83 protein-coding genes, 1 tRNA gene and 4 pseudogenes are annotated in these 87,204 nt (G+C 62.5%); 48 read left to right on the top strand and 40 right to left on the bottom strand.

Translation table 11 applies throughout. The annotated features are described in order from the left end of the window. Positions 1–285: 285 nt before the first annotated feature. The 9 genes from A7A08_RS14375 (at position 286) to A7A08_RS14335 (ending at position 12,497) form a co-directional block, all read left to right on the top strand. Entirely contained in the window at positions 286–747 is a 462-nt protein-coding gene (locus A7A08_RS14375; RefSeq protein ID WP_083226820.1) for an NO-inducible flavohemoprotein, read from the top strand. 115 nt (positions 748–862) lie between these two features. Beyond that, entirely contained in the window at positions 863–1,462 is a 600-nt protein-coding gene (locus tag A7A08_RS14370; RefSeq protein WP_069096157.1) for an ANTAR domain-containing response regulator, read from the top strand. Next, the gene (locus A7A08_RS14365) at positions 1,459–2,694 is read left to right on the top strand and encodes a CmpA/NrtA family ABC transporter substrate-binding protein (protein ID WP_069096156.1); all 1,236 of its coding nucleotides are present in this window, start codon (positions 1,459–1,461) and stop codon (positions 2,692–2,694) included. Before A7A08_RS14370 ends, A7A08_RS14365 begins: the two co-directional genes overlap by 4 nt. A gap of 341 nt (positions 2,695–3,035) precedes the next feature. Next, positions 3,036–4,286 carry an MFS transporter gene (locus A7A08_RS14360; protein ID WP_069096155.1) on the top strand — a complete coding sequence of 417 codons (1,251 nt, stop codon included), beginning with the start codon at positions 3,036–3,038 and terminating at the stop codon, positions 4,284–4,286. 20 nt (positions 4,287–4,306) lie between these two features. Continuing rightward, positions 4,307–6,754, top strand: coding sequence for a nitrite reductase large subunit NirB (gene nirB / locus A7A08_RS14355; protein WP_069096166.1), 2,448 nt, complete (start codon positions 4,307–4,309; stop codon positions 6,752–6,754). 4 nt (positions 6,755–6,758) lie between these two features. After that, complete coding sequence (nirD, locus tag A7A08_RS14350; protein ID WP_069096154.1) at positions 6,759–7,091, top strand: nitrite reductase small subunit NirD; 333 nt, start codon at positions 6,759–6,761, stop codon at positions 7,089–7,091. Next, positions 7,092–9,758, top strand: coding sequence for a nitrate reductase (locus A7A08_RS14345; RefSeq protein ID WP_069096153.1), 2,667 nt, complete (start codon positions 7,092–7,094; stop codon positions 9,756–9,758). Next, the gene (gene cysG, locus A7A08_RS14340; RefSeq protein WP_069096152.1) at positions 9,730–11,205 is read left to right on the top strand and encodes a siroheme synthase CysG; all 1,476 of its coding nucleotides are present in this window, start codon (positions 9,730–9,732) and stop codon (positions 11,203–11,205) included. The genes A7A08_RS14345 and cysG overlap by 29 nt, the downstream gene beginning before the upstream one ends. 107 nt (positions 11,206–11,312) lie before the next feature. Further along, positions 11,313–12,497: a hypothetical protein gene (locus tag A7A08_RS14335; protein ID WP_141694021.1), complete on the top strand. Its 1,185-nt coding sequence runs from the start codon at positions 11,313–11,315 to the stop codon at positions 12,495–12,497. 160 nt (positions 12,498–12,657) lie between these two features. Here the strand turns inward: A7A08_RS14335 and A7A08_RS14330 are convergent, their stop codons facing one another. Then, the gene (locus tag A7A08_RS14330) at positions 12,658–13,077 is read right to left on the bottom strand and encodes a hypothetical protein (RefSeq protein ID WP_141694020.1); all 420 of its coding nucleotides are present in this window, start codon (positions 13,075–13,077) and stop codon (positions 12,658–12,660) included. Between the two features lie 18 nt (positions 13,078–13,095). On the opposite strand from A7A08_RS14330, the gene A7A08_RS14325 reads away from it, so the two are divergent. The 3 genes from A7A08_RS14325 (at position 13,096) to A7A08_RS14315 (ending at position 15,850) form a co-directional block, all read left to right on the top strand. Beyond that, positions 13,096–13,518 carry a hypothetical protein gene (locus A7A08_RS14325; RefSeq protein WP_141694019.1) on the top strand — a complete coding sequence of 141 codons (423 nt, stop codon included), beginning with the start codon at positions 13,096–13,098 and terminating at the stop codon, positions 13,516–13,518. Positions 13,519–13,923: 405 nt separating this feature from the next. Continuing rightward, complete coding sequence (locus A7A08_RS14320; RefSeq protein ID WP_069096148.1) at positions 13,924–15,324, top strand: OprO/OprP family phosphate-selective porin; 1,401 nt, start codon at positions 13,924–13,926, stop codon at positions 15,322–15,324. A gap of 331 nt (positions 15,325–15,655) precedes the next feature. After that, positions 15,656–15,850, top strand: coding sequence for a hypothetical protein (locus tag A7A08_RS14315; protein WP_069096147.1), 195 nt, complete (start codon positions 15,656–15,658; stop codon positions 15,848–15,850). A 248-nt stretch (positions 15,851–16,098) separates the two neighbouring features. Here the strand turns inward: A7A08_RS14315 and A7A08_RS14310 are convergent, their stop codons facing one another. Next, the gene (locus tag A7A08_RS14310) at positions 16,099–16,437 is read right to left on the bottom strand and encodes a hypothetical protein (protein WP_141694018.1); all 339 of its coding nucleotides are present in this window, start codon (positions 16,435–16,437) and stop codon (positions 16,099–16,101) included. Positions 16,438–16,517: 80 nt separating this feature from the next. Here A7A08_RS14310 and A7A08_RS14305 point away from each other — a divergent pair, with 80 nt between their 5' ends. Continuing rightward, complete coding sequence (locus A7A08_RS14305; protein ID WP_069096145.1) at positions 16,518–17,264, top strand: sulfite exporter TauE/SafE family protein; 747 nt, start codon at positions 16,518–16,520, stop codon at positions 17,262–17,264. 30 nt (positions 17,265–17,294) lie between these two features. On the opposite strand, the gene A7A08_RS14300 is transcribed toward A7A08_RS14305, so the two are convergent. Continuing rightward, positions 17,295–18,212, bottom strand: coding sequence for a ketopantoate reductase family protein (locus A7A08_RS14300; RefSeq protein ID WP_069096144.1), 918 nt, complete (start codon positions 18,210–18,212; stop codon positions 17,295–17,297). A 128-nt stretch (positions 18,213–18,340) separates the two neighbouring features. Next, positions 18,341–20,107 (bottom strand): chloride channel protein, encoded by a 1,767-nt coding sequence (locus tag A7A08_RS14295; protein WP_069096165.1) that lies wholly within the window; start codon positions 20,105–20,107, stop codon positions 18,341–18,343. On the opposite strand from A7A08_RS14295, the gene A7A08_RS15740 reads away from it, so the two are divergent. After that, entirely contained in the window at positions 20,094–20,573 is a 480-nt protein-coding gene (locus tag A7A08_RS15740; RefSeq protein WP_245290956.1) for a MarR family winged helix-turn-helix transcriptional regulator, read from the top strand. The two genes, A7A08_RS14295 and A7A08_RS15740, sit on opposite strands and share 14 nt — an antisense overlap. 849 nt (positions 20,574–21,422) lie before the next feature. Here A7A08_RS15740 and A7A08_RS14290 read toward each other — a convergent pair. Then, on the bottom strand, positions 21,423–23,576 hold the full coding sequence (locus tag A7A08_RS14290) for a tail fiber domain-containing protein (protein ID WP_083226818.1): 2,154 nt from the start codon (positions 23,574–23,576) through the stop codon (positions 21,423–21,425). A gap of 116 nt (positions 23,577–23,692) precedes the next feature. Then, on the bottom strand, positions 23,693–24,904 hold the full coding sequence (locus tag A7A08_RS14285) for a hypothetical protein (RefSeq protein WP_069096142.1): 1,212 nt from the start codon (positions 24,902–24,904) through the stop codon (positions 23,693–23,695). A gap of 67 nt (positions 24,905–24,971) precedes the next feature. On the opposite strand from A7A08_RS14285, the gene A7A08_RS14280 reads away from it, so the two are divergent. Further along, positions 24,972–25,364, top strand: coding sequence for a hypothetical protein (locus A7A08_RS14280; protein WP_169823017.1), 393 nt, complete (start codon positions 24,972–24,974; stop codon positions 25,362–25,364). Between the two features lie 179 nt (positions 25,365–25,543). On the opposite strand, the gene A7A08_RS14275 is transcribed toward A7A08_RS14280, so the two are convergent. The 3 genes from A7A08_RS14275 to A7A08_RS14265 are packed head-to-tail and all read right to left on the bottom strand — an operon-like array spanning position 25,544 to position 26,770. Continuing rightward, the gene (locus A7A08_RS14275; RefSeq protein ID WP_069096140.1) at positions 25,544–25,738 is read right to left on the bottom strand and encodes a hypothetical protein; all 195 of its coding nucleotides are present in this window, start codon (positions 25,736–25,738) and stop codon (positions 25,544–25,546) included. Between the two features lie 58 nt (positions 25,739–25,796). Then, complete coding sequence (locus A7A08_RS14270) at positions 25,797–26,015, bottom strand: hypothetical protein (RefSeq protein WP_069096139.1); 219 nt, start codon at positions 26,013–26,015, stop codon at positions 25,797–25,799. A 32-nt stretch (positions 26,016–26,047) separates the two neighbouring features. Beyond that, a complete protein-coding gene (locus A7A08_RS14265; protein WP_141694017.1) occupies positions 26,048–26,770 on the bottom strand; it encodes a hypothetical protein in 723 nt (240 codons plus the stop codon). Positions 26,771–27,162: 392 nt separating this feature from the next. Between A7A08_RS14265 and A7A08_RS14260 the strand changes: the two genes are divergently transcribed. The 6 genes from A7A08_RS14260 to A7A08_RS14240 all read left to right on the top strand — a co-directional run bounded on the left by A7A08_RS14260 (position 27,163) and on the right by A7A08_RS14240 (position 31,632). Continuing rightward, positions 27,163–27,453, top strand: a complete 291-nt coding sequence (locus A7A08_RS14260) for a hypothetical protein (protein WP_342586697.1) — start codon at positions 27,163–27,165, stop codon at positions 27,451–27,453. After that, positions 27,453–27,620, top strand: a complete 168-nt coding sequence (locus tag A7A08_RS16375) for a hypothetical protein (protein WP_169823016.1) — start codon at positions 27,453–27,455, stop codon at positions 27,618–27,620. Before A7A08_RS14260 ends, A7A08_RS16375 begins: the two co-directional genes overlap by 1 nt. 95 nt (positions 27,621–27,715) lie before the next feature. Continuing rightward, positions 27,716–28,288 (top strand): TRM11 family methyltransferase, encoded by a 573-nt coding sequence (locus A7A08_RS14255; protein ID WP_069096137.1) that lies wholly within the window; start codon positions 27,716–27,718, stop codon positions 28,286–28,288. A gap of 120 nt (positions 28,289–28,408) precedes the next feature. Next, the gene (locus A7A08_RS14250) at positions 28,409–29,260 is read left to right on the top strand and encodes a helix-turn-helix transcriptional regulator (RefSeq protein WP_083226817.1); all 852 of its coding nucleotides are present in this window, start codon (positions 28,409–28,411) and stop codon (positions 29,258–29,260) included. Between the two features lie 261 nt (positions 29,261–29,521). After that, positions 29,522–30,352, top strand: coding sequence for an alpha/beta fold hydrolase (locus A7A08_RS14245; protein ID WP_069096163.1), 831 nt, complete (start codon positions 29,522–29,524; stop codon positions 30,350–30,352). 74 nt (positions 30,353–30,426) lie between these two features. Next, entirely contained in the window at positions 30,427–31,632 is a 1,206-nt protein-coding gene (locus A7A08_RS14240; RefSeq protein ID WP_069096135.1) for an NAD(P)/FAD-dependent oxidoreductase, read from the top strand. A 10-nt stretch (positions 31,633–31,642) separates the two neighbouring features. Here A7A08_RS14240 and A7A08_RS14235 read toward each other — a convergent pair whose 3' ends face one another. The 3 genes from A7A08_RS14235 to A7A08_RS16060 all read right to left on the bottom strand — a co-directional run bounded on the left by A7A08_RS14235 (position 31,643) and on the right by A7A08_RS16060 (position 34,649). After that, a complete protein-coding gene (locus A7A08_RS14235) occupies positions 31,643–32,656 on the bottom strand; it encodes a hypothetical protein (RefSeq protein WP_069096134.1) in 1,014 nt (337 codons plus the stop codon). Positions 32,657–33,265: 609 nt separating this feature from the next. Then, the gene (locus tag A7A08_RS14230; protein ID WP_141694016.1) at positions 33,266–34,387 is read right to left on the bottom strand and encodes a hypothetical protein; all 1,122 of its coding nucleotides are present in this window, start codon (positions 34,385–34,387) and stop codon (positions 33,266–33,268) included. Continuing rightward, positions 34,368–34,649 carry a hypothetical protein gene (locus A7A08_RS16060; RefSeq protein ID WP_141694015.1) on the bottom strand — a complete coding sequence of 94 codons (282 nt, stop codon included), beginning with the start codon at positions 34,647–34,649 and terminating at the stop codon, positions 34,368–34,370. The genes A7A08_RS14230 and A7A08_RS16060 overlap by 20 nt, the downstream gene beginning before the upstream one ends. A gap of 404 nt (positions 34,650–35,053) precedes the next feature. Between A7A08_RS16060 and A7A08_RS14220 the strand changes: the two genes are divergently transcribed. Beyond that, positions 35,054–35,764 (top strand): ParA family protein, encoded by a 711-nt coding sequence (locus tag A7A08_RS14220; protein ID WP_069096131.1) that lies wholly within the window; start codon positions 35,054–35,056, stop codon positions 35,762–35,764. Next, complete coding sequence (locus A7A08_RS14215) at positions 35,761–36,063, top strand: hypothetical protein (RefSeq protein ID WP_069096130.1); 303 nt, start codon at positions 35,761–35,763, stop codon at positions 36,061–36,063. Before A7A08_RS14220 ends, A7A08_RS14215 begins: the two co-directional genes overlap by 4 nt. A gap of 137 nt (positions 36,064–36,200) precedes the next feature. Here the strand turns inward: A7A08_RS14215 and A7A08_RS14210 are convergent, their stop codons facing one another. The 5 genes and pseudogenes from A7A08_RS14210 to A7A08_RS14190 form a co-directional block, all read right to left on the bottom strand. Further along, complete coding sequence (locus tag A7A08_RS14210; RefSeq protein ID WP_069096129.1) at positions 36,201–37,418, bottom strand: site-specific integrase; 1,218 nt, start codon at positions 37,416–37,418, stop codon at positions 36,201–36,203. Between the two features lie 242 nt (positions 37,419–37,660). Then, complete coding sequence (locus A7A08_RS14205) at positions 37,661–38,338, bottom strand: ion channel (protein ID WP_069096128.1); 678 nt, start codon at positions 38,336–38,338, stop codon at positions 37,661–37,663. Between the two features lie 37 nt (positions 38,339–38,375). Further along, positions 38,376–40,902 (bottom strand): annotated as a pseudogene (locus tag A7A08_RS14200) (arylsulfatase). Positions 40,903–41,099: 197 nt separating this feature from the next. Next, the gene (locus tag A7A08_RS14195; RefSeq protein ID WP_069096127.1) at positions 41,100–42,560 is read right to left on the bottom strand and encodes a DUF1254 domain-containing protein; all 1,461 of its coding nucleotides are present in this window, start codon (positions 42,558–42,560) and stop codon (positions 41,100–41,102) included. 27 nt (positions 42,561–42,587) lie between these two features. After that, positions 42,588–43,112 (bottom strand): hypothetical protein, encoded by a 525-nt coding sequence (locus A7A08_RS14190; RefSeq protein ID WP_208430648.1) that lies wholly within the window; start codon positions 43,110–43,112, stop codon positions 42,588–42,590. 113 nt (positions 43,113–43,225) lie between these two features. Here A7A08_RS14190 and A7A08_RS14185 point away from each other — a divergent pair, with 113 nt between their 5' ends. After that, positions 43,226–44,350, top strand: a complete 1,125-nt coding sequence (locus A7A08_RS14185) for an AraC family transcriptional regulator (RefSeq protein ID WP_083226814.1) — start codon at positions 43,226–43,228, stop codon at positions 44,348–44,350. 148 nt (positions 44,351–44,498) lie between these two features. After that, the gene (locus tag A7A08_RS14180) at positions 44,499–45,341 is read left to right on the top strand and encodes an ion transporter (RefSeq protein ID WP_069096125.1); all 843 of its coding nucleotides are present in this window, start codon (positions 44,499–44,501) and stop codon (positions 45,339–45,341) included. Between the two features lie 42 nt (positions 45,342–45,383). Here the strand turns inward: A7A08_RS14180 and A7A08_RS14175 are convergent, their stop codons facing one another. Continuing rightward, positions 45,384–46,298, bottom strand: coding sequence for a glutaminase (locus A7A08_RS14175; RefSeq protein ID WP_425349036.1), 915 nt, complete (start codon positions 46,296–46,298; stop codon positions 45,384–45,386). A gap of 317 nt (positions 46,299–46,615) precedes the next feature. Between A7A08_RS14175 and A7A08_RS17670 the strand changes: the two are divergent. The 4 genes and pseudogenes from A7A08_RS17670 to A7A08_RS14155 all read left to right on the top strand — a co-directional run bounded on the left by A7A08_RS17670 (position 46,616) and on the right by A7A08_RS14155 (position 50,121). Beyond that, a pseudogene (locus A7A08_RS17670) lies at positions 46,616–47,403 on the top strand (LssY C-terminal domain-containing protein). 94 nt (positions 47,404–47,497) lie between these two features. After that, on the top strand, positions 47,498–47,998 hold the full coding sequence (locus tag A7A08_RS16055; protein WP_069096123.1) for a hypothetical protein: 501 nt from the start codon (positions 47,498–47,500) through the stop codon (positions 47,996–47,998). A gap of 2 nt (positions 47,999–48,000) precedes the next feature. Continuing rightward, a complete protein-coding gene (locus A7A08_RS14160; protein ID WP_069096122.1) occupies positions 48,001–48,903 on the top strand; it encodes a cation diffusion facilitator family transporter in 903 nt (300 codons plus the stop codon). 189 nt (positions 48,904–49,092) lie between these two features. Next, on the top strand, positions 49,093–50,121 hold the full coding sequence (locus A7A08_RS14155; protein WP_069096121.1) for a Gfo/Idh/MocA family protein: 1,029 nt from the start codon (positions 49,093–49,095) through the stop codon (positions 50,119–50,121). A gap of 28 nt (positions 50,122–50,149) precedes the next feature. On the opposite strand, the gene A7A08_RS14150 is transcribed toward A7A08_RS14155, so the two are convergent. Both A7A08_RS14150 and A7A08_RS14145 read right to left on the bottom strand, forming a co-directional pair. Then, on the bottom strand, positions 50,150–50,875 hold the full coding sequence (locus A7A08_RS14150; RefSeq protein ID WP_069096120.1) for a type 1 glutamine amidotransferase: 726 nt from the start codon (positions 50,873–50,875) through the stop codon (positions 50,150–50,152). Between the two features lie 85 nt (positions 50,876–50,960). Next, complete coding sequence (locus A7A08_RS14145; RefSeq protein WP_069096119.1) at positions 50,961–52,988, bottom strand: molybdopterin-containing oxidoreductase family protein; 2,028 nt, start codon at positions 52,986–52,988, stop codon at positions 50,961–50,963. Positions 52,989–53,088: 100 nt separating this feature from the next. Here A7A08_RS14145 and pdxR point away from each other — a divergent pair, with 100 nt between their 5' ends. Both pdxR and A7A08_RS14135 read left to right on the top strand, forming a co-directional pair. Next, positions 53,089–54,567, top strand: a complete 1,479-nt coding sequence (gene pdxR / locus A7A08_RS14140; protein ID WP_069096118.1) for a MocR-like pyridoxine biosynthesis transcription factor PdxR — start codon at positions 53,089–53,091, stop codon at positions 54,565–54,567. A gap of 102 nt (positions 54,568–54,669) precedes the next feature. Beyond that, the gene (locus A7A08_RS14135; RefSeq protein WP_069096117.1) at positions 54,670–54,990 is read left to right on the top strand and encodes an SMR family transporter; all 321 of its coding nucleotides are present in this window, start codon (positions 54,670–54,672) and stop codon (positions 54,988–54,990) included. A gap of 78 nt (positions 54,991–55,068) precedes the next feature. On the opposite strand, the gene A7A08_RS14130 is transcribed toward A7A08_RS14135, so the two are convergent. After that, positions 55,069–55,524 (bottom strand): pseudoazurin, encoded by a 456-nt coding sequence (locus tag A7A08_RS14130; protein WP_069096116.1) that lies wholly within the window; start codon positions 55,522–55,524, stop codon positions 55,069–55,071. A 447-nt stretch (positions 55,525–55,971) separates the two neighbouring features. Here A7A08_RS14130 and A7A08_RS14125 point away from each other — a divergent pair, with 447 nt between their 5' ends. After that, positions 55,972–56,748, top strand: a complete 777-nt coding sequence (locus tag A7A08_RS14125; protein ID WP_245290954.1) for a substrate-binding domain-containing protein — start codon at positions 55,972–55,974, stop codon at positions 56,746–56,748. 54 nt (positions 56,749–56,802) lie between these two features. On the opposite strand, the gene A7A08_RS14120 is transcribed toward A7A08_RS14125, so the two are convergent. From A7A08_RS14120 to ccrA, 10 genes and pseudogenes are all read right to left on the bottom strand, one after another. Beyond that, positions 56,803–57,729: a 3-hydroxybutyryl-CoA dehydrogenase gene (locus tag A7A08_RS14120; RefSeq protein WP_069096114.1), complete on the bottom strand. Its 927-nt coding sequence runs from the start codon at positions 57,727–57,729 to the stop codon at positions 56,803–56,805. A gap of 41 nt (positions 57,730–57,770) precedes the next feature. Next, complete coding sequence (locus tag A7A08_RS14115) at positions 57,771–58,715, bottom strand: electron transfer flavoprotein subunit alpha/FixB family protein (protein ID WP_069096113.1); 945 nt, start codon at positions 58,713–58,715, stop codon at positions 57,771–57,773. Beyond that, entirely contained in the window at positions 58,715–59,464 is a 750-nt protein-coding gene (locus A7A08_RS14110; protein WP_069096112.1) for an electron transfer flavoprotein subunit beta/FixA family protein, read from the bottom strand. The genes A7A08_RS14115 and A7A08_RS14110 overlap by 1 nt, the downstream gene beginning before the upstream one ends. Before the next feature lie 140 nt (positions 59,465–59,604). Then, entirely contained in the window at positions 59,605–60,324 is a 720-nt protein-coding gene (locus tag A7A08_RS14105) for a rhomboid family intramembrane serine protease (protein WP_069096111.1), read from the bottom strand. Positions 60,325–60,371: 47 nt separating this feature from the next. Continuing rightward, on the bottom strand, positions 60,372–60,950 hold the full coding sequence (locus A7A08_RS14100) for a cob(I)yrinic acid a,c-diamide adenosyltransferase (RefSeq protein ID WP_069096110.1): 579 nt from the start codon (positions 60,948–60,950) through the stop codon (positions 60,372–60,374). Positions 60,951–61,004: 54 nt separating this feature from the next. Further along, on the bottom strand, positions 61,005–61,196 hold the full coding sequence (locus A7A08_RS14095; RefSeq protein ID WP_069096109.1) for a twin transmembrane helix small protein: 192 nt from the start codon (positions 61,194–61,196) through the stop codon (positions 61,005–61,007). A gap of 36 nt (positions 61,197–61,232) precedes the next feature. Then, the gene (locus tag A7A08_RS14090; protein WP_069096108.1) at positions 61,233–62,075 is read right to left on the bottom strand and encodes an SDR family NAD(P)-dependent oxidoreductase; all 843 of its coding nucleotides are present in this window, start codon (positions 62,073–62,075) and stop codon (positions 61,233–61,235) included. Then, positions 62,068–62,574, bottom strand: a complete 507-nt coding sequence (locus A7A08_RS14085) for a TspO/MBR family protein (protein ID WP_069096107.1) — start codon at positions 62,572–62,574, stop codon at positions 62,068–62,070. Before A7A08_RS14085 ends, A7A08_RS14090 begins: the two co-directional genes overlap by 8 nt. A gap of 9 nt (positions 62,575–62,583) precedes the next feature. Further along, a pseudogene (locus A7A08_RS14080) lies at positions 62,584–64,247 on the bottom strand (acyl-CoA dehydrogenase family protein). Between the two features lie 398 nt (positions 64,248–64,645). Next, the gene (gene ccrA, locus A7A08_RS14075) at positions 64,646–65,944 is read right to left on the bottom strand and encodes a crotonyl-CoA carboxylase/reductase (RefSeq protein WP_069096106.1); all 1,299 of its coding nucleotides are present in this window, start codon (positions 65,942–65,944) and stop codon (positions 64,646–64,648) included. A gap of 415 nt (positions 65,945–66,359) precedes the next feature. On the opposite strand from ccrA, the gene A7A08_RS14070 reads away from it, so the two are divergent. From A7A08_RS14070 to A7A08_RS16370, 4 genes are all read left to right on the top strand, one after another. Then, the gene (locus A7A08_RS14070) at positions 66,360–66,635 is read left to right on the top strand and encodes a hypothetical protein (protein ID WP_069096105.1); all 276 of its coding nucleotides are present in this window, start codon (positions 66,360–66,362) and stop codon (positions 66,633–66,635) included. Positions 66,636–66,721: 86 nt separating this feature from the next. Beyond that, entirely contained in the window at positions 66,722–67,102 is a 381-nt protein-coding gene (locus A7A08_RS14065; protein WP_069096104.1) for a hypothetical protein, read from the top strand. A gap of 227 nt (positions 67,103–67,329) precedes the next feature. After that, a complete protein-coding gene (locus tag A7A08_RS14060; RefSeq protein WP_069096103.1) occupies positions 67,330–69,348 on the top strand; it encodes a protein meaA in 2,019 nt (672 codons plus the stop codon). 166 nt (positions 69,349–69,514) lie between these two features. Further along, positions 69,515–69,691, top strand: a complete 177-nt coding sequence (locus tag A7A08_RS16370; protein ID WP_169823015.1) for a hypothetical protein — start codon at positions 69,515–69,517, stop codon at positions 69,689–69,691. 14 nt (positions 69,692–69,705) lie between these two features. Here the strand turns inward: A7A08_RS16370 and A7A08_RS14055 are convergent, their stop codons facing one another. Further along, entirely contained in the window at positions 69,706–71,055 is a 1,350-nt protein-coding gene (locus A7A08_RS14055; RefSeq protein ID WP_069096102.1) for an ATP-binding protein, read from the bottom strand. Between the two features lie 95 nt (positions 71,056–71,150). Between A7A08_RS14055 and A7A08_RS14050 the strand changes: the two genes are divergently transcribed. The 4 genes from A7A08_RS14050 (at position 71,151) to A7A08_RS14035 (ending at position 73,372) form a co-directional block, all read left to right on the top strand. Next, on the top strand, positions 71,151–71,783 hold the full coding sequence (locus A7A08_RS14050) for a DNA-3-methyladenine glycosylase family protein (RefSeq protein WP_069096101.1): 633 nt from the start codon (positions 71,151–71,153) through the stop codon (positions 71,781–71,783). A 79-nt stretch (positions 71,784–71,862) separates the two neighbouring features. Beyond that, a complete protein-coding gene (locus A7A08_RS14045; RefSeq protein WP_069096100.1) occupies positions 71,863–72,117 on the top strand; it encodes a (2Fe-2S)-binding protein in 255 nt (84 codons plus the stop codon). 41 nt (positions 72,118–72,158) lie between these two features. Then, positions 72,159–72,650: a bacterioferritin gene (gene bfr, locus A7A08_RS14040; RefSeq protein WP_069096099.1), complete on the top strand. Its 492-nt coding sequence runs from the start codon at positions 72,159–72,161 to the stop codon at positions 72,648–72,650. A 50-nt stretch (positions 72,651–72,700) separates the two neighbouring features. Further along, complete coding sequence (locus A7A08_RS14035) at positions 72,701–73,372, top strand: alpha/beta hydrolase (protein WP_069096098.1); 672 nt, start codon at positions 72,701–72,703, stop codon at positions 73,370–73,372. Between the two features lie 32 nt (positions 73,373–73,404). Here A7A08_RS14035 and A7A08_RS14030 read toward each other — a convergent pair whose 3' ends face one another. Beyond that, positions 73,405–73,632 (bottom strand): hypothetical protein, encoded by a 228-nt coding sequence (locus A7A08_RS14030; RefSeq protein ID WP_141694014.1) that lies wholly within the window; start codon positions 73,630–73,632, stop codon positions 73,405–73,407. Between the two features lie 220 nt (positions 73,633–73,852). On the opposite strand from A7A08_RS14030, the gene A7A08_RS14025 reads away from it, so the two are divergent. Beyond that, a complete protein-coding gene (locus A7A08_RS14025) occupies positions 73,853–74,419 on the top strand; it encodes an HNH endonuclease (RefSeq protein ID WP_069096096.1) in 567 nt (188 codons plus the stop codon). A 30-nt stretch (positions 74,420–74,449) separates the two neighbouring features. On the opposite strand, the gene A7A08_RS14020 is transcribed toward A7A08_RS14025, so the two are convergent. From A7A08_RS14020 to A7A08_RS14000, 5 genes are all read right to left on the bottom strand, one after another. Continuing rightward, positions 74,450–75,007 (bottom strand): disulfide bond formation protein B, encoded by a 558-nt coding sequence (locus A7A08_RS14020; protein ID WP_069096095.1) that lies wholly within the window; start codon positions 75,005–75,007, stop codon positions 74,450–74,452. Beyond that, the gene (locus tag A7A08_RS14015; protein ID WP_069096094.1) at positions 75,007–75,588 is read right to left on the bottom strand and encodes a YqaA family protein; all 582 of its coding nucleotides are present in this window, start codon (positions 75,586–75,588) and stop codon (positions 75,007–75,009) included. The genes A7A08_RS14020 and A7A08_RS14015 overlap by 1 nt, the downstream gene beginning before the upstream one ends. A 72-nt stretch (positions 75,589–75,660) precedes the next feature. Then, on the bottom strand, positions 75,661–76,845 hold the full coding sequence (locus A7A08_RS14010; RefSeq protein ID WP_069096093.1) for an acetate/propionate family kinase: 1,185 nt from the start codon (positions 76,843–76,845) through the stop codon (positions 75,661–75,663). 8 nt (positions 76,846–76,853) lie between these two features. Further along, entirely contained in the window at positions 76,854–78,269 is a 1,416-nt protein-coding gene (locus A7A08_RS14005; protein WP_069096092.1) for a bifunctional enoyl-CoA hydratase/phosphate acetyltransferase, read from the bottom strand. A gap of 28 nt (positions 78,270–78,297) precedes the next feature. Continuing rightward, positions 78,298–80,133 carry a PHA/PHB synthase family protein gene (locus A7A08_RS14000; RefSeq protein ID WP_083226812.1) on the bottom strand — a complete coding sequence of 612 codons (1,836 nt, stop codon included), beginning with the start codon at positions 80,131–80,133 and terminating at the stop codon, positions 78,298–78,300. Positions 80,134–80,305: 172 nt separating this feature from the next. On the opposite strand from A7A08_RS14000, the gene A7A08_RS13995 reads away from it, so the two are divergent. Beyond that, entirely contained in the window at positions 80,306–80,764 is a 459-nt protein-coding gene (locus tag A7A08_RS13995) for a host attachment protein (RefSeq protein WP_342586695.1), read from the top strand. A gap of 27 nt (positions 80,765–80,791) precedes the next feature. On the opposite strand, the gene A7A08_RS13990 is transcribed toward A7A08_RS13995, so the two are convergent. Beyond that, positions 80,792–82,009: a PQQ-dependent sugar dehydrogenase gene (locus tag A7A08_RS13990; RefSeq protein WP_083226811.1), complete on the bottom strand. Its 1,218-nt coding sequence runs from the start codon at positions 82,007–82,009 to the stop codon at positions 80,792–80,794. A 134-nt stretch (positions 82,010–82,143) separates the two neighbouring features. On the opposite strand from A7A08_RS13990, the gene A7A08_RS13985 reads away from it, so the two are divergent. The 4 genes from A7A08_RS13985 to ppa all read left to right on the top strand — a co-directional run bounded on the left by A7A08_RS13985 (position 82,144) and on the right by ppa (position 84,012). Further along, positions 82,144–82,229, top strand: a tRNA-Leu gene (locus tag A7A08_RS13985). A 113-nt stretch (positions 82,230–82,342) separates the two neighbouring features. Continuing rightward, positions 82,343–82,825, top strand: a complete 483-nt coding sequence (locus A7A08_RS13980; RefSeq protein WP_141694013.1) for a hypothetical protein — start codon at positions 82,343–82,345, stop codon at positions 82,823–82,825. 31 nt (positions 82,826–82,856) lie between these two features. Beyond that, positions 82,857–83,279, top strand: coding sequence for a hypothetical protein (locus A7A08_RS13975; RefSeq protein WP_069096089.1), 423 nt, complete (start codon positions 82,857–82,859; stop codon positions 83,277–83,279). Positions 83,280–83,475: 196 nt separating this feature from the next. Further along, the gene (ppa, locus tag A7A08_RS13970; protein ID WP_069096088.1) at positions 83,476–84,012 is read left to right on the top strand and encodes an inorganic diphosphatase; all 537 of its coding nucleotides are present in this window, start codon (positions 83,476–83,478) and stop codon (positions 84,010–84,012) included. On the opposite strand, the gene A7A08_RS13965 is transcribed toward ppa, so the two are convergent. Beyond that, positions 84,009–85,169, bottom strand: coding sequence for a TIGR03032 family protein (locus tag A7A08_RS13965; protein ID WP_208430647.1), 1,161 nt, complete (start codon positions 85,167–85,169; stop codon positions 84,009–84,011). The genes ppa and A7A08_RS13965 overlap by 4 nt on opposite strands. A 278-nt stretch (positions 85,170–85,447) precedes the next feature. On the opposite strand from A7A08_RS13965, the gene A7A08_RS13960 reads away from it, so the two are divergent. Both A7A08_RS13960 and A7A08_RS13955 read left to right on the top strand, forming a co-directional pair. Then, positions 85,448–85,930 carry a hypothetical protein gene (locus A7A08_RS13960; protein WP_141694012.1) on the top strand — a complete coding sequence of 161 codons (483 nt, stop codon included), beginning with the start codon at positions 85,448–85,450 and terminating at the stop codon, positions 85,928–85,930. A 65-nt stretch (positions 85,931–85,995) separates the two neighbouring features. Beyond that, positions 85,996–87,204: pseudogene (locus A7A08_RS13955) on the top strand (hypothetical protein); the annotation flags it as partial.

The raw sequence follows: 87,204 nt of genomic DNA, 5'->3' as shown, positions 1-87,204 counted from the left end.
TATCCCGCCGAAAGCGGCGATGACCTTCAACCAGATCCTTGGGTAGCGGCACTGTTTAAACCTCCCGAATGTCTATTGCAAAATTCGACTATTTTCCTTTGGGATTGGGCTGTCGGGCAGCTGCAAACATTCGTGCCCTATCAGCTCCGATACCCGAAACTCATCGTCTAAGAGGGCCTTACCTCGCTTAGAACCTTAAAATGACCGGGTGCGCCGGAAGGCTACGTTTTCGACCAGGCTTCACCGCGAGACGGATGTTGACGACGAGACCGACGTTGCAGCGCCTTGCGGCGAGTTCTATCTTCAACCAGATTTGGACCCAGAGCGTCCCCTGGTGCTGCTCGCCGGTGGTGTCGGCATTACCCCCTCTTTAGCATCTTGCAGATGCACCTGGAGACAACTCCGGACCGCGAGATTTTGCTCGTTCACTGGACGCTGATTGAGAGTCTCCAGGCATTCAAGCCTGTGATCGAACAACTGGCAGAGAAGCACCCCAACTTCCTACGTCATTACTGCTATGACGAGCCCGCCAGGGACGGAATTCGACGTGAGGCTCATATGACGACGAGCTTGGTCGACGACGCCGTTGTTGTGCCGCCAATGCCGGCGGACAACGTAGAATACTATTTCTGCGGACCAAAGCCGTTCATGGCCTCGATCTACCGGCAACTGACGGCGCGGGGCGTTCCGGCCGAGAATCTTCATTTCGAGTTCTTCGGCCCGCGCGGAGCGCTCGAGACTAACTGAAGCTTGGAGTGCGGCGCCGGCGAAGCGCCGCACTCGCCCTTCCAGCGGCTGCCGTTCTTTCAGCACCGTTCCGGTAGGGCTGGCCTTCATCTCTTAGAGCCGCTACGCAACGTTCATGCGCAACGCTCTTGCGATCCTCGTTATCGATGAGAACCAGATCCGCGCCTCCATCATCGAGGCGGGCTTGCGCGAGGCGGGCTACGAGAACGTCACCCTCATCCACGACATGGCAGGGGTCGCGGGCCGGATCGCTGAGATCAATCCGGACGTCATCTTCATCGATCTGGAAAACCCGAACCGCGACATGCTGGAAAACATGTTCCAGCTTTCGCGCGCCGTGAAGCGCCCCGTGGCAATGTTCGTCGACAGCTCCGACGAGAGCTCCATCGAGGCGGCCGTCGATGCGGGCGTTTCCGCCTATGTGGTGGATGGGCTGAAGAAGGAGAGGGTCAAGGCGATCCTCGCCATGGCGGTCAGCCGGTTTAATGCTTTCTCTCGGCTGTCGCGCGAACTGGAGGAGGCGCGGGGCGAGCTTGAGAACCGCAAGGTTATCGACCGCGCGAAGGGTATCCTCATGAAGTCCAAGGGACTGTCGGAGGAGGAGGCCTACGGGTTGCTCCGGGCAACCGCCATGAACCAGAATCGCAAGATCATCGAGATCGCCCAAAGCCTCGTCACGGCGGCAGGACTGCTCGATCCGGGAGACAAGTCGTGAGCGACGCCCCTTATAAGATCGCAGCCGGCATCATACCGCTGCTCGACAGCGCGCTTCTCGTCGTGGCCAAGGAGAAGGGCTTTGCCGAGACCGAAGGGGTCGAGCTGACGCTGATCCGGGAAAGCTCCTGGGCCAATATCCGCGACCGGCTTGCGGTCGGACATTTCCAGGTCGCCCAGATGCTGGCGCCCATGCCGATCGCCTGCAATCTCGGGCTGACGCCGATCGGATCCCACACCATAGCGCCCATGGCGCTGGGTCTCGGCGGAAACGCGGTGACTGTGTCCAAGCGGCTCTGGACTGAGATGGCGGAGCAAGGGGCGCCCGACGGGCTCGATCCAAGAGCAGCCGGGGCCGCACTCAAAGCCGTCATCGGACAGCGCCCCGCGAGGGACGGCAAGCTTCGCTTCGGGGTGGTGCATCCCTATTCGGGGCATAATTACGAACTTCGTTACTGGCTTGCAGCCTGCGGCGTCCATCCCGACCGGGATGTCGAGATCCTCATCCTGCCGCCGCCCCTGATGGCGGACGCCCTCGCCGCCGGGACCATCGATGGATATTGCGTGGGCGAGCCCTGGAACACGGCTGCGGTTATCTCGGGCAGCGGGCGCATCGTTACTGTGAAGTCCGCAATCTGGCGGTCGAGCCCGGAGAAGGTGCTCGGCGCGCGATCCCAATGGGCGGAACAGAATCCGGATGCCCTCGCCGCGCTGCTGCGGGCCATCTACCACGCGGCTGAATGGTGTGCGGTTCCCGACAATCGGCAGGAGCTGGCCCGATTTCTCGCTGAAACCGCTTATGTCGACCGACCGGCGGCCTGGATGATGCCGTCGCTCACTGGGGAGATCGCGACGGGCAGCGGCGAGACGATCGAAGTTGCGGACTTCTTCCTCACCCATGACAAGGCGGCGACCTTCCCGTGGAAGAGCCATGCGCTGTGGTTCTACAGCCAGATGGTGCGCTGGGGCCAGGTTCCGCACTCGGCGGAGAATGCGGAGATTGCGCTGCAGACCTATCGGCCGGACCTCTACCGTGCCGCCCTGAAACCCGTCGGGGTAGCCCTGCCCGGCGCCAATTCCAAGGTCGAAGGTGCGCTGCAGGCGGCCACGCCCGTGGGGTCCGCAGGTGCCAGTCTGACCCTCGGTCCGGACGGGTTTTTCGACGGAAGTCTGTTCGATCCGGACGAGCTCGATGCCTATGTCGCCGCGCAAGCCTCCAGGCCCGGCGACTAGGCGGCATTTTGTGCCGCGCTGCACAATCGATAAGCGGTCCGCCTAGGCAATTGCCAATGGATCGTACGGGGAGCGGCACGGCCGTCATACGGCGTCCACCCGCTACGCGATTGACTTAGATAGATCTTTCTCAGGTTTAGCGAATTGGCACGTTTCCTGCTGCATCCGTGGCAGGCCATCATTAGGCCAATTCATATCGGCGTCCAATGGCGGGCGCCCAGGCAAAGCTGCCGATCAGGACATCGCGACCCTTCGTGTGGGCGCGGTCTCCTGGCCGGCAGCTTTTTTTGTTTCTGGAGCAGTCGCGGCGGCCACGGCGCCGCTCCACACGGGAGAATGAGATGACAGACACTCTGCTCAAGAAGATCGACTGGACGTCCGATGCGACACGCGCGCTCGGCCTTTCGACCGTCGCTTTCACCACGTGCTTCGCGGTCTGGACGATCTTTTCGATCATCGGCGTGCGAATCGGGAAGGATCTCGGGCTCAGCGAGACGGGATTCGGGCTCCTCGTCGGCACGCCGATCCTCACCGGTTCGCTGTCGCGTATCGTGCTGGGGGTTCTGACGGACCGCCACGGCGGCCGGATCGTGTTCACCGCCACCATGATGGCAGCGGCGCTGGCGACCTTCCTGCTCGCCCATACCGAAAGCTACTTCGCTATCCTAGGCGCCGCGGTCGGCGTCGGACTGGCCGGCGGCTCCTTCGCTGTCGGCGTGGCGTATGTCTCTCGGTTCTATCCGGCGAAAGCCCAAGGCACCGCGCTCGGGATCTTCGGGGTCGGCAATGTCGGCGCCGCGGTCACCAGCTTCGTCGCGCCCTTCGTGCTTGTCGCGCTTGGATGGCAGGCGGTGGCCCAGATCTGGGCCGGCGTTCTGCTCGCCGCCGCGGCGGGGTTCTGGTTCCTGTCCGAGAACCCGCCTTCGGCCACCGGAGAGGGTGACGAGAGGCGCAGCTTCTGGGCCGAATTCGAGCCGCTGCAGTATGTCCAGGTCTGGCGCTTCGCGGCCTACTACTTCTTCGTGTTCGGCGGCTTCGTTGCGCTGGCCCTCTGGCTGCCCCGCTACCTGATCGGCAGCTACGGCTTCGACATCGAAACCGCCGGCATGATCGGTGCAGCCTACTCGCTGCCCGGCGCGATCTTCCGTGCCTATGGCGGCTATCTCTCCGACACGCTCGGGGCGCGGAAGGTGATGTACTGGACACTCGCCGTCTCCCTGGCGGCGTGCGCCATCCTGTCCATGCCAGCGTCCCAGGTCGGGCCGTTCCTCTTCATCGGCATCGTCTTCGTGCTCGGCTTCTTCATGAGCCTCGGCAAGGCGGCGGTCTACAAGCACGTCCCCGTCTACTACCCGGGCCATGTGGGCGCGGTCGGCGGCCTGGTCGGCATGATCGGCGGGCTCGGCGGCTTCTTCCTGCCGCTCGCCTTCGGCGCGCTGCTCGACACCACCGGACTTTGGACGAGTTGCTTCATGCTGCTCTTCCTGCTCGTCGGCGGGCTTCTCCTCTGGATGCACTCGGCCGTTCGCCGGATGACGCGCGAAGGCATCGACGCCGCGCCCGCGTCAGAGCCCGAACTGGCCCTGCAATGAATGGAAACGGAAACAACGAGATGAAAGAGAAACTCATCATCGTCGGCAACGGCATGGCGCCGGGCCGCATGCTGGAGCATCTCTTCGAACACGCTCCAGATCGCTACCAGGTGACCATTTTCAACGCCGAGCCGCGGGTCAATTACGACCGGATCATGCTCTCGCCGGTGCTCTCCGGCGAGAAGGCGTTCGAGGAGATCGTGATCCACGGCGACGGCTGGTACATCGATCACGGCATCACCCTCTATAAGGGGCACAAGATCGTCGAAATCGATCGCGAGGCGAAGACCGTCCGCTCCGATCACGGGGTCGCGGAGAGCTACGACAAGCTCGTGATCGCCACCGGCTCGGTGCCGTTCATCCTGCCGGTGCCGGGAAACGACATGCCGGGCGTGCTGACCTATCGCGATCTCGACGACGTGGACGCGATGATCCTGGCCGCCCAGTCCCATGCGAAAGCCGTGGTGATCGGTGGGGGCTTGCTTGGACTTGAGGCTGCGGCCGGACTGCAGCTGCGCGGCATGGACGTCACGGTCCTGCATCTGATGCCGACGCTGATGGAGCGGCAGCTCGATCCGGCGGCCGGCTATCTGCTGCAGCGCGCGCTGGAAGAGCGCGGCATCAAGGTCAAGACCAAGGCCGAGACCAAGGCGATCATCGGCAAGGGCAAGGCGGAAGCGGTGGAGCTTGCCGACGGCAGCACCATCGATGCCGATCTCGTGGTGATGGCTGCCGGAATACGGCCCAATGCGTGGCTCGCCAAGCAGGCGGGGCTGGAGATGGGCCGCGGCATCGTGGTCGATCACGGCATGCGGACCGAGGATCCCGACATTCTGGCCATCGGCGAATGCGCCGAGGTCGGTGGGCACACTTACGGCCTGGTGGCGCCGCTCTACGAGATGGCGAAGGTCGCCGCGGCCCAGCTTGCCGGCGATACCGAGACCGCCTTCGTTCATAGCGACACGCCGACCAAGCTGAAGGTCACGGGCATCGACCTCTTCTCCATCGGAGATTTCGCCGACGGCGACGACCGGGAGGAGATCGTGCTGCGGGACGCCACGGCCGGCGTCTACAAGCGGCTGATCCTGAAGGACAACCGCATCATCGGTTCGGTGCTCTATGGCGAGACGGCCGATGGGGCCTGGTTCAACGATCTGAAGAAGCGCGAAGTCGACGTGTCAGAGATGCGCGACACGCTGATCTTCGGGCAGGCCTATCAGGGGAGTGCCCCGCTGGACCCTATGGCGGCCGTTGCAGCCTTACCGGATGACGCGGAGATCTGCGGCTGCAACGGCGTGTGCAAGGGAAAGATCACCGGAGCGATCGGTTCCGAAGGACTCAAGACCTTGGACCACGTTCGCGCACACACCAAGGCATCCGCATCCTGCGGCTCGTGCACCGGCCTGGTCGAGCAGCTCATCGCTGCGACGCTGGGCGACGCGTACAAGCCGAACGAGATCCAGCCGGTCTGCGGCTGCACCGAGCTCGGCCATGACGAAGTCCGGCGACTGATCAAGGCCAAGGGGCTGAGGACCATCCCCGAGGTCATGCAGGAGCTGGAGTGGAAGACATCGTGCGGCTGCGCGAAATGCCGGCCGGCGCTGAACTACTACCTCGTCTGCGATTGGCCCGACGAGTACGCCGACGACTACCAGTCGCGCTTCATCAACGAGCGGGTCCACGCCAACATCCAGAAGGACGGCACCTATTCGGTCGTGCCGCGGATGTGGGGCGGGGTCACGAATGCCGACCAGCTGCGCACCATCGCGGACGTCGTGGACAAGTACGACATCCCGACGGTGAAGGTCACCGGCGGCCAGCGCATCGACATGCTGGGCATCAAGAAAGAGGACCTGCCGTCGGTCTGGGGCGATCTGGGCAAGGCGGGGTTCGTTTCCGGTCACGCCTACGCCAAGGGCCTACGCACGGTGAAAACCTGCGTTGGCACCGACTGGTGCCGGTTCGGCACCCAGGACTCCACCGGGCTCGGCATCCGCATCGAGAAGTTCATGTGGGGTTCCTGGACGCCCGCCAAGGTGAAGATGGCGGTGTCCGGTTGCCCGCGGAACTGTGCCGAAGCGACCTGCAAGGATGTCGGCGTGATCTGCACGGAGGCTGGGTTCGAGATCCATTTCGCCGGTGCGGCCGGGCTCGACATCAAGGGCACCGAGGTGCTGGGCCATGTCGAGACGGAGGACGAGGCGGTGGAGCATATCGTGGCGCTCGTCCAGATGTATCGCGAGCAAGGCCACTATCTCGAGCGCATCTACAAATGGGTGAAGCGCGTCGGCCTCGACGAGGTCCGCCAGCAGATCATGGAGGACCACGACAAGCGCATCGCGTTCTTCGACCGCTTCGTCTTCAGCCAGAAATTCGCCCAATGTGATCCGTGGTCGGAACGCGTCTCGGGCAAGGACAAGCACGAGTTCAAGCCAATGGCGACACTTGAGCTCGAGGCTGCGGAGTAAGCCCATGCGCTGGATCGAAATCGGAAACCTCAACGACATCCCCCGCCGCGGTGCGCGCTGTGTCTCCACGCCTGCCGGCAAGGTCGCCGTGTTCCGCACCGGGAACGACCGGATCTTCGCCATGGAGGATCACTGCCCCCACAAGGGCGGGCCTTTGAGCCAGGGCATCGTGCACGGAGCGGCGGTCACCTGTCCGCTGCACAACTGGGTGATCTCCCTGGAGAACGGCCAGGCCATGGGCGCGGACGAGGGGAGCGTGCAGACCATCCCCGTGAAGTGCGAGGGCGAGACGCTGTTCATCTCCCTCGATCAGCTAAGCGGGGAGCGGGCGGCTTAAATGAGTTTCGAGGAGCCACAAGCAATCCGGACCACCTGCCCCTATTGCGGGGTGGGCTGCGGCGTGCGCGCCCGGCGGGAGAGCGACGGGAGCGTGCAGCTTTCCGGCGATCCGGAGCATCCGTCCAATTTCGGACGGCTCTGCTCGAAGGGCTCGGCTCTGCCGGAGACGGTCGGGCTGGCGGGCCGGCTGCTCTATCCGAAGGTTGATGGCCGGCGCATGGCTTGGGACGACGCACTCGGCGCCGTGGCCGATGGATTCACCCGAGCCATTGAGGAGCACGGGCCGGACTCTGTCGCCTTCTACTGCTCCGGCCAGCTCCTGACCGAGGATTACTACCTCGCCAACAAGCTGATGAAGGGCTTCATCGGCTCGGCCAATATCGACACCAACTCGCGGCTCTGCATGGCCTCGGCGGTGGCCGGGCACAAGCGGGCGTTCGGGGCCGATACGGTGCCCTGCACCTACGAGGACCTGGAAGAAGCGGATCTCGTCGTCCTGGTCGGCTCCAACCTCGCCTGGTGTCACCCGGTGATCTATCAGCGGATCGCGGCGGCGAAGGAAAAGCGGCCGGAGATGAAGATCGTGCTGATCGATCCGCGCCGCACCATGACTGCCGATATCGCCGACCTGCATTTGCCAATTCGCGCCGACGGCGATGTGGCGCTGTTCACCGGGCTGCTCGCCTGGCTCGATGAGCATGATGCGATCGACCGGTCTTACGTAGAGAACCACACCGAAGGCTTCGGAGATGCCCTGAAGGCGGCGCAACCCGCCAGCCTCGAGCGCATCGCCATGCTGACCGGGCTCAATGCCGAGCAGCTCACCGCCTTCTACGATCTCTTCACCCGCATCCAGAAGACCGTGACCCTGTTCAGTCAGGGCGTGAACCAGTCTCAGCGCGGCACCGACAAGGTCAACGCGATCATCAACTACCACCTCGCCACGGGCCGCATCGGACGTCCGGGCATGGGGCCGTTCTCCATCACGGGCCAGCCCAACGCCATGGGCGGGCGCGAGGTGGGCGGTCTCGCCAACACGCTCGCGGCCCATATGGAGCTGGAAGATTCGGGGCATCGCGACCGGGTGCAGCGTTTCTGGCACTCACCGCGCATTGCCGACAAGCCGGGCCTGAAGGCGGTGGAGCTGTTTCAGGCGGTCGCGGACGGGCGCATCAAGGCGCTCTGGATCATGGCGACCAACCCGGCAGATACGCTGCCGGAGGCCGACCTCGTCGAGCAAGCGATCAAGGATTGCCCCTTCGTGGTCGTCTCCGATGTCGTCAACGAGACCGACACGGTGCGTCATGCCCATGTGAAGCTGCCGGCGGCAGCCTGGGGCGAGAAGGACGGCACGGTCACCAACTCGGAGCGGCGCATCTCGCGTCAGCGTCCCTTCCTGCCCATGCCGGGCGATGCCCAGCCTGATTGGTGGATCATCGCCGAGGTCGGCAAGCGGATGGGGTTCGAAGACGCCTTCGCTTACGATGGGCCGGACGAGATCTTCGCCGAGCATGCCGCGCTGTCGGCTTTCGAGAATGAAGGTACGCGGGATTTCGATATCGGCGCTTGCGCGGGCTTAGATCGCGGGGGCTACGACGCACTTCAACCGTTTCAATGGCCGCGGCCTAAGGAAAGCACATCCTCCGGTCAGGTCTTCGTCGATGGCGGCTTCTTTACGCAAAGCGGGCGCGGGCGTCTCGTTCCCATCTCGCCCAGCGTGCGCCGAGAACACGATCCCGCTTTCCCCATGACCCTGAACACGGGCCGCGTGCGGGATCATTGGCACAGCATGACGCGCACGGGGCGCAGCCCGCGTCTCTCCCAGCATCTCGCCGAGCCCTTCGTGGAGCTGAATCCGCGAGACGCCGCGCGCCATGGCATCGCAAATGCCGATATCGTCCGGGTCTCAAGCGGGGACGGGGCGATCCTGGTGCGCGCACTTCTGACGGACCGGCAGTCGCCTGGCTCCGTCTTCGTGCCGATGCACTGGACGGATCAGTTCGCCTCCAATGCGCGGGTCGACCGGCTCGTACCCGCGGTGACCGATCCGCTATCGGGCCAGCCGGCTTCGAAGAATGCAGCCGTTCGAATCGAGCGCTTTGTCGCCACGACCTATGGTTTCGCTGTCCTGGCCCACAAGCCCCGCAATCTGAATGCGGAGTATTGGGCCATCGCGCGCTGCGATGAAGGCTGGCGGGTGGAGCTGGGCTTTGCCTATCCCAGCGGAGATTGGCGGCAGCTTGCGCGCGAGCTGTTCGATGCCCCGGCCGAGGCCGAGCTTCTCGCCTATGAAGACCATCACGGTGGGCAGCAGCGTTTCGCAAGCTTCAAAGGCAGCCAGCTTACCGGCGCGCTCTATCTCGCCGCGGAGCCCGTGCCCGTATCGCGAAGCTGGGCCACGGATCAGCTCCTGCGCACCCATGAGGAACGCCACGCGCGGCTTGCGGTCATCGCAGGCCGACCGGGCGGCGATGTGCCGGATCGCGGTGCCATCGTCTGCACCTGCTTCGGGGTCGGGGCCAACGAGATCGCCCGCGCCGCCGCGGGCGGATGCGCCACCGTGGAAGCGGTTGGCGAGGCCCTCCAGGCCGGCACCAATTGCGGCTCCTGCCGCGCAGAGATCAAAGGGATTATCGATGCGAATCGTCTCCAAGCCGCCGAGTGAGCGCCGCCCTCAGCGGATGGCCGATCTTTCGGTCCTGCCCGTCTTCTTCACCCTTACGGGCAAGCGGGTCGTCGTTATCGGCGGGACGGATGCGGCGGCCTGGAAGGCCGAGCTCATCGCCGCGACGGGCGCGGAGGTCCACATCTATGCCGCGCCCGCCGGGACCGAGGAGGAGCTGCCGCGTCTATTGGCGGCCGACGAAGATGGACGTCTTATCCATCACGAAGAGTCCTGGACTCCTGATTGCCTGGAGGGCGCTGCGCTGGTGGTGGCCGATGCGGCCGACGATGAAGAGGCGACCGCCCTTGTCGAGGCAGCGCGCAAGGCAGGCGTTCCGGTCAATGTGATCGACAAGCCGGCGTTCTGCCAGTTCCAGTTCGGCTCGATCGTAAACCGGTCCCCCGCCGTGATCGGGATATCAACGGCAGGGGCGGCGCCGATTCTCGGTCAGGCGATCCGCCGCCGGATCGAGACCTTACTGCCGCTTTCGCTTGCCGATTGGGCGAAGCTCGCCGCCCGCCTGCGCGACCGTCTTTACGAGACGCTCGAAACCGGTGCACCGCGGCGTGCCTTCTGGGAGCGCTTCGTCGACCGCGCGTTCGGCAACGCGCCGGAGGTGGACGCAGGTGAGATGCTTCTCGCCGAGGCGAGCCGTATCGGCGCCGGCAACGATGGGACCCGCGGGCGGGTCACATTGGTCGGCGCTGGGCCCGGCGATGCGGAGCTTCTGACTGTGAAAGCCATCCGCGCGCTTCAGGCGGCCGACGTCATCCTGTTCGACGAGCTGGTCTCGGACGACGTGCTGGAACTCGCGCGGCGCGAGGCGAAGCACATCCTGGTCGGCAAGCGCGGCGGACGCCGGAGCTGCCGCCAGGAAGACATCAACGCGATGATGGTGAAGCTCGCCCGCGGCGGAAAGCGTGTGGTGCGGCTGAAGGCGGGCGATCCCATGATCTTCGGCCGCGGCGGCGAGGAAATCGTCCAGCTCGAGGCAGCCCGTATTCCCGTCGACATCGTGCCCGGCATCACGGCGGCCTTGGCCATGGCGTCGTCGCTACGGGTTTCGCTGACCCATCGGGATCTTGCGCGGTCGGTCCGATTTGTGACCGGCCACTCCAAATCGGGCGGGCTGCCGGAGGATCTCGATTGGCGCGCCGTCGCCGACCCGACCGCAAGCACGATCTTCTATATGGGCGGCCGTATGGCGGCGCGGATCGCGGAGCGGTTGCTTGCCGAGGGACTGTCGCCTGAGACGCCGGTGGCGGTCGCGAGCGCGGTAAGCCGGCCCGATCAGCGCTTGTCTCAGGGGCGTCTCGCCGATCTTGAGAAGACGGTTCTCGAGGTCGACACGACTGCTCCCGTCATCATCGGGATCGGCGGCGTCTTCGGCCAAAGCGCGGGAGCAGCCGCGGCCAATCTCCCACTCCTCGCCAACCACGCCCAATAAGAGAAGGAGGCTTCATGCCGAGCCGATACGATATCCTTGCGCGTAGTTCCAGTTGGGTCGTGGTCTCGGCTCTTCTCCTGCTGCTCGTTTGCACGACGCCTCCAAGTATGGCTCAAGAGCGTCCCGACGGCGTTCCCCATACGGGCATCATGAACGGCGAGATTTGGTTCGCCAGCCGGTACCGCTACGAGTTCGTGGAGCAGGCCGACAAGCCTGCGGATGCACGCGCCTCGACGCTGCGTATCGCACCCGGTTTCGAGACCGGATATTTCCACGGCTTCCGTGCAGCAGCTGAAGGAGAATTCGTCGTCCAGGTCGGACCGGGCGACTACAACGACACGATCAACGGCAAGACCCAGTATCCGGTGGTGGCGGATGTGCCATCGTCCGAGCTTGATCAGGCCTATCTGGAGTCCTTCCATCTTCCCGGCACGGTCATCAAGGGCGGCCGCTACGCGGAGAATCTCGACAATATGCGCTATGTCGGTTCGGTGGCCTGGCGGCAGAACGACCAGACCTTCGATGGGGCGAAGGTGACCACCGAGGCCTTCCCGGGCGTCACTGCGCTCTACGCTTATATCGGCAATGTGAACCGCATCTTCAGCGACGATTCCGAGGTCGGGAATCTCAACTCGAACATCCATCTGATGCATCTGAAGAGCGATCCGCTGCCTCTCGGGACGCTCACCGGCTACGCTTATCTGATGGATATCTACGATGCGCCGGCGCTCTCCAATGCGAGCTATGGCGGCTTTGTGGAGGGCGAGCGGGCGCTCGGAAGTGCGGTGACCTTCGACTATCGGGTGGAGCTGGCGCTGCAGACGGATTACGGCGACCAGCCCGTGCAATACGACGCGCCCTATGCGCGAGTCGCGCCGGGCCTGTCATGGGAGGGATTTCGGGTCTCGCCTGTCTATGAGCTGCTGGGCAGCGACGACGGCAAGGCTGCGTTCCAGACGCCGCTGGCGACAGGGCACATCTTCAACGGCTTCGCCGACATCTTTCTGGTGACACCGGCGACCGGCCTGCAGGACTTCTTCGTCGAAGCCTCCTACAAGATGCCGGAGAAGGGAGGCTCTTTGGGCTGGCTCAGCGGTTTATTGCTGCTGACCCAGTATCATGAGTTCCGTTCCGACTTCCGCGATATCGCTTACGGCTCGGAATTCGATGCCTACGCGAACCTGCCGCTCGGCTACGTCTTCTACGCCGAGGTCAAATATGCGAATTACCGCGCCGACGAGTACGCGACGAACACAGAGAAAGTCATCTTCGGCTTCGGGTATGTTTACTGAACAAACGGCTAACACATATATTCTGGTGAATGAGACTATCTATTACATATCAATATGTCATAGTAATGGGTCGTTCGTCTCATAACTGAGGGTCGCGGGTTCAAATCGTGCCTTCGCAACCAACGACATCAGTAGATCTTTCCCCGAGAGGGAAGCTAGATCACCGGATCTCGACCGCCGGCTTCGTATAAGGCGCGCCGGGCGTCACCACAATCTCCTGAATGAGCGAACGCACCGCTTCGATCCCCTCGCGTGCCGCGTGGCTGGCGAGCGCCAGCGCGCCCGTCAAATTCTCCACGATGGTTCGATAGCGCTCCGCGGCCTGCGGGTGCAGCGTCACCAGGGCGGCATCGATCGCCGCTTCCTCGACCTTAAGGCCCGCGAGCTCGGCATCGATCTCCGCCATTTGCTTCGGGATGGCCAGGGCTTGCTCGTAAGGCAATTCGTAGAGCATCCGCTCCAGTCGCGCCCGCTTGCCTTCCGTCTCGCGAATCGCCTTGGCGAGATCGGTGCGTCTCCGGCCGACGCTCTTCGCCTGCGCCGCGCGCTCGGCGCGATAGGCTTCGACGGCCGCGCTCACCACGTCCGGATGGAGCAGGTGGCGGCGGAGGCCTTCCAGGACGCGGGTCTCGATCGCCTCCAGCGTCGCCGGCGGGCTTCATCGGCGCCCTCACCGACCCGATCACCAAGATCTCCGGGGCAGATCGCCGACACGAAGGTGAAACTCGCCCAGGAGGCCAACAGCGAGCGCCGCATCGCGCTCGAGGAGAAGGTGGTCGGGCTGGAGGTCAAGCGCGACGTGCTGGTCGCGCAGGCCCAGAGCGGCGACACGACACCCTCGCTGATCCAGGCCGTGTTCGCCGCGGTAGCAGCCGTTTGGTTCCTCAAGGTGGTGGTCTTCGACACGGTGCTGCACGCCTGGACCGGCTGGAGCACGCCTGAACTCCCGCCCCTCGCGGAGAACGTTTTGATGGCCGTAGTCGGCTTCTACTTCGTGACCGTGATCGCAAGAAGGTGCTGAAATGACCGGCGAAGCTTCGTCACCCTCCTGATCGGCGTGGTCGTGATCATCGGCCTCGCGCTCGCAATGGTGCCACTGGCATGATGAGCGTCTACGTGATCGCCGGCTGCCGCGCCTGGGGCGGGCCGGAGCCACCTCGAACCTGTTCAATTCTGGTGGGCCTGCCAACGCAGGCTGGACTCCGCTATATGCGATAAGATATAGCGGAGCAGACGGGGGATGGCGCGCAGATCACGGAGCTTGGCAGGGCAGTGATGGAGGCGTATCGCCGCGCCGACGCACGCTCCTAGTAATCGAGGAGTTCGCGCGGATTTGCCACGAAATGGAGCACGAGTAGGCCTTAGGCGAACTTCGGCGCGACCATAACAACTAAGGTGCTCAACACCAAGCGGGGGGCTTTCTTCAATGACTCAAAGAGATCGTAACGGCGGAGGCAAGCGGCTTGCGACCGCTGGCATCGTCGCCGCCTTGATCGCGAATTTTTCGTCGGCGGAAGCCGCCGATGTCGACCAGCTTGAGGCGCAGATGAGGGCCATGCAGGCTCAGCTACAAGAGGTCAAGCGGCAGGTCGACGCGGAGAAGGCACAGGCTGCCGCTACGACGTCGTCGAACAGTAGCGTGGACGGCGATGCTCTCGACCTCAAAGTCAAATGGAAGGGAGCCCCCGAGCTTTCGAGCGCCGACGGCAAGTTCAAGTTCAAGGTCCGCGGCCGACTCAACGTCGATTACAACGGCATCAATCAGGACAAGCCGATCACCGGTGATCCCGACGTCAGCGCCGTCGAGCTTCGCCGCGCGCGCCTAGGCGTTGAAGGCGTGATGTTCTACGACTGGGTCTACAAGTTCGAGCTCGACTTCGCCGGCGACAAGACGGCCATCAAGGATGCCTATGTCGAATACACCGGCCTCCCGGTGGACCTGAAAGCGGGACACTTCAAGACATACAACTCTCTAGAGGCGCAGATGAGCGCCAATTACATAACGTTCATGGAGAAGGCGGCTTTCATCGAAGCCTTCACCATCGATCGCCTTATCGGCGGGGGCGTTTCATACGACGAGAACAAGCATTGGACGGCGGAAGCAGGCATTTTCGGCACGGCGCCGGAAGCCGGCCAGACGACGTATTTCGATGACGGCACGACCCTTTCGGCACGTCTCACCGCGGCACCCCTCAACCGGGAGCGCCGGGTTGTCCATCTCGGCGCCAGCGTTCGAGACCGCGATGCTCCGAGCCAATCGCGCGACGGCAGTGAGGATCCGCTGTTCCTTTACCGTGCCCGGGGCGCGGACTTGCATCTCGCCGATCGCTTTGTGTTCACACCGCAGTTCGGTCAGTCCGACACGCTGTGGGCGTTGGAAGGCGCCGTCGTCCTCGGATCTTTCTCCGTCCAAGGCGAGTACGCGCAGGACACAGTCCACACCGCCGCCGCGCAGGCCAGCGCCGACCCCACCTATGACGGCTGGTACGTCGATGCGAGCTGGTTCCTCACGGGTGAATCACGGCCTTACGCCAACGGCCAGTTCGTCCGAGTGAAGGTGAAGAACCCCGTCAATGGTGGCAGCGGTGGCTGGGGTGCATGGCAGGTCGCCGGACGCTACGACGTGGTCGACCTCTCCGATCAATCGACCGCCATTGCCGGTTGTACCGGCTGCGGCGAGCAGGAAACCTGGCTAATCGGCGTCAACTGGTATCTCAACGACTATACGCGGCTGATGTTCAACGTAAATCAGTCGGAGATTAACGGCGGGATCAACGACGGGGCGGAAATCGCCGGCATAGGCATGCGCGCACAGCTGGATTGGTGAGAGAAGCGCTAAACAAGTGAAGCAGCCCAACGAGCCGGAGCAGAAGAAGCCTATCGCATATGTGATCCCCTGGGTGATCATGGCGGCATTCATGGGAGTGATGTGGCTCGTCGTGGAGGTCTACCCTTGTTAGGCGGTGGCATCATGCCGGGGCGAACGGTTGAAGAGTGGAATCCGGCAACTGGACCGCGCCTCCTGCTCCGGCTAAAGTCGGTTGCGGTCGCATTGCATTGCGACTCCGACAGTGAACGGTTCTCCTGGCCGTGCGCACAGAAAACCTCACCCGGCTTCCTCAACGAGAAGCCGGGCTTTTTTATGCTATGAGGTCCGCATGAGCGAAGGACGTCTCACCTATCGCATCGAAGTCTGGCCCGATGATGCGTCGGAGATCCACGAAACGCTTGCCAGCGCCTCGGAGCCCAAAGTGGCTCACGCGGCCTACGAAGAGGCGCTACGGCAAAGGCCTGGCCGGTTTGTGGTGCTCCGCAAGAAGGGCCGGGTGCTGGCGAAAAGCCGCGACGGCTGAAAGTGAAAGAGCCCCGGAAGGGCGTTGCCAGGGCTCTTTCTGTGCAGCGTGTCCGTATACGGACGATGCGAGCCCAATGCACCATGAACACCTGAAGGCGAGGTTAACAAACCTCCTGTGGGGGCGGACGCGAGGAGGCGCGGAACTCCACAGATGGATCGCTTGTTGTCTTCTGGCTAGGACGACTGGGGAGCTCTCCCGGATTGCGGCTCTAGCAGTGAAGTGTGCTCCTCCGTATTCCCTGACTCTCAACCGGCTTCCTCTCCGGAGGCCGGTTTTTTTGGTCGGCATAATTTGGGCATCCGAACCGGAATCCTCACGCGCTGCCCCGAGACGACATCGGCAGGATCTATGACGTCGGTCGTTACCATAGCGATCAACACTTCGTCGTCGCCGTTGTCGAGACGATCCTGCAGTTTCTCCTGCGCCATGTCCTGGGCTTCCCGCAGCGTTTCGCCTTCGCCATCGCAGGAGCCGACGCCATAAGGTCGGACGAGAAATCGACCACTCGGGCGGGAAATCACTTCGCACGGCCAATAAAAAGTGATCATGAACTGCACCCTTGAGATCGCGCGAAAAATCAGCAATGGCTGCTCCGCCACAGGAAATGCCAATTAAACACTATTTCCGCCAGGGCCGCTGAGCTGAGTACTCCGCAAAGCCGACCATGATCGATTTTTTCGCACTTGCCGGTGCCGCCTTTTTAGCCGGCGTTCTCAACGCCATCGCGGGCGGCGGGACGTTTCTCACGTTGCCTGCCCTGGTCTATGCGGGCATTTCGCCCGTAGCGGCGAATGCGACAAGCACGATCGTGGTCTGTCCGGGCTATGTCGGGGCGACTTTGGGCTTCCTACCCGAGCTGCGCACAGTCGATCACGGTGATATTGTGAGAACAGTAGCGGCGAGTGTGGCCGGTGCTCTGATAGGCTCGTGCCTTCTAGTGATCACTCCGGACAACGCATTCAACGTCATCGTGCCATTTCTCCTCCTCGCCGCGACAGTCGTCTTCGCGCTGGAAAGTAGTCTGCGTGACTGGCTGACCTCTCAGTCTCTCAGCTTCACGCCTTACGGTGCGGCGGGAACATTCGCAGTGTCCGTCTACGGTGGCTATTTCAACGGTGGCCTGGGGATCGTCCTACTGGCTCTCTTTGCACTTTGGGGCATGACCGAAATCAATGTGATGAACAGCCTCAAGAACGTCCTCTCCATCGCAATCTCAATTATCTCACTCCTAACGTTTGCTGCGGCTGGACTCGTCGCCTGGCCTGAAGGGTTATTGATGATGGTTGCCGCGATAGCTGGCGGATATTGCGGCGCTCCACTATCACGCGCCTTACCAACTCAGGTCATCCGCGCCATCGTGATCGTCACAGGGACAACGATGAGCCTGATCTTCTTCGCCAGACTGCTCTAGTTTCCTGGGCATGCAGCGCTCGCCAACGGATCACGAGGCCGCACGCTCTTGGTCGTAAGCCTGCATGTTCGTCAGACTGATTCGCAGAAGTGGCGCGGGAACGTTTGCGGCCCGTGCGCGCTCGAGCATGTCGCCCAAAATATGCTCGTGCTCCGTGCGCTTGCTATCGACCATGTCCCGATACATAGACGCCGTCCCCTTCGATCCTCGCTCGGTCAGCGAGTCCACCATCGACCGCATTGCCCCCACACGCGGTGCATACCCACTTGCCGCGGCCGTCGCCGTACATTCCTCCATCATTTCACGGATTATGGCCTCTCCTTCCTGCGTCGCGACAATCGCACCGACGGGCGCGCGCATTAGGGTGGTCATCCCCGCATACGTGGCCAGAAAGACAAATTTCTCCCACATCTCCTGCATGACCATCTCGCTTAAACCGGGATTGAATCCGCCACGCGACAGAACTAAATGCAAGTCTTCCGTGCCTTTGATCTGACGTTCCGTCCGCGCGCCGAAGACAATGCGTTCCAACTCGTTCAGATGCTGAATCTCACCGGCATCGCCCACGGTAACACCAATATGGCAAAGTCCACCAAGGACGTGTTCGCGACCAAAACAGCTATCGAGCCGTTCCAAATGGCGGATCCCATTCAGCAACGGCACGATGAGGGTCGACGGACCGACAGCGGGTGAGATTGCATCTATGGCCGCATCTAAATCGTAAGCTTTGCAGGCCAAGAGTACCGCATCGAAGGCAGTATTAACCTCGGTCAGAATCCGGAGCGGTTCTCTCAGATCACCGAGAGGACTGCTTATCACCAGGCCCGTTTGGGAAAGCCGCTTGGCCCGCGCCGGTCGCACCAAAAACGAGACATCGACCCCGGCTGACGCCAGTCGCCCGCCGAAATACCCTCCAACGCCACCAGCTCCAAGAACCAATATCCTCATCAGAATTTATTTCTTGTTCACCGCTTAGAGCTGCAAAGCGGAACGTTGATTCGCATTTGCAACGCAAAAATTCAGCGGTGCTACCACGCCGCAACAACGAGAGACGCGCTTGGCAATTCTCTGCCAACTCAACGAGACCGCTCCATTTCGCCTTCAAGCATGATCGCCCGTGAACGGAGCAAATCGCGCCGGGCAACTATGCCTATCAGCCTACCGTCGTCGGGTGACACGACACAGATGCGTCCGGCGTCTTCAGAGATCATCAGCTTTGCAACGAGATCAGCCGGTGTGTTCGGCGTCACAAGGGGAAGTGAGCAATCGGATAGCTTCTCGCCAAGTGTGGTTACATCACACCCACCATTTTGCTGCCAGAGGAGCGCATCAGCACGCGAGACCAACCCTATGGGAATGCCCTGACCATCAACTACCGGATAGCTACGATGACTGGCCTCAATCTCGAAAAACCTGACCGCCTCGTTAATCGGCATCTTCGCGCTAAGAATGTCCGGAGTCGGCGTCATCAGATCGCCGGCCATCCCTAATGCAAGCGGATCGACCGAGAACTCCTGGCTGATGTGCCGACCGCGCCGCGAAATCTTTTCGGTCAAGATGGAGCGCCTGAGAACAAGAACTGCGACCGAAAATGCCGCACCGGACGCGGCGATGGTTGTCGGCAGAGCAACGAAATGTCCGGTCAACTCGACGGCGAAAATTGCCGACGTCAATGGCGCGCGCATTGCAGCGCTCATCACGCCAGCCATCCCAACCATTGCCCAGGGGCCGCTACCACCTGGCAACCAATGTCCTGCGATACCGCCGAGGGCGCCCCCCATGATCAGCAATGGCGCTAATACACCCCCTGACGTACCCGATCCCAGTGCCACCAGCCAAACAACCGCCTTGAGCCCGAGCAGGACAATCATCGCATCGATCGCCAAATCCCCGTCGAGTAGATCCTGGATGGTGGCATAGCCGGCGCCAAGGACGCGTGCATCGATCAAGCCCCCGAGCCCGACCACAATCGCGCCTAGCGCCGGCCACCACATCCAGTGAACGGGCAGGCGGTGAAACCCGTCCTCAATGCGATAAAGTGCTACCGACAGAACACAGGCGAGCGCGCCGGCGAACGCACCGAAGATTGCCGCCAACAGCAAACCCGATGCTCCACCAGAAAGCATTCCTTCAAACGGAAACAGCGAACCGGTCCCGACCAAAAATGGCCGCCAGGCGAATGCTGTCAGCACACTGACGATGACAGGAACAAAACTGCGCGGCTTCCATTCGAACAGCATCACCTCGATGGCGAGCAGGATCGCGGCGGCCGGGGTGCCGAAAATTGCAGTCATCCCCGCTGCCGCACCGGCAACGAGCAGAGTCTTGCGTTCTGCGGCCGAGAGGCGAAAACACTGGGCGAACAAGGATCCGATCGCGCCGCCAGTCATGATGATCGGCCCCTCTGCCCCGAAGGGCCCGCCCGATCCGATCGAAATCGCTGAAGAAACCGGCTTAAGAACTGCAACCCGCAAGGAGAGCTTACTTTCCCCATAAAGGATGGCTTCGATCGCTTCAGGAATTCCGTGGCCCCTGATCTTCTCAGAACCGAAGCGTGCCATCAGACCGACAATCACGCTGCCGACAACTGGCGCGAGAACCATCACGGGGCCGGTAGCGGCGTCGATAATCATTGCCGGCTCTGCTGACACCCTCTGAAACCAAAACAGGTTGATCACGAATGCGATCAGATGCAGCAATGCCCATGCGGCGATCGCCCCCCCAGCCCCCGTCACTAAAGCCATAATCGCAAGTATCACCATGCGACCGTCAGCAGTGTGATCCGCAAGGTGTATACGTCGAGGGGCGGAGTGTGAGGACCTGGCGCGCTTGTCTTCGATCATATTTTCACCCGAAAGCCAGAACGCCATCTATATCGTGTTACGACATAAAGCAAGCTTATGGGTCATGATGGAAGAACTTGATGATGAAGACTATGCGGTCCTCGCGAGATTCCGTTTTGAGATCCGTCGTTTTCTGCAATTCTCTGAACAGGCGGCGCGATCTGCTGGATTGACGGTCCAACAGCATCAAGCCCTGCTCATAATTCGGGCGTCAGAGGGAGGTGATATTCACATCGGCGACCTTGCAGATCAGCTACTGCTTAAGCCCCATAGCGCGTCCGAGTTAACTACAAGACTTGCCGAACGCGGATACATTGAGCGTCGACCCGGCAACTGCGATCGGCGAGAGGTCAGAATTAGTCTGACGGCCCAAGCTCGCTCTATCCTGGCCTCCCTTTCTGCAGCGCATCGCGCGGAACTACGCCGCTTGCGACCCCTGCTCCAACGGCTTTTAGACGCGATGTAGAATTAAACGAATCCATCCTTGCGAATCTATTCGAGACCATTGTTGGACCGCATTAGGCCATGCCGACGTTGGTCGTCTCGCCCTCGTAGGCTTTCGGCGGCCAGCAGCCATGTTCCGGACAAGGCCGACTCTCGACTATACCGAGCTACTTTGATGCTCAACCACTTCTAATTGACACGCCTCCGCATCCCGGGCTTGCAAGGCTCGATAATCAAGCTCGCAGATCAATTGGCGGCAGATTAGGCGACTCTAAATCGTCTAGTCCCCACACCAGTCTCGACGCGAAGGGCAAGACCTGTCGCGACAGAAATAGGGCTCGGCAAGCCCCTCCCCGATCAATATGTCGCCTGCCCTACGGCCGTTGACGGTAAGCACACCGCAGAAGCGGCCGAAGTTGCAGCTTCGTGTCCCTTCCGTGCCCGGTGGGCAGGCGCACGGGACGCGGCGCAGGTTGGTAGAGCCCGCTGTAACCAGAGCCCGAAGCCGGTCACGAGCTCGACGCGCAAGCGCACGCTCTTCAGAGCAGTCGCCGTGGATTTCCGGTGTGTTGAACCCGACGAGTCTGAAAACGCCCTCAGAGGTCTCGACAGTATCTCCATCGAGGACTGTGATGCTCGCCGACTTACCCCGGTGTCCAATCTCAATCTGGCGGGAGCTGAACATGAGCCATACCGCTCCAGCACTCAGGCCAATCAGGATGAGCAGGAGAGACACGGCCTGAAGGCTCATCCGTGGGCCGTGTCTTTGGCGGCGAACAGTCGGACGGGTATTCCGCCCCTTCTTCCTGAAGTCCCTTCGGATCACTCTGCCCATACGGATAGCTGTAGCGCCTTAGCGGTAATCAAGCCTTTAGCGGACGGCTCGATCTTCTCTCAGCTGGCGAAGTTCCTGTCGCAGCTGTTCAAGCTCCATCGCCTGTTGGTCGTTGGCCGCTTTCAAATCTTGGACCGCCTGTACCAGGAGCGGCGTCAGCCGGCCGTAATCGACCGACCAGGGCTGCGCGTCCTTCTGCAGCGGCGCTTGGCCGTCATCGCCGTTGGTGGCGACGGCTTCCGGGAACACCTCTTGAAGCTCCTGGGCGATGAAGCCGGTTTGCACGGTGTGGGATGGGTCGGACCGATAGGTGAAGTCGCGAACCTGCACCTTCATCAGGTCTTCGAGTCCGAAGCGGGTCTCGACGATATCCGCCTTCGTGCGCCTGTCGGAGACAGCGGTGTAAACCATCGTATTGGCGCCGGACTGGCTGAGCGAGCCGAGGACCGTGCCGTCCGGCCGCGTGAACTGGATCAGCATCGCGCCGCTACCGGTACCATCGACGCCGGCGACGACTTGCAGTCCATGCGCCGTGGTCGCATTGCCGGTATTGGCGACGCGCGCGGCATAGCTCGACGTGTCCGAGGTCACGACATCCAGAGTGTGGTCCGGTTCGTCTGTGCCGAGACCAAGACGTTTGTTCGCATTGTCCCAGAAGAAGTTGGAGGTGTCCCCCCCGAGGCCGCCGGCGGCGGCTTTGAACTGGATGGCTCCGGTGCTGCTTGCGGCGGTTGTCCCGCCGAGCGTCGTGCTAGGGATCCAGCTTGCCCCATCGAACACCAAGGCTTGCCCGCTGCTTGCATCACCGATGCTCACGTCGCTCAGGCTGGCGAGGGTCGCAACGCCTGTCTGCAGCTGGCTTTGGAAGCCGGCATATTGGCAGAAGGTGACAGCCACGTTTTTGGGGCGGGTTTCGTCGCCTCCTAACTCTCTCCAGCCACCCCGAGAGCTCGCACTCCAATAGCGGTATACAGCGTTGTCGTTGCCGCCGTCATTATAATGCGTGTGTGCCTTAAACTCGTCTCCTTGCGGGTCGCCCGGCGACCGCGTTCCATCCGGATCATTCCCCGCTCCGTTATCAATCCCCCGCAGGAAGCGGCCGCGAGCAGCTTGGTACTCACTCCAGCCAGCTGGGCAGCTGGACGCCGCGAAGGCGGCGATGGTGCCGGTGGGAACGCCAATGCCGATATTGCCCCAATTGGAGCCATCGCACACCTGCATGGTGCCGCTGGTGTAACGCATGGTGCCGGTTGCGCCGGTGTTACAAGTCCGTGTCGTGGCCGCACTGGTGAATTGCACATAGGTGGATGAGATGGTGGTGGCGCTGACCCTTCCCGTGGTGAGGGTCGGCAGATAGCTCCCGCCACTGCCAAGATACCCCCAAGTCGTGCCGCCGGTGCTGAGGCTGATGATGCTGGTGGCGCTGTTTGTCGTTACCGCCAGCGTGCCGGAGGTAATGCGGTCGCCAAGGGCAGTGCTGTCGCCGGTTGTGCTGACCACCCAGCCCGAGCCGTCAAAGCGAATGAGGTCGCCAGCCGTTGCGCCCGAGGTATCGACATCGCTGAGATCATCGAACCCGCCAACACTGCTGGTCGTGCTTGGCACCCAGCTCGCGCCGTCGAACACCAAGGCTTGGCCGCTGCTTGCCCCGCCGATGCTGACATCGCTGAGACTGGCGAGGATCGCCACGCCAGTCTGCAGCTGGCTTTGAAAGCCGGCGTATTGGCAGAAGGTGACAGCGACGTTCTTTGGCCGGATTTCATCCGCCGCTCCATATTTGGAGTTAGAACCAGAGGCTCTGAAAGCGGCGACGACTGAAGTTTGTCCTGTCCCTGAATGTTGAACTGAGAAGGACTCAGCTGTCCCTCCACCACCACTGGAAAATGCACCGGCAGGGTTTCTAGGACCAATGACGCTATTTGCTGATGTGCGCGCGATCTCAAACTGACCGGAAATGTCGGGCGCAGCATCGCCTTGTGCGCCACCCGGGGTCCGTGTTCCATCCGGGTCATTCCCCGCGCCATTATCGATCCCCCGCAAGAAGCGGCCACGGGCCGGCGTGTATTCGCTCCAGCCAATTGGGCAGCTGGACGCCGCGAACGCAGCAATAGTGCCGGTGGGAACGCCGATGCCGATATTGCCCCAGCTGGAGCCATCGCAAACCTGCATCGTGCCGCTGGTGTAGCGCATGGTGCCGGTCGCGCCGGTATTACAAGGTAGCGTGGTGGTCGCGCTGGTCAGCTGTACGTAGCTCGACGAGACATGCCGGCTGCGGACGCTCGTCGCCGAGATAGTCGGCAGATAGCTTACCGCACTGCGAGGTAACCCCACGTGGTGCCGTTGCTGGAGAGGTTGATGAGGCCGGTCTCGCTGACCGCCGTCACCGCCAGCGTGCCGGAGGTGATGCGGTCGCCAAGGGCGGTGTCATCGCCTGTTGTGCTTACGACCCAACCCGAACCGTCGAAGCGAATGACGTCCCCGGCCGTCGCGCCCGTAGTGTCGACATCACTCAAATCATCGAAGCCACCACCGCTGCTAGTCGTGCTCGGCACCCAGCTGGCGCCATTGAAGACCAGTGACTGGCCCGCCGTTACGCCACCGATGGTCACATCGCTGAGGCTGGCGAGGGTCGCCACGCCGGTCTGCAACTGGCTTTGAAAGCCGGCGTATCGGCAGAAGGTGACGGCGACGTTCTTTGGCCGGATTTCGTTCGCTGCACCGTATTTGGCGTTAGAAGCAGAGGCATCAAACGATACCCTGCGCGTTAAAGAAGAGTTCGCTATATTTCCGCCTTGTGCATCTGAGAGCGTCGTAAAGGCGCCCGTGGCGGCGAATATGTAGCCATCAATGCCCAGCCCGCCCGTAATATTCGGCGCAGCGTCTTCCTGGCTGCCTCCTGGGGTCCGCGCGCCCTCCGGGTCATTCCCCGCCCCGTTGTCAATCCCCCGCAGGAAGCGGCCACGCGCCGGCGTGTATTCGCTCCAGCCTGTGGGGCAGCTGGAAGCCGCGAAGGCGGCAATGGTGCCGGTGGGAATGCCGATGCCGATATTGCCCCAGCTGGAGCCATCGCATACCTGCATCGTACCGCTGGTGTAGCGCATGGTGCCGGTCGCGCCGGCATTGCAGGTCAGCGTCGTGGTGGCGCTGGTCAGCTGCACATAGCTCGACGAGACATGACGGCTGCGGACGCTCGTTGCCGAGATGGTCGGCAGATAGCTCACCGCGTTGCCGAGGTAGCCCCAGGTGCTTCCGGCAGCGCTAAGGCTGACGATGCTGGTTGCACTGTTCGCGGTAACCGTGAGGGTGCCCGAGGTGATACGGTCAGCAGGCGCGGCAGAGCCGCCAAGCGGCTGCCAGCTGTCAGCCTGGTCGCAATACTCGAACTGATGCGTAGTAGAGTTGTAGTCGATCGTCCCTTCCTGGCCGTCGGGACTGGTGCAGTCGGCCACAGCGACGGCACTCCATGCCGCCAGCCAGACCACCAGGCCGAGCAGACGAACGGGCGCGAGCGATTTCATTGTTTTGATTTGCTTACGGGTAACTTTCGCAGGTTGCTCAGCCGCCCTCAACTGCGCTGCGCAATTCTTGTGCTATCCTGAACGCATGATTGCAGAGCGACGCCGGGAGCTGGACGAGCAGATTGAGGCTCTGGCCCGCATGGCGTCGCGCTCACCGTACGAATTGCTGCGTCGGCAATGCCTCGCTGTCGTCTCCGACACGATGGACTTCATCCGCGAAGTCACCGGAACTATGCCGCCGCAGTGTCAGCCGGATATCGACCGGGCGTTCAATCTGGCGCTCGATGCGGATGCGCCGCGCACGCTGCACGCGCTGCAGCAGGCGCTCGATACGATTGATCGACTTCTTACGTGTGTATCCCCGCCTGCTCCACTGCCACAAACGTCGATCAAGCTACCGCGAAAAGACGCTGACCCGCTGTTAGCGAGGCTGCGTAAAACAAAGGTGCCTAGCGATTAGGCATCTTGTGGTTGAAATGGTCTCAGCCTAAAATCGTCACGGGCCACCATTCAGTTGGCGAATAAGGCGGTAGCTGCGCCGCGCCGGGCGCAGTCAAATACCACGTCCTCTTCGGTGGGACGCCGCCGAATAGACCGGATGGCCCCTCCATCCTCATGGCGGCTGCTGCCCCGGACCCGCTATTCCCAACTCTTTGCAATAATGCGCGCCCGCTGACAGGGCACGACCCGCCTCCCCGGTCTCTGCTTCACCGTCTCATGGAAGGCGGCGTAGGCGACGAGCAACTGGTCGGCCCCTGCCATGACGTCCTCGACCGACCAGCCATGATCCTCCAGAACCTCGATCCGGAAGGTGAATTCCTGCCCCTCTTGCATGGCGAGAGATCAGAACAAAATAGGAACACGGTCAAGCGGGATCGGCAGGTGAGAGCTGCTAATCGGGCAGGTCCACCTTCAGGCGGATCATTTCGCCCGTTAGGGCGCTCTCGGTATCGCCATGCTGATAAACGCCGATTGCCAAAAGCGCTTCCTCGTCGCTGGAGAGAAGGAAGTACTGAAGAGCCTGGCGGGCGCGGGCCCCGGCTTCTTCTTGGGTTTTGCCGGTACCGTCTTCGTCCTGAGATACGTGGCATGGCCAATGATAGTCGCTCATCGCGGATCACCGATTTACAGAACGACCCAAGGTCAGCGATCGCTGACCCAGCGTGGACGTTTCTCGCGCCTTCCCGCTTCCTCAGCCGCACATACGCTCAGCCTCATGAACTCGACCTCACGACGGAACTGCCTGCAGCCCTTTGGATCCTGTCTGATCCAGCTGTTTAGTCCTTCGTAAACAGTTTCGCGGAGTGATCTCCAGTTTTCTTGTTTGGAGGCTAACCGCTCGAAATGCCGCAGTTGGTCGTTGGATGAGGCATCGTTCAGCTCGGGCATAAAGCGACGCACGAGCTCGAAGTAGGCTTCGGCGAAGAGCACCGGACAACGCGAAACGAGCAACATCAAATTGGACTTGTGCTCTGCGTGGCGCTGCGTCTCCCATTTTGGGTTGTACTCTCTGCCCGGAAGAGAACTGCCAAGTACCGGATAACTCTTCACGAGGACCGCGATCATCTGCTGAAACACATCAGGCTTGGTCCGTCGTAAAGCGTTGAGAGCGACCAGGAGTTCTTGGATGATTGGCTTCATCCGATCCGCCGACGCGCGTTCGTACACCCTGGATAGGAACTCTTCGCTCTTATTCCTCAGCTCTGGGTCGTTGACCATGGCAACAGAGAGGTATTCTCGAAAAAGCACTTCAGGATTTGCCTTGCCCCAGATGGTCAACCGCATCGATAACTCGTTGGCCAACCTCGCCTGCTCCGCCGAAAAGCGGACCGTCTCTGATTCGCGATTTTCGGGTGCGGTCTGCACCCGGCGCATCGTTCGTGGTGGCTCCGATTGCGACCGGGATCGCGTGACCGTCTCACCAATCTTGCTGCCAACAGCGTAGCCAACATTCCACGCTGCGCGCCTCAATATATGCTCCCAGCCCATCCCGTCCCCCGGCTCTGACGCACAAGCCAACCTTTATGCGTTGCATCGCGTGAGAGCACAACCCGATGCACCGGCTCAGCCAGGCTGGTGCTGACTTCTCCTCCTTTGGATATCTCCTGCGTCCGATGGGCTCCCCTCCTCTGCGGCCAAGGAAGGTCGGGCGGTGTGAGCCACGGTACGGTCTCGCCAAGGGGTTTCCCCGACTTCCTCGGCATATGCCACGTGCAGCCGGGCGATGCCCCTCCCCTATGGCGATCCCGTCCCAGCCGATGGCTCTTCTGACCGCCGACAGGCCGCAACGGGTGTGGCCTTCAACCAAACAGGAGATAGCCACCATGGCCAATCAGCAAACCACCAACCGCACACCTACGCACGACATTTGCCACGTGCGCGGCGAGGGCAAGAACGCCTTCTGGACCAAGATCGGCGCCGCCTGGATCCATGAGGACGGGCAAGGTCTGAACCTCAGTCTCGACTTCGTGCCGACCAGCAATGACGGACGCCTTGTCATCCGCATTCGCAAGGAGAAGGCCGAGTCCACAAAAGGAGGAGCGGCCTAATGGACCTCTCCGCGAACGACCGCGCATTCCTGCGCGGTCAGTTCGGGGAGACCCACCCCGGACTGACGCCCCATCAGTTCGACGATCTCGCAGAGGCGCTGTTCGCCGAGCACTACAACAACAATCCCGCCTACACGTGGGACGCTAACGAAAGCTGCGATCGATGATGCTCCTACTCCATCCCTCGACAAACGCGTTCCGGAGACCGGCACGACTCTTAAATCCCAACGAGATCGTTACGGAAACCGCCCACGCCTTTCGCATGGGACCGCGGATCCATCCCAAGCGCGCCGCGTACGAGTTTTATCCGACACCCCCAAAGGCCACCCGCGCGCTACTCTCCGCAGAAGAGTTCGACGGAAGTATCTGGGAGCCCGCCTGTGGTGAAGGCCATATTGCCAAAGTGCTTCTTGAGAACGGCCACGACGTGGTGTCCACCGATCTCGTCGATTATGGCTTCGGTGAAGCGGACCGCGACTTCCTTGGCGAGCGGCGACCGCTCGCCAAGCACATCGTCACCAATCCCCCCTATGGTCGTGGATTGGCCGATGCGTTCGTGCGGCATGCTTTGCGTCTGACCAAAGAGACCGGAGGCAAGGTAGCCATGCTGATGAATCTGAGCGGCCTGTGCCATCCCATCCGACATGACTTCTACGTGGGAAATCCGCCTGCGGTTATATACGCCCTCGACGAATGTGCCTGCTGGTCCTACGGGGATCCAGGCCGGGCGACCACGTCGATCGCCAAACAGCGCTATTGCTGGATGATCTGGCGACACGACTATCCCGGAGCGACAGAATTTCGCTGGTTATCGACGCGAGAATTCAAGTATTGACTCTTCCCACGGGAAGATATGATCGACGATAACACCCTTGCCCGTAGGTAAGAACTCCCAGCGGAGACTGTTAGCGTGGATGACCACGAGTCAGGCGATCGCCGTCCTGCAGATCAGGAAATGGCACGGGTTCTCAAAACCGCTCCTCTTCGCATTGCTTCAGGTATCGATCCGTCATCCGGGTCGATTGCACGCTGGAACCACGGAGAGCTCCACGATGTCGTAGAGCCGATGATCGATCACGTGGTCATGACGTATATCGGTACATCGCAACGTTTGGAACGGCGATCGGGCAAACACACATCATCGGGTATGGCTCGGCCGGGGGCTGTGACGATAATCCCCGCCGGGTCGAGTGCTCGGTGGGACATATCGGGTAATGTCGACGTTGTGCAGCTCTACCTTCCCCAGGAGACTCTCACTCGTATTGCGACCGAGGCGGATAAAGCCGCTCAAGCTCTGCTTCTGGAAAGAACGGGCCATCCTGATCCGATCACCTCACGGCTGCTTGCCACTGCCACTGAGGCCCTCGACGGAAGCGCAGCGCTGGATTCTCTGTTTCGTCAGCAACTGACGGAGCTTTTGGCAACACGCGTCCTGTCCGCACACACCGGCATTCCAGAGGTTTCCCACCTGCACTCGGGAGGCCTGCCGCCACACGTGCTTCGCCGCTCCATCGACCGCCTGAGGTCAGAGAGCGAGACGGATGTTTCTCTTGCCGCCTTAGCCGCGGAAGCCAGACTTTCCCGCTTTCATTTCTGTCGTGCCTTCAAGGCGAGTACCGGATTGTCGCCCCATGCCTGGCTACGACAACACCGGTTGGAGCGAGCCATGGCTATGCTTCGTGATCCATCGATGTCCGTGCTCTCGATTGCACTGGAACTGGGCTATGGCTCCCAGACGGCTTTCGCGGCCGCATTCAAGCGGCTAACGGGTGTTTCACCGACCGACTGGCGACGCGGCGCTTCATAGGCCGCAATTCCGCTTCAACCGAGCAATTCCGCTGGCGCAGCGTCAAACGGGCCTCGCTAGATCATCGACTGTACCCACGCCGATGATCGACGGAGTCAGTTGATGAACGCGAAACACCTGATCAATCAATTTCTCGGAGAGGCTTGGCGAGAAATCCTCTCCAACGTGTTCGCATATGCAATGGCTACAGCTGTCGCCGCCGCATCGGTGTTGGGAGGAAGCACTGAAACCTCCCGATGCTCGATCGAAAGGAGCGGCAACATGCCAACAATCAACACTCAAGATGGCGTCCAGATCTTTTACAAAGATTGGGGCCCTAAGACAGCTCAGCCAATCGTATTTCACCATGGTTGGCCACTGAGCGCGGACGACTGGGATAACCAGATGCTCTTCTTTCTTGAGAAGGGCTACCGTGTGGTCGCGCACGACCGTCGCGGTCACGGCCGGTCCAGCCAAGTCAGCGATGGCCACGACATGGACCACTACGCGACGGACGTCGCAGCTGTGGTCGACCACCTGGATCTTCGTGATGCTATTCACATCGGCCATTCGACGGGTGGCGGTGAGGCGACCCGTTATGTCGCCCGCCATGGAAAAGATCGCGTGGCGAAACTCGTGCTCATTGGCGCAGTACCCCCTCTCATGCTCAAGACACCGGCGAACCCCGAGGGCCTGCCTATCGAAGTCTTCAATGGCCTCCGCAAGGAGCTGGCCGCAAACCGATCGAGTTTCTACCTCGATTTCGCGAGCGGTCCCTTCTACGGCTTCAATCGTCCGGGAACTGAGCGGTCACAACCGGTTATTTGGAACTGGTGGCGGCAAGCGATGACCGGCGCAGCCAACGCCCACTATCTGGGAATCAAGGCCTTCTCCGAAACGGACTTTACGGACGACCTGAAACTCATCGAGGCACCGACACTGCTGATGCATGGCGACGACGACCAGATCGTCCCACTCGTCGCCTCGGCTCCGGTGGCTGAGACCCTCCTGAGAAACCGCACCTTGAAGATCTACCAAGGTTTCCCGCACGGCATGGCCACCACCCATGCCCAGTCCATCAATAGCGACCTGCTTGAGTTCGTCAGAGCCTGACGGCCCCTCGTCACACCCCAGTCCCGGCGGCGACCACCGCCTCAGTTAGCCAGCATTCTAGAGGAACTTCTCTCATGCGAATCGCAATCATCGGTGCCGGGTTTGCCGGCATGTACGCGGCACTTTCTTCCGCACGCCTGCGCGACATAAAGGGCGTCAAGCCTGATGAGCTTGAGATCGTGCTCATCTCGCCCGTTCCGCACCTTGCCGTCCGCCCACGACTATACGAACCGAATCCCGAAGTGATGGCGGCGCCTCTGCACGACGTCCTCAGCGCCATCGATGTCACGTATGTGGAAGGCAGCGCCAAGGGCATCGATACAGTGGCGCGAACCGTCCTGGTGCAATCGCCATCCGGCGAGGAGCGCTCCCTGAACTACGATCGGCTAATTATCGCCACGGGCAGCCGGCTGTTTCGGCCTGACATTCCGGGAGTGGCCGAACACACGTTCAGCGTCGACCAGCTCGACGAGGCTGTTGCGCTCGACCGTCACCTTAAAGCTTTGGCCGATCAACCGGAGTCGAAGCGGCGTAACACCATCGTCGTTGCGGGCGCCGGCTTTACGGGGCTTGAAGTCGCAACCGAAATGCCGGCTCGCCTTCGGCAATTGTTCGGCGACGATGCGGACATCCAAGTCGTCATCGTAGACCGCAACGAAGCCGTGGCTCCTGATATGGGACCAGGTCCGCGCCCCATCATCGAGCACGCGCTTCGCGAACTTGGTGTCGAGGCCCGTGTGGGGGTTGGCATTGCCTCGGTCGACGCCGGCGGAGCGACCCTCACCAGCGGTGAGCGCATAGAGAGCTCGACAGTCATCTGGGCGGCAGGCATGCGCGCCGCACCGCTGACCGCGCAAGTTCCCGGTGAGCGTGACAATCTAGGGCGCTTGCTTGTTGACCGCGAGCTTCGCGTTGAAGGTGTTCCAGGTGTCTACGCTACGGGCGATGCTGCAAAAGCAGCCTGTGATGACAAGGGCAACTATGCGCTGATGTCCTGCCAGCACGCGACCCGCATGGGGGCGTTTGCCGGTCACAATGCAGTGGCCGACCTTCTGGGAGAGCCTCTCATGCCCTACCACCAAGAGGCCTACGTCACTTGCTTGGATCTTGGGACCGCTGGTGCCTTACTCACCCGCGGCTGGGACCGACATGTGGAACTCGTTGGCGCCGAGGCGAAGAAGTTAAAGCAGGAGATCAACACAATCTGGATCTACCCGCCGAAACCGGTACGAGCTGCAGCTCTTGCTTCGGCAGAACCTCAGCGGGTCACGGATCTCTGATCTCAATTAACTAAGGAGCGGCCGCTACCTTTGCGGTTCGCTCCTTAGTTGTCTCCTCCATCTCGAGGATCTTTTCCGGCGCGATTGGCAACTCAAGCTGCGGATCAAGTCCGTGCTCATAATGATAACGCCGGGACTTACGGCGGCCGTCGCCTTTGATCTCGGCTCTCCATGATCGCAAGCCACCGGCCTTGACCATGTCGTCGAGGGCTTTGCGACACTTGCTCCGGAAGTCGCGACGGGTTTCCGCGCTCTCATGCGGCCCCCAGAGATCCCGACCCACGAGCTCGGCCAGACGGTCTTCATCGACCCAGCTGTGCTTCTGGAAACTGTCGATGTAGGGCCAGAAGGATTTTGCGTAGTCGGAGCCAAGGGCGAACTGCACGTCGGCATTGAGGCTCACCAGCTTCGCCGACACCACCATGGCAGCACTCCACTCGCCGTAATAGACGCAGACCCGGTCGTCGAGACCGAGGCCCGTCCACTCCACGTCGTGGAGCATGTTGCCCATCTTGCCGCCATCCTTCGGCAGCTTGCCTTGGCGGAACTTCTCCAGCAGGCGCTGTTCGTCCCCCTCATAGATCGTCACCACCACCTTCTTGATGTCCTCGAAGGTATAGTGGAGGGCGGCAACATTGTTCACATGCTGGGTGAGCCCCATGCATTTGAGGAGCTCCCGCCAGCTGGTCTCCACCTTCATATAGTTCCGCAAGCCCAGGGTCGCGGAGGGATCCCTGACCGTCTCGCTCTCGTGGCCCAGCCGGAACACGGCATAGAGCGCATCCCTGTGCTGGGAGCCGAGCTCGCGGCCGCTCACCCGCACCACGGAATGACCGCGCACGATGTAGAGACGCTCGAAGGATGAATCGGTGATCAGACCGCGGCGCTTCGGAGCGAAGGCGCTGGTGCGTGCAAGCCGTGCGGGCACCTTGGACGGTCGGTTCCGCCCTCGCCTGTTGCCCACCCGTTCGAGCCGCTTCTTCTCGGCGTCGGAGAGCTCGCGGGAGGCAGGCGCGTTATTCATGTGTCCGAATCGTAATCTGATCACCGGAACGGCGGCAACAGATTTGGGAACGGTCGCCACATAATTGGGCAACCATCTGTGTGGTCGCCGCAACCGACATGGATTTGAGCCTGGATGACCGAGGCGTTCGGTCTCGGGAACAGCCGCCACATTCCTCGGAACAGCCAGCACAGATCCGGGAACGACCGCCACATCTCTTCGCCGTCCAGCTGCCGAGCCGGTCGCTATCCCATTGAAATATTGTCCGCTGCTCGCCGCATCAGCATACCGGGAAACGGGGTCGCAGATCTCGGAAGCGAGGGCACATATCTCGGAAGCCGAGCCACAGTTTTGGGAAACGTCGCCACAGGGCTTCCGAAACCCTTCGAATGTTCAGACGCTTACCCGCTCTAAGAGACTTCCTAGAGACTATTAGAGAAAGAAGAGACCGCCCCGGCTGGGGATAAGTGCGCTCCCACACCATCCGAAAGGATGCTTTGGCTGAACAGAGAGTTCGGGAAAGACGCCGATGGCTTACGTCCCTCGCCAACGAAGGTGCCCCCAAAGCTTGGATTGGGGCGATCCCTCACTCCTTGCGGAGATGGTGGCCTTCGGCCGCTTTATTATCGGCTAGGCAGCGACCCGATCTGTGGCGGCCGTTCCCGTTTCGATCAGCCCGACATTCGGGAAGAAGAGTTGCGACCGATTGCGGCGCGTGGGCAAACCGCAATCCGTTGCTAGCTCTCGAAAGCGGTCACGAAAATCCGCCTCTGCCAGAGCAGCCGCGCCACTTCCCGCCGCCCATCTCAGATAGTCTCCGAAGAGAGCAGAGATGCTGAGTCCTTCCCCTTGTCTGGGCTCCAATCGCTCCAGCGCGAACTCTTCCACGGCGCCGATCTCGCGTGACGATCCCACCTCGCCTGGGCCGGACTTCCGCCAGGGAACGGTCGCCACGTAGAGTCCCAAGCTGCTCCCCAGCTCGAACAGGCTCCCCACCAGGATCAACAAGGAGAGACGCACACTGTCTTGGTCAGTGGTCCAGCCGGCGCTCTTCGAGATATTGCTGAGTGCAACGAGTTGGGGGTCGGAGCGACCCTCTGCTCCAGACGCCCCCAATAAGCTCAACTCCGCGCGCATCTCCGTTAATCTCTGCCCGATCTTTTCGGCCTCTTCCGCCCGTGTCAATTCAAGTTGCAGCGCCGCCTCTTCAGCGCAGGAATGACGCGACCAATTTCCGCCCGTGGTGCAGTTCTGCGAATATTTACCGACCGTTGTCTTGCCCAGAACCCGCGCGTAAACGGTCTGGATATCGGCGGAGATTTCCTGCTTGCTCCGCTGAACACCCAGTTGCTCTTGGCGCGCTTCGAGTCTCGTAATCTCTGCCATGACGGCCGACCGCGCTTGTGCCGAGCTTACGCGTACCGCTTCAGAGTGAGCGCGGAGTTGAGCCGCATAGCCGATGCCCGCCGTGAGCGAATAGCTGCTGCATACGACGAATAGTACGGCTCCTGCCGTCACCGCCAGCCACTCGCCTTTGCGCCAGGCCGACCAAGCGAAGAAGGCGAGCATCGCCTTGAGCCCATCAGCCAGCGCAGCGCCGCTACCGAAGATCAGCCCGTCAAGTTCACTATCGGCCATCCGATATGCCATACGGAAATTGAGGGTCGCGCTGACAGCGATCAATCCAAGGCTCATCAGAATCCCGCCGACCACCATCAAATGGGTAAGGCCGCTAGATATCTTGATCCGCACGGGTCCCTCCTTCCGTCGTTTCACTCCTGGCAGCAACCAGTGCGTCGCGAACGGCCTGCTCGATCGCGCGTTCGCAGAAGACGTTCTTGTCCGTACCGGACAGACGCTTCAATTCGTCCAGCTGACGCCCAAGACCTTCGCTTACTCGCAAGTTCAGGCGCACCCGGTCACCACGATAATCTCTGCGTCGACCCTGCCCCTTCTCTCCAGCGACGAAGCGGAAGCGCCGGCGCAATTGGGATAGCCGTGAAGATTGGCTCATGGCTGGGTCTCCGTCCGGAGACTTCTCCGTGTCTCCAAGTGTGCGGAACGACAAGTGTACGGAACGACATGTGGACTGGTAGGCGGGTCTCCGTCTCGACCGCATTTCCATATGTCGGCATGGCCTTCTGGCGATATGTCCGAATGTGCATCCCGCCGACTGGAAAAGCGTGCATGTCTCCGTCCTGCCGTATGGCGTTTCCTCCATACGGGAAGGCATCCATCTCTCCGGACGGGTAGGAGTCCATGCCGACGGATGAGGGGGCTTTCCGGATGGACGCATTGGCATCTCTCCACATGGCCGTCTCTCCGCATCGCCATATGTGCAACACCCCTCATGGCGAACTGGAGGGGTGTTCGGGAGGTCTGCTTGACCGGCCGGGTCACGCGGCAAATGATTCTTCCATGAAATCCCGCACCCGACCGGACAGCACGCAACGCGTCATCACTTTCGCTTCCTCCAAGGGAGGTGTCGGCAAGTCGACCTTCTGCGCCGCCATCGCCGGCGCCCTGGCCAGCAGAGAAGGGAGGGTCGCGATCCTCGACCTCGATCAGAACCAGACCCTTTATCGCTGGCATCGGCAGCACGGCGGCTTGCTGACCGGCATCACCGTCCTGGAGGCCGTCCCCGACAGCTTCAATCAGAGCCTGGCGAGTGCGAAGGAAAGTGGAGCGGACATCATCCTGATCGACGTTGCCGGTGCATACGAGGCGACCATGATCAAAGCGATCGCCGCCTCCGATCTCGTCGTCACGCCCGCGAAGCTCTCCGAGCCCGATCTGCGCGAGGCTGCCAAGCTGTTGAGCGAGGTCAACGCCTTCAATCAGCGCTTCGGCTCGTCGATCCGTCACCGTCTTCTGGTCAACGAGGCCGACTGCCTCAATCCGCTCTATCAACGGCACGCTCTTGCCGAGCTCGATGGCTCCGCCCTGAAGCGCTTCGCCCATTTGATGATGCGCCGGGCTCCCTATCGGGAGATCTTCATCTCGGGCATGCCGCCGCACCTGGCGGACAAGGGAAGGGGACCAGTCAAGAAGGCCATCGCCGAGCTGGACACCATCGTCGACGAAGTTCTGCAGGTCTTGTCCCAACCAACGAAAGCTAGAGCCGCATGAGCGATACCAAGCCGACCTTCTCATCGCTTGGCCTCCCCAAGGCTGACGAGGAGTCCATCGACGCCTATGCCAAGTCCAGAGGCGTCCCCACCCTTGACCGTAAGCCCAAACCCCGCAGCCCCTCCGTCACCATCCGCACCGACGTGCCCGACTATCTCGCCCAGGCCATGCGCATCGAAGCCGCAAAGACGCGATCCACCCTCCGCTATCTCATCCTCAAGGCGCTGAAGAACGACGGCTGGAAAATCGATGAGGGGGATATCGTAGAGGATGGTCGCCGGCCCGGCGTTCATCGCTGAGACGGCATAGAAATGGACGCCCCTCGACGAGGCGTCCTCCAGCGCAGCTCTCGCTATCACCGACAGGGCCCTGGCTTCCCAGCTGTACCTTGCGAGCAGGTTAGGCAACTTTCGCCTCTTGTGAAAAGATGACGTGCTCATTCTGTACGCAGCGGATCGCATGTTGGGTCCCGATCGTCCTCGGGGCTGTTGCACTTTTGCGGCACGAGGTTCGATGACAGCGCAGCAGCGATGCGCCCACCGATCTGTTCATTGAGAAAATCGATGGGATCTTCCGCCAGGTGAGTGTAGCGCGCCGTGGTTTGAGAATGCTTGTGTCCCAGCAGTTTGCCGATCATCGGCAACGAACCGCCAAGTTCCGCTGCGACGCTCGCATAGGAATGACGCAGATCATGCAGCCGCACGTCTTCTAGGTCCGCTTCCCGGCGAATTCGGCGCCAAGATTTTTGCAGATTTACGAGGTGGCTGCCCTTCTTCTCGCCAGCTATGACAAAGGCGTTACCAGCCAGTTTGGGAACCGCCTCTAGGAGGGTGAGCGCCGCATCGTTCAAGCGGATGACCTTTGCTCCGGTCTTCGAATCCGGGAGCCGCAGCTGGCGCCGAGGCACATCCACGTAGGACCACTTCAAGGTGAGGATCTCACCGAGGCGAGCACCCGTCAGGATCAGAAGTCTGATAGCTGCGATGGAGAAGGGGCTCTCCTCACCGGCTGCATCGCGTCGCGCGAGAACATTGCCTATGCGACCGAGCTCCTCTCCAGAAAGATAGCGCTCTCGCTTCATCTCCCGATACTTGGCGATGCGCCTGCAAGGGTTCTTGCCCTCCTCGCGAAGCTCGTTGGCCTCGGCCCAGCTTATGAAGCTGGAGAACACCATGAGGACGAGGTTGGCTTGACGAGGTGTCGACGCCATACCGCTGTGCATGCGACCTACTTCCCGCCGCATGTCCTCGTCGAGCTTGAGCTTTCCGAGTTTCGGAACGATTTTGAGCCGACAAAGGCGCGTATACTCGGCCTGAGTGCTTGGCTTCAGCTTCGGTCCGTGCTCGTCCAGGAACTGCTCGATCCCTTCCTCCACGGTCACTGGCCGCTTGTCCCTCTTGCGGCTAACGGGCTCCTCACCATCGGCGATGCTGAGCAACAGCCGCAGCGCTTCGCGCCGAGCGCTTTCCAATGTCCAAGGACTGCCAAGACGTCCGATCGAATACCAACGTTGCCGCCCCCTGACCCTGCACTTCAGACAGAACGTGATCGTCTCCCTCTGACGGCGCGCACCGAACCCCTTAAGTTCGCCGTCCCAAAGAAGGTCTCCGGGCGTCATCTTCTTCAGCGCATTTCGTGTCAGCCGATCACCCATATCGTCACCCTCAAAGGGAGAAGAAACACCGCAAATTAGCAACCATATAGCTACCAAATAGCAACCACTTTTGCCGTAAGAGGCCATAACGCGCCGAATAGAAATCGAAAGAAGTATTTGTTTTTAATAGCAAAATTTGATTTTCGGTAATTTCCTATAACGCTCATAATGATATTCCTAATCTGAGGGTCGCTGGTTCGAATCCAGCCGGGGTCACCAACTCTGATTGCGCGCGCTGGCGCCTAGGTCCGCCTGTCCTCGATCTCCAGGGTGACGATCCGCGCCAGCAACGTCGCCGGATAGAGCTGCCCGAACATGGCTTCCACCAGCACGACGCTGCGCGCGATCGGATGCACCGCCGTGATGTCGCCGGAACCGATCCCGGTCAGCACGCCGAAGCTGAAATAGATCAGCACGTCGGCGAGGCTCGCGCTGTCGCTGACCACGAAGCCCTTGAACGCCGTGTCGGACGCAGCACCGATGAAGGCGTAGATGGCGGCGAAAGCGAGGCCCACCGCGAAATAGAGGAGCATGGCTCCCATCACCCGGTGATAGGTCACGCGCCCCGGCCCGAACACCGTGCGTCCGACCTCCAGAATGAGCGCGAGGCTCAGCAGCAACCAGGCAGCCGCATCGAAATACACATCCAGAATGGAAGGCCGGACGAGCCGGTGAATCGCCGCAAACCCTGCGAGCAGAATGGCGGTGACGAGCACCCAGATTGCGTAGCGTCTTCCGGTCAGGATAAGCACCGCCCCGGTGAGCACCGCCACAAGCGCAAATCCCACTTCTTGCGCGCCGGGAATTCGCTCCGCGCGAAGCGGCGCGAGCACGAAGAGCAGCAGGGTCAGCATGACCGCGAGGGCGGTGAGCATCGGATCGCGCCATCGCTCCCGCAGCGCGTTCAGTTTCTGATCCATCGCGAACCCTGCCCCTCAGCCGTTGTCGCGACCTCGATTACTTCCCATCGGCGGCCCCCCTTTGCGCATCCTCGAGCTTGGAGATATCGGCCTGGGTGAGTTGCGGCCGGTCCAACTTGACGGTCAGCTTCTCGAGTTTTGCCGAGAGCGGGAACGGCGGCTTGTAGTCCGCGTCGTTGACGCCTGTGAGCGTATCGGAACCGATGTCGAAGCTCTCGTCCCACTGCAGGATCATCGGCAGCGTCTTTCTCCATCTTCTTGGTGGCCACCACCTGTCCGTCGACCTTCAGCGTTCCTGTCCCGGGACGCCCGACACCGCTGAAATCGTTGTACGCCAGCGTACCGGAGCCCATTCCGTCATAGGCGAAGTCGAACGCGACGGTGTGGTGGCCGGGGCTCAGCGCGTCCGGCCCTTCCCACTTCAGCCGTTCGAGATCGACCATGTTCCAGAGGAACACCGGCTTGCCTTCGAGCAGGTAGAAGCCGTAGCCACCGAAGCGCCCGCCCGAGGTGAGGATCATGCCCTCGGCCCCGCCTTCCGGCACATCGATCTCGGCGGTGATCGTATAGGAGGTGTTCAGCAGAAGCGGGGAATCGCCCTGGGGCAGGCCGACCATCGGCCGCGTGTAGACGAATTCGCTGCGTCCGGCCGTGATGTTCGGGCGCGGCGCAACGATGCGGGCCGCCACCGAGGCATCCAGCGGAAAGACCTGATACTTTCTCGCCTCCGCCTCGAACGTCTTCCGCATTTCGGCGACCTTCTCCGGGTGCTGAGCGGCGATGTCTTCCGTCTGGTTGAAGTCCTCGTGCAGATCGTAGAGCTGGAAGACCTGATTGTTCAGCGGATCGGGATTGGCGGGTCCGAAGGCCTGCCAGGGGGCCCGGTTGACCTTCGTGCTCAGCAGCCAGCCATCGTCGTAAAGCGCCCATTGGCCCATCATCTCAAAATATTGGGTCTTGTGGCGCGAAGGCGCCTTCGCGTTCTCCTTATCGAACGTATAAGCGAAGCTCGTCCCTTCGATCGGCGCCTGCTTGATGCCGTCGACCGTGTCGGGTGCTTGGATGCCGGCGACCTCCAGGATCGTCGGCATCACATCGATGACATGGACGAACTGCTTGCGCAGACCGCCCTTATCCGTGATGTGCGCGGGCCACGAGACAACCATGTTCTGGTTGATGCCGCCGAGCCGCGAGGCATTCTGCTTGAACCAGTCGAACGGCGTGTCGAAGGCCCACGACCAGCCGGCCGACATGTGATTGTAGGTCTTGTCCGTGCCCCAGACGTCGTAGAATTTCATCTGTACGTCGACGGGGATCTCGTTCAGGCCGTTGAAGAAGGCGACCTCGTTGGGCGTCCCCAGCGGTCCGCCCTCGGCGCTCGTGCCGTTATCACCGTTGATGTAGATGATGAGCGTGTTGTCGAGCCTGCCGAGATCCTCGAAGGCTTGAATGACCCGGCCGATCTCATGGTCGTTGTAGGCCGAATAGGCGGCGAAAACCTCGACCTGCCGGATGAACAGCTTCTGCGCCTCCGGAGTCAGCTCGTCCCAGGGCTTGAGGAGATCCTTCGGCCATGGGGTCAGTTCGGCATCCTGTGGCGCGATCCCCAGCCGCTTCTGATTTTCGAAGATGCGCTCGCGCAGCTTCTCGTAGCCGTCGTCGAACAGATGCATCGCGTGGATCTTGTCGACCCACTCTTGTGTGGGGTGATGCGGCGCGTGGGTGGCTCCGGGCGCATATTTGATGAAGAGCGGCTTGCTGGGATCCGTCTGATGCATCCGCGTCATCCAGTCGATGGCATCGTCGGCCATAGCGGTGATCAGATTCCAGCTTCCGGGCTCATGACCGAGATACGGGTAGATCTGCGTGGTGTTGCGGAACAGGTTCGGTTCCCACTGATTGGTGTCCCCACCGACGAACCCGTAGAAATATTCGAAGCCCATGCCTGTCGGCCACTGGTCGAACGGCCCGACCTGACTGGCCGTGAAGGCCGGCGTGTTGTGGTCCTTGCCGAACCACGACGTGGCATAGCCGTTATCGAGCAGGACTCGCCCGACCGTCGCCTTGTCCTTCGCAATGATGCTGTTGTAGCCGGGAAAGCCGGTCGACTGCTCCGAGATCACGCCAAAGCCGGCCGAGTGATGATTGCGTCCCGTGATCAGCGCGGCCCGGGTCGGAGAGCACAAAGCCGTCGAGTAGACGTGGGTATAGCGAAGCCCCCCATTCGCGATGTCGTCCATGGTCGGCGTCGGGATGACACCGCCGAACGTGCTCGGAACGCCGAAGCCGGAATCGTCGGTGATGATCAGCAGGATATTCGGCGCCTGCTTCGGCGGCACGACCCTCGGCGCCCACCACGGCGTCGATTGCAGGGCATCGTCTTTGATCACCCCGCCGAACTTCGGGTCTGGCGCGGGCAGTTGCCGGCCGTCGATCGTCGTCGTCGCGCTGGGTGACCCCGGGGTTCCGGTCGTCTCCTGCGCCTGGGCGGCTGTCACGACTGAGGCTAAGGCTATGTAGGCACCGAAAAAACCGGCGCGGAAACCAAGGAAATAACAACGCATCACAACCTCCCATTGCTGAGGATAGCGCTGGCTTTACAAGCTCAATCTCCATTGGCTGCCCGGTCCCGTCGAAGAATGACGCCAGTCCCACGGCAGCGGTCTTCATGTTCGTCTCTCCGGCTCTTGAAGCTGTCCGGTGTCGAGACGGGTCGAGGGGGTGCCGCCTTTCTCAAGCAGCACCCCAACATCGTTGCCGGCTACTCGGCCTTGGTGACCGGCGGAGGATTCCACTTCCCAGTCAGCGCTTCGCTTCTCGGCGCATAGAGCCGCATGGTCAGGTTGAACGGTCCCTTGGGTGCCGGAAGCCAATTCGCCTCCTTGTCCTTCCCCGGACTTTCGGTCTGGAAATATAGGTCGAGGGAGCCATCCTCGTTGAACGCGAAAGGCATCCAGCTCGACACTGCGAACCGATCGAGCGAGTTCGCGACCTGATACCCCTTCGGACCGTAGAGCGTGATCGACCAGAAGGCGTCGACAGGCGGGATCTCGTCCTTGTCGAAATGGATGGTGTAGGTGTTGGAGCCGTCGAGCGGCTTGTCATCCTTGTCGCCGATGTTCAGCGGATAGACGGCATCTTGCGGCAGATTGGCGCCGAGCCCCACCTGGGTGACGATAGCGCGCTTGAGGTAATAGCTGCCGTAAACGCCCATCGTATCGGTGTTCATCGACCACCCGTTCACGACATTCGCCAGCCGCGGAGTCTTCCAAGCCATCAGCTCCTGCGCGGCTTTCGGCGCCTGCTGGATGGCCTTCTTGACCACGGGATCGGCATTCTCGAAATCGAAGCTCTTCCCGCGCTCGATACCGAGACGCTCCATGCGTGACAGGATCGGCTGGTCGGTGAAGTGGGGCGGGTGCAGCTTCAGAAGCTCGGCTGCGTAGGTGAAGAAGGCATCGCCGGACATTGTGTCGACCTGCATCTTGGGGGGCGTCTTCATGTCCACGTTGGAGTCGATCTTCGTCGGGCTGGGCTTCCAGTCCGCGTTGCGCATCTCAGACAGAGGTTTCAGCGTCAGCCCGTCCTGGATCTTGTGGACGGCGCCGTAGTCAGAGGGACCGTCGGTTTTGATCCGCCCGATGATCCAGGCATAGGGCGTCGGCGCATCGACGCGCAGGGTGCCCTCCGGAAGCTCCAGCTTCTCCGCCAGGTCGTCACGCAGATCGGGCCGCCAGCCGGGCGGCGCAATCAGATAGGTCTGCGCCCCCGTGCCGGTGGTCCGCCAACCGGGCGAAGCGAACACGTCGGTCCACATGTCCAGGATTGGCATCAGGTAATAGCGTCCGCCGGTGTCGGGTACTGAGACGACCAGGGCTCCGTTGGTGAGATCCAGCCACGCAGACGAGTAGAGCGTGTCGAAATTCGGTCGCACCACGGTCTTCATCTCGGCAGTGGGATAGGCCGGGACATTGACGAAAACGTTCGCGGGTCCTTTGAACCCATCGACCTTCTCGACATTCGTGGACTGCAGACGAGTCAGGTCCATCGTGACCAGCGAATAGAAATAGAGATACGCCTCCGTCGCGATCGCGTTGGCGTCCTCCTGCGTCATCGCCTTGGCTGGGGTGACGGTCATGGCGACGGTCATAAAGGCGGCCAGAACGACGGCGGGCGCGACCGCGCTTCGAAGTGCCCGAAACGCGTAATCGATACTAAGCATGACGTTTCCTCCTGGTGGTGACGTGCCCTAGTACAAAAAGGCGCGGCGGTAGGTCCGGCGGGCGACGCCTGCGTAGGACAAGGGCGTCAGGGGCCGGCCGATGATGTCGATGAACACGGCGACTTCCGTCGCGGATTCCGGCATCTCGCCTTTAATCACCTTGACCGTGTAGCTGAGGCTATCGCCATCGAGCTTGGGATCCTGCAGCTCAACCACAGTCTGCTTTAGCTCTTTGCCCTCCAAAACGGAGATGTCGGCGTTGGGCGGGTAGGACTTGAAACTGTCGTCCCCCTCGCTCCAGAACGGCACGAACTTGGTCGTCTTCATATTACCCGCGATCCGCTCCGGACGATCAGTAAAAAATACTGTGACGGGACTGACGCCCTTAAGAGTAAGTCTATTGTCGGCGGCATCGTAACTCATGCTGTCGGCACTCTGGACGAATAGAAAATCGGCCTTCTTCGGCTCATCTGCCACAGCGGCCGCCATCCCGAGAAGAACGGCGGTGAGGGTAGCCGAAACGGCGATGCCGACTTGGACTCTGCTAGTCATTGGACACTCCCTAAGCTAAATTATTCGCCTAAAGCAGTGCGCCGAGGGACCCCTGGTGGTGCTCCCATCATGGAACCTGCGGTTGTGCTGCGGTGGCTAGGGACCATGAGCCAATGACTCCGACCAGCCATTTTGCGCCAGTCCCCCATCGGCTTTCGAGCGGCTCGCCCCTGGGCTCCACGCCGGTGATCTGCGTGGTTGCTCTCGCAGGGGTTCCGGCCTTCGTTCGCAATACATTTGGCGATGGCGTTCTTCAGCGGGCCAACGAGGCGGCGCTGCTCGATATCGAAGCGATCGAGGACCAGGATTGCTTCATTCCGCAGCTGACCATGACGACCTTCGCCGAGGCTGTCGCCAAGCAGGCAGGCGAGGAGTTCTTCGGCCTGAAGGTCGCCCCCGCCCTGTCCATCGCGAATTACGGTTGCTGGGGCCAATACATCCTGGGGGCCGTCACCCTCGGCGAGGCCCTGCAGCGGGCCGTCGCTACGGTCGGCTTTCACAGCAAAGGCGATGTGTTCTCGGTCGTCGTGGCGGACGAGCTGGTGCGCGTGAGCTACGGCAGCGCAGCGAAAGGCCAGCCCGGGTACCGGCACGTCGCTTGCGGCTCGGCCGGCGTGGTCCTCAGCATCTGCAAGCTGTTCCTGCCCGAACATTGGCGCCCGCTCCGCATCGAGCTCGACATTCCAAAGCCGAAGCGGCCACAGGACTTTGAGGACATCTTTCAGTGTCCCGTGGCGTTCGACGCCCAGGCCGTTTCGATCTGTCTGGAATCGCACCGGCTCGCCAGCGGACCTGCACGATGCACTCCCAGGGCCTTGATCACGCCGGAGGATCTGGCGAGGTCGCGCGTGGAATGCCTCACCCTCACCGGCCTGCAGGACATCATCGTGCAGCAGATCTGGTCTCAGGTTCTGTCAGGCCACGTTTCCATCGAGAGCGCTGCGCGATCCATCAATACGAGCGTGCGAACATTGCAGCGGGAGCTGCACCGCGAAGGAACCGACTTCCGAAGCATCTCCAACGCGATGCGAACGAAACGAGCGTGCGAGCTCTTACGCCAGACCGATGCCTCGATCACCGAGATCGCCACGGCGCTTGGCTATTCGGACTCGGCGCATTTCGCCCGCGCCTTCCGCCACGCCACCGGCATGGCACCCCAGGAGTACCGGCTGCTCGGCGCTACGGCGAATAACGGGCATGCCCGTAGCGACGTGGAAGACCAGCCTTCCCACCCATAGCCGCCCCCGATTTCAGGGACGCCCTCGTTTGGCCGCGAGCGCGTGCGATTTCAGGCGATGATTTCGCCTGCGCCGGTGCGGCAACGGTCTCTTGAATGGCGTCTCCCCAACGCCTACCTCGGGCTGCGCCCTCTAACTCGATCCGAAGATGCAAGAAGCCACCCTCCCCAGCGGTCAGAATGTTATCGAGCGGCTTCGCCGGCTCGTGGAGTCGCGGCGCTTCACCGGCTTCATCACCGCGGTCATCCTGTTCAACGCGGTGACCCTTGGCCTGGAGACCTGGTCTTATGCCATGGAGGTCGCAGGCGGGCTCCTCGTGGCCATCGACCGGATCGTGCTTGCGATCTTCGTGTTCGAGATGATCGCGAAGCTCCTGGTCTATCGCCAGGCCTTCTTCCGCAGCGGCTGGAATATCTTCGACCTCACCATCGTCGGCATCGCCCTCGTCCCGGCAGCCGGACCGCTGACCGTTCTCCGCGCCTTGCGCATTCTCAGGGTGCTTCGCCTCCTGTCGGTCGTACCCCAGATGCGGTCGGTCGTGGCAGCCCTGATCGGCGCGATCCCTGGCATGGGCTCCATCGCGGCCGTCATGTCGCTCATCTTCTATGTCGGCTCGGTCCTTGCGACGAAGCTGTTCGGCGCCGCGTTCCCGGACTGGTTCGGCTCCATCGGCGCATCGGCCTATTCGCTCTTCCAGATCATGACCCTGGAGAGCTGGTCCATGGGCATCGTGCGTCCCGTTATGGAGGTCTATCCGTGGGCCTGGCTCTTCTTCGTGCCCTTCATCCTCATCACGACCTTCGCCGTGCTGAACCTCGTCGTCGCCGTCATCGTCAATTCGATGCAGACCCTGCACGAAGCCGAGCAGAAGGAGGAGCGCGAGGCCGAACGGCAGATCGTCCATGAGGAGACGGCGGCGCTCACCGGCGAGGTTCGCGCCATGCGCCAGGAGCTGAGCGAGATCAAGGCCCTGCTGGGAGCCAAGGCCTAGGGGCGAGGTCTACCTGGAGAGCGCGTCTCCATGCTCCGCCCGTTAGAAAATCGACCAGCCCGCCCGCTCGGCAAGCCGCTCGAGCACCAGGGTCCCGACCAGCGAATTGCCCTGCTTGTTGAGCGCCGGCGACCAGACTGCGACCGAGGCGATGCCCGGCACGATGGCGAGCAGCCCGCCGCTCACGCCGCTCTTGCTCGGAAGGCCGACCCGGAACGCGAAATCTCCCGAGCCGTCATACTGTCCGCAGGTCAGCATAAGCGCATTGATACGCCGCGCCCGAAGCGTCGAGACGACGCCGGTATCGCGGTGGGTTACCCGGCCGCCCGTCGCCAGGAACAGCCCGGCCTTCGCCAGCTGCCGGCAATCCATGGCGATGGCGCATTGGTGGAAATACACGCCCAGCACAAGATCGACCGCATGCTCGATATTACCGAAGCCGAGCATGAAATTGGCCAGGGCGCGATTGCGATAGCCGTGCTCGGTTTCGGAACGCGCCACCACCGGATCGATGGCGATCGTCTCGTCATTGGCGATGAAGCGCACGAATTCGAGGATCTGGCCGATGGTCTCCCGGGGTTGATAGCCGGACAGCAGGATATCCGAGACCACCAGCGCGCCCGCGTTGATGAACGGGTTGCGTGGAATGCCGTGCTCGTGCTCGAGCTGGATGATGGAATCGAATGGCGTGCCCGAGGGCTCGCGGCCGACCCGGCGCCAGAGATCGTCACCGACCTTGCCGAGCGCCAGGGTCAGCGCAAACACCTTGGAGATGCTCTGGATGGTGAAGGGCTCCGCATCGTCACCGGTGCTGTAGACCCGCCCATCGACGGTCGCGACCGCGATGCCGAGATTGCGCGGGTCTGCTTTCGCGAGCTCGGGAATATAGTCGGCGACCTTCCCCTCACCGAGATAGGGCACGAACTCTTCGTGAACCGCCTCGATCAGCGGCTGGATCTCATCACCTTCAACCACGACACACCCAGTGCCGGCGCGACTTTGCGGCCGGTCTCGCAAATTCCGAATTGACGGCTGGCCACCGCATCGCGGTCAACAGGCCCTCGCCCCTCGCTGCAAGGTCCAACGTTTCGCGACGCGCATCAAGCGGGCGGTGCCGCGCCGCCCCGTTTTCTTGACGCCGCACCCCGGACAGGGGAGCATCTCCCAACGCTTGTCCCGTCGGATACCGGCCCCAGCTCAATCGCACCGTGAGATTATTGCTACTGACATTGCAGCGCATCGCCATCTTCGGCCTTGGCGCGCTCACGGTCTGGATGATCGTCTACGTCTTCAACTGGGCGGATTCCGATCTCCCCACGGTGCTCGCCCTGGCGATCACCTACGGTCTCGGAGCCTATGTGATCCTGCCCTACGCCGTGCGCATGGGTCTCAAGATCCAGCTGCGCAAACACGTTCCCCGCTACACCGTGACCGGAGACGGACTCCCCGGCGACCCCGTCAATCTGGCCCTGATCGGCACGGAGGACGAGCTGCGCGCCGCCTTCGGTGCGGCCGGATGGCACACCGCCGACCCTTTGGGCCTGACGAGTTCCCTGCACATGGCGCAGGCCTTCTTGCTCAACCGCCCCTACCCGACCGCGCCCTTCTCGACCCTCTACCTGTTCGGACGCGGCCAGGACCTCGGATTTCAGAAACCCATCGGCGACAGCCGCGCAAGCGCCATCACGTCCGCTTCTGGGCCAAGAGCCTCGCCGAGGTCACCGAGGCGGAAGCGGAGATCACGACCCCCGAGTTCTGGCTGAACACCGACCGTCCGAGGGCCGGCGCAGAACTGCTCTGGATCGGCGCCGGCACCCAGGACACCGGCTTCTCCGTCACCAAGCTTACCCTTCAGATCACCCACGCCACGGCATCCGACACCAACACCGAGCGCGACTTCATCATGGCCCAGCTTAAAGAGGCCCAGGCGATCGGCGAGGTGACGCTCTATGATGCGGGCGACAAGCTTCGCGTCGGCCCCGTGAACCACTACGTGACCGACGGCGACGTCGCCCTCGCCGATCTGAGCGGACAATCCTCCCAGTCCGGCGCCGGCGGCTGACGCGCCTCACCGCCGGTCCGCGGCCGGAACCTCAACGGGATGGGCGCGTTTGGAAAGCACACCAACAAGTTGATTTTCAGCAGTCGATCCGACCGTGCTCACCACACGACGTTTCATACCCCTTGTCATCATCGCCATCGGGCTGACCTTGTCCGGATGCGACGATTTCCCGAAGGATCCCGCCGAGACGACCGTTCAAATCCGGGACTCCGGCGAGATGCGCACGGGCCTGATCGCCGGCCGGGATCAGAACAATGCCGGGGAGAAGGCGCTCGCAGAATCGATCGCCAAATCGGTGGACGCGGCACCCAGCTTCGAAGAGGGCCCTGCCGAGATACTCGTCCCGAAGCTTGAGAAGGGTGAGCTGGACATCGTGATCGGCAGCTTCGCCAAGGCCACGCCATGGAAGAAGCATGCCGCCCTTTCCAAGCCTGTTGGCGGCGCCGCGGAGGACAGCGAGAAGCCGCAGCTCCGCGCCCTCGTCCGCAAGGGAGAGAACCGCTGGCTGATGCAGGTCCAGCGCCAGGTCAAGGCGGTCCCGGCTCAAACGCAGGGCGACGGTTCCCAACCTCACGTTTCGGAGACGGGGGAATAGCGATGAGCAAGCTGCCCGAGCCAATCCGCGACGACATCGCCCACGCCGTCCGTCTGGAGTGGTGGACGATATTCTGGCAGGTCACCATCGTGATCGTCATGGCGCTCGTCATGGGCTCCAGCCAAGCCATGAAGTCGGCCTGGGTTGAGGACACGCTCGGCCTCGTTCCCGCCGCCGTCTTCCTTCTGGCCCTTCACTTCGAGCGGAAATCGCCCACCCGCCGCTTTCCTTTCGGCTTCATGCGGGCCAACAGCCTCGCCTTCCTTATCGCCGCGACGGCCCTGTTCTTCATGGGCGGCTACCTGATCTATGACGCCGGCATGAAGCTTATCGCCCAGGAGCATCCGACTATCGGACCCATCGAGTTCTTCGGCGAAGAGATCTGGATGGGCTGGCTGATGATCGCAGCCCTGATCTATTCGGTGATCCCCCCGATCATTATCGGCCGCCTGAAGCAGCCCGTTGCCCGGAGGCTTCACGACAAGGTGCTGTTCACGGACTCTCTCATGCAGAAGGCCGACTGGATGACAGGGCTGGCTGCGACCCTCGGCATCCTCGGCGTCGGCTTCGGCTTCTGGTGGGCCGACTCGGTCGCCGCCCTCGTTATCTCGGTCGACATCGTTCATGACGGCTTCCGCGCCTCGAAGATCGCCACGGCGGAGCTGATCGACGGCGCGCCACGCAAGATCGACAGCGACGAGATCGCCGACGAGGCGGAGGCATTGAAGAAGAAGCTGGAGGACAAATTCCCGGAGGCCACCGTCCGCCTTCGCGAGACGGGACGCTACATCGCCGCGGAAGTCACCGGCGTCAAACCGCCCGACAACCCTCCCACCCGCGAGGAGCTTTGGCCCGGCAAGAAGCAGGAAGCTTGGCGCTTCGCCCTTCTCAGCTTCGCGGAGTAGCAGCCGTAACACTTCATTAACTGTAACAGGATGTGAGTTGCTGCCCCCGGTGCCTTCGTGCAGAAATCCGGCTCGGTAAAGAGAAATCCCCAACATCGGCTGAAACGCTCACCCCATTGACAGGGTGTGCGCCCCCACGAGGGAAGAGCCGGCGAATGGGGCTCGGAAACGGATAGGCACGGGTGGCGCATGTCGGACACGCAGGATCTCACACGACCGGACAATCGAAGCGAGGGAGGCACTGCGGTGCCGCGCGTAGCTGTGATCGGCTGCGGCGCCTGGGGCAAGAACCTCATCCGCAACTTCGCCGATCTCGGGGCCCTGGAGGCCGTTATCGACCATTCGCCCGAGACCGCTGCCGCCTTCGCCGAGAAGCATGACGCCCGGGTCCTCGACTACGATGCGGCCCTTGCGGACGAGACCATCGACGGCATCGTGGTCGCCGTGCCCGGCGACGTGCATTACGACATCGCCAAGCGCGCCCTGCAGGCCGGCAAGCATGTCTATGTCGAAAAGCCCCTGACCCTTCGCTTGGACGAGGCGGAGGAGCTGGCCGCCCTGGCGGAAGAGAAGGGCTTGGCCCTCATGGTCGGGCATCTGCTGCAGTATCACCCGGTCTTCCAGACTCTCCGTCAACTGGTGGAGGACGGTCGCCTCGGCGAGCTGCGGTACGTCTATTCCAACCGCCTCGCCCTGGGTCGCATCGTGCGCGACCAGAACGCCCTCTGGGACCTGGCGCCCCACGACATTTCCATGGTGCTGTCACTGATGGGCGCGGAGCCGGACGAGGTCGATGCCTTCGGCGCCTGTCATCTGAAGCCCAATGTCGCCGATACGGCCACGCTCCATCTGAATTTTCCGGGCGAGCCCCGGGCCCAGATCTTCGTGTCCTGGTTCCACCCTTTCAAGGAGCACAAGCTCGTGGCCATCGGCACCGAGGGCATGGCGGTCTTCAACGATGGCGAGGCATGGGACGACAAGCTCCTGCTCTACCCCCACGGCCTCACCTGGGACGGGGAATTGCCCGTTCCGGACAAGGCCGAGGCCGAGCGCGTGGCCGTGCCACAGGCCGAGCCCCTGAAGGAAGAGTGCCGCCACTTCCTAGACTGCATCGCCACGGGCGCCACGCCCCGCACCGATGGGCGCGAGGCGCTGCGGGTCCAGAGGGTGCTGGAGAAGGCCTCTCAGGACCTCACGGCACGCGGGATCGAAGGCTGAGCCGCCGTCCCCGGCGGCTCATGACGCCCTAGCCGCGCTTCTCCATCAGGATCGCCTTGAAGTTGTCGTACAGCTTCCGCGCATCGCCGTTGAACTGCGGCAGCTTCTCGGCCACCTTCGCCCTCAAGCCGTCCACTGCGCCTTTGCCGAAGCTCTGCTCCAAAGCTGCAGCGTATTCCGGCACCGCCGCCCACTGGTCGACCGTGTCCTCCGTGATCTCCACATGGCATTGCAGCCCGAACGCGCAATCGCCGTAACGGAAGATCTGGATCGGACACACGGGGGATGACGCGAGCACTTCCGCCTCCGGCGGCAGTGATTTCACCTCGGCCCCGTGCCATTGCAGGGACTCGATCTTCTCGGGGAGACCTTTCAGGAACCGCGACTCCCTGCCGGCTTCGGTCTTATCGACCGTCAGCACGCCGACTTCGGGTTTATCGCCAGGGCCGACCTTTCCGCCCACAGCATCGGCCAGGAGCTGGTGGCCCAGGCACATGCCGAGATAGGGCCGCCCCATCTCTTTCACGAATTTCCGGATCGCCGCCTTCTCGGGCACGAACCACGGGTATTCCTCTTCCTGCCAGGTGTCCTGGGGGCCGCCCATCACCACCATGAAATCGAACGGCTCAAGATCGGGGATCGTCTCCCCCTCGTCCAGCTCCACCGTCGTGAGCTCGAATCCGTCCTCGGCAAAGAAGTCCAGGAAGATGCCGGGATGCTCGATTTCGAGATGCTGCAATACGAGAACTTTCATTCTTCCTCCGCGATCTGGGGTGTCTGAAAAGGCCGGCGCACCTAGTCAGGCACTCTGCCCGGTTGGTCCTTGCCCGGCTAGCGACCTATGCGGGAATGAGCTCGGCCGCCACGCCGTGAACCGCCGTGCTTTCGGCGACATCGGCCTTGAGCCCGATATTGAGCACGTTGACGTTGGCGTCCCTGTGGGACCGGCCCAGCCAGCGCCCCTTGTAGACCAGCGCGACGCCTTCCGGCACGGCATCCGACACGGCGGCCTCCAGGGCGACCGCGCCGGTCTCGTTGCGCAGCATGACCCGGTCGCCGTCCTTCAGCCCGCGCCGTTCCAGCTCCGACGCGGCAAGGAAGCATTTCGCCGCGCCCATCCGGGACTGGATCTTGCGGTCGTTGCAATAGGTGGAGTTCATCAGCCAGGGCGAGGCGGGCGACAGCACCCGCAGCCAGCCCTCCCGGCTTTCCTCGTCCGCATGAGGCTCGGGTACCAGCGGCTGACCCATCTGCTGAAGACTTTCGCACGCCACTTCGATCTTGCCCGAGGGCGTGGCAAATTCCAGCGACTCGAACTGGATCGGCGGGTTGTCGAACAGACGCACGGTGCCCGCCGCCTGCAGATCCTCGAAATCCCCGTCGTAGCTGGTCTGGCTCATCAGCCGGTCGATGATCGAACGGTCGCTCTCGTAGAGCGCAGGCTCCTCATATCCCATCCGCCGCGCCAGCCGCCGGAAGATCTCCTGATTGGGCAACGACTCGCCGAGCGGCGGGATCGCGCCCGTCTGGGCCGACATTGTGTTGTTGAAATAGGGAAAGATCAGATCGTCGAACTCGAAGAAACTCGCTGCCGGCAGCACGTAGTCGGCATAAGCCGCCGTATCCGTGAGAAACAGATCGCTCACCACGGTGAACAGATCCTCGCGCGAAAGCGCCGCCCGCAGCTTCGACTGGTTCGGGCTCGATGCAAGCACGTTGTTGTTCCAGGTGAACAGCGCAGAGGCGCGCGCCGGGTCGGCCAGGGTGTCCGCAAGATCGATATGGCTGATGCTGGAGCCGCCATCGCTGCGCAGCTCCTCGCCGGTAATAAAGTCCATATCCACGCCGCGCGTCTCCGGCCCGTTCATGTAGCAGAAGCCCGCACCCTTCCGGCCGAGATAGCCGGTCGCCACGCTGAGAAGGGCGGCGGAGCGGAAGGCATTACCGCCGCGTGGCTGGCGCTGCATGCCCTGGCCCAGCCACAGCAGCGCAGGACCGGTGCCGAACTGCATCGCCGCGTCTTCGATGAGACCGGCCGGAACGCCGGTCTTCGCTGCCGTCACATCGGGCGTCGCCGCATCGATGGCCGGCTCCACCAGATCGAAGCCGACCGTGTGCGCATCGAGGAAAGCCCGGTCGAGCAGCCCTTCGCGCTTGATCACATGCAGCAGACCGAATGCCAGTGCCGCATCGCTGCCGGGCCTGAGCTGCAGATAGAGATCGGCGGCCTGGGCCGTCTCGTGGGCGATCGGATCGATGACGATCACCTTGGCCTGGCTGGAGCCGATCCAGTCGCTATGCATATGGGGCGCGGTGCTCGACGGATTGCCGCCCCAGATCAGTAGCGTCTTGGCATGCGCGATTTGCTCGGGATCGAACCCGGTAAGCGATGTGCCGAACATATGCTCGAGCACCACATGTCCGGCCTTGTTGCAGATCGTATCGGGATCGACCTCCGTCGCACCGAGCCGGTTGAAGAACCGCATGGGAAACCAGCCGGCGATCATCGAAACCGTGCCGGTGTAATGGGTATGCAGGATCGTGGAGGGATCGCGGTTGGACAGCATCTTCTCCAACCGCTTGGCGATATCCGACAGGGCGTAGTTCCAGGTGACGGCCTGAAAGGCCGCGTCGCCCTTCTTCCCCACCCTCTTCATGGGAAAGGCGAGCCGCTGGCCGGGATCGAGGAACGCGCCGTTATAGGCGATGGCGCATTTCTGGCAGAGGGAACCGCGGGTGACGGCGTGGTCGGGATCGCCCTTCACCTTGTGGATCTCACCCTCGCGCACCACCACGCTGATCCCGCACGCGTCGTAACAATCCCGCGGACAGGTGGTCTTGATCTCGATATCGCCGGCAACGTCCATGACCGCACATCTCCCAGAATTCCTCATCGCAACGCGGAGAGCATAGGGCTAGATTGGTCTGGTCGACCCAGCCACTTAGATCGCTTACGGCAGACCGCTTATGCGTCCCACACCGGCAACGCTGATCACGCTTCTGGAGCAGGAAGACAGCCATGGCGGGCTGCTGACCCTCCGACTCCAGAACGCCCTGCGCCGCCTCATCGCCGAAGGTCACATCCCGCCGGGAGACAGGCTTCCATCCAGCCGGCTTCTGGCGCACGAGGCCGGCGTGTCCCGTGATACCGTGGAGAGCGCCTATCAGCAGTTGGAGCTGGAGGGGTATCTCCAGCGCAGAAGCGGCAGCGGCACCTTTGCCGCCGAGACGGACCATGCCTTCCCGCTTCACAAGATGGACCGCAAGCGCGCGAACACCCCGATCACCGCGTCTGCGCTATCGGCACGCGGGCGTGAGGTCGCCCGCTCGGGCGGCGTCCAGGATCACAACGACGCCCATCCTTTCGTGATCCTGCCCGACGTCGAGCAGTTCCCCTCCGCGATCTGGAGATCGCTCACCAATCGTGTCTTGAGCGATATCTCCCCACGGCTTCTTTACGCGGACGCGCAGGGTCTGCCCGAACTTCGCAGTGAGATCGCCCGCTACCTCGCCACCCATCGCGGTGTCACCTGCCGGCCGGAGCAAATCCTCATCCTGAACAGCTCCCAGCAAGCGCTAGGCCTGATTGCCACCCTGCTGCTGGAGCCGGGCGATACGCTCGCCTTCGAGAACCCCGGCTTCCATGGCGCTCGCCTCGGCTTCGAGGGCGCCGGGCTGAGGTTTGCTCCCGTCCCGGTCGATCGGGACGGCCTGAGAACAGACCGTCTCACGGAAAGGGCTGCGGGGGCGAAGGCGGTCTATGTCACGCCCTCCCATCAATATCCCACGGGCGCCACACTGAGCCTGGAGCGGCGCCTGGCGCTTATCCACTGGGCGAACGAGAACGGAAGCTGGATCATCGAGGACGATTACGACAGCGAGTTCCGCTACGACAGCCGCCCCATCTCCGCCATTCAGGGGCTCGATCCGTCAGGCCGCGTGCTCTATCTCGGCACGTTCTCAAAGGTGCTGTTCCCGTCCTTGCGGATCGCCTATCTCGTCCTCCCCGAGAGCCTGATGCCCGCCTTCGTGGCCGCCCGCAGCCTGATCGACGGGCATACCGCAACGCTTCCCCAGGCGGTCCTGTCCCGCTTCATGAGCGAGGGCCATTTCACCGCCCATATCCGCCGCATGCGCGACCTTTATCGCGGCCGCCGCGATGCGTTCCTCACCGCGTTCGAGAAGCATCTCGCGCCATACGCCCAAGCCCAGCACCCGGCCGGCGGGCTCCATATCGCAGCCTATTTGAGAAATGGGCTCGACGAAGCCGAGACCGTGAAGGCGGCAGCAGCGGAGAAAATCGAATTACCCACCCTGGGCCGCCTCTATTTCGGCAGGACCGGCGCCCGAAAGAGTGGCTGGCTGCTCGGCTTCGCCGCGCTGAGCCCCCACCGGGCCGAAGCCGCCATGCGCCGCCTCGCGCGAGCCTTGAAGGCGCTCGGCTGAACCCGCGGGCCGACCTGCGCCTTCGTCACGCCTTGCCAAGGCTTGGCCTTTCCGTCACTTCTGCCTGCACGTTTTCAGGATTGTATTTCACGGGGGTGGGCGATGGCCTGGCTTGCACTTGTCGGAGCGGGATTGATCGAGATCGGTTGGGCATGGGCGATCAAGGAGTCGAACGGCTTCACGCGGCTGATACCCAGCATCATCGTCTTGGTGACGATCGCCCCTTCGGTCTTCCTGCTCTCCTACGCCATGAAGTCCCTGCCCCTCGCCACCAGCTATATCGCTTGGACGGGGATCGGCGCGTTCGGGACATTTCTCATCGGAACGTTGGTTCTCGGCGAAACCCTCACGCTCTACCGGGCGCTTAGCGCCCTCCTGATCCTTTGCGGCCTCATCGGCCTGAAGCTCGCTTCCCCCGATTGAGGCACAAAAGAAAGGGCCGGCCCGGAGGCCGACCCTTCTTGAAATCCTCGTACGATCCGAGGCCTGGCTTGCGGCGTCTTATTTGGCGTCCGCAAACTCGCCTTTGATCTTCTCCCAACGCTCCTTCGCCATCTGCGGCGGCTCGAAGCTCTCGACCTGATCGGCGTTCTCCGGATCGCCGGCGACGATCAGCATCATCATGCCCATCATGTAGTGCGGGAGGCATTTCACGCCGTAAACACCCGGCTTCTCGACCTTGTAGGTCACTTCCTGGCTGATCTCGCCTTTGAAGTCCTTGGCGCCTTCAGGCCAGATTTCCGAGAGCGTCTGGGCGTTATGGCCGGCATCGACGGGGTGGAAGGTGACCGTGTCGCCAACCTCGACCTTGAGCACTTCCGGCTTGAAAACCATGTACTGACCGTCGCCGCCGTCATTCAGCATCTCGACCTTGTGGTCGGCGGCGGAAGCGACGCCCGCGCTGAGACAAACCATCGCGAAGGCCGCGAATACGGCGGTGGTGAAGCGTGAAATCATACCGTTTCCTTCCCTTATTGGACCCGATGGGATCCGAATTGTTGACTGTGAAAGTAAGATTTTAAAGGCGTCGCCTGTCAATGAGACAATCGGCGCGCCAGCGTAACTCTCACGTTCAAATACAAGCTGCACTAGGCGTGGCTTGGAATGCGGCAAACGAGGGCTGGGTTCCAAGGCAATTGTGTGGCCGAAGGCGTATCCCAGTGATTCCGCGGACCGGTCGCACCGCGCTGCGACCGAATGCAGCAGGCTGCCCTGGAACACAGCGGAGATAAGCGGGTTCGCTCTCCAAAGAGAATCCCCCGGCCCGCGGGCCGGCAGGGCCGCTTTACAAGCCGAGGCCATGGTCTCGATTGAAAGCCGCCCATCGGACGAGTGCCGGAAGAACCTTCTATGCGTTCCAACTTCCGAGATCGCGCGTTCTGCAGCTTAGCTGTCCTCCTGCTGATGGCCACCCCCCGCCCGGCCGCCGCGGCCGGGACGATGCGGGTCTGCGCCGACCCCAATAACCTGCCCTACTCCAAGAAGGACGGCTCAGGCTTCGAGAACAAGATCGCCGAGATCCTCGCTGACGAGATGGGCGCGAAGCTTCAGTATTATTGGCTGCCCCAGCGCAGGGGATTTATGCGCGAGACCATCAATGCCGGCCGGTGCGATGTGGTGATGGGCGTGCCCTCCGCCATGCGCAGTCTCGAGACCACGCGGCCCTACTATCGATCGTCCTATGTCTTTCTGCAGCGCAAGGACGAACCGACGATCCGCACCTACGACGACCCCGCCCTGAAGAAGCTCAAGATCGGCGTCCAACTCATCGGCGAGGACGGGCTGAACACCCCGCCCGTCCATGATCTCGGAAGTCGGGGTATCGTGGAGAATGTCGAGGGCTATCTCGTCTACGGCGACACCGAGAGCAAGACCCCGCTATCGCCCGTCGTCGATGCGGTGGCCAACGGCGATGTGGACGTGTCGATCGTCTGGGGTCCGATTGCGGGCTACTACGCCATGCACGAGCCGGTGCCCCTGAAGCTGACCCCGGTTCTCATCGACCCGACCCAGCCCGTTCTCCAGATGGCTTACGGGATCTCCGTCGGCACGCGTCATACCGATATGGATCTCTATAACGATCTCTCCCAGGCGCTGCGTGAACGCAAGGACGAGATCGACGCCGTGCTGGCGGATTACGGGGTGCCGCGGATCGACAAGTCGAGCATTTCCGAGAAGTGACGGAGACGCCGCGTAGCAGCGCGACCGGGAATATGAAACTGGCGAAAAGGCCCGTTACCGGGTCGGCATCGGCGTTTCACCGCGATAGTCGTAGAAGCCGCGATTGGACTTCCGCCCGAGCCAGCCGGCCTCGACATATTTCACCAGCAGCGGACAGGGCCGGTACTTGGAGTCCGCAAGCCCCTCGTAAAGCACCTGCATGATGGAAAGGCAGGTATCGAGGCCGATGAAATCGGCGAGTTGCAACGGCCCCATCGGATGATGCGCGCCGAGCCGCATGGCCGTATCGATCGCGTCCACCGAGCCCACGCCCTCATAGAGCGTATAGACCGCCTCGTTGATCATCGGCAGGAGGATGCGGTTGACCATGAAGGCCGGGAAGTCTTCGGAGACCGCGATGGTCTTCCCGAGCGTGGAGACGAACTCCTTGGCCCGGCCGAAGGTCACATCCTCCGTGGCGATGCCTCGGATGACCTCGACCAGCTCCATCACCGGGACCGGGTTCATGAAGTGCAGCCCGATGAAGCGCTCCGGACGGTCCGTCGCCGCGGCGAGCCGCGTGATCGAGATCGACGAGGTGTTGGTGCCGACAATGGCCTCGGGCTTCAGATAAGGGCAGAGCGCGACGAAAATCTTGCGCTTCACCGTCTCCTCTTCCGTCGCCGCCTCGATGACCAGATCGGCATCGGCGAAGTCGGAATACGACTCGGCGAAGGTGATGCGCCCCTGGGCCTTGTCCATCTCCTCCTGGGAGATCTTGCCGGAGTTCACCTGACGCTCGAGGTTCTTCTCGATCGTCTCCATCGCCGCGTCGTATTTTTCTTTCGACAGATCGTTAAGCGCGACGTCGAACCCGCCCAACGCGACCGCATGGGCGATACCGTTGCCCATCTGGCCGGCGCCAATCACGCCGACCCGCTGGATCGGCCTGTCGCTTTGGGCACGCTCTTTCGTCTCGGCCGCAGGCTTTTCGTCACCCATCGTAGTGGTCTCTGTCGACATCGCGCTTTTCGCTTCTCTTCTTAGTATCCGGCTTTCTCGAGCTCGCTTTCGAGCTCAGGCAGCGCACTGAACAGATCGGCAACCAGGCCGTAATCGGCCACCTGGAAGATCGGGGCTTCGCCGTCCTTGTTGATCGCGACGATCACCTTGGAGTCCTTCATGCCCGCCAGATGCTGGATCGCACCGGAAATGCCGACGGCGATATAAAGCTCCGGAGCAACCACCTTGCCGGTCTGTCCGACCTGATGGTCGTTCGGCATGAAGCCGGAATCGACCGCGGCCCGGCTCGCGCCGACAGCGGCGCCCAGCTTGTCGGCTACGGGCGCGATCAGCTTCTCGAAATTGTCGCCCGATTCCATGCCCCGGCCACCCGAGATCACGATCCGCGCGGAGGTCAGCTCCGGACGGTCGCTCTCGGCCAGATCGGCGCTCACGAACTCGGTCAAACCTGCGGACTCCGGCACGGAGATCTCTTCGATCTCAGCCGAGCCGCCTTCGCCCTTGGCGGCGAACGCCGTGGTCCGGACCGTGGCGACGATCTTGTCGTCCGTGGTCTGCACCGTGGCCAGCGCGTTACCCGCATAGATCGGACGCACGAAGGTGTCCTTCGACTTGACCTCGATGATGTCGGAGATCTGCATGATGTCGAGCTGGGCTGCGACACGGGGCATGATGTTCTTGCCCATCGTGGTGGCCGGCGCCAGCAGCACATCGTAATTGTCGGCGACAGAAAGGATCAGCGCTTCCATCTCTTCGGCGAGATGATGCTCCAGCTGGTCCCCATCGGCCAGCAGCACCTTGCGCACGCCTTCGAGCTTGGCGGCTTCTTCGGCAACGCCTTTGGCGCCCTTGCCGGCGACCAGGATGTCGACATCGCTCTCGAAGGCGTCCGCCGCGGAAAGCGCCTTGGCCGTAGCCGGTGCGAGAGCTTCGTTATCGTGTTCTGCGATCAGCAGCGTCGCCATTAGAGCACCCCCGCTTCGTTCTTCAGCTTGTCCACCAGCTCCGCAACGCTCTCGACGATCTCGCCGGCTTCGCGCTTCGGCGGCTCCTCGACGGAAAGCGTCTTGATATGCGGGGTTACATCCACGCCGAGATCCTCCGGCGTCTTCTCGTCGATCGGCTTCTTCTTCGCCTTCATGATGTTCGGCAGCGAAGCATAGCGCGGCTCGTTGAGGCGAAGATCCGTGGTGATCACCGCCGGCATCTTCAGCGCCACGGTCTCCAGGCCGCCGTCGATCTCGCGGGTCACGTTCACCTTGCCGTCGCCGAACTCCACCTTCGAGGCGAAGGTGCCCTGGGCCCAACCCAGCAGGCTGGCGAGCATCTGGCCGGTCTGATTGCAGTCGTCGTCGATCGCCTGCTTGCCCATGATCACAAGATCCGGGCTTTCGTCCTCGACGGCCTTCTTGAGCAGCTTGGCGACAGCCAGCGGCTCGGTCGTCTCCTCGGTCTTGATCAGGATCGCGCGGTCGGCACCCATAGCGAGCGCGGTGCGCAGCGTATCCTGAGCTTTGGCGGGACCGATCGAAATGGCGATCACCTCTTCGGCGTCGCCACGCTCCTTGATCTTGAGCGCCTCTTCGACGGCGATCTCGTCGAACGGGTTCATCGCCATCTTCACATTGGCGAGATCGACACCGCTACCGTCGGATTTCACTCGGATTTTTACGTTGTAGTCGACGACCCGCTTAACGGGCACAAGGATCTTCATACGCTTCGAATTCCTCTTCCGGTCTCAAATAAACGCGCTCAAGCCCGGAGTCTTTCGCAGTTGCGAAATGGCCCCGGAACGTACTGCCGAGCCTAGTCTTAGTCAATGCACCCCAAGGGTTAGACGACGCATCCGCCCCCTCATGCGCCCCCCCGCGTACGGTCGAAGAGCGGCACCCCTGGCCGCCGCATAAATAGAATGAGAAGGGCCCCCGTGGCCAGCCCCCCGGCATGGGCCCACCATGCGACATCCCCATCCTTGTCGATAAAGATGTTGAGCACCTGCAATCCGATCCAGAACCCAAGCGCCCAGGCGGCATTGATCTTGATGGGAATGCGCCAAAGCGCCAGCACCCAGACCTTCACCCGCGGATGCAGCATCAGATAGGCGGCGATGATCCCCGCCACCGCGCCGCTCGCCCCGATCAGCGGCAGTTCCGAGTGGGGATTCATGATCGAATGCACCAGCCCGGCGGAGATACCGCAGATGAGGTAGAACATGATGAAGCGGAGATGCCCCATGGAATCTTCGACATTGTCGCCGAAGACCCAAAGGAAAAGCATGTTTCCGAGGAGATGCAGCCAGCCCGCATGCATGAACATGTAGGTCACCAGCGTAAGCCGCTCCGGAATGGCGACCTCGCCCGGCGGCCCCAGGGAAGCGTCCCCGATCCAAGGACTGGTCGAGAACAGCTCCGCCGGCACCACCGCGAAGGCCACACCGGTATATTCGTTGACCGGTAGGATCAGCCCGCTCTGATAGACGAGATAGATCCCGACATTCAGCACGATGATGGTGAAGGTGACGTATTGGTGCCGTATCGACTTCAGCGGATTGGTATCGTGGAGAGGAACAAACACCGTCTGAAACTCAGGCTTACGAGCCTCTCCCCCGCGTTACGCTGCTGCTAGCGATTTTGACCCTGCACCCATAAGACGTCGTCGGCACCTTTATTGTTCGCATAGCGCGCCGCGACAAAAAAGAAGTCCGACAAGCGATTCATATACCGGATCGCCTCTTCGCTCACCGGTTCGTCCGGCTTTGCCGCGAGCTCGACCATCAGCCGCTCGGCCCGGCGGCACACCGTGCGCGCCAGATGCAGGAAGCTCGCCGCGGGGCTGCCGCCAGGCAGCACGAAGGAGCGCAACGGCTCCAGCTCGGCGTTCATCTGGTCGATTTCCGCTTCCAGCCGCGCCACCTGATCGGCCGAAATCCGAAGATTTCCGCGCTCATCCGCCGTTTCGGCCGGAAAACAAAGGTCGGCTCCAAGATCCAGAAGATCGTTCTGGATCCGCGCCAGCATGCCGTCCAGATCGGGATTAGCCTCCCGCGTATGCAGACGCGCCAGCCCGACCACGGCGTTGGTCTCGTCGGACGTACCGTAGGCTTCCACCCGAAGATCGTATTTCTTCACACGATCGCCGGTTCCGAGCGCCGTCGTGCCGTCGTCGCCGCCACGGGTGTAGATCTTGTTGAGAACGACCATCCTGCTCCTCTTCGTCTCTTCTTATACGCCTGAGCGTGCCACCAGACGATGACCCTATCGGCTGGAGAAGTAGATCGCGCTCATGATCACGACGATGGCGATGGCCTGAAACAGGATACGCGCGCGCATGAGCTTCTGGCTGCGGTTCGGGCTGCCGCCGCGAAGCATGTTCCAGAGCCCCAGCATGAGCACGATCGCCACGGCGGCCAGCGCCAGTGGGACGAGCAGCGAAAAGACGGATTCCATTGGATTCCTCCCAGTTGCGCCGGGCCCCCGGCGATCTCAAAGACTAGTTCCGCGCTGCAATGGCGTCGAGGGCGCGGGTCGCAGCACCCGTTTGAAGAGCGCTGCCAGATAGGTCGGCACGGTCACGAAATAGCGCGGCTTCGGACGCGGGCTCTCGACCGCCTTGATGAGCTTTGCCGCTACGGTCTCGGGCTCGAGCTTGAAGGTCGAGCTACCGCCCTGCTCCATGGCCGCGATCCGCGCTTTGTAGGTCTCCGCATGAGGCGAGCTCTCGATATCGATATTCGCGCGATATGCCGCCAGCGCATGCTCGACGAAACGGCTGTGGATGGGGCCCGGCTCGATCAGCACCACACGGATGCCGGTCTCCGCGAGCTCCACCCGCATTGTGTCGGCCAAAGCTTCGAGCGCGAATTTCGACGCGCAATAGGCGCCGCGATATGGCGCCGCCACAAAGCCGAGAACGGAGGAGCAATGGACGATCCGCCCACGACCCTGACGGCGCATAGCCGGGATGAAGCGGTTCGTGAGATCGTGCCAGCCGAAGACGTTCGCCTCGAACTGGGCCTTCAGCACGTCGACCGGCAGATCCTCCACCGCCCCGGGCTGGCCGTAGGCGCCGTTATTGAACAGCGCGTCCAGCGTTCCGCCCGTGGCCTGTAGAACCGTGTCGGCGCAGGCCGCAATCGACTGGGGCTCGGTGTAATCGAGATAGACCACCTCGACGCGCTCGTCCGACCTGAGCCGGTCCAGATCCTCCTCGTTCCGCGCGGTCGCGAATACGCGCCAGCCTCTATCCCGCATGGCGCGGACGCAGGCCAACCCGATGCCGGAGGAGCATCCGGTGATCAGGATGCTGCGGCGGGCTTGCTCAGTCATTGAGCCGCCAGAGCGAGAAGGTCAGCGCCGTGGCGAACATCACCCAGAAAAGATAAGGCACCAGCAGAAGCGCCGCTCCCCGGCTCAGGCGCCAGAAGGCGGCGATCGTCCCGCAGATCGCGATCAGCAGCGCCACGGCATCGATGGTGCCGAGCAGCGGGCTGTGCATGTAGAAGAACGCTACGGACCACAGGACGTTGAGGATGAGCTGCGCGCCGAACCAGCGATAGGCCGTCTGTTTCTCCTCGGACGGCACATCGACCCGCCAGATCCAGAACAGCGCGCCGGCCATTGCCGTGTAGAGTAGCGTCCAGACCGGGCCGAAGATCCAGTCCGGCGGGTTGAAGCTCGGCTTCTGAAGGGTCTGATACCAGCCCAGATTGGGCTCGGTGACCATGCCCCCGACAGCGGCCGCCAGGAAGCAGATGGCAAGCGCCACCAGCACCTGCATCAGGATCTTCAGATAATCAGGCTGAACCCGCTTGGTCGGCTGATCCATCCCTTCCGCCTAAGACTCCAGCAGCCGGCGCGCGATCACATGCGCCTGGATTTCCGCCGCGCCCTCGAAGATCGAGAGGATGCGCGCATCGCACAGCACGCGGCTGATGGCATATTCCAGCGCGAAGCCATTGCCGCCATGAATCTGCAGCGCGTTGTCCGCCGAGGCCCAGGCCACGCGGGCCGCGAGCAGCTTGGCCATGCCGGCCTCGAGATCGCAGCGCTTGTCGGCATCCTTCTGCCGCGCCGAATAATAGGTGAGCTGACGGGCCATCAGGATTTCCGCGGCCATCATCACCAGCTTGTCGGCGACGCGCGGGAACTTGATGATCGGCTTGCCGAACTGCACGCGCTCCGCGCCGTAGCGGAGACCGAGATCCAGCGCCGACTGGGCCACGCCGATGGCGCGCGCCGCGGTCTGGATACGGGCCGCCTCGAAGGTCTGCATGAGCTGCTTGAAGCCCTGGCCTTCCTCGGTGCCCAGCAGGTTCTTCGCCGGGACCTTGAAGTCGTCAAAGGAGATGTCGAACTCCTTCATGCCGCGATAGCCGAGCACCTCGATCTCGCCGCCCGACATGCCGTCGGCCGGGAAAGGCTTCTCGTCATCGCCGCGCGGCTTCTCCGCGATCAGCATGGAAAGGCCGCGATAGCCCTTCTGATCGGGATTGGTGCGCGCCAGGATCGTCATGACATCGGCGCGGGCCGCATGTGTGATCCAGGTCTTCTGGCCGGTCACCAGATAATTGTCGCCGTCCTTCTTTGCCCGCGTGGTCAGCGAGGCGAGATCGGAACCAGTGTTCGGCTCGGTGAAGACCGCCGTCGGCAGAATCTCGCCGCTCGCGATCTTTGGCAGCCATTCCTGTTTCTGCTCTTCCGTACCGCCGTTGAGGATCAGCTCGGCAGCGATCTCCGAGCGCGTGCCAAGCGAGCCCACGCCGATATAGCCGCGGGACAGCTCCTCGGAGACGACGCACATCACCTCCTTGCCCAGGCCCAGCCCGCCATACTCTTCCGGCAGCGTCAGGCCGAACACGCCCATCTCGGCCATGGAAGAGACCAGCTCCAACGGGATGTAATCGTCCTTCAAATGCCACTCATGGGCATGGGGCACGACCTCGGCCTGGGAGAAGCGGTACATCTCCTCGCGCATGGCTTCCGAGGTCTCGTCGAGACCGGTATCGCCGAAGGTCACGTTGCCCTGGCCATCGTCGAGCATCTGGGCGATCCGCGCCCGGACACCCGCCGTGTTGCCCGACATCACCGCCTTCACGTCGTCGGTCAGGAATTCCTGGCGGTCGCTATCGTCGAGGCCGAGCTCTTCCAGTCGGACCATCTCGTTCTGGCTCATCACCACGCCGCCGGCGAGCTGGGCCAGATACTCGGCGACGCGACCTGGGTCAGCAGGGCTTCCATCTCGCCGAACCGGCCTTCGCCGTTCATGCGCTCGGCATAATTGGCGGCTTCGCGGATCGCTTCGGCATAGGTGGTCACCCATGCCAGACCGTGGGCGGCATGCTCCTCGCGCTCCAGCGCGGCGCCATCCACCTTGCCGTTCGGAGCCAAGCTCTTGGCGAGCGACTCCGTCGCCTTCTTGCACAGCGTTGCGGCAGCCTCGGAGGCGCCTTTCAGCTTAGCGATAAGATCGGGCAGCTGCTCAGCTTCAGCGGATTCCATGGTCTCGGCGGTGCTCACCAATTTTCCTCCCAACAGCACGTTTTAGCGGGCCGGGAGAGACATAGCCTCTGGCGCGGCCGAAGTGAACCAAGTCCCTTACGCTGGAACGGGACAAATCGTCAAATGAGGCAAATCTACTCGGCCGTTCATCTCGGCAATTCTGCCCATGCAGCGAGATCAGCCTGCCTCGAGGCTCGTGAGACCGAAAATACGGCCCAAGCAAAGCCCCGGATCACCTTTCGGTTATATGCCAAACCCTGGGCCACCCGTAAGCGGCACGAAGACCAGATATCTGAACCGGCAGGACACCACCGTGAAAAGACATCACGGGAAAAAGAAAACGCCGGCACCCGAAGGCCCGGCGTTCTCAAACATTATCTTTCAAGACAGCGAGGCTTCTAGCTCTCCATCTCCTTGGAGGCTTCGAGCACGTCCTCGAAGGACCGCAGACCCGTGGTCGGCGCATTGACCAGCACCGCCATGTTGCCGGGCTGATGCTCGTTGTTCCACATGCGCATATGGGCCTTCGGGATCTGATCCCACGGGAAGACCTCCGACATGCAAGGATCGATGCGGCGCTCGATCATCAGCCGGTTCGCCTGGCCCGCCTGCATCAGATGGGCGAAGTGGGAGCCCTGAATGCGCTTCTGGTGCATCCAGACATAGCGGGCATCCATGGTGAGGTTGTAGCCCGTCGTGCCGGCGCAGAAGACCACCATGCCGCCGCGCTTCACCACGAAGCAGGAGACCGGGAAGGTCGCCTCGCCCGGATGCTCGAACACGCAGTCCACGTTCACGCCCTTGCCGGTGATCTCCCAGATCGCCTTGCCGAACTTGCGGACTTCCTTGTTCCACTCGTCGTATTCCGGCGTGCCGACCTTGGGCATCTGGCCCCAGCAATTGAAGTCCTTGCGGTTGATCACGCCCTTGGCGCCGAGCGACATCACGAAATCGCGCTTGTCGTCGTCCGAAACGATGCCGATGGCATTGGCGCCGGCGGTGGCGCAAAGCTGGATCGCCATGGAGCCGAGACCGCCCGAGGCGCCCCAGACCAGCACGTTGTGGCCGGGCTTCAGGGTATGCGGCCGATGGCCGAACAGCATGCGGTAGGAGGTAGCCAGCGTCAGCGTGTAGCAGGCGGCCTCTTCCCAGGTGAGGTGCTTCGGCCGGGGCAGCAGCTGACGGTCCTGCACGCGGCAGAACTGGGCGAAGGACCCATCCGGGGTCTCGTAGCCCCAGATCCGCTGGGACGGCGAGAACATCGGGTCGCCGCCGTTGCACTCCTCGTCGTCGCCGTCGTCCTGATTGCAGTGGATGACGACCTCGTCGCCGACCTTCCAGCGCTTCACCTTGGAGCCCACGGCCCACACGATACCCGAGGCGTCCGAACCGGCGATGTGGAAATCGTTCTTATGGACGTCGAACATGGAGATCGGCTTGCCGAGCGAAGCCCAGACGCCGTTGTAGTTCACGCCCGCGGCCATCACGAGGACCAGCACGTCATGGGAATCGAGCTCCCATGTCGGCAGCACCTCGAGCTGCATCGCCTCGCTGGGCGGCCCCTGCCGCTCCCGGCGGATGGCCCACGCGTACATATTCTTCGGCACATGCCCGAGCGGAGGGATTTCGCCGATCTCGTAGAGATCTTTGACCTGGGCCTCCTCTCCGGAAACTGAGGCTAGCGACATCTCATTCATCCATTCCTCCCCCGGCTACAGACATAAACACTTTATTGCGGTGCGGCAATTTCCGTCGCCACCCGCTGTGAAAAGCCACGCAGCGAATGACGGGACATGCGCAGAAACCCGCGGAAAATCCCTAAGACGGCCGTCTGAAAGACCCTGTCGCCCGCGGAGGAGAGGCGGAGGTTTCCTGACGCCGGGGTGGAGGGTTAGCAAAAACTCTCGCCGATGCCCAGAGCTTTACGGCAGTGCCGTTTCTGCATCGCAAATAAACCATCCATCACAACTTGGTGTTCCCGTTCCGAGGAACCGGGCCGCAAACGGGGCGTTTTCAATCCATCTGCATCCCCCGATGCACTCCCGCGCGGCCTGCGCTGGGAAAAAACCAACCGTAGACGCTGAAAGCGCAACCCACGGAAGGAACGCTCTGATGAACGGCAAGCTCGCGATACTCGCCACGACCAGCATCCTCACCTTCGGCATCGCCATCCCCGCCTATGCCCAGAACGACAACCTGCCCGCGGGCAGCTTCCGGGTGGCCGAGGACGCCACCGCGCCGAAGACCATGGATAGCGACCCGAGCATGTCTAGCGACGAAGACATGGAGGACGAGGCCATCCAGGAAGACCTGGAGACCGGTGACGATGACGGCGCCATGGGCGACGCGGAGATGCCCGGCAAGACCATGGAGAGCGACCCGAAATAGGCTCGCCTCAAGGACGAACGGTTTCGGCGCCGACGCATGGCGGGGAACGACCCGCCCAACGCAAATTCGATGAGAGGAAACACCTGATGAGTATCGATAAATCCAAATGGATCCTGCTGACCTCCGTAACCGCGGCCGCTTTCGCGTTCGCCGCACCGGCAAAGGCGGAAACGCCCCAGGTCCCGGGCATCGTGATCGCCGCTGACGACTCCATGCCGGCCGAAGCCACCGGCGAGGGCGAGATGAAGCCCGACGCCGCCGCGCCGGACACGGCAGCCGATGACAGCCCGGCCCACACCACGAGCAACCCGGAAGGCCGCATGGATGACGGCGAGATGGAAGAGGGCACAGTCGCGCCCGACACCTCTGCCGACGACGGCATGATGCAGAAAAGCGACCCGGATGCTGTCGAAGAAGAGGACAGCTCGATGGACAACGAAGAGGTCGGCGACCCTTCGACCGATTAGCCTGTGGGTGAAAACCTGACGTCGGAAAGGGCGGTGCGATTCGGTCGCGCCGCCTTTTCTCTGTCTGTGGCCATGCGGCGCGCAGGTCGGGGGGCGCGGAGTTCGGTCGCGCCTGATTCATTTGCTATAATTGCGCACCGATGACAGAAAAGATGCAAGGCCCCGCGCATTCCACCGCCGGGGCCGCATTATTCAATCGTGCAGTTGGGATGCGGGAGTGAGGATCGATGGGAGCGGGCGAAAAGAACGTTGAGGAAGTCAAGCGGGACCGGCCTTGGATGTTCCGCACCTATGCGGGCCATTCCTCGGCAAAGGCTTCGAACGAGCTTTATCGAAAGAACCTGGAGAAGGGTCAGACCGGCCTTTCCATCGCCTTCGATCTCCCCACTCAGACCGGATACGATTCCGACCACGTGCTGGCTCGCGGCGAGGTTGGCAAGGTCGGCGTCTCCATCTCCCATCTCGGCGACATGCGGGAGCTGCTCGACGGCATTCCCCTGGGCGAGATGAACACGTCCATGACCATCAACGCGACCGCCGCATGGCTGCTGTCGCTCTATATCGCCCTCGCCGACGAGCAGGGCGTCTCCCGCGCCGAGCTCCAGGGCACGACCCAGAACGACATTCTTAAGGAGTATCTTTCCCGCGGGACCTACGTCTTCCCGCCGGATCCCTCCTTGCGCCTGATCAAGGACATGATTGTCTACACGTCCCAGGAGGTTCCGAAATGGAACCCCATGAACGTGTGCTCCTATCATCTACAGGAAGCCGGTGCGACGCCGACCCAGGAGCTCGCCTTCGCCCTTGCCACGGCCCAGGCCGTGCTCGACGAGGTGAAGAATTCAGGCGAGATCGCACCAGAGAAGATGCCCACCGTCGTCGGCCGCATCTCCTTCTTCGTCAATGCCGGCGTCCGCTTCATCACCGAGATGTGCAAGATGCGGGCATTCGTCGATCTGTGGGATGACATCACCCAGAACCGCTACGGCGTCGAGGATCCGAAGTTCCGCCGCTTCCGCTACGGCGTCCAGGTGAACTCTCTCGGCCTCACCGAGCCGCAGCCTGAGAACAACGTCTATCGCATCCAGCTCGCCATGCTGGCCGTCGTGCTGTCCAAGAAGGCGCGCGCCCGCGCCGTCCAGCTCCCGGCCTGGAACGAGGCTCTCGGTCTGCCACGTCCTTGGGACCAGCAATGGTCCCTGCGCCTGCAGCAGATCCTCGCCTTCGAGACGGACCTCCTGGAGTACGGCGATATCTTCGACGGCTCCGAGGAAATCGAGGCGAAGGTCGCCGAGCTCATCGGGGAGGCCCGCGCCGAGCTCACGAAGATCGACGAGATGGGCGGCGCCATGAAGGCGATCGACTACATGAAGGACAGCCTGATCGCATCCAACGCAGCCCGTATCGAGGCTATCGAGACCGGCGAGCAGGTTCTGGTCGGCGTCAACAAATATACCGAGACCGAGCCCTCCCCGCTGGCCGCCGGCGAGAACGACATCTTCACCGTGCCCGAGCACGTGGAGATGGAGCAGGTAGCCGCCCTTCAGGAATGGCGCAGCCAGCGGGACGACAAGGCCGTGCAGGACGCCCTGCGCGAGCTGAAGTCGGCAGCGCAAGAGGGCCGCAACATCATGGAGCCCTCCATCGCCGCCGCCAAGGCCGGCGTCACCACCGGCGAATGGGGTCAGATCCTGCGCGAGGTGTTCGGCGAATACCGCGCCCCCACGGGCATGGGCGCCGCCCACAAGATGGACGAGGCCCGACTGGAGCAGGTCCGCAAGCGCGTCGACGAGGTCTCCGAGAAGCTCGGTGAGCGTCTCACCTTTGTGGTCGGCAAGCCCGGCCTCGACGGACATTCCAACGGTGCCGAGCAGATCGCCGTCCGCGCCAAGGATTGCGGCATGGAAGTCGTCTATGACGGCATCCGCCTGACGCCCGCCCAGATCGTCGAGCAGGTGAAGGAGTCCGGCGCCCATGTGGTCGGGCTCTCCATCCTGTCCGGCTCCCACGTTGCGCTGGTGCGAGACGTCGTTCAGCGGCTCCGCAACGAAGGACTGGGCAATATCCCGGTCGTGGTCGGCGGCATCATTCCCCAGGCCGACGAGAACGTGCTGAAGCAGTGCGGCGCCGCGGCGATCTACACGCCCAAGGACTTCCAGCTCAACGACATCATGAACGGCATGATCGACCTGGTTGAGCGGGGTCTGAACGATCCCGAGAAGCAAAAGCAAGCCGCAGCCGAGTAGCCCCCGGATTTACCGTCTTGCACCACTCATGTCCGGGCTTGTCCCGGGCATGACGCGTGCGTTGGGGCGGACGTAGCGCACATCCCACCCTTTGCTTTCCGCGAGAATCCGCTACCTTCAACCGACGCAGGCAGCGCGCCGCTGCTGCGATCTCTGGGGGGCATCCATGAATTTCAGAACATCCGCACCGCGCCGGGAGACATTCTTAGTCTCCGTGGTCATCGCGATCCTGGTCATCATCGGCCAGATCGTGCCGCTACCCTTTTTCACGCCTTATGCGCTTGGGCTGCTGCTGATCGCCTATCTGATCCTGCTGGCCGGCGTGCTGCTGGATAACGTCTAGCCCGGCGTATCTTCTCAGCGCTTCGACGCGCGCTCGCCGCCGCTTTGCGCCTTCGGCGATAGAAAGGCGGCAATCTCGTCGTAGAGCTCGCGGCCGCGGATCGGCTTGGAGAGATAGGCGTTCATGCCCGCCTCCAGATACGTTTCGCGGTCGCCCTTCATGGCGTTCGCCGTCAGTGCGATCACCGGCACCCGGCTCGCCTCGCTCTCCATCGCCCGGATTCGCCTGGTGGCCTCGATGCCGTCCATCTCGGGCATCATGATATCCATCAGCACGAGGTCGAACGTCCGCTCGTCCAGAAGACGTAAAGCTTCCGCGCCGCTGCCGGCCATCTTGTAGCCGACGCCGAACTCGTCGAGATAGGCGCCGATCAGCATGCGATTGACGGCGTTGTCCTCCACCACCAGGACCGTACCTTCCAGCGGCCCCTCGCCGCCAAGCGTCTCCGTAGCCTCATCCTGCGGCGCCTCGGCCCGTCGCATGGGTACATCGAGCCGGAAGCACGTCCCCTCGCCCGGCTGGCTCTCGCAGGTCAGCGTCCCGCCCATCAGCTCGGCCAGCTTCCGGGCGATGAACAGCCCGAGACCCGTCCCGCCGTATTCGGCCGCAATCTTCGGATCGACCTGCACATAGGGCTGGAAGACGCGCGACCGGTCCCCGCCATTCATGCCGATACCGGTATCCCGCACGCTGAAGGACAGCCACACGGAATCGTCCCGATCCTCGGCGGTGACAGAAAGCGTCACCGAGCCATCCGCGGTGAACTTCACCGCATTGTCGATCAGGTTCGTCAGGATTTGCCGCAGCCGGACGCCGTCGCCGCGAACCCAGCACGGACAACCCGGCGCGATATCGATCTCGGCCGCGAGCGACTTGCTCTCGGCGCGTGTCTCCAGATCGGCGGAGAGGTCGTTCAGCAGTGCCGAAAGATCGAACGGCTCGCTATCCAGCTCGAAATGGCCCGCCTCAAGCTTTGAGAAGTCGAGAATCTCGTTGAGCAGCGCCAGGAGCCCGCGCGCCGAGCTTTGCAACGTCTCTGCGTAGCGGCGCTGACGGCCTTCCAGATGACCGCCGAGGAGGAGATCGGCCATGGCGATCACAGCGCCCATAGGCGTCCTCAGCTCGTGGCTGACCAAGGCCAGTAGCCGCGATTTCGCGTTGTCCGATGCTTCGGCTTGCGCCCGCGCGGCCTGCTCGAGGATCAGCGCCTCCGTAAGCGCCGCACGGGAAAGCTCGCGCCCTTCCGCCAGCTGCTGCAGATGATCCGGCCGGACAGAATCCAACCCGGACCGGTGCGCATCGCCCGGAGAGGGCTCGCTTCCGGCCGGCCTGTCATGATCTGGCTTGCTCTCGCCCGACCGCATAGACTGCTCCCTTAAACCGGCGCCACTCTTACCCGCGAGCACCAAAGGATCGGTTAAAAGGCACCGCACATCTCTCCCGACATGCGGTTGGAACCATGCGGATCATCGAGACGGAAACCGACATCGAGGAAGGCACCGCCGCACTCACCGCGGCTTGCCGTCATCTGGCGAAGGTGCACGTTGAGACCGGCGCGCCACCCTTGCGCCGCCGCCCCGACGGCTTCCGGGGCCTGGCGCAGATCATCGTCGGCCAGCAGCTTTCCATCGCGAGCGCGGACGCCATCTGGCGCCGTCTCGAAACCGCGATCCGGCCGTTCGACGCCGCCGCTTTCCTCCGGGTCGACACCGAGACCTTGCGGACCTGCGGGCTGTCCGCGGGCAAGGTCGCGACCCTTCGCGGCCTGTCGAATGCGGTCGTGCGCGGCGAGATCGATCTTGAGTCCTTGCGTGACAAAGACGACGCGGCGCTCTATGAGGCCCTGACCGCGCTGAAGGGCATCGGACCTTGGACGGCGGACATCTACATGATGTTCTGCTTGGGGCACGCCGATGCCTGGTCGCCGGGCGACCTGGCCCTGCAATACGCGGTAATGGATGCGCTGGGCCTTGAGAAAAGGCCCTCGGCGGCCGACATGAGCATCATCGGTGAAGCCTGGCGCCCCTGGCGCGGCGTTGCCGCCCGCCTGCTGTGGTCTTACTACGCGCTACGCCGTAAGAAGGCCGCCTGAGAACCGCCTGCAGGTTCGGACCGGTCGGAAACCGGCACCGGCCCCGCGACGGAAGGACCGAGACTGCGAACGAATCCCCATGATCGTCTGTTCCTGTTCAATGATCACCGGCCGCGACATCGAAAACGCGGTTCATGCGCTGCGCACGGCCGATCCTTTGGTCGTGCTCACCCCGGGACTGATATACAAATATCTCGGTAAGCGTCCGTCTTGCGGTGGCTGTTTGCCATTGATCACGAAGCTTATGGTCGCTTATGACGACGAGGATCCGAGCGCCCAGACATCGCTCGCCGGCCGGCAGGGGATAGGGACCTCTGGCGGGCGGTCGTATTAAGAGGCCTGCTACGACACGGTTGAGAGTGAGAGAGAGGAATTATGAAGGGTAACCCAAGGGTAATCGAATATCTGAACAAGGCGCTGACCTCCGAGCTGACCGCCGTCAATCAGTATTGGCTGCATTATCGCCTGCTCGAAGACTGGGGTTTCACGCGGCTTGCTCAGAAGGAGCGGGCGGAATCCATCGAGGAGATGCACCACGCCGACAAGCTGGTGAAGCGGATCATCTTCCTGGAAGGCTTCCCGAACCTGCAGCATGTCGATCCCCTGATGATCGGCCAGAACATCAAGGAAGTTCTGGAATGCGATCTCAAGGCGGAATACGGCGCCCGCGCCCTCTACATGGAGGCCCGCGCCTGCTGCCGGAAGGAAGAGGACTACGTGACCAAGGACCTCTTCGAAGAGCTGCTCGCCGATGAGGAAGGTCATATCGACTACCTCGAAGCCCAGCTCAGCCTGATCAAGGAGATCGGCGTGCAGAACTACGGCCAGCTCAACGCCCACCCGGCCAGCGAAGTGCCGGAGGACTAGGCCGAGATATGCGCGTTCAGCTTTCCGAAGATTGCCGGTAGGCGGCCCCCATGTCACTTCCCGAACTTGATGGGCCGCGCCTCGATCCGGCCTCAGGCGGACCGGCCAAGCAGCTCATCATCCTGCTGCACGGCTATGGCGCCGATGGCAACGACCTGATCGGTCTGGGGCGGTCCTGGGCGCCGCTCCTGCCGGATGCCGCCTTCGTCTCGCCCCATGCACCCAACCCTTGCGCCATGTCGCCCATGGGCAAGGAGTGGTTCCCGCTGAGCTTCCGCGACGCTGAGGAATATGCCCGCGGCGTGGCCGAGGCTAAGCCGATCCTGAACGCCTTCATCGATGCGGAGCTCAAGCGCCATAACCTGACGGAAGAGTCCCTGGCACTCGTCGGCTTCAGCCAGGGGACGATGATGTCTCTGGCCGTCGGTCTCTCCCGGGAAAAGCCGCCGGCAGCTATCCTCGGCTATTCCGGCGCTCTCGCCGCTATGGATTTCGCCGCCGATATCGGCAGCAAGGGGCCGAAGATCTTCCTCATCCACGGCGACATGGATCAGGTGATCCCGGTCGAAGCCCTCACCATGGCCCGCGAGCAGCTCACCGCTCTGGGCCTTTCCGTGGATTGGCACATCGCCAAGGGCGTCGGCCACGGCATCGACCAGGAAGGTCTGATGCTCGGTGGCGGGTTCCTGAAGAATACTCTGACAGCGCAAGCCGGCGTCTGAACCGCTTCCGGCTCGCCAGTGCGCGGCTAGGCCTATCGCGCCTGCCGTTTGCACTGGCGGTACTGGGTCTTGCAGACGGCCCAGCACGGCCCCGGATTGCGCTTGCCGAAGCACGGCGACCGGCAGCTGTTGTAGCCGTTCAGGCATTTCTGTTGCGCCGGGCTCAATTGCTGAGCTTTGGCGAAAGCGGTATCGCTCCCGAACCCGGACAGTAGCATCAGGGCGAAAGCCACTGCGACGGCCTGCAGTGTGAACGTCATGAAAATCCTCGCTTTCGTGAGTGTTCCGGGACGCCTAAGGGGCATCGCCGAGAAGTCTACGCACTCCTCATACGAAAACGGTGAGCAACCAGTTCTGGGGAGTAGACATCTTTTAACGACATTATCTAGGGTTCTTCACATATCTGACACGGGCATATAGTATCCGGCTCGTGTTTTAAGGGACCCGAGTGCGACGGGTGTTTATCGAGGACTGAGGACCTTGACCGCAGCACTCGCCTCCACGTCGTCCGGCTCGTTCCCAGCCCTTGTGCTGAACGCCGACTATCGTCCCTTGAGCTACTATCCGCTTTCCCTGTGGCCGTGGCAGGAAACCGTGAAGGCGGTTTTCCTGGATCGGGTGAATATCGTCTCCGAGTACGAGCGCTCGGTGCACTCCCCGTCCTTCCAGATGAAGCTGCCGAGCGTGGTCTCCCTGAAGAGCTACGTCCGCCCGGCGCTCTACCCGGCCTTCACCCGGTTCAATGTCTTCCTGCGCGACCGCTTCATCTGCCAGTATTGCGGCTCACCCAGGGATCTGACCTTCGATCATCTGATCCCCCGCTCCCGCGGCGGCCTCACACGATGGGACAATGTCGTCACGGCCTGCGCGCCCTGTAATCTCAGGAAGGGCGGGGCCATGCCGAAGGATGCGGATATGTGGCCCTATCAGAAGCCGCACAGGCCGACCGTCTTCCAGCTGCACCGCAACGGGCGCCTCTTCCCGCCCAACTATCTGCACGAAAGCTGGATCGACTATCTCTACTGGGATACCGAGCTGGAGCCGTAGGCCAAAGGCGAAGGCAGGCCAGACCAAGCGCTACCGCGAAGGCCACTCCGCGCCCTTGCGGCCGCGCCGGCGGTGTTCGCTGCCAGGACCGCTTTGCGCCACGCCCCAGCTGGCGATGCCCATCAGGACAAACGAGGCCAACCCGTTCCAGGCGGCCAGCGAAAGCCCAAGGATGACCAGGGACGGCTCGTCGCAGCGCACCACGCTGGTTTGGCGGAGTTGCTCCGCAAGCTCCTGCCAATCGACCGACGCGGCACCGCCAGTGCAGGCCGCAGGCCCCTCCCACCATTTGAATTCGACGCCGACGTGATAGACGCTGACCACGACATTCACGGCGAAGGCGAGAGCGATCACGCCGAGCAGAACCCGCGCCAGACCTGGCCAGTTGAACGATAGGCCGAACGCGATCATGGCCGCCGGCACGGCGAAATAATACGCGTAGCGCTCCTGCAGGCAGAGATGGCACGGCGCATATCCGCCGATATGCTCGAAGGCCAGCGCCGCCACGATGACGGGCAGCGCCAGTTCGCCAACCGCGAGGCTCGCGACCGCCAGCGGGCCCCATTGCTTTACCAGCTTATCCAACATCAGAATGCATATCTCGCCAGAATTACGCCGCCGGCAACCGCGACCAGGAAGACGGTCGTCACCAGGGTCAGCCGCTTCTCGATGAACTCCCGGATCGGTTCGCCAAAGTAGCGCAACAGCTCCGCCACGATAAAGAACCGTGCGCCCCGCGTGATGAAGGACAGCACGATGAAGGCCCAGATATCGTAGCCCGCGAAGCCCGAGGCGATCGTGACGAGCTTGTACGGGATCGGAGTCAGCCCCTTGATCAGGATGATCCACGCGCCCCACTCGGCATAGGCTTCCCGGAACGTGTCGAAGCTGTCGCCGTAGCCATAGGCGCTGATCAGCCAGGCCCCCAGCGTATCCCAAAGCAGCGCGCCGATCGCGTAGCCGACCAGCCCGCCCGCCACGGATGTAACCGTGCACCATGCCGCGTAGAGCCGGGCCTTGGCCGGATTGGCCAGAACCATGGGCACCAGGACCACATCGGGCGGAATGGGGAAGAACGAGCTCTCGGCAAAAGACACCGCCCCCAGCACGACGAAGGCGTAGGGCGTTGCCGCCAGCTCGATGATCTTGTCGTAGAGGCGTCTCAGCATCGCGCCTGATTATCTGCGCGCAGGGTTTCTGTCCATCGATGGTTCGCTCGAGCCCTAGCGGCCGATCCCGCCCTATGACGCGCCAGGCAGAACGGAAAGCGCCTCCTCGGCGATCACCTGCTCCTCGTCCGTCGGCAGCACGAGGACGGCAACTTTCGCGCCCGCGCAGTCGATCCGGGTCCGGTTCTCGCTGTTCGCCTCCGCGTCGATGGCGGCACCCAGCCAGTCGAGATGACCGCAGACGAGGGAGCGCACCAGGGGCTGATGCTGGCCGATCCCGGCGGTGAAGACGAGAGCATCGAAGCCACCCAGGGTGGTCGCCAGCGCCGCCACGCTCTGGGCGATGCGATGGGCGAAGACGTCCAGCGCTTCCCGCGCAGGCGGATCGTCGCTTCCGACGAGATCGCGGGAATCCGCGCTGATGCCCGAAAGCCCCAGCAGGCCCGAGCGGTGATAGAGCATGTCGTCCAGTTCGGGGAGCGGCATGCCGCGCTCTTCCAGAAGATGCAGCAGCACGCCCGGGTCCAACGCGCCGCACCGCGTCGCCATGGGTATGCCGTCGAGGGTGGAGAATCCCATGCTCGTGTCCCGGCTAATGCCGCCATCGAGACCGCAGAGGCTCGCCCCGCTCCCCAGATGGGCCACCACCACTTTCCCATAGGCGAGCTCCGGCGCCGAGGCCTTCAGACGTTTGGCGATGGAGGCGTAGGACAGCCCGTGGAATCCGTAGCGCTTGATCCCCTCGTCGAAAAGATTTCGCGGGATCGCGAAGCGGCGCACCACATCGGATTGATGCTGATGGAAGGCCGTATCGAATGACGCCGTCTGCGGGATGCCGGGCCAGAGCTTCTTCACCGCCCTGATCAGCCGCAGGCTCTTCGGCTGATGCAGCGGCGCAAGCGGTGTCAGCTCCGCGATATCCTCCTCCACCGCATCTGTAATCAGAGCCGGGCCCGTGAATAGATCGCCCCCATGCACCACGCGGTGCCCGACGCAGGTGATGTCGCCGGCAGGGAAATGGTGCTTCAGCCAGTCCAGCACCTCGGCCACCACGTCATGCAGATCTTCGGTGATCTCGGATGTGAGCGGGATCTCCTCTTGCCGCCCGCCTTCCGAAATCCGCAGCCACAGCGGGGCATCGCGCAGATCGATTGCCCCGCCGCCGAAGCGCTCCGGCGCGTCGCCCTCGAAATGATAGAGCCCCAACTTGATGGTGGATGAGCCGGGATTGAAGGTGAGCAGGATATGGCCGGTCATGGCGTCCGCTATTCGCCTGGAAAGCCGGCCGGCCGATCCACCCCTGCGAGCTTGGCAAGCGCGCTCGAGGCAAGCCGCACCTTCACCGTATCGGCGCGGCTGGTCAGGATGATCGGCACCCGCGCGCCCAGCACCAGCCCGGCCGCATCGGCACCGCCGAGATAGATCAGCTGCTTGGCCAGCATGTTGCCGGCTTCAAGATCAGGCACCAGCAGGATGTCCGCCTTGCCGGCGACCGGCGACTCGATCCCCTTGATCCGCGCGGCATCAGGGCTGATCGCATTGTCGAAGGCGAGCGGGCCTTCCACCAAGGCGCCCGTGATCTGCCCACGCCGCGCCATCACCGTGAGCGCTGCCGCATCCAGGGTCGCCGGCATCGCCGGATCGACCGTCTCGACCGCCGCGAGGACCGCCACCAGCGGCTGCGAGACGCCGAGCCGATGCATGAAGTCGATGGCGTTCTGGCAGATGTCCTTCTTCTGGGCGAGGGTCGGCGCGATGTTGATGGCCGCATCCGTCACAACCAGCGGCTTCGGATAATGCGGCACGTCGAGCACGTAGACATGGCTGATGCGCCTGTCCGTCCGAAGCCCTGACCCCGGCGCCACCACCGCGCCGAGCAGCTCGTTGGTGTGCAGGCTGCCCTTCATCAGCGCATCCGCCTCGCCATTGGCGGCGAGTTGCACGGCAAGGTCGGCAGCGGCGTGGCTGTGCTCGGTGGCCTCGATGCGGAGCCCTTTCAGCGAGACGCAGGCCTTCTCCGCCGCGTCCCGGATCTTCAGCTCCGGTCCGACGAGGATCGGATCGATCAACCCTTCGTCCCGCGCTTCGATTGCCGCAAGGATCGCCTCTTCGCTGCACGGATGGACCACTGCCGTCGTCAGCGGCGGCGGCTGCTTGGCGCGCGCGATGAAGCGCTCATAGCGGTCATGGCGGTTCAGGGTCACATCCGGCACCGCCATGCGCGCCATGGTGATCTTCTCCGTGGGTGCGATCACAGTGGCGATGCCCGAAAGCACGGTCTCACCCCGCTGATTGACGCATTCCGTGTCCAGGATGACGTGATGGCCGTCCGCCTGCTTCACCTTGACGGTCACCGTCGCCGTGATCGTATCGCCGGGGGCCACAGACCCCTTGAAGCTCATCTCCTGGGCGACATAGACCGTCCCGGGTCCGGGCAGCTCCGTCCCCAGAAGGCTGGCGATCAGGCTGCCGGTCCACATGCCGTGGGCCACGACGTGGCCGCCTTCCGCCCGTGCCGCGAACTGCGCATCGAGATTGGCCGGGCTTACATCGCCAGAAACCGCGGCGAACATCTTGATATCGTCCTCGCCCACGATCCGGACCAGCGAGGCGCTATCGCCCGGCGCGATCTCGTCGAAGGTCCGGTTGCGGAGCAGAGGTTTGGTCGTCTCGACAGTCATCGGTTCGCTCACGTTTCCACCCCTCCCCTTAGCGCTGCAGCACATAGGTGCCGGGCGCATCCTGAAGCGGCCTGTACCCCCGCTCCGGCGCTCCCATGGCAGGTGGCGCGACGCGCTCCCGGGTTGACCGCTCCGTGAGCCAGGCCTCCCAGGCCGGCCACCAGGAGCCCTCCGTCGGGACCGTCTCCGTCATCCATTCCTCGGCGCTCAGGACAGGATCGGTGACTTTGGTCTCCCGCATACGGAAATGCCGATGCTTGTGACCGGGCTCGCTGACAATGCCCGCATTGTGCCCGCCGCTCGTCAGCACGAAGGTGACATCCGTCTCCACCAGATAGTGGATCTTGTAGGCCGAGTGCCAAGGGGCGACATGGTCGCGTTCCGTGCCGACGCCGAAGATCGGGATGCGCAGGTTCTGCAGCGCCACGGGCCGCCCCTCGACGATGTATTGGCCGGTCGCCAGCTCGTTCTGCAGGAACAGCTTCCGCAGATAATCCGAGTGCATCATGAACGGCATGCGCGTCGCATCGGCGTTCCACGCCATGAGATCGATCATCGGCGTCCGCTCGCCCATGAGATAGTCGTGCACCACCCGCGACCAGATCAGGTCGTTCGACCGCAGCAGCTGGAACGTGCCCGCCATCTGACGGGATTCCAGCACGCCCTGATCCCACATCATGCCTTCCAGGAACGACACCTGGCTGTCGTCGATGAAGAGCTCAAGCTCGCCCGGCTCCGTGAAGTCGGTCTGGGCGGCGAACAGCGTCAGGCTGGCCAGCCTGTCGTCTCGCGCCTCCGCCATGGCCCCCGCCGCGAGCGCCAGCAGCGTGCCGCCCAGGCAATAGCCGGCCGCATGCACCTTGCGGTCCGGCACGATCTCCGTGACCGCATCCAACGCCGCCATCACTCCCATCCGCCGGTAATCCTCTAGGGACAGGTCGCGGTCCTCCGCCGTGACATTGCGCCAGGAAATGCACAAGACCGTGTGCCCCTTCTCAACGAGGTAGCGCACCAGCGAATTGTGAGGCGAAAGATCGAGGATGTAGTATTTCATGATCCACGCCGGCACGATCAGCACCGGCTCCGCCACCACGGTTTCCGTCGCCGGCGCGTATTGGATCAGCTCGATCAGATGGTTGCGGAAGACCACCTTCCCCGGCGTCACGGCAACCTCGCGCCCCGGTTGGAAGGCATCGGTCCCGGCCGGCGGCTGTCCGGCGATCTGCAGGCTCAGATCTTCCAGCCAGTTTCGGAAGCCCGCGGCGAGATTCGCGCCGCCCGTCTGCATGGTCCTCTCCACCACCTCCGGATTGGTCCAGGGCAGGTTGCTCGGCGACCAGACATCGAGACACTGGCGCAGGGTAAACGAGACGACGTTCGCGTGATGGCGGGATACGCCGGGCACGCCGCGCGTCACGCCGTTCAGCCACTCCTCTGCCAGGAGCGCGCTTTGGGCCCATAAGCGGTATGGGTTCTTTCGCCACGCCTCGCCGTTGAAGCGATTGTCGCCAGGGCCTGGCGTGGCAGGCGGCGGAGTATCTGCATTGTAGAGGCTCTGGACGCCGTAAGCGGCGAGCTGCGCCGCCTTCTGCCAGCCGTCAGCGACCGCCTCCATCTGCTTCCCCGGCGCCGCCGCCAGATGCAGCGTCCAATCGGCGAAGGCAAGCCCGAGCGCCTGGGGTGAGATTCCGCCCGTGGCCCGGGCGGTCCACGCATTGACCATACGATCCAGCGCTCGAAAGCTCTGATGCTCCATATGGGTCGAAGATGACGGCGCCGGCCGCGGCCCCGCCTCTGCGGAGGGCGGGGATGCCGGCGCTTGGTAGGGCTGGCCCGTCGGCCCCTTGGTGATCGGTGCGTTCATGGGCGGCAACTCCGGTGGTTTGCGCTCCCCTTGCCTCGTCCTGCCCCCATACCCTCAAAACATCATGAAGATTTTTCGGACCTCGAACGCGTCAGTGCGACGCGGCCAGAGGCGCTCTTGTATCGCCACAAACGGCACCGCAAATGAGAAGTGAACGAAGGAAAACGAGGAAATGGGAGGTCGCATGTCCAGCCACGGAATTCCCTGGAAGGGATGGGTGGTCGTCTGTGACGGGTCTAAAGCCCTCATGTTACGGAACGAAGGCGATGACGAGCTGATCAATCTGCAGGTCGTTGAAGTCGACGAGGAAAAGCACGCCGCGACCCATGAGATGGGCACCGACCGTCCGGGTAGGGTGCAGGAATCCGCCGTCACCGGCAGAAGCGCCGTGGAGCAGACCGACTGGCATGAGCGCGCGGAGATCGAATTTCTCGGCCGGGTGGCCGAGAAGCTCGACGCCATGATCGATAGCCACGACATCAAGCATCTCGTGCTCGTCGCGCCGCCCCGTGCATTGGGGCGCATCCGCGAGCAGCTCACCGATAAGGTGAAGAACGTCATCGATACCGAGATCGACAAGGATCTCACCAACCTGCCCGTGGATCAGATCGAGAAGCACGTGACCGCCTGATCGCGGCCCCGCGACGGAAACCGCCGGCTACTGCTTGGTGGTCTCCAGCGTGCTCGCCGCCTGGGTCTCGGCGGTCGGCTTCTCCAGCGTGAGACGCAGGATCCGGCCGTTCGGGGCGGCTTCATCGGTCAGGAGATAGATCGCCCCGTCGGGCCCTTGCGCCACGTCCCGAATCCGCACTCCGAAATCCATTCGCTCGTCGGAGATCACGCGCTCGCCCTGCAGGGTGAGATGAGTGGCCGATTGGGACGCCAGCCCGCCAACCACGAGGCTGTTCTTCCAGCCCGGGAACTCGTCGCCCGTATAGAAGATCATGCCCGAGGGCGAAACCGACGGGTTCCAGAAATAGATGGGCGCGGTGAGATCCGGTCTCGTCGGCGGATCGGGAATATCCTGCAGCGTGTAGTGCACGCCCCAATTGGCCAGCGGCCAGCCGTAGTTCTTGCCCGGCTCGACGACATTGATCTCGTCGCCGCCGATCGGCCCGAACTCCTCCACCCAAAGCTTGCCCGTATCGGGGTTCACAATGCCGCCGCCGATATTCCGGTGGCCGAGGGAATAGATGCGCGGATCGTATCCGTCCTTGCCGACGAAGGGATTGTCGTCCGGCACGCTGCCGTCCCGGTTGATGCGGATCACCTTGCCGAGGGTGTTGCTCGTGTCCTGCACCAGCTCATGCTGATACCGATCGCCGGTCATCACCAGAAGCGTGCCGTCCGGCAGGAAGGCGAGCCGCCCGCCGAATTCCCGGTCGTCCTCGAAGCGCGGTCCTTGCCGGAACAGGATCTCCACATCGGTGAGCCTGTCTTCGCCAAGCGTCCCGCGCGCCACCGACAGGGCGGCGTTCTCTGGACTGTCCTCGTCGTGCTCGGCGAAGGCGAAATAGACCCGGTGGTTGGTCTTGAAGTCCGGGTCGAGGGCAAGGCCCTGAAGACCGCCATTGCCCTTCGCATAGATGTTCTCGGGCAGGCCCTTAATGGGCGGCGAGATCTTGCCCGACTTCGAGATGCGCCGGAGACGTCCCGGGTGCTTCTCGGAGACCAGCATTTCGCCGTCGGGCAGGAAGACCAGGCTCCAGGGATAGTTGAGCCCGTCCACGGCGGTCTCGACCTTCACATGGCCGACCGACGTGAACAGCGATTCGGGGACATCCTCGGCCGACGCGGCACCGGAAAAGGCGGTGGCTGCCGACAAAGCTATCGCCAGGCCGAACCAGCCCCCTCTGGACTTGGAACCGAACGTCATGCGCCGTTGTCCTGCGTTTCCTCAGCCTTTTACTTGCCCCGAGATCGCCGTAGCGGCAAGCGTCAAATGTCGCGCGGAAGAGCGGGCCCCGCCATTGACCGGCTGCGAGCCTTAAAGCATGATCCGCGCGGCTTGCCCCAGTGGCGGAATGGTAGACGCGGCAGACTCAAAATCTGCTGTCCGCAAGGACGTGCCTGTTCGAGTCAGGCCTGGGGCACCACTCTCCCGAAAAATCAGGACGAACCGGTTCAATCCGGCCGCCGATTTTAATGAACTTCTCAGCGTCGACCGCTAGGCTTTCCGCTCACGTTCGTGATCCCGGAAGGTTTCGCCATGAGGCCGATAGCATCGATCCCCGCCCTCACGCTGTTGCTTGTTGCACCGAGCGCTGCATCGGCCTCTGAGGTGACCGATTCCGGCGCTCTCGCCCTTGCCGCCATTGTGGCTCAGCTCTCGCCCGATATTGGCGATGCGGACAAGCAGGCGCTCGCCAAGCTCCTCGACGGAGACACAGGCTTTCAGTGGAAGACGTCTGAGACGATCGCCGTCACGGCCAAGTCCATCAAGTGCCATACGAGCAATGTCGACCTGACCTCTCACGACTGCACCCTGACCTTCGGCGGCAAGGACTCCACCCTGACCGGCCGAGCCGCTCATGAGCTTCTCGCCACCCTGGCCGAGGAAGGCCTGCAGCCCGACGCGGGTGCCGGCAATGTCTGGTACGCTCTATCCGCTCTCGACTGCGCGATCGACGTGGCCCAGGTGAAAGCCAAGGACGGCGGCGGCGTATCCTGCACATTCGGCCCCGCCGACTGACCCACCCGACCTCATCGCTCAAGGAGATCGCATGCTTCCCTGCCCCCGCCTCTTCATTGCCGCCGCAGCCCTGTCGGTCGCTTTTGCCGCCGGCCCGGCATCCGCCGCCGAGAAGTGGGAGGCCGTCAGCACCACGGCCATGTCCATCACCGGAAACATCACGATCGACGAATACAAGGTTACTTTCGAGAACGGCGAGAGCTTGGGGCTTCGCCCCGTGGGCGAAGACGAGCCCGGCGTCTTCGTGGTCACGCCCGAGGCCAACCCGACGCTTCTGAACGGCAACAAGCTGTGCGGAAACGAGCCGCCGACCTTCCTGGTCTTCGGCCGGCCGAAAGCTGATGGCGGTGACGAGACCCTCTACCTCAAGGTCTTCGACACCAACGATGTGCCCGAAGCCTCCAACGAGATGGACCAGCCCGGCATCTGCGCCAGCTACACCTACATGCGCTAAGGGCGTCTCACCTCGAAGCGTGGCCGCCGAGCGGCAGCGGGGGTCAGGTCGCAAACAGTCAGAGCTGGAGAGCCAGTCGGCAGCGTCGAAAAGGCGCGGACTTTTCCGCGATTGACGGTGCTCAGCCCTTGCATTGAACGCCGCGTCCCCGTTTTATCCGCTCCAGATTTCAAGCTAGCGAAAAGAGACCATTCCCATGCGCCTGGACGCGGTCCCAATCGGCAAGAACCCGCCCGAAGACGTGAATTGCGTGGTCGAGGTTCCGATCGGCGGCGAGCCCATCAAATACGAGCTCGACAAGGAAGCCGGCACCCTCTTTGTCGATCGCTTTCTCTATACGCCGATGCGATACCCGGGCAATTACGGCTTCGTGCCCCACACCCTCTCGGAGGATGGCGATCCCATCGACGTGCTGGTTGCGAGCACCCGGCCCATCTTCCCCGGCGCCGTCATCAATGTCCGCCCCATCGGCGTGCTGATGATGGAGGACGATTCCGGCCTCGACGAGAAGATCGTCGCCGTGCCGACTCCGAAGCTGACCCGCCGCTACGAGCATGTCACCAACTACACCGACATGCCGAAGACCCTGCTGGATCAGATCCGCCATTTCTTCCAGCACTACAAGGATCTGGAACCCGGCAAATGGGTCGAGATCGGCGGCTGGCACGACGCCGAGCAGGCCAAGAAGCTCATCCTCGAAGCAATCGAGCGGGCAAAGAACGAGAAAGCCTAGAGTGCTTCCGTCAGAGGATCGTGGGTGATCAGCCCCATGATCTCGTTGGTGGCGAAGCTCAAGGACATGCCCCGGATTACGCCCCGCACGATGGCGAGGTCGTAAAGCTCCCCAATGGCTCCATCGATGCGGAACCAGTGGGCGCACGTCCCACTGCTCAGATCGATCACCTGCACACCGCACCACGGTTCGGAATCTGCCTCTCGTAACCGATCGTCCAGCGCCAGCCCTTCGAACCGTTCGTAGCGCGGCTTGGAGAGGCCGACGAAGGCGTAGTTGCCGTGGAAAGCGAGCCCCCGCACGAAGCCGGGACAGAACACGAAGGGCTTGAATTCGACCTTACCGTCCTCCAGCCCATCAACCCAGCCGAGCTCGCCCGTGCCGGAATTGAGCAGCCAGAGCTTGCCGTTATAGAGCCGCGGCGAATGGGGCATGGAGAGTCCCTCCAGCACCACTTCGTTCTTCTGGACGTCGATAACGATGCCGCCATCGGCGCGCCGGTCTCGCCACCCGTCGATCGTGTCGGACTTGCTGACCGCAGTCACATAACGCGGCACACCGTCTTCCATGGCGAGCCCGTTCAGATGGCAGCGGTCTTCCTTCATGATTCTAGAGATAAAGGGCGGCTTCCATATCGGCGTAAAGCTGTGGGTTTCCGACGGCGTGGCAAGACAGTTGTAGAGCGTGTTGACGAACACGATCCGCCCGTCCGCAAGCTGCCCGACATCGTGGGCGTCCAGCTCGCCGGTGACGTGGATCTGCCGCGGCACATAGCAGTGATCGAACAGGTTGTTCACCTCCTGCTCCGGCCCAAGCACATTCTTGAAGGTCATGATCTGGAACAGCGTCGCGAGCAGCAGCGTGTCCTTGTCCGGCACGGCAATTCCCATCGCCTTGCGGAACAGCCGCTCGTCCACCAGCAGCCCGCCATCCTTGTTCTGGCCGAGCAGATAGAACTTGCCGGACTGGTAGGAGGAGATCGCGAGCGAGATTTGGTTCGAGCCGAGGAAGCCCGAGAGCCCTGGCGACATGGAGTATTTGACCGGCGGCGCTTCCGGCTCCTGAGGCGCGCCCGCGGCGCCGGCGTCCTCCGGCTCCGCGGCATTATTCCTTCCGCCTTCCCGCTCTGAAGGTGGCCCGTCGCTCAGTCGATGCATGTGATCGTCCAATTCAAAGTCTGGCGTTTCGGGCGAACCTAGCAACAAGACCGCTCGTCGCGAAAGCTGGCAGCACAGCAACATGATTCAAACCGCGCTCGCAAACGGCGCGAATCGCTGCACCGCTCAGTACACGGCTAACGTAACTCCTTCGAGTGAGCCGGCCGACGGAAACACCTGCTCCGTACACTGTACAACCCCGCACCTGAACCTGTTGCCATGTAGCCACATTCGGTTTCCGAAATGATCCGCCTACCCCCCATTTTCAAGCGCGCTCCGTGTACGCCCCCATCTCTCGCGGGCTAGGTTTTTGGGAAGATTCGAAGATTCGCGGCGAGAAATCGACGGCGGCGCTGGGGGCAAGGATGGCAAATTCTGTAAAACGGCAAATCCTGCTGTCGACAACGATGCTGGCCGGTGCGCTGAGCGGCTACACGGGCCGAGCCTATGCGGCCTGCGTAAACACAAGCGGCTCGACATATCTCTGCTCCGGCACCGAAGTCGTCCCCCAGACCATCAACACCGCAAATGCCACGGTGATCACCGACAGCACGATGGATTTCAACCCCATGTTCGGCAATGCCTTGTCGATCCGATCGAGTGGGGACGTCTCCTACACTGACAATGATGCGTCGACTTACTTGCGCAGCAGTAATGGCGTCGGGCTCGCTGTGACCAACGACAGCGTGGGCGCAGGCTCAACACACATCACCACGGCCGGTGTGATCGACGGCGGTAGATACGGCATGATTATTCCGTAGACGACGACACGGTTGGAGATATCACGGTCACGACCAACGGATCCGTCAAATCCTCCTTCACTGGCATGCTAGTCCGTGCCGGGTACGGGACTGGGGATATAACCATTACTACGAACGCCGACATAACCACGAACACCGGTAGCACGCGCTATCTCGGCATTTACGGCAATCATTTCGGAACGGGCGCGCTCACCATCTCCGTCAACGGGGACATCACGGCTGGCCTCGGCATTTACACCAACAATAGCGCGAGCAGCACCGACATCACCGTGGCGAGCGGCGCCACGGTGAACGGCACCGGAGGCGTGGCGATGGCGTTGGTTGCCTCTTCGTCGGTGACGTCGCAGAGGGTTGAGATCCAGACCGGCGCCACGATCATCGGAACGGTGGAAGCGTCTTCGACGGTCGGCCCGATCGACACCCTGGAACTGGGCGGCTCCGGCAGTGACAGCTTCGACCTGAGTGAGATCGGCCCGAAGTATCAGAACTTCGAAGCTTTCAATGTGATCGGCGGTACCTGGAGCTTCTCGGGCGCCACGAGCGAGACCTTCAATGTTACCGGCGGCACGCTCGGCGGCACCGGCACCTTTGGCGGGCTGAACATCGGCAATGGCGCCACGATCGCACCGGGCAACTCCATCGGCACGATCAATGTGGGCAACATCACGATTGCCCAAGGCGCGTCCTACGAGGTGGAGGTCGATGCGGACGGCGATTCCGACTTGATCAACGCCAGCGGCACGGCGACGATCAATGGCGGCACGGTTAGCGTGCTGGCGCAGTCTGGCGATTACGCGGCTTCGACCCAATATACCATCCTGACGGCGGCAGGCGGGGTCACGGGTGCCTTCAGCACCGTTACCAGTAATTTCGCCTTCCTCGATCCGACCCTGACCTACGATCCGAACAACGTCTATTTGCTGCTGGAGCGCAACGAGACAGCGTTCCCGGATGTCGCCCGCACGCCCAATCAGCGCGCGGTGGCGGGAGCGCTATCGCAGTTCCCGACCGGCAACGAGCTCCTCCTCGATGTCCTGAATCAAACTGAGGCCGGCGCACGGCAGGCCTTCGATGCGCTGTCGGGCGAGATCCACGCGAGCGTCGGCGGGGCTCTGCTGGATGAAGGCCGGCATGTGCGCGATGCGGTCATGGGCCGGATGATCCAGGCCTCTTACGACGGCACCGGTCTCGGCTCGGGCGGTCCGCAGAACACATCCGGCATGATGATGCTGGGCTACGGGTCGAAGGATCTGGGCTCGGATATGGCGCCGCTT

This window comes from Methyloligella halotolerans (assembly GCF_001708935.1).
Lineage (GTDB): Bacteria > Pseudomonadota > Alphaproteobacteria > Rhizobiales > Methyloligellaceae > Methyloligella > Methyloligella halotolerans.
This window is presented reverse-complemented; position numbering and strand designations above follow the sequence as displayed.

Bases quoted from the DNA above. Each gene is read 5' to 3' on its own strand.
- A7A08_RS14370 (WP_069096157.1), top strand. From the start codon at position 863: ATGCGCAACGCTCTTGCGATCCTCGTTATCGATGAGAACCAGATCCGC.
- A7A08_RS14360 (WP_069096155.1), top strand. From the start codon at position 3,036: ATGACAGACACTCTGCTCAAGAAGATCGACTGGACGTCCGATGCGACA.
- nirB (WP_069096166.1), top strand. From the start codon at position 4,307: ATGAAAGAGAAACTCATCATCGTCGGCAACGGCATGGCGCCGGGCCGC.
- nirD (WP_069096154.1), top strand. From the start codon at position 6,759: ATGCGCTGGATCGAAATCGGAAACCTCAACGACATCCCCCGCCGCGGT.
- A7A08_RS14345 (WP_069096153.1), top strand. From the start codon at position 7,092: ATGAGTTTCGAGGAGCCACAAGCAATCCGGACCACCTGCCCCTATTGC.
- cysG (WP_069096152.1), top strand. From the start codon at position 9,730: ATGCGAATCGTCTCCAAGCCGCCGAGTGAGCGCCGCCCTCAGCGGATG.
- A7A08_RS14335 (WP_141694021.1), top strand. From the start codon at position 11,313: ATGGCTCAAGAGCGTCCCGACGGCGTTCCCCATACGGGCATCATGAAC.
- A7A08_RS14320 (WP_069096148.1), top strand. From the start codon at position 13,924: ATGACTCAAAGAGATCGTAACGGCGGAGGCAAGCGGCTTGCGACCGCT.
- A7A08_RS14315 (WP_069096147.1), top strand. From the start codon at position 15,656: ATGAGCGAAGGACGTCTCACCTATCGCATCGAAGTCTGGCCCGATGAT.
- A7A08_RS14305 (WP_069096145.1), top strand. From the start codon at position 16,518: ATGATCGATTTTTTCGCACTTGCCGGTGCCGCCTTTTTAGCCGGCGTT.
- A7A08_RS14300 (WP_069096144.1), bottom strand. From the start codon at position 18,212: ATGAGGATATTGGTTCTTGGAGCTGGTGGCGTTGGAGGGTATTTCGGC.
- A7A08_RS14295 (WP_069096165.1), bottom strand. From the start codon at position 20,107: ATGATCGAAGACAAGCGCGCCAGGTCCTCACACTCCGCCCCTCGACGT.
- A7A08_RS14290 (WP_083226818.1), bottom strand. From the start codon at position 23,576: ATGCGCTACACCAGCGGCACGATGCAGGTTTGCGATGGCTCCAGCTGG.
- A7A08_RS14285 (WP_069096142.1), bottom strand. From the start codon at position 24,904: ATGAAATCGCTCGCGCCCGTTCGTCTGCTCGGCCTGGTGGTCTGGCTG.
- A7A08_RS14275 (WP_069096140.1), bottom strand. From the start codon at position 25,738: ATGCAAGAGGGGCAGGAATTCACCTTCCGGATCGAGGTTCTGGAGGAT.
- A7A08_RS14270 (WP_069096139.1), bottom strand. From the start codon at position 26,015: ATGAGCGACTATCATTGGCCATGCCACGTATCTCAGGACGAAGACGGT.
- A7A08_RS14260 (WP_342586697.1), top strand. From the start codon at position 27,163: ATGGCTCTTCTGACCGCCGACAGGCCGCAACGGGTGTGGCCTTCAACC.
- A7A08_RS16375 (WP_169823016.1), top strand. From the start codon at position 27,453: ATGGACCTCTCCGCGAACGACCGCGCATTCCTGCGCGGTCAGTTCGGG.
- A7A08_RS14255 (WP_069096137.1), top strand. From the start codon at position 27,716: ATGGGACCGCGGATCCATCCCAAGCGCGCCGCGTACGAGTTTTATCCG.
- A7A08_RS14250 (WP_083226817.1), top strand. From the start codon at position 28,409: ATGGCACGGGTTCTCAAAACCGCTCCTCTTCGCATTGCTTCAGGTATC.
- A7A08_RS14245 (WP_069096163.1), top strand. From the start codon at position 29,522: ATGCCAACAATCAACACTCAAGATGGCGTCCAGATCTTTTACAAAGAT.
- A7A08_RS14240 (WP_069096135.1), top strand. From the start codon at position 30,427: ATGCGAATCGCAATCATCGGTGCCGGGTTTGCCGGCATGTACGCGGCA.
- A7A08_RS14235 (WP_069096134.1), bottom strand. From the start codon at position 32,656: ATGAATAACGCGCCTGCCTCCCGCGAGCTCTCCGACGCCGAGAAGAAG.
- A7A08_RS16060 (WP_141694015.1), bottom strand. From the start codon at position 34,649: ATGAGCCAATCTTCACGGCTATCCCAATTGCGCCGGCGCTTCCGCTTC.
- A7A08_RS14220 (WP_069096131.1), top strand. From the start codon at position 35,054: ATGAAATCCCGCACCCGACCGGACAGCACGCAACGCGTCATCACTTTC.
- A7A08_RS14215 (WP_069096130.1), top strand. From the start codon at position 35,761: ATGAGCGATACCAAGCCGACCTTCTCATCGCTTGGCCTCCCCAAGGCT.
- A7A08_RS14210 (WP_069096129.1), bottom strand. From the start codon at position 37,418: ATGGGTGATCGGCTGACACGAAATGCGCTGAAGAAGATGACGCCCGGA.
- A7A08_RS14205 (WP_069096128.1), bottom strand. From the start codon at position 38,338: ATGGATCAGAAACTGAACGCGCTGCGGGAGCGATGGCGCGATCCGATG.
- A7A08_RS14195 (WP_069096127.1), bottom strand. From the start codon at position 42,560: ATGCTTAGTATCGATTACGCGTTTCGGGCACTTCGAAGCGCGGTCGCG.
- A7A08_RS14190 (WP_208430648.1), bottom strand. From the start codon at position 43,112: ATGACTAGCAGAGTCCAAGTCGGCATCGCCGTTTCGGCTACCCTCACC.
- A7A08_RS14185 (WP_083226814.1), top strand. From the start codon at position 43,226: ATGACTCCGACCAGCCATTTTGCGCCAGTCCCCCATCGGCTTTCGAGC.
- A7A08_RS14180 (WP_069096125.1), top strand. From the start codon at position 44,499: ATGCAAGAAGCCACCCTCCCCAGCGGTCAGAATGTTATCGAGCGGCTT.
- A7A08_RS14160 (WP_069096122.1), top strand. From the start codon at position 48,001: ATGAGCAAGCTGCCCGAGCCAATCCGCGACGACATCGCCCACGCCGTC.
- A7A08_RS14155 (WP_069096121.1), top strand. From the start codon at position 49,093: ATGTCGGACACGCAGGATCTCACACGACCGGACAATCGAAGCGAGGGA.
- A7A08_RS14150 (WP_069096120.1), bottom strand. From the start codon at position 50,875: ATGAAAGTTCTCGTATTGCAGCATCTCGAAATCGAGCATCCCGGCATC.
- A7A08_RS14145 (WP_069096119.1), bottom strand. From the start codon at position 52,988: ATGGACGTTGCCGGCGATATCGAGATCAAGACCACCTGTCCGCGGGAT.
- pdxR (WP_069096118.1), top strand. From the start codon at position 53,089: ATGCGTCCCACACCGGCAACGCTGATCACGCTTCTGGAGCAGGAAGAC.
- A7A08_RS14135 (WP_069096117.1), top strand. From the start codon at position 54,670: ATGGCCTGGCTTGCACTTGTCGGAGCGGGATTGATCGAGATCGGTTGG.
- A7A08_RS14130 (WP_069096116.1), bottom strand. From the start codon at position 55,524: ATGATTTCACGCTTCACCACCGCCGTATTCGCGGCCTTCGCGATGGTT.
- A7A08_RS14125 (WP_245290954.1), top strand. From the start codon at position 55,972: ATGGCCACCCCCCGCCCGGCCGCCGCGGCCGGGACGATGCGGGTCTGC.
- A7A08_RS14120 (WP_069096114.1), bottom strand. From the start codon at position 57,729: ATGGGTGACGAAAAGCCTGCGGCCGAGACGAAAGAGCGTGCCCAAAGC.
- A7A08_RS14115 (WP_069096113.1), bottom strand. From the start codon at position 58,715: ATGGCGACGCTGCTGATCGCAGAACACGATAACGAAGCTCTCGCACCG.
- A7A08_RS14110 (WP_069096112.1), bottom strand. From the start codon at position 59,464: ATGAAGATCCTTGTGCCCGTTAAGCGGGTCGTCGACTACAACGTAAAA.
- A7A08_RS14100 (WP_069096110.1), bottom strand. From the start codon at position 60,950: ATGGTCGTTCTCAACAAGATCTACACCCGTGGCGGCGACGACGGCACG.
- A7A08_RS14095 (WP_069096109.1), bottom strand. From the start codon at position 61,196: ATGGAATCCGTCTTTTCGCTGCTCGTCCCACTGGCGCTGGCCGCCGTG.
- A7A08_RS14090 (WP_069096108.1), bottom strand. From the start codon at position 62,075: ATGACTGAGCAAGCCCGCCGCAGCATCCTGATCACCGGATGCTCCTCC.
- A7A08_RS14085 (WP_069096107.1), bottom strand. From the start codon at position 62,574: ATGGATCAGCCGACCAAGCGGGTTCAGCCTGATTATCTGAAGATCCTG.
- ccrA (WP_069096106.1), bottom strand. From the start codon at position 65,944: ATGAATGAGATGTCGCTAGCCTCAGTTTCCGGAGAGGAGGCCCAGGTC.
- A7A08_RS14070 (WP_069096105.1), top strand. From the start codon at position 66,360: ATGAACGGCAAGCTCGCGATACTCGCCACGACCAGCATCCTCACCTTC.
- A7A08_RS14065 (WP_069096104.1), top strand. From the start codon at position 66,722: ATGAGTATCGATAAATCCAAATGGATCCTGCTGACCTCCGTAACCGCG.
- A7A08_RS14060 (WP_069096103.1), top strand. From the start codon at position 67,330: ATGGGAGCGGGCGAAAAGAACGTTGAGGAAGTCAAGCGGGACCGGCCT.
- A7A08_RS16370 (WP_169823015.1), top strand. From the start codon at position 69,515: ATGAATTTCAGAACATCCGCACCGCGCCGGGAGACATTCTTAGTCTCC.
- A7A08_RS14055 (WP_069096102.1), bottom strand. From the start codon at position 71,055: ATGCGGTCGGGCGAGAGCAAGCCAGATCATGACAGGCCGGCCGGAAGC.
- A7A08_RS14050 (WP_069096101.1), top strand. From the start codon at position 71,151: ATGCGGATCATCGAGACGGAAACCGACATCGAGGAAGGCACCGCCGCA.
- A7A08_RS14045 (WP_069096100.1), top strand. From the start codon at position 71,863: ATGATCGTCTGTTCCTGTTCAATGATCACCGGCCGCGACATCGAAAAC.
- bfr (WP_069096099.1), top strand. From the start codon at position 72,159: ATGAAGGGTAACCCAAGGGTAATCGAATATCTGAACAAGGCGCTGACC.
- A7A08_RS14035 (WP_069096098.1), top strand. From the start codon at position 72,701: ATGTCACTTCCCGAACTTGATGGGCCGCGCCTCGATCCGGCCTCAGGC.
- A7A08_RS14030 (WP_141694014.1), bottom strand. From the start codon at position 73,632: ATGACGTTCACACTGCAGGCCGTCGCAGTGGCTTTCGCCCTGATGCTA.
- A7A08_RS14020 (WP_069096095.1), bottom strand. From the start codon at position 75,007: ATGTTGGATAAGCTGGTAAAGCAATGGGGCCCGCTGGCGGTCGCGAGC.
- A7A08_RS14015 (WP_069096094.1), bottom strand. From the start codon at position 75,588: ATGCTGAGACGCCTCTACGACAAGATCATCGAGCTGGCGGCAACGCCC.
- A7A08_RS14010 (WP_069096093.1), bottom strand. From the start codon at position 76,845: ATGACCGGCCATATCCTGCTCACCTTCAATCCCGGCTCATCCACCATC.
- A7A08_RS14005 (WP_069096092.1), bottom strand. From the start codon at position 78,269: ATGACTGTCGAGACGACCAAACCTCTGCTCCGCAACCGGACCTTCGAC.
- A7A08_RS14000 (WP_083226812.1), bottom strand. From the start codon at position 80,133: ATGAACGCACCGATCACCAAGGGGCCGACGGGCCAGCCCTACCAAGCG.
- A7A08_RS13995 (WP_342586695.1), top strand. From the start codon at position 80,306: ATGGGAGGTCGCATGTCCAGCCACGGAATTCCCTGGAAGGGATGGGTG.
- A7A08_RS13990 (WP_083226811.1), bottom strand. From the start codon at position 82,009: ATGACGTTCGGTTCCAAGTCCAGAGGGGGCTGGTTCGGCCTGGCGATA.
- A7A08_RS13980 (WP_141694013.1), top strand. From the start codon at position 82,343: ATGAGGCCGATAGCATCGATCCCCGCCCTCACGCTGTTGCTTGTTGCA.
- A7A08_RS13975 (WP_069096089.1), top strand. From the start codon at position 82,857: ATGCTTCCCTGCCCCCGCCTCTTCATTGCCGCCGCAGCCCTGTCGGTC.
- ppa (WP_069096088.1), top strand. From the start codon at position 83,476: ATGCGCCTGGACGCGGTCCCAATCGGCAAGAACCCGCCCGAAGACGTG.
- A7A08_RS13965 (WP_208430647.1), bottom strand. From the start codon at position 85,169: ATGCATCGACTGAGCGACGGGCCACCTTCAGAGCGGGAAGGCGGAAGG.